Raw genomic sequence first — 100408 nt, 5'->3', positions numbered from 1 at the left:
TAAAAAGTGAGTTTTAATTTTAGAATAAGCCCCTAAATTAAGATGATTTGTGTGAAGAAAAAGAGCGTGGAGACGCTCTTTTTTGTTTTCTACTACTTTCTGTCAATAATTCCTTCCAGCTTTTTTTGTTCAAAATTCATTTTCTGGTTTTCTACCTTTTAGATAATTGAGAATCTAATAAAGTTTTTGATTTTTATAGGATGAACTATTCATTTTTTTGAAAAAACAGGAAGCTTGGATTTGCTGAAACAAAAACAAAAGTACGATTAATACTACAAATATGCAAATAAGTGTCTCAATAAACGCTAAAAAGCATATTTTTTAAGACAAAATACACAAAAAGTTTGGTGAATTGAAAAATAGCTGTATCTTTACACCAGAGTTAATGAGTTAGCGTTTTCATCCTCCCCAAGATGAAAACATTTATAAAAAGTGAGTTTTAATTTTAGAATAAGCCCCTAAATTAAGATGATTTGTGTGAAGAAAAAGAGCGTGGAGACGCTCTTTTTTGTTTTCCAATATTTCCATTTGATGAGTTATATATAAAAATGTGCTGATCATTATAATCAGCACATTTTTTTCACACCTACCTATTCACAGAGAATATATCCTTCAATTGTTTTACCATTCCACCATTCCCGGAGAGAGTGATTTCGCCGATTTTATCCGCGATTTTCTCTACATATTCCATTTCTTTCAATTTGTAGAGCATCTCATTATCTTCCATTAGTTTTGCTGTATTTAGCAAACTTCTGGTGGATGCAGTTTCCTCACGCCTGGTGATGATATTAGCTTGAGCTCTCTTTTGTGCTACCAGTACCTGGTTCATGATTTCTTTCATTTCACCAGTAAGAATAATATCTCTGATACCACAATTCAATACTTTCACACCTAACTTTATTGTCTGACTTTTAGTAGCGTCCAGAATAGCGTTTGCCATATCTTCTTTACGTTCTAAAAGTTCATCTAAGGTGTAATTTCCTACGAAAGCTCTAAGAGCTAATTGCATCGCGATGTATAATTGCTTTTCATATTCTTTATTTTCAAGTAAAGCCTTTTCGATATCTACAACTTTATATTGTATGTAGAAATTGATACGAATAGCAGCCTTATCTTTAGTCAATAATTCCTGACCTGCAATTTCTAGCTGTAGTTGACGCAAATCGGCTTTGGCAATTTTGATAGTTGTATCGTTTCTCCAGAAGCGATACGTACCACTACCCAACGTTTTATTATATACATCATCCACAATTAGTACCGCTTTTTCATAAGCTGCGACTTCAAAAACTCGTATGTACTTATTGAGAGCATAATTGCTAAATAGTGATTTATCAATCTTTTCAGTAATATAAATTTTGCTAAGATCCACTTTGGTAAATTCATACTCGCGCAATCCTTTCCATAGCGTATATCTTCCGGCAGAGAATACACTTTTGAAGTTTCCATTCTCATAGATTAATACAATTTCATTATCCTTTACCTCAATTACATGTAACATATCTTCCAACACTGTATCTTTTAGCAAGAGTTCCAGCGCTATTGGAGCTGCAAAAGGTTTAGAAAGATCATATTGTATAACACGCTCATTGAATCCTATCCAATGGATTCCTTGCGTTATAACACGATTGTAATCACCTTTTCTGAAAACCAAGCCTACTTTACCAGCATTGATTCGTACTCTTTTCATTTTTTTCATTTTTACGCCTGCTTTCTAACAGACAGATTTAACATTAATTGGATGATAATCCCGTAACGGAGGCATTATCCGCTTCTTTAAAGTACTTTTAGATTAGTATTAGTAAAGAAATATATTTTTAGGGCGTACTCCGCCTGAGGCGGATCGGGCTATCCGCGCTACATGGTAGCTTGCTTCTATCCCTTACGCAACTTCATATCATAATTATATAATTCTCAAACTTCAGTTTCCATCCTTTTTAAGGAGAGATTTCCGAGGGACAGAGAGCTTAAAAAAACTGTGAAAGCAAATCATCTTTCCAGTACGGAAATCATAGCATGTGATATCTTCTACAATTAGTTTTTAGTATCGAGATGAAAGAATAGCTATCGAAAAAAGGATAGTTAATTCTAAAACCTGAACACAAAAAAGTAACTATTTCTGATAACAAGATTACTACCATCTCAAAGCACTTTTAAGACTGTTCTTATATCAAGAGTAGTATAAGAACGGATTTGCTAATCACTGTTTTTGTCATTTTTACAGCTTGACAGGCTGTGGATCAGTTTTAGAAGGTGACCCGAGCTTCGTGAAAACGGATTATGAGTCCATTTTGGCTACATTAAAAGTGTAGTGCTCTACCAACTGAGCTACAAAAGCCAAGAAGTTTTACTTCAAGCTAATGACGGGAATCGAACCCGCGACATCCAACAAGTCTGTCGTTCTATCCACTAAACTATCCGCTTTTGGCGGAGTGGGATTTGAACCCACGACTACAGAGTCGTTTATTTTTGGTAATAAACAAACCTTCAAGCCAAGTTGGATATGAAGTGATCATACAAAACTGCAATACTTCATACAATAGTGCTATACAGAAACACCCAACAAGACTTGCTTGATATTTTTATTGTACCTCTTACCAGATTCGAACTGGTACTTTCGCCTAAGCGAACAGATTGGCTCTAAATGCGCTTCCCTACTTTGAATCCTGTTCATTTCGGTGCTTCTGCAAAACCTATTCATTAACGAGCGCGTCATTAACAACATCATCCAATCACTCCACGGTTACGTAAAGGTCTTTTTCCGCAGCACTTCCCTTTGTGCTAAAGAGGTATATTTTTATCATAATCTTATCTTTTATCAAAAGCCCTGCTACATTCCTCACCTATAGCAGGGCACTACTACAAACCTTCATTTGTTTACCCCTTATTAAAGAAGGTTTGTTTTAATTACTATGCAAATGTGTAATGTATCAGCGCAATGTTTTTGCGTAGTAATTATTTATTAGTGAAATTCTGTTTTGAAAAGTTGCAAAGCAACAAATTCAAAATAGATAATTGAACTAATCCCGCTTTTCAGCGGGATCTTAGATTTAATACCTCGAAGCCTCTTCGAATTTTTAAAATGATATTCCGTTGAATACCTCGTTGTCTTACTTCTAGGATGTTTATTTATAAAAAATACGATTTTGATCATTCTTACCCTTTGGAGTATCCGCATCGGGATATAAGGCCTTAGTCATACTATTGATATAGTTAGATACCCATTTTATAAGTAAAAGCTGCAAACCGTTTTTTCTTTTTTGTTTGGTAATTGTTAGTTGTGTTTTCATAATATTAGTTTTTACATCATATTTTAATTATGGTTTGTTTAATAATTCATATTCGTGATCACGTCTGTCAATTTCACCTAAAGGACTTCCTTTAAAAATGGAGATGTTTTTAAATCCATTTTCTTCAAGAATTAATGATGCTGCTTTTTTAACAGCTCCTCTACGAGAATTTCCGTAGTCACCAGTAAGCTTTTTGGTAGCAGGATCCAGATCACCCCAAAGCTTTTCTGGTTTACCATTATCGATTGGTTCTACGAAATAGGTAATACCAGTAATTTTGGATTGAACTATGAATCTACCTGTGTCTTCGGTTTTACATAAAAACCTTTGTAATAATTTTTTTTTCATAGTTATTAAGTTTAATAATTAGTGGAACAGACAGGAATCGAATACCGGATCTAGTCCGGAACAGGCCGTATATCTTCGGAGATTAACTCCGGTAGATCTATTTGATAAATCGGTTTCGTCGAATTCGTGAACTCATTTCAATCCGACGTGCCTGCCTGCCATACAGCAGGTAGACAGGTTACCGACTCCGCTACTATTCCTTGTTAGGGTGTACTCCGGGACTTGAACCCTGTTCTTCTCATTCACAGTGAGGAGCTTTACCAGATAAGCCTGCCCGCCATACAGCAGGTAGGAAGGCTAGAGACACGATTTCATCGTTTTCGGATTGTTTGATATTCAGAGTGTTGATAAATAAATCTTTATATTAGTCAATAGATTGGAAAACAAAGTTTATGGATAACACTTCGACGATTATTTTAGCTGCATCCTTATTCATCATTATGTTAGGGATGGGTTTATCTCTCGTAATAGCCGATTTTAAGAGAATACTTATTTATCCTAAAGCTATTTTAGTTGGTTTAACAAATCAACTCGTAATTTTACCACTTATAGGATTTGCAATTGCGTCATTATTCCCTTTAAAACCAGAGATTGCTATAGGGATCATGATATTAGCAGCTTGTCCTGGTGGAGCAACGTCTAATTTAATCTCTCATTTAGCTAAAGGTGATATTGCTTTGTCCGTTACCCTTACAGCATTTAGCAGTCTGATCACGATCATAACCATACCATTTATAGTTAATTTTTCATTGCTTTATTTTTTGTCTGAGGATCAAGCCATTCAGTTAAATGTAATTGAGACTATTATACAGATTTTAGTCATCATCATCATTCCCATCGCTATTGGTATGCTCATTAGAAAATACAATGAATCTTTTGCTTTAAGAATGGCTAAACCAGTAAAAATTGCTTCTGCACTGGTTTTGGCTTTAGTTATAGTTGGTATTTTAATTAAAGAAAAAGATAATTTCATTTCTTATTTTCAAGAAGCAGGATTGGTTGCTTTAGTACTAAACATACTAACAATGACAATCGGCTACTATTCTGCCAAGTTGTTTCGAGTTCATCATCGAGGGGCAATTTCTATTTCGATTGAATCTGGAATTCAAAATGGAACGCTGGCGATATCAATAGCTATTGCTTTGCTTCATAATTCCTCTTTTGCTATTGCTCCTGCTGTATATAGTTTATTAATGTTTTTTACAGGAGGACTTGCCATCTTTTTCGGAATTAATAGTAAAAAGTAGATGAGTCAATAATGTAAATCCACATGCAATTCATGTGGGCTTTACGGTTTTTGCATTAATAATGTCTAAGGCATTGGGAATCGAACCCAAGACTCCCGCGATATGTCCGCGGTACTCTACCACTGAGTTATACCTTGTTTTTTTACGTGGAACAGACAGGAATCGAACCTGTATCTTCGGATCTTCAATCCGCCGCATTGACCAACTTTGCTACTATTCCGGTTGGGTATTCTCCGGGATTCGAACCCTGTTCTTCTCATTCACAGTGAGATGCTTTACCAAATAAGCTAGAGATACCATAAATATTGTTTTAAATAAAAATATGTATTGATGACCTGAAAGGATTTGAACCTTTACACTAAGAGTCAAAGTCTTAGATGCTACCGTTACATCACAGGTCAATTTGTAAGCTCAATAGGATTTGAACCTATACTTCAAGGGTCGTAACCTTGGGTGCTTCCGTTTACACCATGAGCCTATTTTGTTCTCCACCTTGGATTACTCATTGATTTTATTGTTTTAAGAAATCGTGAATGCTATGCATTTCGAACCAAGACTGAACCGGGCTTAAACCGGATGCGGCTGACTGCAGGATAATGGAGCATAAGTACAGGAAGAGAGATTCGAATCTACCTGAGGCAGACAGGCTCTCAAGTCCTTGATTATGAATCAAGTGCGCATACCAGTTCCGCCATTCCTGTATTAAAATTGTACTCTATAAGGGATTCGAACCCTTGTCTTCCGGTAGAAAGCCGGGTGCACTAACCACTATGCTAATAGAGCAATTTGTCTGAGAAGCAGGATTGACTTCGTCTTCCTGCAATGCCTCAGCTTGGACTCATTTTCAAGTAAACTTGAATGAGTCACTTCGTCTGAGAAGCAGGATTCGAACCTGCGACCTCTCGCGTCCAAGGCGAGTAAACAAACCACCGTTATCTTCCCAGATATATAGCGGAAGAAGTGGGAATCGAACCCACACGAGTCATTAGCTCCTAACAGTTTTCAAGACTGCGGCCACCACCTATTGGCTTGCTCTTCCGTTTTTAGCAGTACCGACCCCGCCTAGGCGGGACGAACATCCGAGAGACAGTCGGGTGCACTAGCCACTGTGCTACGGTACTTTTTAATTATGAATTACGAATTCAGAATTACGAATGTTCAGTGGGAGTTATAGGATTCGAACCTATTCAGCTTTCGCAACAGTTTTTAACTCAAAGACTGTCATTTTATTTTGGATTCGTTGAATTCGATTCCTCATTTCAGACTGCCCTGGCTCTCCAGCTCCAGCGAATTCCCTTTTTTGAGATTGAGACAAGAACAGGAATCGAACCTGTAAAAAACGGAGTTGCAGTCCGTAGCCTTAACCATTCAGCCACCTTGTCTTTTTTAATTCAGAATTATGAATTCATAATTCTGAATTGGAAAGCGGAGGACAAAGGAATTCCCGCCTGCCAACCTATTTTCTAAAAACTGTGTCGGGCAGGGAACCTTCACAGCTGTTAGACAGACTTGTTTAGCAGACAAGCGCAACAAACCAATATTTGCCTATCCTCCAAAGCGGAAGAAGTGGGAGTCGAATCTACCTGAGACAGACAGGCCCACACGAGTCATTAGCTCCTAACAGTTTTAACTCTTGTTTGCTATTTCCCTTTTGGATTCGTTGAATCGCAAGCTTATTTCAAGACTGCGGCCACCGCCAATTGGCTTACTCTTCCTTAAAGTTGACACAGAGGGATTTGAACCCACATCACCTCGATTAAAAGTCGAGTGCTTTTCCAGTTAAGCTACGTGTCAATTTTGGTTTTCAGTATGTCAATGAACTAATACTATCATCTTCAATTAAAACATGAAGTGTTTTAGAAATCAGAATGTTAGTTTTTAGAATTCCGCTCTTTTGCGGGATGAGTTCAACTATTTTCTTTTTATAATCCGCAAAAGTGGATTTCCAAAGCAAAGTTTTACTCATAAAAAAAGGCGCCTTATTCGGGCGCCTTTATATATCTTGTTATCGTATGTCAGTTTATAATCGCATACGTTTCCTTTCTATATAAATAGACACCATGTATATTCCAATCGGAACAATATTCTCTTTGTTTGCTAAAGAGGCGGGTTAAACTATGTTGTAAATTATTCGGTATCATTCTTAATTCTTTTATTGTTGTAAATAACTCAATCACTATTGATTTTTGTTTCATTGTGATTGCGATGCAAAGATCAAAACTTTTTTTTAATCTCCAAATATTTTTTCAATTTATTTTATTGATAATCAGTTAGTTATATTTGTTTTTAGGCATAAGAACCCTTGTCCATTTTTCAACAGATGTTGGATGTTTTTGCAATAGTCTGTCTCTCTGATGCTTACTTTCCAAATGCTATTTTTTATGTACTAATTATTTTTTATTCATTTTTTAAATTTTTTAATAAAAAAAGCGCCCAATTTCTTGGACGCTTGTAGTTTTATATAGATTTTATTTAAATCACTTCATAAGTAAGGGTTAAAAATAACTACATAACGTCCGGTTTCGATAGGATAATTCTGTTATCCATCGATAATCACACTGACTAAACAGCGATTTCGGATTAATATGTACTCTATTTTTTGTCATTAGTACTACAAATATGGGATAATCTAACCAAATGATCCAAATCTTAAACGTAATTTTTCTGTTGATCCTCTTAGTTTAGAATCATTTTAGCTAATTCTTTAGTAAAAAATATATCATATCATTTAAAACTATATTCGTACTTTTATCTGCAATGACAGTTCAAGATTTTATCAATTGGTTCGGAAATAACCCTAATTTGGTATTGGGTTATTTTGCAGTAATTATAGCATTTTCCTTAATAGGTTTACTTTTTGTAAAACCGGCAAACTTTAACCCTCCTATTAATTACTTATATGGAATTTTAATTTATGCTATAACCATTCCGGGATTACTAGCCTTGGTTTTATTATTATATAGTTTTTTCTTTTTAAAAACCAATTTACTTCAGTTAGACTTGGTAACATACTTTGTCCCATTAATATCCATGATTATCACTTTGGTTGTCATTAATAGAACGATACCAATGTCCCGAATACCAGGTTTCGGAAAATTATCGGGTCTTTTTATTATGATCATTATCACCTTTGTTATCACCTATATTTTACAACGAATGTTTTTTGGGGTATTCTTTGTGGGAAGATTTCAATACTTAATAGTATTCTTTTTGGTTTTGCTATTTGGGTTAAAAATTGCTTGGGATCGAATGGTAAAATGATGATTTATAAAATAATTGTAACGTTTTGACAATAGATCATACGAATAATATACAGGTATGAGAGGAAAAAACACTCTTATCTCCTTATACAACACTTATTTTTTTAAATTTGTTTAAATTCACTAACCATGCTAAAAAATTTAAAGTCCTTATTCATAGTCGATGATTCTGAGGAAGAAAATAAAAAACCCGCTGAGTCAACAGAAAAAGCTGATGTAAATTCGGGTAAAAAAACGGCCGCATCAACTCCACCACCACTTCCTAATAATCCAGTGAGTTCTTCTTCTGAAGGTGCTTTGGATACTAAAATCGTAGAAAAGCTATTACAGGCAATTGAGAAGAATAATCTTGATGGATTTGACTACCTCGAATATAAAAAATCGCTAAAAGCTCTGGAGAAAATGCCTATGGACGAAGCGACTAAGTATCGTTCGGCTTTTGCTACTGCTTCTACAATGGGAGTGACGTTAGATAAACTTTTACAGACTACTAATTTTTATATTGGTGTACTGGACAAGGAAAATGAACAATTTACAGGAGCTTTTAAGAATCAATTCGACAGCAAAGTATCTGGAAGGGAAAGAGAAATTGCTCAATTTGAGTCTATTATAAAAGAAAAGTCAGAGGAAATTAAAAGATTGACAGAAGAAATTGCTAAACATCAACAACAAATTGGTGACCTAAAAGCTAAGGTAGAAGAGAGTAACAGTAAGATTAATAAAACACAAAATGATTTCAAAGTGTCTTATGATCACCTGAAAGCTCAGTTCGAAGAAGATATTGTTAAAATGCAGAAATACTTAAAATAAATGGACAACAACTCACTAAAACCAAAAACATTTTGGAAAAGACCCGAAGGTAAAACCGGGATGTTATTTATGGGGCTTTTGGGAGCTGGAGGATTGTACGGACTGTACAAAGTGCTTCCTTTTCTAATTACTATTGTAGAGAATACTTTATATCTGGGAGTTTTATTAGCAGTATTAGGAGCCCTCATCTATATTGTATTAGATCCTAAGATGAGAAATCTTATTTTCTATATGTATAAATCTTTTATGCGTTGGTTGACAGGACTTTTTATTCAGATAGATCCGATAGGAATTCTGAAAAGTTATATAGAAGATCTTCATGATAATCTAAAGAAGATGAACAAGCAGATCGCTTCTCTAAAAGGACAGATGAAGCGTTTACAAACGATCATCTATGATAATAAAAAGAATATCAACAATAATCTAAAGTTAGCTAGTGCTGCAAAAGAAAGGGATAAGAAAGGAATCATGATTCTTAAATCCAGAAAGGCAGGTAGATTAAAAGAATCTAATATGAAGCTTGATGAGCTCTACAAAAAGATGGAAATCTTATATAGAGTTCTAGTCAAAATGTATGAGAATTCTGAAATATTGCTAGAGGATATAGAGGATCAGGTAATGGTTAAAGAGCAAGAGAGAAAGGCTGTGCGAGCTGGACATTCTGCAATGAAATCCGCAATGAATATTATCGCGGGGAATAATGATAAGAAAGAAATGTTTGATCGAGCGCTAGAAGCAATTGCAGATGATGTAAGTATGAAGATAGGAGAGATGGAGCGTTTTATGGAAATGTCCAATAACTTTATGGATTCTATTGATTTACAGAACGGAATATTTGAAGAAGAAGGTCTAGAATTATTGGAGAAATGGGAGAATGAAGGGGTTTCTCTTATTTTAGGAAATCAAAAAGATTTATTGGTACACGATCAACATAGCGTAGATCTGGATGCACCAATAGTAAAAACTAAAACCCAGAATAATCAATACTCAGACTTATTTAATTTTGAGGATTAAAACATAACACTAATCAAAAATCATGGCAAAAGGAAGATTAACACCGTTTTCAAAAATTTTAATAGTAGTACTCATTATAGGAGGACTATACTTTTTATTAAATAAACTAAGAGATCCGGCGGTAAAAGACAAGATAGAAGAAGTAACTTCTTCTTCTGATAAAGGAGAAACAAAAGAAGGATATAAAGATGTCATCAATGTTGGAGTGGTAACCTGGGGAGGATACGCTGGAGGACAGTATTTCAATGAAGGATTTAAAGCCAATACGGCATCTAGATTCTATAAAGACTATGGATTTAAAGTGAATTTTGAAGTAATTGATGACTTTGATGCTTCTAGAGATGCTTTTAAAAATGGTTCTATCGATTTAATGTGGGCCACTATTGATGCATTCCCAACAGAAGTAGAAGGGTTATCTCAATATCAACCACAAGTTGTGTTTCAGGCGGATTGGAGTCGTGGAGGAGATGCTATAGTTGCAGCCAGAGGAATCAATAAAGTAAGTGATCTTAGAGGAAAGAAAATCGCGGTTGCACCAATGACACCATCGCATTCTTTCTTGATTTGGTTATTAGAAGCGAGTGATATGACGACTAAGGATGTACAATTGGTTGAAGTGCCAAGTGCTATTGATGCTGCTGATTCTTTTAAAAGTAATACCGTAGATGCTGCCGTCGTTTGGAGTCCGGATGATGCGGACTGTGTAGCTAAAGTAGCAGGTTCTAAAGTACTAGAAAGTACTAAAAACGCAACACATATTATTGCAGATGTTTTTGTTTCGAAAAAAGAATTTATTGAAACACATAAGGAGCAGTTACAGGATCTATATGAAGGATGGATGATTGGAGCTTCAGAATTAAACAACTCTGATAGCAATAAGAGAAAAGCAGCTAAGATTCTTGCAGAAGGATTATCGCAGCCAGAAGATTTCTGTTATGATGCTATTAATAATGTAAGATTGGCTACACATGGAGATAATAAAGATTTCTTTGGGTTAAATTCTAATTATACTGGAGTAACAGGAGAAGATCTTTATAATAAAATGAAAGTGAAATATAATGCTCTTGGATATAGTACCGCTGGTGCAAAGAGTTGGAGATTACTTTCTACAAAAGATTTAGTGAATAAAACATCACTTTCTGGTAATTCTCATAATGCGGAGCAACAAAAGCAGTTTACAGCAGTAGATGAGAGTTTAGTTAAAAAAGAATCACTTTCTTCTAAAAAAGTAAGTATCAGTTTTAGAACTGGTGAGTTTCAATTAGATGAAAACTCTAAACAATTAATAGATCTTCAGTTTACACCGATTGCAAAGGCATTTGCTAATGCACGTATCAGAATTGAAGGAAATACTGATAATGTTGGTTCTAGAGGTCCTAATGTTGCATTATCTAAGAAAAGAGCGCAATCTGTAGCTAACTATTTGATAGCACAACATAGTATGCCTACCAATAGATTTATTATCATTGGTAATGGTCCTGATAAGCCGGTTCCTGGATGTGAGCGCAATCAAAATGCTGATTGTAAATCTAAGAATAGAAGAACAGATTTTGAATTGGTTGTAGACTAATGGTAAGGATCAAAAAACTATTTGAACTTAGGGGGAATTTAGAATCAAAGGATAAGGCCATTCTTACGGTGATTGGTGCTTTCATTCTAATTGGCTTATGGTTTTTATTAGCCGAGGTATTATCCACATCAGTAATTACACAAGATGAATCCATAGATATTTCCAAGATTGCACAAAGCGAGCGAAAATATTACGAAAGTGATTCACTGTTAGTGGCTAGTTATGATGCTTTAGAACAAATGAGTGTTGAGGAATTGACATCTTTCGGGCTAAAGAAAAACAAGGTGTATCCTTTGTTACCATCACCAATTAAAGTAATTAAGGCATTTCCGGATCTGAATCAAAATGATGATGTAATCGGAAACACCTTTTATTCTATTAAATTGAATTTTTTAGGATACCTAGTTGCAATTCTAGTCTCCATTCCAATAGGTTTTTTATTAGGATTAATCCCATTGTTTAGAGGATTGTTTAGTCAGATTATAAACTCCTATCGCTTTATTCCCTTAACTGCAGTAACCGGTATTTTTATCATGTGGTTAGGATTAGGGAGCGATATGAAAGTGTCTTTCTTAGCATTTGGTATCATTGTATATCTGATACCAGTCGTCATTCAGCGGATCGATGAGGTCCAGAATGTATATCTTAATACGGTTTTTACTTTGGGAGCTACTTCGTGGCAAACCATTAGGACTGTGTATATGCCCTATGTGTTTTCTAAGATAATTGATGATATCAGGGTGTTAACAGCAATTTCCTGGACCTATATCACAATTGTAGAAATGCTGAATAAAGGAGGCGGAATAGGTGAGTTAATCTGGACTGCAAAACGACAAAGTAGAATTGATAAAGCTTTTGCGATACTGATTATCATTGTAGTTATAGGAATATTACAAGATCGACTTTTTGTGATGATTGATAGAATATTATTCCCTTTTAAACACGTTAATAAAGGAAACAAACACTAATATGGCATTACAGTTTACAGATAATTCTCAGGCTCCTAATGTTATAGAACTAAGAGGAGTGTCTCAATCCTATGACGGAGGAAAATCCAAAATTATAGAAAACCTGGACTTACTGGTAGAGGACAAGCCTATGCAAGGACAATTTTCTGTCATATTAGGAATGTCAGGATGTGGTAAATCTACCTTGTTACGATATATTGCTGGATTGCAAGAACCAACTTCAGGAACAGTGTTGGTAAAAGGAAAACCCGTTAGTAAGGAGAATAGGGTGAGCATGGTTTTTCAGCAGTATTCATCATTGCCTTGGATGACAGTTCTAGATAATGTTGGTTTGGGATTACGTTTTAAAGGAATTTCTAAGAAAGAGCGAGACGAAAAGGCAATGGAAATGATTCAATTGGTTGGATTAGATGGTCACCAAAAGAAGTATGCACAATATCCTACACTTTCTGGAGGACAATTACAACGTGTGGCGATTGCAAGGAGTTTGATGTCTAATCCTGAAATTTTGTTGATGGACGAACCTTTTGGAGCATTAGATATCAAAACGCGTTTACAGATGCAGGATTTACTGATTGGTATCTGGGAAAAGTTTAGTCCTACAATATTATTTGTTACACACGATATACAGGAAGCAGTGTATTTGGCAGATGATATTTATATTATGAAACATGCGCCTTCTCATTTTGTGAAGCATATAGATATCGATTTACCTTTTAATAGAACGAGGGAAACTAAGAGATTAGCACATTTTGATGAATTAGTACACGAAGTAGAGGATGCGATGATGCAGATTGATGCTGGGAGTTAGTATCTCTATACAAGTTTCATATGAGTATTTGTCCTTCTGAAAATTTGTGAGAAAATTCTAGTGATATTTTTTTGATAGAATATTAAAAATAAAAAGGGAAGCAAATGAAAAGTATAATAAGTATCATCTTGATTGCAGTATCATTAGTGATTTTTGGATTGCGGATTTCGAAAAAGATACAGTTCAAACAAAATGTTTCTGGATATTTAAAAAGGGCCGCAGATGCAAACACTATAGAACTTGCTAATGATGAGTTGACCAAAGTGATTGATTATTTAGAATCTAATAATATTACCAATGGATATACCTCTATTCTATGGGAAACTCCAGATGAAGATATTAGTTTTTGGTATAAAAACTTAAAAGCAAGTCAAACTGAACTTCAGAATTTGAAATCAAATAGTGCCTTGGAAAGAACCAATGTGTTAATAAAACTAAGAGAAACCTTAGTAGATACTGGTGAAAGGACAAGAGTTACAGTGCCTAAAGGGTTAGCAGTATATCCGAATAATACATTGTGGAGCATCCTAATGTGGATGGCATTTTTATCTATATCTACTGGTTTTGTAATACTTGCCATAGAATCTGATAAGAGATCTAAAAAGAAAAAAGAGCAACAATTATCATCATCCTAAGTTGGATATTATAGGAGCATTATGACCAACAGAAAATACCATAAAACCACAGATCAGTTTTTTTCAAAATTAACTCAAGAAGATGAAGCTTCTTTTTTTAAAGGAAAATCAGTCAATCCGTTAAAGATACTGCCTATTTCGTCTGCGTTTCCGACGTTGAGAATTAAAGATGAAGATTTGTTGGTTTTGTATTCTTTAAAAGAGTCAATTGACGAATTGGATTTTATTATCACCACACAACACATTCATATTGCAGAAAGTAAAATTCCACTAGCTACAGATGTTTTTCAGGATGTGAAGTTTAGTGCTTTTCCAAAAGAACATGTCTCTTTATTAAATGATTTGGTTGATGATTTGTTGCTGACTAAAAAAGACGAAAAAAAGAGTTTGTCGGATTTTACCAATAAGTTTAAGGATTTTGTAAACCAAAAAGAAGATACTACTCAGGAGTTTGATATTGATTATGAGTTTCTTCAGATTCTAAAAAATGAAGGCGAAAAGATTCAGAATCTTGCTGAAGATCTGAACAATAACAAACGATTTTCTAATACCATCAATGCTATTGTTCATAAAACAGATGATGCCTTAGAGTTTAAAGCAGAACATGTGATTCTTCAGGATATCATTAGGGTATTCAATATGATTTTTCCATTGAGTGATAACAAGAATACAGTGGCAGATGCTAAGGTGAAGTTTCTGCTAGCTTTTATGTTCGAGAAGTTGCAAGGAAATGATATTATTGCCTCTCTTTCTATAGAACGTATTAATAAGTTCGTACAATCAGACAAGTTTGATGAAAATATTGAAGTAATCAAAACAGCCAGTCTTTTTGATTTAGGCGAAGAGTATAAGAATGAATTTTTGCTACCATCGCTTTTAAAGCGATTGGACAGCCAGCATTTTGCTAATTCAGCTTCTTTCTTATACCGAATAGCTTCTTTAATAACCAAAGCAGATGGTACTATTTCTGAAGAAGAAACCACACTGCTAAAGAAGATCAATAGTAAATTACAGCATCCTAAAGAAAAACTAGAAGGAGTAAAGCAAACAGAGATCGATGAGAATGAGACGTTGGATGATGTGATGGATGAATTGAATGAATTGATTGGTTTAGACAATATCAAAACTGCAGTAAAAGAACTGTCTAATTTTTTGAAGGTTCAAAAACTAAGAGAAGAAAAAGGACTGAAGAATGTGAACAATTCGTTGCACTCGGTTTTTATGGGACCTCCGGGAACAGGTAAAACCACTGTAGCGCGCTTGGTTTCTAAAATATACAAACACTTAGGGTATTTAGAAAAAGGACATTTGGTGGAAACCGACAGAACCGGAATGGTAGCAGGCTATGTAGGTCAAACTGCTTTGAAAGTAGAAGAAGTTATAAAAACTTCATTAGATGGAGTACTGTTTATTGACGAAGCATATTCATTAGCAAAGGATAACAAAAAAGATTTTGGTAACGAAGCTGTTGAGGTATTACTGAAGAAGATGGAAGATCACCGAGATCAATTGGTAGTAATTGTTGCGGGATATCCTGATGAGATGGAGGAGTTTATAGAATCAAATCCAGGATTGCAATCACGATTTAATCGATACTTTACTTTTGATCACTATAAGCCCAAAGAACTGATTGGAATTTTTGAATTGTTCTGCCTTAAGAATGATTTTGTATTGGCAGATGAGGCAAAAGAAAAGCTAGAATTTATATTTGATAAGTTATACGAAAAAAGGCATAAGAGTTTTGGAAATGCCAGAGTTGCCAGAAATCTATTCGAAAAAATAATCGAATACCAAGCGAATCGTATTGTATCTATCACTCCGCTAACAGAAGAGTTACTAAAAACGATCATAGAGGATGATATTCCACCTATCAATCAAACTGTGGATGATTATTTAAGATTTCAGAAAGACGAGGAAGAAGCTTAAATTAGCGATCTATGCACATAGAAAAAGTCTTATCGTACTATCAGGATTGTTATAAGCAAGAATTCCGAGATAATGATGTACTCAATTTTTTAGGAACCAAAGTTCATAAACGTTTTTTCTTAAATGATGTTTCTAGCTTATATAGAGAAGAGGATACAACTTTTATGAAAACCAATTTTGGTGAAGAGTTGTATAAGTATCTTGAGATTCACAGAAAAGAAAAAACATTTATAGCCTGTAGTTTTTTTATCACCGGAAAACTTACTTTTCTAGGAAAGAAAAGAACCATTTGCGCACCACTTATAGTAACTCCTGCTACACTAGAGATCAATAATGAAGCACTATATCATATCAATTATAATTTTGATGAGAATAGAGCGAATGATGCTTTATTAAACCTATTGAAATCTAATTACAATCTTGATGATTCGTTTGTTCTGGAGATGAAATCATTGATTAATGATCAGGAACCTGATAAACAAGATATAAGAGCAATTGCCAGAAAGCTCAAAGAAAATATAAAAATAGATACCATTGCTCTAGAGGAGTTGCCTAAACTTATTTCTGGAGAAAAGATAAGAAGTCATCTAAAATCTACGGCACTAAAATTGCTTCCTGCTATAGCCCTAGGGATCGTGGAGAAATCAAAATCGAGTCGTAATGTATTACACGAAATCGATGAAATAAAAGAAAGACATTTATTTAATAACACGCTTCAAGGATTTTTTTCGAGGAGAAAAATAGAAATCAATTCAGATAGAAAATCAAAAGAGACGGTATATGTTCCTTCTAACCTTAGTGAATCACAGTTAGCTATTATTCAGGCAGTAAAATCAAATGATGTCACTGTGGTGATTGGTCCTCCGGGAACGGGTAAATCGTATACCATCGCTTCACTAGCTCTGGATCAGGTGTATCATAATAAAAGTGTGTTAATCTGTTCTAAGTCCGACCAAGCAGTAGATGTGTTACAAGATAAGATTGTAAATGATTTAGGTGTAAAAGGACTTTCCATAAGAGCTGGTTCAGGAAGAAGTCATCGCGCAACCTTAAGAAAAAAAATAGAATCAATTACTAGATTCAGAAAATCAGGTGGTGATTATTACATTCCCAAAAAGCAAAGCGAAATTGACTATGCAAAGGATAAGATCAAGGAAATAAGCGAAGAAATACAAGAAAGAGAGCTTAGAGAGATTAATAATGCAGAACTTTTCTTGGACCATAAACCTTCTTTTTTTAAAAGGCTAAAGCGTAAGTATGTTTCCAAACAGGTGCTAAAAGAGTATCCCTTTTGGCAATTGATTGAATTATTAGATCATTATATTCATCAGAAAAACAAATTGATTAAAGAGATCATTTCCCTAAAATATCAGGATAAGATTTCTAATTTACTACAAAAAGATAGAACGTTCCCTCAATTATTAAAACTCATAAAGACCAAAGATCCTTTGGAAAGAGAACGATTGTTTGAATCGATTGATTTTCCGTCACTGTTGCAATGTTTACCTATTTGGATTACCAAGTCTACCGATGTAAGTGATGTGTTTCCCTTAGAGAATAATATTTTTGATGTGGTGATTATTGATGAAGCTTCTCAATGTGATATCACGACTATGATCCCGGTATTGGCAAGAGCTAAAAAAGTGGTGGTGGTAGGAGATCCAAAACAGCTTAGGCACGTTTCCTTTTTATCCAGAAAAGTAATGGAGAATACCGCCAATGCTTATGGTTTGCTAAAAGGTGAGGATGTCATGAATTATAGAGAGACCAGTTTCTTAGATTATGCAATGGAACGATTACCTTCTCATAGTAATATTCATTTTCTGGATGAGCATTACCGCAGTGTACCGAGCATTATCCGATATAGTAATCAGAAATTTTATTTTGATAAGCTAAAAGTAATGTCAGACTTACAGATTCATAACAAATCATCAGCTGTGTATTGGGTTTTCTGTGAAGGAGAAAAACTAAAAGATGGTACGAATCTAAAAGAAGCCAATAAAATATTAGAAGACGTACAAAAAGTAATTGATGAAGAGCTTCACGTTGCTTCTGGTGTGGCGACTACCATTGGGATTCTTTCTCCATTTCGAGATCAGGTAAATTATCTGAAGAATAAGATAGAGGAGTACGATCTTTCTGCCATAAAAAAGCATAGAATTGCTGTAGGAACTCCTTTTGAGTTTCAGGGAGAAGAACGAGATCAGATGTATATCACATTTACCATAGATAATGATATTAGTACCTCAGTGTTTCAATACCTGGACAGAGAAGATGTATTTAATGTCAGTATCACACGTGCGAAACATAAACAGTTTTTATACTATTCTTTTGATGCGAAAAACTTTAAGAATAAACATTTGTTGATCGATTATCAGTCTGAAACAAGGATACATCATCAGCATAGTATGACTGAAGAACATGTTGATAATTTTGCAACAGAAGTACACGAAGAATTGATTCAGTTGGGGATCGAAGAAGAAGATATTATCGTTAATTATCTATTAGCAGGATATGTAATGGATATTTTATTAACTTATAACCAAAGAACTATCTGTATTGATTTGGTAGGGTATCCGGGAGCATTAGAAAAGACATTTTCGATTGATCAGTACAAAACATTGTTTAGGACAAAGATTCCTATCATTACCATACCTTATGCATATTGGTTGTTTAATAAAAAAGCCTGCTTAGAACATATTAGTAAAAAAGTACGAATCAAAAAGTGATCACAGAAAAGAACATATCCAAATCCTTAGGGCGAACTATTAAATCTCCGATTCGCATAGGCAACGTTTCTGATTTAAAAATGGATGTGAAATCTTTTTTACATTTTTTTCAGCCTTTTTTCGAAGAATTAAAGGATGATGTATATCTGGTAAGAGGAAAACAAATTGCTTTTTTAAAAGAAGCGTTCCCCGAAGATGCAACAGCTATTGAAAAGCTGCACAAACCTTATTTTGAAGGGACAAGAACGATAGATGCCTTAGCGTATTGGATACAACAATTAGATACAAATCAAAAACAAGAGTTTGATCAATTATCGACCATCACCAGGCAAAGAAATATTTCTTCTTTTTTAATTGAAATTTGGGATGATCAATATTTTGTAGAAAGAATAGTACAACAAGGTTTTGAACAGGATGTAGATGATTTTAGAGTGTGGAAACGCGTTTTTAAACAAGCGACTAGAGAGGCTGTTGAGAATGAGTTGTTTTTTGAACTGCTTAAAAAAATGGCGGGTCTTGTTAAAAAAATACATCCAGAAGTTCGTAAGATTCAGATTACCAGTCATTTTATGAGAACGATTTCCAAAGAAAAAGTAAAAGGAGAAAATGCTCCAGAAGGAGTGCACGAAGATGGTGCTCAGTATATTATGTCTGCATTGGTGATAAATCGACAAAATATAACTGGCGCAGAAAGCCAGATTTATGAAAAAACAGCTTCGGATACTAATGAACTTATCTACAAAAAAGTGTTACAGCCAGGAGAATTTATTTTTCAAGCAGATACAGGGGAGGAGTTTACTTTCGGAAATGATCTTTGGCATTATGTAACTCCAATTGAACCAGAAGATATTAAAAATCCAGGAATAAGAGATATTATAGGGTTTGATATGGATATTTTAGAGTAAAGTAATTCCTTTTAATTTCTGCAGTTTTTCTGCTTCTATTGCGATTTGCTTTTTAATGGATTTATATTTCGTTTCCTGATATAAATTCTTTAATTCCTGTTTCCCTTTCTTCTCATAATGATGTGCTAATGTAAATATGCAAAGTTTCCCTAAGGACTGCGAAGTTTCTCCTAATCTTATTGCATTTGCATTGGAAAAAGAACGTTCTGTGATTTTTATAAGATAAGGGATCGCACTTTTTTTATTTTTAACGTTTGCGATAGATAAAATAATACTTTTTAGCACTGCAATATTTTCTTTTTTGATATACTGACAATTGTATCGAACTTCATATCCTGTATTATAGGTTACTTTTTCAACTCTAAGATTACTCATCTTAGGTTTAAATAATGAGGCTTTTTTAATGAAGTCTAATACTTGCTTTTTATAAGCATTCTCCCCAATATCCTCTATGCGTTTTTGAATAAGAACAGATAGTTTAAAAGGATTGTCAAAATTCTTATTTGTCTCAAAAGTCTTTAATATTTCACAATAGGCATTTTGCTCTTTCTGGTTAAGGTTTATAAGATATTTATTGATGTAGTCTGCAAAAGGATCTGAAATAAGTAGAAAAGAAGGTTGATGTTCGCTGTTATCCTTAGCATATAGGTGAAGTATTCTTTGTATAGTATTTCTTGGAGTCTTGTAATAATTGTAGAATTCGTTATGGAAATTCGGATGCTTCAAAACCTTTTTTAAATAGTGATATAAATCATCACTAATTCCATCATTCGTAACCTTTTGTCGGAGTCTTGATGTTAGTGACCCTAGAGTTATATAACCTGGAGATTTCTCCCAAAAACCAATAAAATGCATAAAATCCTCTTCTTTAAAATCTAGATTCGATCTTAGTAATAGATTTAAAACTTCGTGGAGATATTGAATTCTTTGATTACCAGGACTTATGTTTTTTTTAGTATAAAACTTAATGATTTGATTAACAATCCAGTATGTAAAATCTTTCTTAAAAGTAACTTCTTGTTCTGATAAAAAATGATACGAATCCAGGCTAGTATATTTTGGAGCCCAATAATTATATCTGTTAACCTTAAATTTCTGAGTTGCTTCTTTAAAAATAGTATCTGATAATCCTTCAAAACTATCATTAAATAGTGGAGTAGTATCTACATTAATAGCTTCTTCATTGTCATCAATCTTATCAGAGATTTTTTCTAATTCTTGTTCAGTAATCTGAAAATTAGATTTCTTAACACCAAATATGAAAGAAAGGAGTTTGTCGAACTTCATGGAATCATTTATGACAACATACAACTAATATCATCCAGAGAAGAACCGTAGTTAAAACTAAAATCAATATGTACTAAATCTCCGGCTTTTACTTCTTGAGTATTGGTGGTTTTAAGTACCGTCGGGGGCATCAAACTATCGGTACCGGTAAAATTAGATCCTTCAGTTACTTCTACATACGATTCGAGATATAAAGCATTCACTGTTCCTGAGAACAGAACCGGAACCGAAAAACTAAGTTTTACACCTTGTTTTTTTTCTTTAAGTAATTCAATTTCGTTTACCAAAAATTGTTGGCTTAAAAACATGGGTTGGTGTCGGGTAAAATTAACTGGATAGTGATGAACATCTGCATCAATTTCTGCTTCACAAAGTCTCGCAAAATTTACAATACGATTAGGGAATAATTTTCCGCCAGGTTTTAAGAATTCTCGCATATGCTGAAAAATCTGCACCTGAAATTCATTAGCGCAATAAATACTCATCAATTCACCAACCACAAAGTCTACTTTTTCAGGTAAATCAACGGTTAATGCATCGGCATAGATAACTTCTACCTTATCCGCCCAAGGATACTTTGCAATCTCTTTATTAATAAAAGGAATCAGATCAGGATTATTCTCTATTAAATATGCTTTTTTAACAAAAGGCATGTATAATTTGGTAAGTGGAAGGGTGCCTACACCAATTTCACAAACAGTAGCATCCTTAAAATTATTATTGAGTTGAAATGCTTTATGAAAAGCATCTACACGTTGCTTATCAGTCTCCATAATTTTATAATAAATCTCAGGGAAACCAAAATGTGATTCATCAAATGTTTGTGCTTTTAACAGGCTGTATTTTAGCGCATCGTAATTGTCAATAATCTCCTCAAATAATTTGTCTTTCATTCCTATGTGATTGTTTTAGTAAATATAATAATTAAACAATTCTTCTGTGTAAACACTTTCGAATATAGAGATTAAAAAAATAATGAAAAAAAATTAGATATAGGGGTAGGGGGTTTCGTAAATCGTGCGTTTTATTATTAATAAAAGCAATGTGAATATAAACATAATATCTGAGTGCTGATTACCAATCAACAAAGTTTAATTTAGATAAAAAAGGGACGTTTTTTCTAAAAATTATTGGTGATCAGTATTCGGATATTAATTATTGTATTAAAAATAATCATGCTGAGCTCATTGAAGAATTTGTGTTAGACTATTTTATTTGGGAAATAGTTTTCAATGAGCTTTAGCATGACTAAAAAATGACACTGTATTTTAGTATCCTGTTCTTTTAGGGAATTACTGTTTTTTAATCAGAATTTCCGTTTCCGTTTCCGTTTCCATTTCCGTTTCCATTTCCATTTCCATTTCCATTTCCATTTCCGTTTCCATTTCCGTTTCCGTTTCCATTTCCATTTCCGTTTCCATTTCCATCAGTTTCGCATCCTAGGTCTATCAAAGATTGTGCGTCGGCATTGGGGAAACAGTTGCCTGAATTAATAGCTTCAGGTACATATCTGAATAGGTCGGGATCTTTTAAGCCATTTTCAACAAAAGCAACAAGATTAATAATTTCATCTTCTGTAAGTACTTGTACATCTTTAAAGGTTTCGGCTAGAATTGGCATCGGTATATTCTTTTGGGGATCTCCATTAAGTTTATATTCAACTACATCCCGTATAGAAGTGAAAGAAGCACCGTGTCCATAAAATCCATTATCTGTCAGATTATAAAGTGTAGGAGTTTTAAACTTAAAACGGTCGCTTACATTATTGGTGAATCCTCCTCTCCCGAATCTGACTTCGCGCTGAAAACTTGAAACACTATTTACCACAACTCCGGATGAATTAAGAAAATCATCCATTCCTAGTGCGTAGAAATTCTCATCATTTAGAGCTGGCCCGGTATGGCATTCATAACATTTTGCTTTTCCAAAAAATACAGATGCTCCCTTTTTCTGATTTTCTGTAAGTGCATTAACATTTCCTTTTAACCAGTGCTGCCAAGGAGACTCATTAGCTAAGACTGTACGTTCATATGCTGCTAATGCCAATGCAGCATTTTCTCTAGTATATCTTTCAGCCTCTGGCACATTTGGGAATGCAGCATCAAATAAGGCTCTATATCCAAAAGTGTCTACAAAGTTTTCGTTGATCAATAAACGATGTACATTTTGTCCTAAAATTGCCTGTACTTCTAGGCCTTCAAAGCCTAAGGAGTTAGGGGCAATGTTTTCCCAGCTTCCATCATTTTCTGCGTTGGGTCCAGTTGCACCAAATTGACCATTCCATAGCATAATTCTTTGATAAGCGCCGTTAAGTATGGTAGGGGAACGAATAGGTTGAATATCTATTGAATCTGTAACAATATTTGGATCCAGAATTCTATTTTCACCGTTACTACCAAATCCGATACCTCCTTCTCCTATTCCTTGCTTTATTCCTGAACTAAAACCTGCAGCAGCGTGATGGCACGAAGCACAAGAATAGGTAAATAAATTTGTCGCAGTTCTAGGGTTTCCACCTGTTGCAGTTTCGTGAAAAAGAAGCTTGCCCAGCGTAACTTTTCCTGCGGTAATAGGGTTTAGAGGGTCTTGAGGGATACTAGCGTAGTCGTCACTATCCGGTAAGGTAAAAAAAGATCGTCCTGTACCATCAGATAAACTATCCAATATTTCTTCAAGACTAATATCAAGTTGGCTTGCATCGGGGTTATCGATAAAACTTTTTAAAAAGTTCTGTGAGTACTGCTGCTCTTCTAATGGTATGTCAGTATAATTCTCCTGTTCACAGGAAAAAAAGATGATAATTAATAGTAAAGAAAATAATTTTCTCATTTTTTAAGACTTTAACAGGTTAATTAGCTTTATAGACCAGCCCTACAGAAAAACCCGAGGCTCGGTCATAGTTTCTTCCACTCATATTAACAGTGTACCCAGAAGAAATACCAATACTTTCCTTATATATAGGGACATATAAGTCAAAATAGAAATTGGTGTAATCTACTTCTGTTTCTGGCAATGCAGCCGCACCACCAGCGGCTCCAAACTCGGGCGTGCCTATATCTAATCCATCTAAAGAATTTTGACTACCTACCTTTGCGTGCGCATAAAACCATTTGTTATAATAACCAAGTTTTGCGCTAAATAATGTAGCATTGGGTATTTCAAAATCCGAATTATTTCTTAGACTATAAGCAGCTTGTAATTCAATAAATAGATTTGAAGAAGCATTAATTTGTATAAAACCACAACCATCAATAGCGGTTGCTCCGCTACCTAAAGATAGAATTCCTGCTTCTTCATATCCTCCAACAGGTACCGAAACTCCAGCTGCACCGCCAATAGCTATTTTTGCAGAGTTTCTTAAGTGTTTTTCTAAAACTTTTGCTTTAAGAAAAATACTTAAATCTTGTACACCATTTACCTCATTAGTTTGTGATACCGGATCTAAAACTCCAGTTTCATTTTTCATAGAGATATAGGGTAATGTAACCGTGGTTGAGAGCCAATCAAGCATACCGTATTCTCCATAAATACTAAACACAGATGATGAAATTTCACCCATTCCAGCAGGATTAGCCATCGAGGCAGTGGTGCCTCTGAAAAAATTGTCATAACTTTTGTAGGAGTAGGAGGAAGCAAAAGTGAAGTCGTTTTTTTTTGGAAAAAAACCATTTATGATTGTTTGTGATGATATTGAGGAAAAAGAGATCAGTAATAATATACTGAGCATTTGCTTTGATCGTATTAGTCTATTCATAATTAAGTTTAAGTTTTAAAAGTATGTATGATATTGGAAAGCGTTGGTTCTTCTTTCATAATTCATACTTAGGTAGTACGGATTTATTTATTGCTTATTTTCAAATGATTACTAAAGCTAAGTGCATACTGGGAAATGTTGCTATAACAATTACGAAAAAAAACAGTTTTAGTCTAAAATTGCATACGTGATAGATAAGAAATCTTGCAATTTGTCAACTAGGTTGTTGTTTTTTTATTAGTCAATTTAGTTACTGATTGCCCGTAATGTTTCATAATGATAACATGAATGTCAGACCGAGCGCAGTCAAGATCTTATTTTTAGTACTTTAGGTTTAATGACCTCTCGACTTGCGCTCTAGGGACAATGTGTTATGACAGATTACGCATATTCAATTTTAGTTATTACTGGTAATAGGAGTAACTTCATTCTTTTTGTTAATATTCCAGTCATACGTAACATACTTTAATTCTGTATTCGGAGCAACCTTTACCTGTGCGTATTGATTGATAAAATCAATTACTTCAATGTGGTTACTGGTAAAATCTTCTTCATACCACTTAAATAGTTCTGAAATTCTGGCAGAATTTGTGGTAATTTGATTTTTTTGTGGGTCATTGATAAACTCGCTGGTCCTTTCTTCTAGCGCATAACTAATATTTTCACCTGTATAGGCTCGATTCCATAATCCGGGAGAAGACATAGATCCGCAGTTGAGTAAAAAATGAATTCTAGGATCTCCAAACTTTCGTAAGATATTATGCTCAATATCATCTAGGCTATAACGTGTTCCATTGGTTTTAAAAGCTTTTCTTTTCCAAGGATTTTCTATCTCGTTGATTGATGATATGGGATATTCATCTAGAATCATTTTCATTGCTGTAGCATTATAGACATTTATCCAATATGCTAGTTTATCTTTCTTGTCCCAATGCTCTTGTGGAGCAATATTTTGTAAATATCTAAAGTATTCATAAAAAATAATTACATCAGTAGTAACTCCTTCGTAATTAACAAGACCGTTTTGTGTTACATTAAGAACCAAGATTCGATCCCAAGGCGTATGATCTGCAGAATTTTGAGAATAAGTGATGGTACATAAAAATAATGTTAAAAGAAACATTGGGGTTTTAAAAGTTTTCATATTATATCTTATTAAGGGGTTAGTAGGTGTTTTGTACAAATACTACAGCCAAATTACAAAAAAAAAGGCTGTAAGACACTTTTATGAAAACAAGGTGATTTTATAAGAAATATAATTCTTACTATTTTTTGAGAATAACTTGTAATTTGATTACTGTTAAACCATTTCGCAAATTATGGTTAATTTCTTGTTATCAAATCACCTTTTTATTGCTAGGACGGAGCGTTAAAATTTGATGCAGCAAATCATTATTTGAATTAGTGGATTACGGTATATAAACTCCAGAATGGTTGATTTTATTAGAAAAAAAACTCATTTTAATCTACAAAATAAGCTTTTTTTTAGTGTCGCTTTATTTTTTGTGCAAGTTTAATAACAGCTACATTAGGCGAAAAAATAGTGATTTTTTAAAAGTTAATATTTTGTTAAATATGTAAAAATCCATGAATTCATGCGGTCTTTATGGAATTAACATAAAATTAACATAAATTTGTGGTTTTACAGTAATTTTTGAGGTACTGGATTGGTTTATTTGTCCGAATATTTTCTTTTAGTGGATACACCAATCCAGAATCTTAGCAATATTTTTTGCGTCATCTACACCTCTGTGATGCGTTCCTTCCAGCGCAATATCCAAAATACCCAGAGCGCCCTTCATTCCGACTTTTTTTCGTAAACCTTTAGTCTGAGCAAAAAGCTCTTTTACGTTTATATGGTTTTGTGACAGTGGATATTCTATTCCCCTGAAGCTACATTGCTTCTTCATCATATTCAGATCGTATTGACCATAACTTGCCCAGGTATATTGATGTCCTTGATATTCAGTTCTTAAAATTTCGCAAGCTTCTGTAAAAGAAATCCCTTCTTGCTCCAGCAATTCTTGCGTAATAGTCGTCAATTCTGTACAGAAAGGACTTACTTCAGATCGTTCTGGTTTGATCAGGATCCCTTGATTTTTAGAGATCTCTCTAGTTTCTGTATTTAATAAACAGATACCGATTTCTATGATTTCGTTTACCTGTCCTTTTGGTATTGGACCGTTCCAGCACGTAGCTTCCAGGTCAATAATTATGATTGTATTTGTTGTTTTCATTTTAATGTGTTTTTAGACTTATTAGTCTGCCAAAGCCGACACCAGGTCTGGATTATTTTTTAAGTTTTCGGAATAGCAACTAACTCCTCTCTATCTAAAGGATCGATATCTTGATCTAATAGTTTGATCGCAGATTGTACTGCCCAGCACTTATCGCTAGAGTGGATATTAGAATACAATCCTAATAGATAAGATGGTTCTACAATTGTCCATCCTTTTACAATACGATGGGGAATATTGGGTTTTACGAAAAAGTCAATGGTGATTCGCACTGATTTTTCATTTTCAGTAATCACTGTTTTTTCGTAACGTCTAAAATTCTCTTCACTTGGTAAATTATCGTAACGTGTCCATACTTTTTGGAAATCATTTTCCTGTAATATACACATTACTTTAGCTACGTTTTTTGGATCTACAAAAAGATCAATATCCTTATGATCGTGAGCGTGTTTATATTCTGTATGACCCAATGGTGACAGAAAGTGCCATGCCCAGCCTCCGGATAATATCACTAATTCTTTAAGAGGCATTAAAGCAGCTAATGAATGCTGAATTCTATAGGTAGGCCATAGTTCTCCGAATCTTTTTTTGTTATGTGGTGCTCCCATGATTTTTTTATTTTGTCATTCTGGTATAGACCGGAGTCCACTGCTGTTTTGTGGATTCCAGCCTTTAGTTTAGCCTGAGCCAAGTCGAAGGGCTGGAATGACAGATTGTTATTATTTCTTCTTTTTCTTTTTAGAAGAACTCTGAGTCTTACTGCCCTTTTTCGTGCTCTTCTTTTTTGGCATTTTGTCCTGGATTCTTTTTTCATCGCCTTCGATATCACTTATAAAATAGTTGTTATAAGTATATACCTTAGCAGTTTTTAGGACTTTCAGCGCAGCCTTATATTCTTTTTTTTGTTCAAAAAGAATTCCTTTTTTTAAATATAAAACGGCTTTGTCTGTACCTTTTAGAGTCAATGCAAAGTCAATTAACTTTTCTGCTTCGTCATAATCTTCATTCCAGAGCAATACATTAATATACTTTGGGTATACATCTAATGCATACATGTCTTCCGCTAATGCTTGTTGGTAGTACTCTTTTGCAGTTTCATAATCCCTGAGGTTTTCTGCATAAATCTGTCCCATCAAACAAAGTGCTACCGGATTTTTATCGTCATATGACAATGCATAATTCAAAGATTCTACCGCTTCTTCTAAGTTATATGGATATGCATCCAATGCCTGAAATAGATATTTGTCTAGTAAATTTCCCATGATCCTAGTATTTTAAATCGTTGCGTAGATCTTTTTTAAGTTTTTGTCGATCAGAGGCATACGATTGTTTTTTGTAAATTTTCTTAAAATCAGTTCCTTTAAATGTTCTAATTGGATTTCCACGTTGAACACCTAGGTGATTTTCCCATTGGTCAGACAATGATTTTTTAATGTTATCTAACTGACTTTGATGTACTTTTTCTTTTAATCGTTCTATTGCGATTTTTTTATTTTGATGTTGTGATCTGCTATCCATTACTACTACCTGATCTCCTGTTGGATTGTATGTAGCTCGAACTGCAGAATTTACTTTGTTTACGTTTTGGCCTCCGGGACCTGAACTTCGCATCGCCTGAAACGAAATGTCTTTCTCCTTTAGAGCTATCAGTTGAGTCTGTTTAACTTCATACATTCCGATAAACCAATTTTTTCGTTTATGATGTTTTCTGAATGTAGAAGTGCCAATCCACTGAATGGTTCCTAACCAAGACGTTAAAAAGGAGTCTATTTCTTTTCCTTTTAGTTGTATGGTAACAGATTGTACCGTTCCGTTTTCAGAACCTGTATCCCTCTGCAGTATACTATAAGTAAATCCACTATTTTTAATTTCTTCTAGAAATAGTTTTAGTACTTGCGCTACTACCCAACAGCATTCTGCGGGTCCTCTTCCGGCCGTTATTTGAATTATTTTAGTTTTCATTTTGAATATTCTTATCAGTTTCTGTTCATTTTTTCCATCGATGAAAAAACGAACCAAAAAAATCTAGGCTTACGAAAGTTTGACTAAATTTATTGTTCAATACCTAAATTTTAGAAACTCGCTACGCTCAGACAGTCTAAAATTTCACGGTATTTTCACTTCAAATTTCACGTTAAACTTTCGATAGGCCGTTATTCACTATTTTTTAATTTTATTTTTTTCTTTTCGCGTTAAGGATTACTCATTGATTCTTATTCTTTTAAGAAATCGTGAATACTCTGTATTTGAGACGGCATCCTTTTCTGTCAATTCGAGCCTGCCTGAGGCAGACAGGCGGAGTCGAGAAGTATGACAGAAAAGGTACAGTCGAAAGCCTGACCCCGAAAAGTATGTATCGGGGAAACGCCCAAATTACATTACTTATCCATTCTCACGATTTTAGGTGTGAATGCCCCAACTACCTCAACTAATTCTTGTTGATTTGCCATTACTTTATTAATATCCTTATACGCCATAGGTGCTTCATCAATTCCTCCACCAATCAGCGTGACATCATTTGCTTTTAATTGCTTTTTGATATCACTTTTGGTGAATTTCTCTTTACACTTTCTTCTGGAATGTAATCTTCCAGCTCCGTGTGATGCGGATTGCAAACTTTCTGAGTTTCCTAATCCTCTCACTATAAATCCTGGAGCTGTCATAGATCCCGGAATAATTCCTAACTCGCCTTTGGCAGCAGGAGTTGCTCCTTTTCTATGTACAATACATTCCTCACCATTGACTTCTTGTTTCCAAGCAAAATTGTGGTGGTTTTCAATTTTGGCAACAGGTCTCGATCCTAATAACTTACCGATTCTGGCGTGAATATCATCGTGACACGCTTGCGCATAATCTCCGGCAAGATTCATAGCCAACCAATATTCCTGGCCATCGTGTGTATTTAGATCCAACCAAGCCAATTGTTGTACGTGCTTTGGTAACGGACATTGTTTGGTTGCCAAATAGGTATAGTGTTTAGCGATATTGGCTCCCAATCCTCGAGATCCGCTATGCGATAATACACCTATATAGGTTCCTACATCCAATCCCCATTCATTATTCGTATCAGTAATATCTACTGTTCCAAATTCTACAAAATGATTGCCACCACCAGAGGTTCCCAATTGTTTATAAGCTTTATCTTTTAGTCTTTTTACCAATGGAATGTTTTTAAACTCCTCTCGTTCAAAGATTTCATGATCATGCTTTATTTTGTGGGTTTCATACATTCCGAATTTGGTGTGTTCAGACAATATGTTTTCCAATTGATGTTTTTTCCCTTTGAGATAAGAGATCGCAATTGGATAAATAGTTAAACACATTCTACATCCGATATCTACTCCTACACCATACGGAATTACTGCATTTTTTGTAGCAAGTACTCCACCAATTGGTAAGCCGTAACCACTATGTGCATCTGGCATCAAAGCTCCAGCAACTGCCACCGGTAATTTTAGTGCGTCATACAATTGGTATTTTGCCCGGTCATCGATTTCGTTTTCGCCATAGATCTGAAATGGTGATCTTGTGGTTTTTAATGCATGTTTTTTTACCTCGACGGGCTTCAACAAACTTTCAGCAATTTTGCCCCAGATACCATCACCTTGATAAGCTTCTGGATTTAATAATACTTTTTTGGCTTCTATTAATATTTGTTCTTTTTTTACTCTTTTCTGATATCGATTAATCTGACCCAGTGTCACATTAATACTATTGTTTTTTGGAAAGCCTAATTTGATTAAGTCTTTTCCGCTTAATTTCTTTCCCATGATATTTCTTCTTTTATAATTTCTTGGATGGGAGCATGTTTTAATGACCTTACTCTCATCTTAATTTCTTTGGTATTCTCTCTCCAATTGGGCCAATCCCAGTATGATTTCCAGGGGAACACTCTCTTTTCTGCATCGAAATATCCTTTTTTATTCAATTGCTGAAAAAGTAAAATTCTTTCACTTTGCAACTTCGGATCAATTCTTCTGCTATGTGTAATATATGCTCGGGTAAATTTTATTCTGTAAGCACCTTTTGGAATTTTGATATAAAAGCGTGTTCGCATCCTTTTTTTCTCGGTATAATATTGAAAAGGAACACATAACTTCTTTGCCTGATCACTTAACCTATTATACTGTCGTTTGCTAATCGTAGGGATATCTTTACTAATATAATATTTGGAAGTTTGATGTTTCCATTTCCTATCTGCCTCTTCTTTAGTTTTTGCCCAAACTTTTTTCTCTACACGATCATATACTTCTTGTATATATTTTTGATTCTTATATCTACTAACATTTTCTGTGATAACCAATTCTTTAAACCAACCATGACGAATTGGTTTTTCTAATTTGATATATCCAAGTTTTTGTTCTTCTTTGAAAATTTTATCAAGTCGTTTGTGTATTTGAAGAACTTCTTTTTCTGTTCTACTTCTTTTATGTAATGGTTTCATCCCATAATCTTGTTTGATGATCAGTATAATTTGTATATAGCCATGAGCAGATACAAATCATAAAAATCTTTTACACTAAATCTTATTGGTTATTTTTAGTTTCGGAAAGTTCCTATGGATACTGTGTCAATACTTTGACAACACTTCGACAAGCTTAGTGTGACAGCACAGTGTAAAAGTTCTATGTATGACTTAGTGATATAACTAAATCTAAAAAGAAATTGTTGGGAATAAAATGTCCGAAACTTTTTCTGGCTTCGGACTTTATATCAAACTGATGGAATCAGCTTATGAGTTATAGAAGTCCCGAAGCATACCCATAAAAGAACCTGGTTCTCTTAAAGTATCTGAGTATATGTTTGTAAAGGTCATAGTACTTCGGTTATTAATAGTTATTATTTGTTGTCATCCTGAACTTGTTTCAGGATCGCATTAAAATGTCTTTCGATCAATTATATTTTTTGACGGTGCAAATATCAAATCTATTTTTTAATTACGCAAATAAAATATTGATTTATTTTATTGATTATCAGGTAGTTGTAATTGTTTTTAGGCAAAGAAAATCCTGTCCGTTTAGTAACGGATAGTGATCTAATTGGTAACTAACTGTAGCTCTTATGAGTATCGCTCAAACAACATTTTATTTGGTGTTCATCGTTTCTAAAAAAATAACATAAAAAAAGCGCCCAATTTTTTTGGACGCTCTTTAGAATATATGTTTTTCTAGTTTTTTTATCTATGCTTTCGATCCGAAAACAGCTTTACAGCGTCCTTTTTTATGTGTACAAAATAGATTCATAGATACTTAAAACTTGTTTTTTTCTTATTTACAATGCAAATATGAGTTTATTATTAAATAAGTTCCAAATTTTTCAGATAATTCATTTTGATTCTAAGTAATGTTAGATGATGGTTATTGTATAACTACTTTTATGAACTTGTCCTTTATCAAGTTTTTGAATCCCTTCTTTCTCTTCGAGATTTTGAGTTGTTTCTTCTACGTCTGCATATCCTAACCAAGGCTCTATACAGACATATGGTGATTTGTGTTTTGCCCAAATACCGAGATTCGGAAAGTCATTAAAATCTATCGATAACACCGGACCCTTGATTTTATGAGTGAGAATTGCTTTTTTCGCGTTTATATTTTTGAAAATTAAGGCGTCCTTATCAAAAAGAGTGTCGGTAAGCCAAATTTTATGATCATCAATGATAGAAATAGTATTTTTAGAAATAAGACCTTGATCGTTTAGAACATAGCTTTTAGGATTCTTTGTTTTCTCTAGTGAGATATAATAATCCTCATAATTTTCGGATATGTCCAATGGACAATTAAAAGCTGGATGCCCACCAACGGAAAAAAACATGGTTTCTGAATCATTATTTGCTATGGTGTGAGAAACATGGATCTGATTATTGATAAGTTCGAAACTTATAGTAAAATTGAATTTAAATGGATAACTTTTCAATGTCTCTTCTGAGGCACATAGTGTAAATGAAGCTTTAGTCGTGGAATCTTGAGTTCCAACAATATTCTTATTATATCGTATAAATCCATGTTTTGGAAGTGAATAGCTCTTTCCTTTATAAGTATACATTCCATTTTTTAGTCCACCAATAACCGGAAAAAGTACTGGTGCCTGACTTGCCCATATGGCTGGATCTCCTTGCCATAAAAATTCTTTGGTATCTTTTTTGGTTTTGATGCTTGTAAGTTCTGCTCCTACAGTATCAATACGAACTATTAATTCATCATTTTCTATGGTATAGATCATTGTGGGTATTACATTGGTTAATGGTTAAGACAAAGGTAAAGAAAGATGCTGCTATAGAATATGAACTTATAAAAAAGGTTCTAAAAACCCAATTAACTTGGTTCCGTTGGCATTCCATCTAATTCCATGTCCGCTGGGAACTCTAATCTCATAGATTAATTCGTGTTTATAATGATAAAAGATATTCCACCAGGTTTTATTTTCAATGATTTCCAGAATACGCTTTTTTACTTTTTCTTCTTTTTGAGTAGGATTGCCTTTCATTTCTCCCCAGAAATTGTCTTCTGATCTTCCTATATGCTTTTCCCAGGCTCTGGTTGCAATGCAGATTTGGTCATTAAATGGTGTAAAACAGCTATCCAGTAACGTTTTTTTTATAGGAGGAATTGCCTCTTCATTTTTTAAGGTTGCTGAGGTCCATCTTTGTCCAATCAATATCAAAAGATATTCGAATGGATTGGTTTCTATTACTTTTATCCAATCTTTTGGTGTTGTATTTTGATCAGCTAATAACTTTTCGAAACTTTTAAATGCTTCTGATAATGGTGGAGTTATTTCTTCATCAAAATGAGGTAGTGGATGTGTATCTGGAACTCCAAACTGATGGTAGCGTTCTAGATTTTTGGCAAAAACCAGTAAATGTTCTTCCTGTAAAAATCCAGCATACTGCTCCTTCCAGGAATCTGAAAGGAGTGGTATGCTGGTTTGTATGGTTTGAAAGAGGTTCATTAAATCAATAGTTCTTTTATCATCCATTTAGGCTTCCCACCATAATGTTTTTTTATAAATTGGAAATTCAATGTCTTCTCCTTCTACTTTTCTACGAAGAATTGTTTTACATTGGTTACGATATTTTCCGCGTAAATATCGACGATATTCCCAAGAATTACTTTTCCACCAAATTTTAGCACTTTTGGTTCTCTTTTTTCTTTTATGACTCGTTTTGTAATTGTAAAATTTCTTGTTGTCATAAGATTTCATCTGTATTAATTTTTAAGTTAAAAACTTAATACAGGGTTCCTTTTCTTGTTGCCATTTTTATTTATTCAAGTTGTTAAAGGACCTCATCAAAAGATCATAAAAACTATCTAAATCGTTGTTTCGTTTTACTAGATTTTTAAAAGAATTATAGTGCTCCTTATGTATTATTTTACCCTTATCAATTTTCACTAATCTTGGGTAGCTTTTACTTTGGAGTCCTTTAATTAAATGTTTTTCTAATAATCCATTAACACGATTGTTAATCACTTTAACGTATTTTAAACTATTAAGCCCTTTAGTAAGTTTAGATAGATCTAGATCATTATAGTCTGAATAGATTAGATAGATCTGTCCATCATATTTTTTTAAGGAAACTTTTAGTTTTATTTTGTTCATCAAACTTTCAAAGATAAAATACAAAAAGAGTACTATGGGCAATGGTATTAGTAATAGCATTATGATTATAATGATCGGTATTACGAAAATTAGTTTTAAAAAATCAAAAAAACTTTTTACTACATCATTCATCATCTTCTTCTCTTCACTCTCCAAGGTGCATTGATCTGAAAATCGCCAGCCATAATACATCCATAAGGCATCACTTCATCAATCACCGTACCTAAACCAAACTCTGACATTTGATCTCTAACAGTTGCAGCATTTTTATAAGCACTCGGCAATTCAGAAATATCGATTTCTTTAGAGTAGAATCTAACATCTAGACCTTTGGTTTCGATTTCAAAGATTTCTTCTCTGGTTTGCCCTTCTTTATTTCTTTTATGTTGCGTTCTACTCATATTTCTACCTGCTCCGTGAGGTGCAAATCCTAAATTAGTATTGGTTGTTGCTCCTTCTACAATTAACACCGGTTCTGCCATATTTAACGGGATCAATCTTGGACCTGTAATATCCGGCATAAATTTAGCATCTAATGGTGTTGCGCCTTTGGCGTGGTAAAACAAATCACCTTCTTTGAAAACAAAATTATGTTCATTCCAGAATCTGTTTTCAGCTTCAATATCTAATGCCTTTAACGTTGCATCATGAATCACTTCATGATTTAGTTTTGTCCATTTTCTGATGGTTTGCAATGCAGACCAATAGGCTTGTCCTTCTTCTGTGTCGAAAGGAATCCAGGCATTTTGCTTTAAGGTATCAGGAGATAAGTCACATCTGAATTTGTTAGCAATATGCATCCCTTTCTTATACAATCTGGCACCCACACCTCTAGAACCGTGATGTGTGATCATCATGGTGTTTCCTGTTTTGGCAGAGGTACCAATGAATAAAAAATGATTACCATCTCCTTGGGTTCCCAGATGTTCTCTTGCCATACTGATATCTTTATCTTCTTTCAGGAAGAAGTTGGATTTGAATTCGGCTAATAGTTCATCCGTCAAATTATATTGTTGTCCTCTAGGTCTTCCACCAGGTCCAAAATGTGTACTAGCGTGTGCAGCGTCCAATACTTTTTTAGGATCTGTTTTGCCAAAATCGGTTAACATCACAGAACAACAGATATCGGCACTATGCATTCCCGGATGGATGGCATTTTTGGCAACCGCCACACCACCCACAGGAATGGTTCCGTTAGGACCGGCAGGACAAGCATCTGGCATCACAGCTCCGTTTACAATTGTTGGTGTTTTCATTAACGCTTTCATAGAGTCTAGTACCGAAGTAACGTTGTCTTCTTCTAACTCGTTTTCTGCTTTGATGTTGATTTTAAAATCTATCGGAGTGTTATGTAATTCCTGGATAGGAGGCATTTTATATTGTTCTAAATATGCGTGCATTGCTTCATCAACTAATTGATGTGTATTGATATGTTCAATCGCTTCCGGAAACCATTTCCCGGATCTAAATCCTAAATCGATCAATGTTTTTCCTGTAATGTTTACTTTATTTTCCATGTTTTCTTTAATTATGAAACAAAGATGAGGTGGTATTGCGCAATAGTTTTGCGTAGATTAATTTATTTATAAAAATCGTCTCTGATTTTAATCAATAGATTGTTTACTTCAGCTAAATCTGGTCTTTTTATTAAATTTGATTTCCCATATAATTCATCCAAACTTTCTTTTAGCTCTTCTGCTTTGTTTACTAAATCATCATACTCAAAATCTCCGTTTTTAATGCCTAACAAATAATCCCGATCCATTCTTCTTACATTTACAGTGCCTTCTTCTGCAATTTCCTTTGCCATATGTAGCAACCTAAAAGTATGCATCATATTTTTAGTGTCATAATTCTTTCCGTGTGCTACATTATTATTATAGCGAGCTTCATTTCGTTTTTCAACCCAAGTCCAATACTCTTTATATTTTTTGCAATAAGAAGAATATCCATCTACATTAAAATATAGCATAGCAAGAGGTTGTTCTTCTTTGGGTACAGAATTTAGACAAACTTCGTTTGCATTTTCTCTTGCGATACCTTGATATCCTTTTCCTCCTGCATAAAATAGATTATAACAATCCTTCATATGCGGGATTTTAACCAAACCACAATTACTCATTTCTAAATTATTTTTAGCTAGAAACTCCTTGCATAGTATGGATTGTTTGCCGGTTCTGATATAGCAAAAATCGATGACAGTTTTTCTTTCTTTATCTACTGGATTTACAATCTTTTTGTTGAGCCCTCTGGCTTTTTTGATTTGGGTATATGCGTAATTCGCAAACGTATCTTTACATAATTTGGATAAAAAGTATTCCATGTTGATTTGATCAAAAATTGGATCTTTTTTCAGGATACATGCTGAGGGAACATTGAGTAACTCCAATATGTTAGGATTGTTTTTAGACAGTAGTTCTATAAACTTTCGTAGTTCATAATATACGATATCATTTGTTTCATTATTAATTTGTCCGACATACTCTAGTGAATAGAATTTTTCTTTAGGTAAGACAAATACACCTCTGATATCTGTATCCGAAGTAGCAGTATCTAAACCGTAGGCACGACTTCCGCTTATACATTCGAATATGATATTTCCTGATGCTTTAAGTTCTGCTATGGTTTTCATTTTTTAGGTCTACTATTTTATTATTTTACTTACGTCTGGTCGAGTGATTTTTTGAAGCATTTTCTGCAAAAAAAATTGTATCGAGACCCATTTTGGATGCATCTCGATACACCACGCCCAAAAAGCGTGGCACTCGATGTGACGTCTACTCTTCAGTTTCCGTTATACACTTAAACAAAAATGCATCGATTCTTTCGTGATCAGGTTTTCCGGATGGAAGGGATTTTGAATATTTGTTATTCATTGCTATTGTTTCAGATATGAATTCTATTACTTTTTCATTTCTAGAATGCATATAGCTCTCATCATTTTTGGATTTTATTTCCATTAAACTTTTGATTTCATCTGCAATATCATCTGAGACTAAAGATAACATTTCACTGAAGACTACTGAAGGCATTGTTTTATGTTCTAATATCCATTTGCCGGCCATAGAAGTTCGTAAAGCATAGAATAAACTCTTTAGTTTTATAGTTTCACCAGTTAGTTTTTCTTCATACTTTTTACTCATACTTAAGTAGTGAAACATGCATGCGATAGGAGAGAAGCACTCTGAAGCGATACTTCTTAATTCTGAAACTATGGCATCTTCTCCAAGATATATAATTGGCGAAAACAAATGCTCAATTGCTGGTACATTTGATTTTTTGAGTAGTTGTAAGCTTTTACGTAATTCCCATCCCACTGCGTCAAAGTCTCCATCCATGATATCGATTGTATCACGTTTTTCAGATACAGAAAGATACCATGCTAATGGTTTTGTATACAGGAAACGAACATCATAGTCACTATCTGGTGATGCAAAACCCCAAGCCCTGCTTCCGGATTCACAAGCGTAGTTTATTTTAACTCCACGTTCTTCTTCTATTTCTTTAAGTTTTGTTTTCATCTTTTGTTTAATTACCGTACAAAGAAGTAGTCTTATTACGCAAAGATTCTGCGTAGTAAAAAATAATTCAAAAAAAATCCTCAAATAAAAACTTCACTTGAGGACTATATACTAATTATTGTTATTTGTTATTGTCTGAGAAAAATCCTGAGATCATCACTTTTTTTCATCGCATACGATAAGGATTTATTGCTAAAAGATTTTTCAGGTTTATAATTAGTCAAAGACAAAACATTAGGCAGTTTCATATTCCACGAACCCGATTTTTTACTATCTCCGGGTACAATCATTACTACGTGCCCATACGTTTCTGCGGTATCGATAATCAATGCTAAACCACCTCTGTTGGTATGCGCCAATGCCTGATCGATGGTTTCTTGGGTTACGGATCCCAATTGTAACCAGTTTTTGGATCGCTCAGCAATCGGACGAATACTATCATAGATTACATAGCCTAGTTTTGGATCACTAAATTCTGTAAGTCCAAAAGCTTTAGAAATTGTTTTGGTAATACTGTTTCTACAATCATTACGCTCTGTACTCGCTTTTTTACAAATAATAAAATTTTCTACTTCTTGAGCTAGATCTACATCGGTTAGTTTAGAACTTGAGTTGGTCCGATCTGTACTATTCGATTTAGAATCTTGGTCTTCATTGTTTTGAACGGATTCTGTTTCGTTTTCTGTATCCGTAGTTTTTTGCTTTTGATCGTCTTTACAAGAAATCATCATTATAAGAGATACAAATAGGGGTAATACTTTTTTCATGTTGTTTAGTTTTAGCGATATAATGATAGGGAAATTTTTGCTGTCTTCAAAGTCATCCTATCATTCAATTGTGTCTTATGGATTGGTAAGAAGCAATTTTTTTTAAAAAATAAGTAGGGTATTTCTTTTGTTGCCTGTTTATACTACAAAAGCGCTATAAAGAAGGAAAATAGGGGTTACATCTCAATCATAATCGACTAGTCAGTCGTCAGTGAATGTGTTTTAACGTAGAAAACCGGGTTCAGGCCCGGTTTTCTTTTTTCGCGATTTTTGTAAACTATTGTTTTTAATTGATGTGCGCGTTAATTGCATTAGGCAGTAATTCTTAACTCACTATACAACGGGTCTTTTTCAATCATCGTGAGTAGTTGTTTTTTGACATCAAATTTCTTTTTTCTTGCATATCCTTCAGAATACCCGGTCATTTGTGAAATTTCTTTAACAGATTTTCCTTGAAAATATAGAAGCATCAGATTTTTATTATCGCTACTTAATTTTTGGAAATGTTTTCGGTATAAGTGTTCACGATCTTGATTTTCGATATCATTGATAACAGAATATACTTCTTCTTTATCCATTAGATTGGTTTCATCCATTACGATCTTATGTCTGTTGCGCAATCGTGTTCTCCAGGTGTTTTTACAGATTCCATAAAAATACGTTTTTACAGGCACTCGTATTTCTAAAGTTCCCGACTTTAGTTTTTGGTATAACACTACCAATGCATCCTGGAAAATATCTTCCACATCTTGCATGGTTCCATCATTGCGAAGAATATATCCCTGAATATATCTGATGTGATCCCTGTAAAAAACTTTTAGTATCCGTTCATCCCCCTTTATAATCCCGGATATAATTGCTTGATCTGTATTCATTTTTCCCATTACTTTTTTTGTTTATACTATTCGTTTTTGATTAGAATACTTAAATACAATGCTACTTTTTTGATAGTACAAACATAAATCTATGACAGATGAAGTCCTTACAGATTTCCGTAATCGAAGGGGATTTTTTTTTAAAAGTTTGGTTTTGTATGGTGAGTGTGAAATAGATCGAAGAAAAGTGATGCTTTTTTAAGGGTTGGTTTGAATGCCTAGATGAAGGAATTAGTACACTTTGGCAATACTTTGACAATATTTTGATAACACTTCGACAGCCCTGTTCTGAGCTTCCGCCAGATGCGGACACGGTGTCGAAGGGCTCAGTGTGACAGCTCTGACTAATAATGCATAGGGCTGAATTTGAGGTAAGAAAATTTAAAGCAGACGGAGAAATTTTCGATAGAAAATTGTATTTGGACTTGCTCCGTAGAACTATCGAAGACGAGTAAATTTTTAGTCAAAAGCCTAATTTCGATACCCTCCACAGGCGGGCAAGCTAATTTTTCTTCGTTTCACTATGAAAAATCACTCAATTTGACGGCTTTTTAAACCAAATCCTTAGATAGAACTGAAATTACAACAACCCTAAATCCTTTACAATCGCTACTAAATGTGTGGTGTTTTTGGCTTTAAAATCATCAAAAAGTTTACTTACTCTTTTGTCAATCGTACTTTCACTATTGGGAGAGATTTTTTGTTTTTTTAATTTCTGTACGATTTCTTTTTTGGTAAAACCTTGGGCTAACTCTTCTAGTAACATAATGTCGAAATCATCTAGATTGATGATGTTATCTTTGGTAGCATCTGTTACTTCTGCAGGAAGCACGGTATCTCCTTTATATACACCTTGCACGCAGTTTACTAATTCTTTTACGGCATGTTGCCCTTTGCAAACATAGCCGTTGATATTGAGTTTTTGGAATAACATATTAATCTTATCAGGTCGGCTTTCTTGAGAGTATACGATAACTTTTATATCCGGTTGTATTTTTCGAATGTCCTGAATGAGTTCTATACCAGAAGTTCTTATTTGTACTTTATGATCTTCTTTAAAAGAAAGATCGGTAATCAGTAACTCAAACAATTCTCCATCCTTATGTGCTTTTCTAAATTTTAGATAGGCATCATCACAATATTTCGCCTCGTGAATATTGTGGATATCAACTTCGTCATTTAGTACTTTTACAATACCTTGATTAGCAATTTCATAGTCTTCTGCTACCAATACTTTTGTAAACATATTTATATTTCTTTTTTCCAACACGTTTTCTTTACTCACAATAACATCTCCCTAAATCCCTCTTCGAAGAGGGACTTTTTTTAGCTCCTCTCCTTTGAAACGACATCACGATAGTGATGGGCGAGATGAAGCGTTAGAAAGGTGAGATTCTGTTTATAAAGAAATAATTATCTCAGCTTTAAAGCCTTTGTTTCTTTCTGAGTCAAAGATAATTGTTCCGATTCTAGTTTGATTACGCTTTTCCGTATTACAAGTCTGTTTTTGCGTTACTTTACCCAGAAATGGATTCCGGCCTCCGCTTTAATGACAAAAAAATAGAAACCAAAATGACTTGTCATTCTTGCTCTTCGACTTAGCTCAGGCTAAACTAAATGCTGGAATCCATAGTTACAAGACAGTTTACTTGTAATTACTTTGCTGTTTCCTATGTTGGAATTTTAATCTCAGCTTTAAAACCTTTATCTATTTCTGAGTCAAAGATAATCGTTCCGTTGATAGCTAGCATACGTTTTTCTGTGTTGCGGATTCCGTTTTTTGATTTTATATCCTCTTTTTGGATGCCTACACCATTATCAGAGTACTTGATGATTAGATTATTCTTTTCGTTTTTAAACACAATAGCTACCAAATCTGCCTGACTGTGCTTTTGCATATTGGTCATCAATTCTTGTAATACTCTATAGATGGTAATTTTTAGGTTTTTATCTACAGTATCCCAAGTTATTTTTTCTATCCCTCTAAGAACCAATCGAATGTTGTTTTTGGTATAATTGGTCAACATATCGGTTAATTCCTCTGCATAGGTTTCATCCACTTCGAACTCACTGTTTTCTCTGGAGATATCTCTGGCTTTGGTATAAGCGGTATTGAGTTTTTTGGTGATTTGTGGATCGTGTGGATCGTTTTGATATTGCATCATCACCTGAAAAATATCATTCCCTAACTCATCGTGTAATCGTTTAGAAATCCTGGTTTCTGCTTCATAAGCCGCCTGGAATTCTACAATTTTATTTTGTTGGGCAAGATATCGGGTGCGTTGTCGGGAAAAGTAGATCAGAAATGCAATAAATGTAATTAGTAATAATAAACCAAGAAGATAGATGGTGTTTTGGTTTTGAACTTCCTGGATTTCCTTACTTTTCTGTTTGTTTTCTTTTTCCAGATTTTCACTTTCAAAACGAATTCTGGCAAATTTATCTCTAAAGAGATTATCTCTTTTGGTCAAACTATCACTTAGCTTAATGTATTTCATTGCATATGAGCGTCCTTCTTCTGGTGGAGAAACTTGGGCAAGTAACTGGTAGGATTGAAGAAGTTCTCTGTTTTCATTAATAGTAGCAGCATCTAGCTCGGCTTTTTTAGCAAATTCTTTTGATAAATTATTGTCGCCTTTTGATTGGTAATATTCTGCTAAATGCAAACTACTTGTTGTAATACCAATCATATCATTAATACTATCTCGTATTCTATGTGCCTTATTAAATAAATACAAACTACTATCATTATTTTTATTAGCTAAAAACTTTGCATAGCCTAGATTATCAATATAACGTGCATATCTTTTAGGCCTGTCTTTTAAAAATTTTTTATAAGATAAGGCTATGGTATAATGTTTAATTGCTAGTTTATACTTTTTCTCGGTTTTATACACAGTACCGATATTATTATAGGTTATAGCTTTATAAAGGGTGTCCTTATTAGTATTTTGAGCAGATTGCATTGTTTTTAGGAAATACTTTATTGCATCTTTATAACGGTTTGTATTCTTAGCAACGATTCCTAAATTATTATAAGATAATGGTAGATATCTTAGATTACCAGATAGTTGAAATTTTTGAATCGCTTTTATAGTTAATGCTTCGCTGTTACTGTAGTCTTTTACCTTTCTTGATAATTTGGCAAGATCTATTAATGCGGTACCTTGATCAAGTGCATAATCTATAGGATCAAATTTTTTTTGATTTTCAAAAGAAGTATACATTTTGTTAGCGTTATAAAAGTAATAGTAAGCACTATCCAAGATTTGTTTGTTTCTAAAATGAATTCCTAAGTTTAAATAAGCCTTTGCAATACCTAATGAGTCATTTATCGAAATAGATAAATTTAACATTTCTTTGTCCATGTTTTCCGAAGCGATATAATTTTTTAACTCAAATTGGATCGCCGAGATTTTTTGAATCTTATTTCTCTTATATTTATTGTTTTCAAGATTTGTATATGCTAAATACGCTTTTTCAAGATATGATTTTCTCTTATCAACGGATATTTCTTTATTGGAAGCAATTTCAATATATCCCTCAATTTCATTAGTAGACTTTAATTTTTCATCTATACTATAATTTTCTGCAGAGCAATTATAAAGTAAAGTAGAAATAATTAATACAGGATATAATATATGTCTATTCATAAAATCGAAATTAGTAAAATATTTATGGTAATAAGTTAAGGTTATAAAATTATTGATCATTAAGAGAAAAAAGGATATTCAATCAAACGAATATCCTTTTGATATAGTTAAGTTTTAATCCTTAACGGTTTCTTCATCATCTTCTTCCGTAGGTTGTAGACTCGTTGTCTCCAATTGCTCAACTCCAACTTCATCATTGACAGAAGGAGGGTCGCAAGAAACTAGGTTAAGACCTAATAAGACGGCTAATAATACGTATTTTAAAGTTTTCATCAGTTCGTTTTTAATGTTGTTAGTTGTCTGATATTCCAATTGTTGGGGTACGCCCATAGGTTGCAACCCCAGCTAGTATGCGGTGCATACCTAGTACCTATGGGAAATGATCAATAAGGTGGGAAAGTGATCCTAGTACAGTTGCGATACCTTACTTTCCCCTTTTCGGGTAGCGGCAAACTGCAGTTCGACAGCACTTCGACAAGCTCAGTGTGACAGCTCAGTGTGCATATCAGATTGTTAGTTAAGATCTGATAGATGTGTTTGAGTCTTCGATAGGATCAGATTGACAAAATTAATTTTGTAACCTTGGTTCAATAAGCGTCATAGAAATGTATCACGGGATACGTTCGATATGTTGATGTTGTAAGCGGGCAATAGGTGATTTGTTAAGGTGAGGGATTCATTTGCCCCTCATCCTAACTCCAACGCTCCTTCTCGCCCATCGCTACGCGCTGTCGTCCAAGGAGAAGGAACTCTAACATGTATTAGAAGTAATAGGATTTATAATTGTTTACCATCACTTTTTGCAGCTTACAAAATCTAAACTATATGCGAAGTATAGCTGTCTGTTACTAGCACTTTACGAATTTTCATGCTAGTTAAATTCAGCATTTTCTCCAGTGTTGTAGTACCTTTTACATTTGGCATTTTTTCTGGAGTAGCATTCACAACCGAAGTGTGTAACCCTATTCCGTTGAAGCCTGCAAATGCATCGGCTAACAGATAATTTCTGATCTCCTGCTCCTTTTTAGAAAATTGATTAAACTTCATGGTTGTTTTTTTAATTGTTATTATTTTATTTCCTGAATTTTCATTTAAAATTAAATAAGTTCCTTCTCCTTGGAGAGAAGGTTAGGATGAGGGGCCTTATTTGTAAAACCCTCACCTTAATCCTCTCCCAGAGGGAGAGGAAACATAAATTATGAATATATAAGTACTCTAATTTCTTAAATAATCTTTATTTGTTTATTATTTATAGTACAAATGTCTGAGGTCAGTACGCATTCTTTTTGCGCAGTTAAAATTATTTCTTATTTTTTCTGAAATTTTTTTAAATGGCTTCTAATAAAAATGCGCTGATACGATATAAAACCATTGATCAATGTCTACGTAATACCTTTAGAAAGTGGGTGCTAGATGATCTTATCGAGGCGTGTTCTGATGCCTTGTATGAGTATGAAGGAAAAGATGTATATGTAAGTAAAAGAACAATACAGTTAGATATACAAATGATGCGTAGCGATAAATTAGGATATAATGCGCCTATAGAAGTATATCAACGCAAATATTATCGATATGCCGAAGAAGATTATAGTATTATGAATATTCCTGTAACGGATCATGATATTAAGATCATGAATGAATCGATACAAATCTTGCGACAGTTTAAGGATTTTTCGCTGTTTAAAGAGATGAATGGAGTCATAGAGCGTTTAGAAGATTCTGTATATGCTACCCAAAAAGACAACATACCTATTATTCATCTCGAAAAAAATGACCTGCTTAAAGGGTTAGAGCATATCGATAGATTATACCATGCGATACAGAATAAACAGGTATTGCAGATTGCGTATAAATCTTTTAAAGCAAGAGATGAAACAAAAATTATAATTCATCCTCAATTACTCAAAGAATTTAATAATAGATGGTTTTTATTGGCAGTAGGACATAAAAGAAAGGTATTGACCACTTTTGCACTGGATCGAATTGTTGGTATTCATAATTCTGAGGAAGATATTACCTATATCGATCAACATATCGACGGAGATGTATATTATAAAGATGTGATCGGTGTTACTGTTTCTGAGAATGTGGAGCCCGAACTTATCACCTTTAGAATAGATAATAGAAATGCTCCTTACGTAACCACAAAACCTTTCCATAGTTCGCAAGAAATCGTATCCCAGGATGAGAGAGGAGCGACTTTTAGCATCAGAGTACAAATGAATTTTGAGTTAGAACGTTTGATTCTTGGTTTTGGTGATAGCATTGAAGTATTACTGCCAGAGCGATTGCGAGCCAGAATTCATACTAAGCTAAAACGAGCTTTAGGTAGGTATGAATAGTGTATGGTATAATTTTGTAAGAAAACTTTTTGTAAATAAAACTAAAACGGTTTAAGAGTCTTAAAAATATTAATAGTAGTTTATATTTTAAGATATATGGAGCTCCTATAAAAGTCTTTGTAAAAGCAGTTTTATAGCTGACAATTATCATAGTTTAGAATTAGATTGATAAGTAAATTTGCACGATTAAAAAAATCACTGATTATTTATCAAAATTCATAAATCATGAGAAATATAATATTAGTAGGTTTATTTGTTTTTGGGCTTACGGTTCAATCTTTTGGTCAGAAAGAAGAGAAATTACCGGAGGTAGTTATAATGGATACAAATTATAAATATCTCAACGAAGTTGGTTCCGAAGAGGCAGCTGTTCCGGTAGAATTACTTCATAAAAAAGTAGCTTCTTATAATGTAAAGAATTCTGATGTTTACAAGGAGGGGAACAATTCTTATGAAGTATCCTTTCGTATTCCTGACGGGAAGATTCTTGCGGCATATGATAAAGATGGTAAACTTTTGCGTACTATCGAAAGGTTCAAAGGCGTAAGACTGCCTGTTGCCGTAATGAAATCTATCTATGGGAGATTTCCAGGTTGGAAAATCTCTGATGACGTTTACTTAGTGAGTTATCATAAAGATAATAAGGTGACTGAAAAATATAAAATTAAATTAGAAAATGGGGATAAGCTAATAAAAGTAAAAACCGATAGTGATGGTAATTTTCTTTAGTATAACAGAAAATTAAGTCATTTTAGAAAAGGAGGTTGTCTAAAAAGATAACCTCCTTTTTATTTTTAAAACATTTTGTTTTTTGACGAATTCCTGAAATGTTCATTTTAAAAATATAGACTGAAAAATTATCTGACTGACAATTATCATAGTAAAAAATCTCTGTTTGTAATACTTTAAGCAATCAATGTTTTGTTAATCATAAAGAGATATATCATGAAAAAATTCATTGCTAGTTTATTGTTATTAGGTGTTATGAATCCTTGTTTAGCCCAGAAAATAGAGAAGTTGCCAGAAGTAGTAATTATTGCTACAAACTATAAGTACTTAAGCACGGTAGACTCAGAAGATGAGTCAGAATCTGTTGATTTGCTACAAAAGGAGGTAGCATCTTACGATTTAAAGAACTCGGATGTTTATGAAGACGAGTACGATTTATATTATGTGTCTTTTCATATTCCTGATGGAAAAATACTTGCAGCCTATGATAAAAATGGAAAGGTTCTGAGGACTATAGAAAAATTTAACGATACTAGGTTGCCCAGAAATATTATGGAGGCCGTAACCAAGAGATTTCCGGGTTGGGAGATTACCAAAGATGTGTATCTGGTCAATTATCATAGCGAAAATGGAGTTACTAAAAAATATAAGTTAAGATTACAAAATGGTAAAAAACGTATCAAGGTTAAAACAGATGAGTTTGGCAAATTTCTTTAAATAAACAAGGAGCTTTATGAATTTCATAAAGCTCCTTGTGATTGGTTTTCCGTTTACTTATTTCCCAACATCAGAAATTCATTACAAACTACCTCAGTGATATATCTTTTATTACCTTCGTTATCATCATAACTACGTGATGTAAGTTTACCTTCTATCGCTACTTCCTGACCTTTGTTTACATATTTTTCGATGATTTCTGCGGTTTTTCCCCAGGCAACAATATTGTGCCATTGGGTATCTGTAATTTTATCACCTGCTTTATTATAGTAATAGTCGTTTGTTGCAATAGAGAATTTTGCCAGTTTTCTTCCAGAATCCAGGTTTACGATTTCTGGTTCTTGTCCTAGGTTTCCAATTAACTGTACTTTGTTTTTAAGCGTATTCATAATTTTAGTTTTTTGATACCTGTCTGTAGCAGGCAGATTAAACAATGGATAGTATCGAGTTCTTATGTTTCGACGAGGCAAACATAGATTTAGACGAAAGCAAGATTCGGTTCGGAAGTGTTTATTTTCGGTTGTAACCGTTTGTAGTCGTTTGTAAACAAAAAAAATAACTACCCAGTTTACTATAAAAAGTAATACCTTAGAAACACCAAAAAAATGAGATCAAATGAGTGATTCAATTATAGCAGTTTTAAAAACAATCTTTGAAAGAGATTTAGCAAAATTAAAAACGGAGATCAACGCGTATACCAAAGAAGAGAATCTATGGTTAGAAACAAAAGATATTAGTAACTCTGCCGGAAACCTTTGCTTACATCTCATAGGCAATCTCAATACATACATAGGTGCAGAATTTGGTAAAACAGGATATATTAGAGAAAGAGATCAAGAGTTTTCGTTAAAAAATGTTCCAAGATCACAACTGATTTCTATGGTGGATGAAACGATGACTATTGTACAAGATTCGTTAGATAAAGTAACTGAAGAAGATCTACAAAAAGAATATCCCAGAATACTGATGGACAAGAATCCAAGTACGCTGAGATTTTTTATACATCTTACCACACATTTAACCTATCATTTAGGACAAGTCAACTATCATAGAAGAATATTGGACGTTTAATTTAAGAAAGTTGAAAATAAATAAACTTTTGATTTAAAATGGTGATACTAAAAAAACTTCTGAAAATACTGTTTGTTTTGATTGTTATCGTTGTTATTGGAGCTGGATATTTGTATTTCAGATTGAATAATAACATAGAAAATGTTCTTGAAGCCAAAGATGATTGGCGTAGTGAAGTATTAGAATTTCCGTTGATTTTTGCAGGAGATTTAGATTATAAAGGAGAAGAGCATATCCGTTTTGCACCTGGTTGGGGAGAAACGAATAGTGAAGATTATTTTTCTTATGTTTTTTTGTGGATGTTGGAAGAAGACCCAAAACTAAATGAGGCGACATTAGAAAATATCATGAACATCTATTTTGATGGGCTTATGAATACGGGAGCCATCACCAACTTTAGTTTCTTTAAGGATATTCCTGAGACAGAATCTTCGATGCAGAAAATTGACGATAATCGTTACAAAGGCTCCATAAAGTTTTATGATGAATTTTTTGCTAAGGATATGATTACACTTAACGCTGATATCCAATATCAATATTGTAATGCTACCGAAAAACATATGGTTTGGTTTTACTTGTCTCCCAAAGAAATAAATCACCCGATTTGGAATCAGCTCAAAGAGGTATATTTAAATATCAACTGTAATTAAAAAAGCTACTTTTCGTAATTACAGATAGTATTACAGTATATTTATCGTAAGATAATAAAACACACTTTCAAGAAAAACCTATCTCATTCACACAACGATGGATCAACTCTTAGAAACTGAATTTGGATTTGATAAACCCGAAATCAAAAGATTGAACGGTTATGACAATGTTAATTATCTCGTTAAAAACAAGCTAAAGAAATATGTTTTTAAAACATATCCCTATAACAAAGAGTTATTGGATGTCCTGAAAGCAGAAAATGAGACACTACTGCATTTGCAGGAAAAGGATACAAACCCATTTCCCAAACCCATTTCCTTTACGGAAGATGCTTTCATAAAAGTATTAGAGATTGATGGGTCTAAAATTATTTGCAGAATGCTTTCGTTTTTGGATGGTAAATTTTTAGGTGATATAGAATCCACAGAAGAACTATTTTCGTCATTAGGAACCTTTCTTGCTGAAATGGATATTAAATTACAAAAATTTGATAGCTATGTGCTGAAAGCAAGACAATGGGAATGGGATATCCAATATGTACACTTAAACAAAAAATATCTTGATGATATTGTTGATCCGCATGACAGGAGTGTGGTTCAGTATTTTTTTCAACAATTTGAACAAAATGTAGTTCCATTATTGCCAGAATTAAGAAAACAGGTAATTCATAATGATGCGAATGAATGGAATATATTGACTAAAAATGGGAAAGTCTCAGGAATTATCGATTTTGGGGATTTAGCATATTCACATGTAATCAATGAATTAGCGATTGCCATTACCTATGCGTGTTATGATAAAGAAACCCCTTTAGATTGGGCGCCAATTATTCTAAAAGCGTATCACAGCGTTCTTCCTTTGGAAGAAAAAGAAATTAAAGTCTTGTATTACCTGATCGCCGCAAGGCTTTGTACGAGTGTATGTAATTCTGCACATTCCAGAAAAATTAACCCTGATAATGCATATGCTATTGTTAGTGAAAAATCTGCCTGGCAGATGTTGCACAAATGGTTAAGAATTAATCCGATCGGAGCAGAGAAGGTGTTCAGGAAGGCAATAGGATTGCCAGTTCATAAAACACCATCCACTGAAGAGGAGATCAAAAGAAGACATCAGTATATAAGTCCTATTCTGTCTTTAAGTTATAAAGAACCTATTTTTATGAGTCGTTCGGCTTTTCAGTATATGTATGATGCCGATGGTAATACCTTTTTAGATGCTTATAATAATATTCCACACGTTGGACATTCACATCCCAAAGTAGTTGAAGCTGGGCAAAGACAAATGGCTCAATTGAATACGAATACCAGATATCTTTATGACCTATTACCTACCTATGCCGAAAAGTTGTTGTCAAAATTCCCAAATACACTTAATAAAGTGTTTTTTGTAAACTCCGGAAGTGCAGCTAGTGATTTGACTATGCGGATGGCACATGCACATACCAATCAAAAAACAGTCATGGTTATGGAACACGGATATCACGGCAATACCCAGATTTCTATTGATATTAGCGATTATAAATTCAATAACCCAAAAGGACAAGGACAAAAGAAATATATTCTAAAAACGCCAATTCCGGATACCTATAGAGGTAAATATACCGGCGAGAATGCAGGTAAATTATATGCTGAAGAAGCAGTCAAACAAATAGAAGATACTGATCATCCTATTGCCGCTTTTATTACAGAACCCATTGTAGGGTGTGGCGGACAAGTGCCTCTTGCAAAAGGATATCTAAAGGAAATTTATCCTGCAATTAGAAAACAAGGTGGAATTTGCATCAGTGATGAGGTTCAAACTGGTTTTGGTCGTTTGGGAGATCACTTTTGGGGATTTGAAGCGCAAGAGGTTGTTCCGGATATGGTTATTGTTGGGAAACCAATTGCAAATGGTCATCCAATGGGAGCGGTTATTACTACCGATGAAATAGCCGAATCTTTTGGTAAAGGAGTGCAGTTTTTTAGCTCTTTTGGAGGAAATCCTGTTTCCTGCGCTATTGGATTATCCGTGTTGGAAGTAATTGAAGAAGAAAAATTACAAGAGAATGCTAAAGAGGTTGGTGATTATTATAAATCCATCTTATCCGAACTTCAGAAAAAATATGATTGTATTGGTGATGTACGTGGTTCAGGTTTATTTTTAGGAATCGAAATCATCAAAGGAAAGAATCGGGAAACCAATAGATCATTAGCACATCATATTAAAAATGAACTACGTAACAAATTTATACTTATCAGCACAGATGGACCTGATGATAGTGTATTGAAAACGAAACCACCTTTATGTTTTACAAAAGAAAACGCCAAAGAAGTGGTGGATACTATTGATGAAATATTAGAAGCATATTACCAGAAAGTATAAAAGACTTTAAATAAAATGTACAGAGGGAAAATCAGGTTAAAAATAAGAATAGATATTATAATCTTTTTATTGCTTTTAGGATGTAAACAACCCGAAAGAGATGTAGTCACGATTGCTGCAGCAGCAAATATGCAGTTTGCGATAACAGAAATTTCTAAAGCATTTACAAAACAAACCGGAATACAATGTGAGCTTGTTATCAGTTCCTCTGGTAAATTAACTGCACAGATAAAAGAAGGAGCTCCGTATGATATTTTTGTTTCTGCTAATATGAAATATCCGAATGAGATTTATGCAAGTGATTTAGCGGTTTATCCTCCAAAAATCTATGGGTATGGTCAATTGGTGTTGTGGTCTATGTATGATAGTATACAACCTTCTATAAAAATACTAACCGATGAAAGTTTACAACACATTGCTTTGGCAAATCCTAAAACTGCACCCTATGGTCAGGCAGCAGTTGAAGTGTTAGAAAATTATAACATTTATAATCAGGTGAAGGGTAAATTAGTATATGGAGAAAGTATTGCACAAACCAATCAGTTTATTACTTCAAAGTCTTTAGAGATTGGTTTTACTTCAAAATCCGTGGTATTGTCTCCTAAAATGAAAGATAAAGGACATTGGATAGTATTAGATGAACAAAAGTACCTTCCGATTGAACAAGGAGTCGTAATGATTAAAAAAGAAAATCAGAATGTTAAGGGTACTCAACAATTTTATGATTTTCTTTTTTCTGCAGAAGCTAAAGAAATACTAGAAGAATTCGGATATTTAAGAGCTGAATAATGAATGTTTTCTCAGGACATATATCATATATACAAGTAAACGAAAGTTTATCAATGGTTTCAGTTCGGATGAATGAGTTTATCGAACTAAAAACTATTGTTGTAGAAACTCCGGAAACTGCTTCCTATTTATCTAAAGGAAATAGTGTAAATGTCTTGTTTAAAGAAACAGAGGTGATCATCGGTAACGAAGATACGCTCTCAATAAGTATTCAAAATAAAATCAAAGCTACCATTAAGGAGATTAAAAAAGGAGTATTGTTAAGTAGATTAACATTGAAGTCAGCCATTGGAGATATAGTTGCTATTATCGCTACTGAAGCAGTGGAGGAGCTGATGTTAGTAGAAGATCAAGAAGTAATCGCTATGATTAAGGTAAACGAAATTATGCTTTCTCAATGATGGATTGGGGGCCAATCATATTGACCGCAAAACTTGCTTTGGTAACTACCGTGATTCTATTGGTGGTTTCCATTCCCCTTGCCTATTGGTTAGCATATTCTAAATCACGAATCAAGCCGGTTGTAGAAACTCTAGTGAGTATGCCATTAGTGTTGCCGCCAACCGTGTTAGGGTTCTATTTATTGATGGCTTTTAGTCCGGGAAACGCATTTGGTAGTTGGTTGCAAGACTGGTTTGGGATTCGATTAATTTTTTCGTTCTCAGGATTGGTGATAGGATCTGTTATTTATAGTTTGCCTTTTATGGTTAATCCAATTCAGTCTGGTTTGGCAAGTTTACCAGCTTCGCTAACAGAGGCTTCATACGTATTGGGTAAATCCAAAATAAAAACACTATATAAAGTATTATTGCCCAATATAAAACCTTCGTTACTAACAGGAATTGTATTGGCTTTTGCGCATACGGTTGGAGAATTCGGTGTTGTTCTAATGATCGGAGGAAACATTCCGGAAAAGACTAAAGTAGTTTCTATTGCGATTTATGATGAGGTGGAAGCATTGAATTATAGTAATGCACATATGTATTCTCTGATTTTAATCATCATAACTTTTATAGTATTGTTATCAGTGTATTTGATTAATGGTGGATACCTAAAAAGGTTTTGGAGATGATAGAGGTAAACATCAATAAAACACTCAGTACCGCAAAAGGAAAAATGCTGCTTGATATCCAATTGAATATCGAGAAAGGTGAATTTGTTACCTTATATGGCCCTTCTGGTGCCGGAAAAACATCGACGCTTAGGATACTAGCAGGTTTGTTATCAGTTGATAATGGACAAATCACAGTAGATCAAAAGGTGTGGTTGGATACAGAGCAAAAGATAAATGTTACTCCACAAAAGCGCAAAATAGGATATGTTTTTCAGGATTATGCATTATTTCCTAATATGACGGTCCGTAAAAACCTGGAGTTCGCCCTCGAAAAAGATCAGGATAAAGGTGTCATCGAAGAGTTGATCGCTATAGTAGCGTTAGAGGAATTACAGCATAGAAAACCTGAAACATTATCCGGTGGTCAACAGCAAAGAGTAGCGTTGGCACGTGCTCTGGTTCGTAAACCCGAAGTTTTATTATTGGATGAACCACTTTCTGCACTAGATATTAAAATGCGAAGCAAACTGCAGGACTATATTCTAAAAGTGCATCGACAATATAAACTCACAACAATTTTAGTAAGTCATGATGTGGGGGAAATCATTAAAATGTCTGATAAAATATATTGTCTTGAGGATGGAAAAATCAATAGATCAGGTGATCCTGTAACTATATTTACGAATGATCAACTTAGTGGTAAATTTCAATTTACAGGAGAAGTAATTGGGATACAGCAAGAAGAAGTAGTCTATATTGTAACTGTTATCATAGGTAATAACGTTGTAAAAATCATTGCTCAAGAATCAGAAATTACAGACTTAGGAATTGGAGATAAGGTAATTGTAGCTTCCAAAGCTTTTAATCCGGTTCTGGTTAAGATCAAAGAATGACATGAAAGTTGAGAAATGCAGTTTACCAAAGGCATCATTATTGTCGAAAAACAAGTTTGATTATTCAGATAGTTTTAAAGCCGAGTTTACAGATAAAGAAGATACTACTGACATCATCGTTATGACTAAAGCTTTCTTTTCGGCTTCACCAGGATGGATTGGTAAATTATTTGTTTTAAGAAATAAGATGGTTTCGGTTTTTGGGTTGAAAACCGGAAATAAGATAAAAGGGAAAGAAGACGTATTACAAAATTTTAAAGGCGAGATTGGAGAGCAAATCGGAATTTTCAAAGTGTTTAATAAGTCTGATAACGAAATTATTTTAGGTGAGGATGATTCTCATCTTAATTTTAGAGTTTCGCTGTTATTAGAACCAAAAGAAGACTCCAGAAAAAACCTTACAATTTCAACAATTGTAAACTTCAATAATTGGTTCGGAAAATTATATTTTCTACCGGTAAAACCATTTCATAAGTTGATCGTCCCCGCAATGTTAAAAAGCACTATTAAAGGATTAATTGTTCAGAATCAGTAACCGAATTACCTTTATAAACCAGTTTCCAACCTAAGGAATTCGTAAGTATATATATTTTCTGAAGCTCACTGATCAATCTATTTTCAGCATTAGACTTTAGCGTAGAAGCTTCAATTTTTTTATTTAGTTGTAAAATCACTTCTTTTTGGATAAGATTATGATCTTCGGGATTGAATTGATTAAAAAAATCTTCTTCCAGGTCGTGGTATTTGATATTTGGATTAATGTTGATTTCTGCTTCAGGAATGTTGGTAATGGTAAGTGTTTTATTTGTTTGGTCAATGTTATGTTCAATCTTACTTAAATCATACGAAACAGTCACACCTGCATTGACAACTACAATCGCTTTTTTTTCTGCAGTAAGTATATCGAGATAATACTTTTTTGCATCTTTATAGGTGATCACTTCAGAGAAATGCCCTTCGGTAACCACCAGTTTGCCAACATTTTTTATTTGGTCTAAGATAAGATCAGAGGACTGTATTTCAGTTTTTTTAGATGTATACTGATCGATAAAATAATGAATACCTAAAGCGATGAATGCCGCAATTAATGCACCTAGAAGAAAATTACGCATATTTTTATGAGTCAAGTTCAGTATAAATGTACATAAAAAAATAGCCTCTCCGCTACAGAAAGGCTATGTAATCGTTAAGGGAGAGAAGTATCATTTTAATTCTGGAGGATATTTTTCTAAAATCGCACTTACAATCTGATTCATTTTTTCCTGTTTTTTGTCTACTTTTTGAGTTAAAGCAGCTGTCCCCATTCCTTGCCAGATCAACTCGTTTTTAGAAGCATCAATTAAGTCAATGTATAAAGTGCCTTCAGTAGTTCTGGAAACGGTGTTAAAACCATTGTTCCAAAACCAAGGATTCCATCCCCATCCATATCCTACACCAAAGTTGTTTTGATAGATGTTTACATTTTCTTTAGTTTTAGTAAAGATACTTACCAGTACGTCTGGATTTTGGGATTTGGTAAAACCTTTAGCAGACATATCAGCTTCAATAGCTCTTAGGATTCTTTTTTTATCCAGATCGCTTATTTCGGCTTTATCGATGCCTGGTTTATAAAAGGCATAGCTTTTGTAACTATTAAAATTGGTTTGCTTATCATAATCAGAAGCTACTCTAACACTAGAACAAGAGCTGAGTGTTATGATAAGAATTAGTGATAAAAGAGAGAAAGATTTCATAATCCTGTGTTTTGTATGTTCAACAATATTTTTTTCAATAAAACAGGCACAAGAATCATACCACGAGTACTATAAAAACTACTCTTTGGTATACTTGTTTGTCTTTTTGTTATAGCCATAAGGACAATGCCTGCAGCCACTCTCACAACAATATCCTCTTTTTAGATGGTATTGTTCTGTAAAACATCGATACCCTTCAGGTGTAAGATAATAGTCTCCTTCTTCGGGTTTTAGTATTTTTTTTGGGTTGTTCATCGTTGCAAAAATACTATCTTGCAGTAAGATGCCAGTTGTAGTTAACAAATATTTGATAGGTCGCCACTTTGTGGGAATTGCACTTTGGCCTTTTATTGTGGTAAAAGATCATCACCTAAAAGAAGATGAAGTTTTTATAAACCACGAAAGGATCCACTTAAAACAGCAGTTGGAATTACTGGTGATCCCATTCTATTTTGTGTATCTAACAGAGTATTTAATTCGATTAATTCAATATCGAAATTCAAAAGAAGCGTATCGTAATATTTCTTTTGAGCGAGAAGCATATGAGATGGAAACTGAACTTTCTTACCTAGAGCATCGTAAACTCTGGAGTTTTATTAAATACTTATAGTCTATTATGCATTTTTTTTCTTCGGAGGTAAAGGAACCAAAAAATGAAGAAATAGTTCATCCTATTCTAAAAGAGGCTGAAGTATCGCTTTTTATAAAACGTGAAGACCTTATTCACGATCAGGTTTCGGGCAATAAGTTTAGAAAACTAAAATACAATCTGTTAGAGGCAAAAAGATTGGGATTTAATACCATTCTTACTTTTGGCGGAGCCTATAGCAATCATATTGCAGCCACAGCGGCAGCTGGAAAAATAGTTGGATTACAAACCATTGGGGTGATCCGAGGGGATGAGTTAGCCAAAGATTTAGATCAGACATTATCAGAAAACGATACGCTTCGGTTTGCAACCGAAAACGGAATGAAGTTAAAGTTTGTTAGCAGAACGGCTTATAAAGAAAAAACTTCAGCGTCTTTTTTAGAGGCATTGAAAAAGGAATTTGGATCATTTTATACTGTTCCTGAAGGTGGAACTAATGTTTTGGCGGTCAAAGGATGTGAAGAAATCCTAACAAAGGAAGATAAAGTGTTTGACTATATCTGCTGTGCCGTTGGAACCGGCGGAACAATTTCCGGAATTATAAATGCAAGTTTAGCACATCAGCAAGTGATTGGATTTCCTGCCTTAAAAGGAAATTTTCTTTCTGATGAAATTAGAAAATATACTCATAAAACAAACTGGAATTTGATCGAGGAGTATCATTTTGGTGGATATGGCAAAATAAATGCAACGTTAATAGAGTTTATAAATACATTCAGGGAGGAACAAAATATTGCTTTAGATCCTATTTATACCGGAAAGATGATATACGGACTTTTTGATAGTATTCAGAACGGTACTTTTACGAAAAATACTCGTATTTTAGCCATTCATACCGGAGGTTTACAAGGTATTTTGGGGATGAATAAAAGGCTAAATAAAAAGAAGTTCCCGCTTATTAGAATTTGATATGAACTTGAGGAAAATTATACTATTGTTTTGTATTACTACACTCTTGATTTCTTGTGGTAGTAGTAAAAAAGCAACAACTAACAGAAGAACCGAAGCTCCTTCTCCTAGAAAAACGGAGATAAGTAGAGAAGTAAAAGAAATAAAGGAACCAAAAGAGGAAACTAAAAAACCACTGGCTGCTGTTTCTTACAAAGAAAAAGTTCAGAATTATATATTTGAGTATGCCGGTATCGCCAAGCATGAAATGGCTGAATATGGTATTCCTGCCAGTATTACATTAGCTCAAGGAATTCTGGAATCCGGAGCAGGTTATGGCGAACTTACCGGAAAAGCCAAAAACCATTTTGGGATAAAATGCCACGACTGGACTGGTGATAGGGTATATCACGATGATGATCGCTCTCAGGAATGCTTTAGAAAATATGAAAAGGCAAGTCACTCGTTTCGAGATCATTCTTTGTTCTTGAAAAACAGGAAACGTTACTCCAAACTTTTTACCTATAAGCAAGATGATTATAAATCCTGGGCATATGGATTGCGTGCAGCGGGCTATGCCACGGATAAAAAGTATCCCGTTAAACTTATAAGTATTATAGAAAGGTATAAGTTGGATAAATATGATGCTGAGGTTTTGGGAAAAACATATGTTGCTGAAAAGCCCAAGAAACCGAAAAATCCAACAGTTTCCGAAGCAAAAAATGGAGAGTATGTGGTTCAAAAAGGAGATACACTATATTCCATATCTCGAAGATATAATATCAAAGTTGATGATCTTAAAGCGTATAATAATTTAAAAGATAATGCAATCGCCATCGGGCAAGTTCTAAAAGTGGAAGAGCCTGATGATGATTCTGAAGAATTTTAATTCAATATGATTTACAAAAGAAGCAGTGCCCTGTTTAAGGAGGCTCAAAAAGTAATTCCCGGAGGAGTTAACTCACCTGTTCGAGCATTTAAAGCAGTTGGAGGAGATCCAATTTTTGTTAAAGAAGCAAAAGGTGCTTATTTATATGATGAAGACGGAAATCGCCTTATAGATTATATTAACTCTTGGGGTCCAATGATTCTAGGGCATGCACATCCGCCAGTTGTTGATGCTGTCGTTGAAAAAGCAAAAAAGGGAACTAGTTTCGGGATGCCGACAGAAATTGAAACTAAGATTGCAGAATTAGCAGTTTCTATGGTGCCTAATATAGACAAAATTCGATTTGTGAACTCAGGTACAGAAGCCTGTATGAGCGCTGTGAGATTGGCTCGTGGGTTTACTAAAAAAGATAAGATTATCAAATTTGCCGGTTGTTATCACGGTCATAGTGATTCTTTTCTGATTCAAGCGGGTAGTGGAGCAGTAACTTTTGGTAGTCCTAATAGTCCGGGAGTTACAGAAGGTACAGCAAAAGACACCTTGCTTGCCAGATATAATGACCTGAAAAATGTAGAAAGTATTATAAAATCTAATAAAGGAGAGATTGCTTGTATCATCATAGAACCTGTGGCAGGTAATATGGGATGTATTCCACCGGTTAAGGGTTTTTTAGAAGGGCTACGATCTCTTTGTGACGCTCACAATATTTTGTTGGTTTTTGATGAGGTAATGACGGGATTTAGATTAGCAAAAGGTGGCGTACAGGAATTATTAGGAGTAGATGCAGATATTGTAACTTTTGGTAAAGTAATCGGAGGTGGACTTCCTGTTGGTGCTTTTGCGGCAAGAGAAGAGATTATGAATCATTTAGCTCCCTTAGGACCTGTTTATCAGGCAGGAACCTTAAGTGGTAATCCTTTGGCCATGGCTGCTGGTTTAGCGATGTTAACCGAGTTAAATGATAATGTAAATATCTTTGATAGCATCGCAAAGAAGACTAAATATTTACATGAAGGTATTTCGAAAGTATTGACAGAAAAAAATGTAGTACATACCATCAATAGAATTGGATCTATGATTTCTGTTCATTTTTCTGAAAATCCTGTTGTTGATTTCGAAAGTGCTGCAGAAGGTAATAATGAAACTTTTAAGAAATTCTTTCACGGATTGCTTGATCAAGGAATTTATATCGCACCAAGCGCTTTTGAAAGTTGGTTTATTACAGAGGCTCTTACTTATAAAGATCTTGACGAAACTATAAAAGCAGTTTCTGTCACTGCAGAAAGCTTATAAATAACGCAAAAGCCGATCTGACTAGATCGGCTTTTGTGTCTTCTTTTAAGATGAGAATTAAATTTTTTGAACTTCTTGTCTAGGATGCTTTTGGTAATGTGATACAAAAAGTACTTCCCTCACCAAGTATACTTTTTACTTTGATTTCACCTTTGTTAAGTTCTATAAGTTCTTTGCAAATTCTTAATCCAAGTCCGGTTCCTGTTTCTTTCTGGGTCCCTTCTGTGGTAAAAGTATCTTCTGCAAAAAGTTTACCTAGATGTTCTTCGGGTATACCAACTCCGGTATCCTGGAAACAAATTTCATAATGCTCTTCCTTTTCTTCAGAATGTAAAGTAATTGAATCGCCTGGTTTACAGAATTTAATAGCATTAGCTATTAGGTTTTGAGATACGATAGAAAACATATCTTTGTCCGCAAACACCATAGTTGAATCTAATTGATTCTTGAGCTTAATGTCTTTAAGCTCAGCTTTAGGTTCAAAAAAGTTAAATTTACTGTTGATTACATCTTTAATATTAAACTCGGTTGGTTTTGCGTTCAATTCTTTCATTTGTGATTTGGACCAGTTCAGTAAATTATTCAACATAATTGAAGTTTGATGCGTCTTATTAGCAAGCAAAGGAATAATTTCCTGAAATTCTTCTGTAGAAATAGCATCTTCTTTTAATAAGTGTAATGTGCCGTCCAGACCATGGATTTCATTTTTGAGATCATGGGATATAATAGAGAATAATTTGTTTTTTGCCTGGTTAGATTCGTTTAATTCTTTTATATATCTTTTTCTTTCCTTACGTGTCTTTATAATAAAAATTAAAAAGACAAATATGAGAACCGAAACACCTAAACTGATAAAAGTGAATATTCGATATCTGTATAATTCTTCTTTAGTCTGTAATTCTGTTTTTTTCTGAGCTTCCAGGAGTTTCAATTGTTCCAGTTCAGATTTAAATCGGGTTTCGGCTTGTTTGATTTTTTCTGAAGTTTCTTCAGATGAATTTTGATCAGCTAGTTCCTGATACTTTTTTTGCCAGAGAAATGCGGATGCAAAGTTATTTCTCGCAGAATCTAAGGATGCCGCATATCTGTAATTGGTTAAAAGTAAAGGAGGTATGTCTAATTTTAATAATTCTTTACGAGCATCTGTTAGTAACTCCTCAGCTTCATCGTAATTTTTTAGTTTGGTTTCTATAAAACCCAATTGTTGTTTTACATTGGAGGCTACTCTAAAATTTTTTGCTTGTACAGCGTTACAATAAGAAGAATCATAATACTTTTTTGATTTTTCATACTCCTTGTTTTCCATAAACAAATTTGCCAATCTGTTGTAAGCCATTGCTTTGTCTAGGGAGTGGTTCTTTTTTTTACTAATTTCTAACGCTTCGTTAACTAGCTCTTTTGCTTCATCGATTTTACCTTGCGCGATATAGATAAGAGAAAGATTATTTAGCGCAGAGCCTAATTTTTCCGGTCTGAATTTTTTCTTTAAAGCGATAGATTTTTGATAATATTCCTCAGCAAGTTCATATTTGTCAATGTCTGAATAAATATTGGCCAAATTATTATAAGTACTTGATAGCACTATACTATCGTTTGTACGTTCAAAATATAAGTTGGCCTCCAGTATATGGTGTATTGCTTGTTCAGAATTTCCTCTTCCTTGTTCAATGGTGGATTTATTGTTATGGATGATAGCTAAACCTCTTTGATGATTTGCAATTCTAAAATAGGTTGCAGCCTTATCATAGTTGTGAAAAGCCTTGATATGTTGCTGGGTCATATTATGGATATTTCCAATATGTTGATAAACGTTTCCGATGCCTTTGTTGTATCGGATTCGGTTGGAAATAGATAAAAGGTTGGGTTCATAAGATAATGCGACTTCAAATTCTCCTTGTCTCCAAATATTCTCAAAATATTTCATCGCCGTATCAAATACGACAGAATCTTTTTCGATCTTTATAAAAGGTAGTATGCTATCCAGAGATTTCTGTTGCGAATAACCGCAATAACTTAATAGCATAAGTAGGCTAAGTATAAGAGTAGTTTTTTTCATACATTCTATTTTGGGGAAACAGATTAAATGCAATTTAGGTCTGCAAAATACAAATAATTTAGCTATTAACCATTTATTTGTAGTATTATTCTTTCAAAAATATACTATTTTTTTATGGTTTTACCATAGCTGAAGGTTTTTTGTATTTTAACGGTGATGTTTGCTTAAGGAAATGAGTGTGTATGAAATAAACAAAATGTTGATTACATTTAACTAAATGTCATCAATATATTTAGAATGTTTTAATGTCTTATTCTCTTTTTTCTAGATCAATGATCGAATTGATGAATTCTGTAGCATATACTTCTTTTAGGGTTGCGTATATTTTTTTGTTTTGGTTGGCTTTTTCTGCTAGTTCATATTTAATGTTTTGATACTTTAATCTAGCACCTTCATTTTTTCTTAAATGATTTCTAAATGATACGTGTCGATCTAATTCTTCACTATGTATAGGGCAAGCATACAAATGGTGACTTATAGTATCTAGTATTTTATTTTTAACGACTCCGTTTCTTTTAAAAACTTCTCGATGTAGAATTCCTTGATTTCCATTGTGAAAATATCCGATACTGAATAGTTTAGATTTTATTTTTTCAAATTCTGAATCTTCCTTGTAGATAATATCGATATCAATAATTGGTTTGGAAGCCAAACCTGGTATAGAGGTGCTGCCCACATGCTCAATACATAGATCTAATCCAAACAAGGCATTTTCAAGTTCTTTTTTTATACTCAAAAAGTGTGTTCTCCACTCTGGTGTGTATTTCTGAATGAGCATATAATTTTTCGGTTTCCTGATATCTTTAAACTATAATTCAAAAGAAACGAAAAATCTTAGACATAAAAAAACCGCAACAATCGATGTCGCGGTTTTAAATATGATTATTCTTTGCTATGTTTTAGCTTTTAGGATCGAGTACCAATGAAATTCTTTCTACAGCATCCTGTAAGTGATAACGAGTCATTCTATCAGTCGTTCTACCTATAGCATTTCTGATATCTCTTTGTAAGTTTTTCAGTTCTGCTCTTACAATTGGCCTGATATCACTTTGTGAAACATCTATATTGGTACGTCTTACAAAACGTCTAAAATTTGGAGGAATTGGTGCTTGCTCCTTTGTCATTAAAAATTCTAATCGTTCGATGTATGCTCGCTGAAGATTACGACGATATACATCGATGGTAGCACCTCTTCGAAGCTCACTCCAAATGCCTGATCTTAGTTCTGTCATCATATCAATTAGTGTATACGCATCTTTTTTATTGATAGCTTCATTTTCGATTAATCTAGCCATCCTTCCTTGATCTAATAGATTATTTAGTGTTCTCGTCTGAAACCCACGTACACGTTCCACACTACCTGCTGATTCTATTTTATTAAAAATAGAGCTGTCTAACAACCAATCTGGAGTAGAAAATAACTGTTCTTGTATAAACTTCATCGCACGTTTTTGATTTTCCTTGGTAACGTGCGTATATACGGCACCTTCTTGATCGTAAGTTTTGTAGTATTCATATACACCACCAATGTTAGAGGAAACGTGCCCCATATATCTGTTAAATTGACTTAGAACTTGACCATACATTGTTTGTAGATCATCATAGTTTTTACCATCTTCTGCAGTCCATTGAATTAGATTAGGTATTATTCTTTTTAGATTGGCAATTCCGTAAGTACTAGCGTTTACGGCATCATCTCCCAGGTCTTCTGTTTGTGAACTAGGATCGATTACACCAAACTGTTGTCTCCCAAAACGATATTTAGGATCGTTTGCGTGTTTCAGTATCCAGCTGTCTAAGGTTTTCTTCTCTTCTTCTGCTGTTGTGTTAAGGATTGGTCGGTATCCCCATCTGATAGCGTGCTTATCATAAATTCCTATTTCTGGCATTAATGCAACGTCTCCATCACCGGGTTGTGCGATGTAGTTAAAACGAGCATAATCCATAATCGATGGCGCTGTTCCATATTTTTTGGTAAATGCTGGATCACGCAATGATTCTACAGGATATGCTACACTACTTCCCATATTATGAGGTAGTCCTAAGGTATGACCTACTTCGTGAGCAGATACAAATCGAATAAGTCGTCCCATCACCTCATCCTTAAAAGCAACTCCTTGTGCATTAGGGTTGATTGCTGCTGTTTGCACAAAAAACCAATTGCGTAATAACGTCATTACATTATGATACCAGTTGATGTCGCTTTCCAGAATTTCTCCTGATCTTGGATCACTTACATGTGGTCCATTGGCATTTGGTATTGGAGAAGCTAGATAACGTACTACAGAATACCTTGCATCTTCTGGACTCCAATCAGGGTCTTCTTCTTTTGTAGGAGGGTCTTTCGCAATTATAGCATCTTTAAAACCAGCTTCTTCAAAAGCTACCTGCCAGTCTTCAATACCTTGTTTGATATATTTTCTCCATTTTTTTGGAGTAGCACGATCAATGTAGTACACAATCTGTTTTTTGGGTACAACTAATTCACCTCTTTTAAATTTCTCAATATCTTCATCTTGCACTTCTAATCTCCATCTATCCAGATATCGTATCGTTTTACTTTCTTGTGCCTCTAAACCATAATCAGTTTGTCCTCGCGCAAACCATCCTACTCGTTGGTCAAACATTCTACGTTTCATAGGTGTTTCAGGAAGTAAAATCATTGAATTACTCATTTCTAAAGAGATAGTTCCTGTACTGGCGTTAGAAGGAGGTTCTCCTGCGCTATATGTTTTTACGTGTCTTGTTTCTATATTAAGAGGATAACTTCTTATAGAATCTATATAAGATAAACTCGCATCTAATCGTGTAATCTTATATCTTTTTCTTCTAGATGCAGGAAATCCAAGTGCTTTTATATCTTTTTTGAATAAGTCCGTAACTTCAATAACCGTTGCATTGTTTACAGAATCTTTATGAAAAGCTTTGATGGCAAAGGAAAATAAAACAGGTTCGAAATTAGAATTTTCAACAGCTTCATGAATCGGTAAAGAATCTGCAGCATATATTTGATGTGACACAACACGAAGTAAGACCTGTTTGTTTTTCCTTTGCCATCTAAGGACTTGTGTGTTCTGTTTTCCTCCGCCAAAACCAATGCCTGTAGCAGTTTTAGCAATTCTTGTAACCATTAACATTTCTCTGTTAAAGAGAGAATCTGGGATTTCATAAAAGTATTTATCTTCGATATTATGAACTGTAAAAAGCCCTGCGTCGCTTTTTGCTTTTTTGGTAATAACTTCGCTATAAGGTTTGATGGCATTTTTGTCTTTACCAGGTTTTTTAGCAGTTACAGTAGCTGGAGTTTTTCCTTTTTTATTCTGAAAAGCAGAACAACTAGAAAATGTAACTGCCACTATTAGTAATAGATATAGAGTACTTTTGCGCATGAATTATTTTTTTATCGGCCGAAGATAAAGAAATACCTATGGGTTAGTAGTGAAAAGAAAGTTAAAACCTACTTTAGAATATTTACCGTTTTAAAAAATAGAAAAACCTTTAGCTTTTTAAGATTTAAAATGCTTTAATAGTTTAATAATGAGGTACAGATGCATATGGTTTAGCTAATGATTTATTGAGAATGTAGTTAGACTTATTAAATAATAGATATTATCAGGATTGATGCACTACTTCCAGTGTGGTTTGATATAAGTCTGATTTTAGAACCCAAGCTTTTAACCAGGCATAAAAGCTCATAGCAAATATATCTTCCTGATCTGGGCTGTTTCGTATTAAGGACTGTTCAATTCTAGCCAAAAATACTTTTGTATCTATAGCGTTACTGTTTAAATAAAAATTGTTTGCCAGTGATAAGAATTCTAACACACGGTCCTCATTGTTATTTTTTAAATAGCTAGTGTGTTTTTTTCTAAAACTTTTTATTCTGGATTCTACTAAATCTATATGGTCTAATTCTATATGGAGCAATATTTCAGTCAGATTCTTTTTGATGACCCAGATGATTCCCGCTTTTTCGGTATACCAGGTATCGCTATGGTGTAATTCATTGTAAAGTCTTAGAGCTTCTTTGCATCTGGATTGCTGAAAGTAAAACACAATTAACGATAGTTTTAAGTCTAAAATGTAATTGGTTTGATCTTTAAATTGCTTGTAATCAAAATCTTCAAGGGCTGTTATTGCTTTTTCTGCTTTGCCATTATAATTATCATTTAGGACTTTAAGTAGTTGCAGTTGCGGAAGAAACCTTCTATAATATTTCTCTCTTTGTTTGGTCATCTGTTGCTTCATCTTTTTTAAATATTCTTGAGAAGCGACAAAATCTTTATTCCTAAAATAAGAATTGGCAACATAATAGAGTATCTGAATATGGTAGAATAAATGCTTGTCTGTAAGCTGTTCTTTTGATTCAATTTGCTGATATGTCTTCTCTACAAAAGAAAGAATCGAATGGAAATTACGAGCTACATTTGCAGCTTGATTTATGATTTCGAGTATTTTAAAAAGTGATCTAAATGTAAGATCCTCGGTAATCGAGATATGATATGTATTCAGAGAATCTCTTACAATTTTTGAGATGTCACTACTGTTTTGTAAAAGCTTATTCTGGATATTTGCGTAGAAAAGATTTAAGTTTTCTTCCTGCTGTAGTAATTTTTGATTGTATTTAAAGTCTCGTATTAAGGTTTCTAACGGAGTATTCGGATCTACGTGTGCGTATTGAATTTTAGTATAATAAATCTCGTGTAGAACACTAAAAAGATCATAACTTTTAGCTTTTAATTCTGCTTTTTTTATTGTCTTTAAAGCAATTTTGTATTGCTTTTGCTCGAAGAAAATTCTACTGGCAAGAATAAGTTTAAAGATTTCCATCTCTTCTGAAGTCTCACTTTTAAAACTTTTGGCAGCGATAAAATCAATAAGGTTATCATGTAATCTTTTACAAAGGGCGTGAAAAGCACCTTTTGAAGGTTTGCCATATAATCGTATATCTAAGTCTTTATCGTCTGATGAGGTGTTTAAAAGCTTGAATAACTGAATGTTTTTGGTGTCGTTTCTTTTATTTTTTTGTTTAAGGTTATTGATGAAACTTCTCTTTTCTTCAGGAGATAAGGTAGCAATTATAGAAGAAAGTGTATTCATGATATCGTAAGTATATAGAGCTTAAAAATACTATAAATATTGAATATACTTATAAAAAATCTAAAATATATCGTAAGTTTTTTATGAATATTGAGTTTTTTGACTAACCAAATCGTTGCAAATTTGTCCTGTTCAAAACAAACAATTGAAATAAAATTTAATCATCAAAATCAATTATTATGGACTACAAGTTTAGTAACGATGTAACCGAAGAAATTATCAATGATAACATCGATAAAAACGAAATCAAAGTATATGATCAAAAACCAACACCAGCTTTTATAGGAGCTTCCTGGGTAGCGTTGTTTGCTGGTATGGTGTCCTTTTGTACCGGTTTATGGAATGCCGAAATGATGCTTAATGAAAAAGGGTATTACTTCACCATTTTACTATTTGGATTGTTCTCTGCAGTATCGGTTCAGAAAAATGTACGAGATAAACTGGAAGGATTACAGGTAACAGAAATTTATTATGGAATTAGTTGGTTTGCGGCATTAGCATCCATTGTTTTACTGATCATAGGGTTGTGGAATGCAGATCTGGATTTAAGCGAAAAAGGGTTCTATGGGATGTCATTTACCCTCAGTTTATTTGCTGCGATTGCAGTACAAAAAAACACCAGAGACAAAAAATTCATTGAAAGTAAGGAGATTTAATTGGAAGATTGATCAAAAGGAGGAACCGCGGCAATGTGGTTCCTTGTTTTGATGATTAGGAAAGACAGCTACAATGCTGTGGCTGTCTTTTTAATATAGAATGCTAATAAACTAATAAATCAAAATGTATAAAAATATAATAACAGGTATTGTGTTTTTAATATCAATAATAGTATTTCCACAGGATAAAGGAACCGCTTTGTACTTAAAAGGGAATGAGAATTTTAAAAAAGGAGAGTATAAGAAAGCGATTAAGAATTATACTCAGTTAATTGAAAAAATAGATGTAGATCTTGTTAAAAAAACAGGATACATCAATAGAGGACTATCAAGGGATAGGCTAATGCAATATGATTTGGCGATTCAAGATTTTACAGAAGCTATTAAGCTTGATAGTACAGACATGGCTTCTTTTGTAGATAGAGCAATTTCCAAAATGAATGCTGCGTATTTAGAACGGGCAAAGGAAGATTTCCAATATGTAATCAACGAGAACAGTAATAGTAAAATGATAGAGTCATCCTTGTATTGGATGTCAAGAATTAATTATTCTCAAGGAAAGTATCGTGAAGTAATTAAGAACTGTGATGAATATTTTCAAGTAAACTCCACAGACCCGGAACTTTACTTTATTCGGGGCACTGCTAATGATATGCTTATGAACTTTGAAAAATCAATTGTAGATTATTCAAAGGCGATAGAATTATTTCCAAATTATTTTCAAGCATATGCAAACAGAGGTACAGCCAAGATTAATTTATTAACAGGAAGCGGAAATATTCAGCCTTCAAAAAAAGAAACAAAAAGTGCCTGTAAAGACCTAAAGAAAGCAAGAGAATTAGGTGATACATCGGTTGAAGACTTGATTTATATTTATTGTAAAAAAGAAAGACAGAACAGAAATAAATAATTTGAAATGCAAAGATTGAAGCAATATTTAAAGAGTACACTGACATTATTTCTAATTCTAGGTGTTTTATCTTTTGTTTTTGGAATTCCTTCTGGAATTTATGGATTAACTCTTAATGGCGGAGCGAGTTTAGGTGGAGTTTTAATTTTAAGTGGTGTTGTTATTTTTGTGCCATTTTTTCTATTAGATCGAATTCTGGTACAGCACATAAAACCGCTCAAACTCTCAATGTTTGAATTAATTTTTAGCTTGATCATTTTGTTGTGTTATAGTATCCAACAAAGTTATCTCTAATTAACTCAACCGGTTGTGAATTTAGAATGAAATGTAAAAGAAAAGCGTCAATTCGAGTGAATTTTTGTAATGAAATGAAGAAAAATTGTATCGAGAATAGCTTTTCGGATTCAAAATCCTATTCTCGATACATCCGCCTGAGACGGACACTCGAATTGACGGATTTTGATAAATAAATCTAAATGTACAGCGGATTAACTCAATAACCATTCATATTATGAATTCAAAATTTAATAAAGAATTGAAAGAATTGGTCAGCAATCAGGTGATCTCTTCAGAGATTGCGGATAATATAGTGCAATATTATGATCAGAAGCGAGCATCTAAACCTAATCGGTTGTTTACCATATTTGGGATTTTTGGAGCATTGCTGGTTGGGTCCGGAATCATCCTGATGCTGGCACATAATTGGGATGATTTCTCGAGGTTAACAAAAACCATATTGGCATTTACACCACTTATTATTGGTCAATGTATTGCGGGTTTTTCTATTCTAAAGAATAAAAGCCGCACCTGGAAAGAGGCTTCAGGAACGTTTTTGTTTTTTGCGGTAGGAGCTAGTATATCTCTGGTGAGTCAGATTTATAATATTTCGGGCGATTTAGGAGCTTTTTTAAAGACTTGGACGATGCTTTGTTTACCATTGATTTACCTCCTAAGATCTCATGCGGTTATGTTACTTGTTATTTTATCAAGTACCTATTATGCTGCAGAAGTAGGTATCTGGAGTTATAGAAACGACGGTATTCCTTGGTGGTACTTTGTTTTTATGTCGGCAATCATACCACATTACTGGTTACAGATAAAGAGTCACATAGCTAGTAATGCAACCACAATTTTTAGTTGGGTGATACCATTGAGTATTGCCGTTGGCTTAGGAGCATTTATAAACGGTAATGAGGAATTAGGCTTTGTGATGTATATGACACTTTTTGGAATTTACTACAATTTGGGTAGACTCTCTGTATTTAATGAAGTAAGAACATTGAGAAACGGATTATTGATCGTAGGTTCTTTAGGAACGATTGTTTTGCTAATGATATTTACCTTCAGATGGCCTTGGAAAGAAATATATGATACAACTATGTACCAAGCACAAGAATTCTATATTTCATTATTTTTGGTAGCTATAGCGATTTCGATTTTGGTATATAGCATTATTAAAAAGGGGATTCGATCCATAAATCTGTTTCAGATTTCATTTCTAGCATTTTTGGGTTTATTCTTCTTATTTTCCGGAATGTCTTTGTTACCAATGATCTTGACAAATATGTTAGTTTTTGCATTAGGAATAACGGCTATAAAAATTGGTGCTGATAAGTTCAATTTTGGGATTCTTAATTATGGATTATTAATCGTTTCCATACTAATCACATGTAGATTTTTTGATACTGATATGAGCTTTGTAATACGGGGATTATTATTTGTTATTGTAGGAGTAGGCTTTTTCATGACCAATTATATGATGTTAAAAAGACAGCGGAAAAATCAAATTCATTAAAAACACACTAAAATGAAAATCATTTATTTATTAATTCTATTCGTAATAGTGGCGCTAGCTCAGATTTTTGTTCCGACCCAGATGATTTTGGGTAGCGAAGATGTTATAAACTCTGGTGTAGTCTATAAATTTAAAACCAGACCGATTGATCCAACAGATCCATTTAGAGGTAAGTATATTACACTGCAGTATGAGATGAATCATTTTAATACAGCAGATAGTAGCTATGTAGTAGGAGAGGAAATCTATATTTATCTTAAAAATGATGAAGAAGGCTTTGCAGAAGTTTCAGATATAAGTAAAACGCCTTTAGAAACCAAAAGAGATTATGTAACTGCTAGAGTAACATATTACTATAAAGGCAAAGTGAACTTTCAGTTACCTTTTAATACTTTTTACATGGAAGAAACAAAAGCATATGATGCAGAGTTGGCATATGCCAAAGCAAATAGAGATAGTTTGCCTAACAATGTCTATGCATTAGTGTATGTCAAGGATGATCAGGTAGTTCTTAAAGATGTGCTGATAGACGATATTCCTATACAAGAGTATGTAGAGAAATAATTTTTATTTAAAGGAATTAAACCTTTTTGAGTAGTAATAGTCATAATAATGAAGAACAAAAAAAGATGATTATTATGAAGACACTATTGAAAACACTGATATTAGGTATTTTGTTATCTACAGTAACTACATCTTGTGCAACTACAGTAAGAGTGCGTCCGGCAAATAGAGTGGTAGTGACCAAAGTACATAATCCTAGAATTGTAGTTCATAAAAATATAAAATACTATAGAAGCGGTGGTGTTTGGTATATCAAAAAGAATAGAAGGTACGTAACTGTTGCAGCTCCGATTGGTGTTCGCGTCAATGTGTTACCTAATGGTTATAGAGTCGTCAAAGTAAAAGGAGTAAGATATTACAGATATAAAGGAGTATACTACAAAAAATCCGGTAGGAATTATGTAGTGGTAAGTGTATAGTGAGTTTAGATTGAGTTGGTTAGTTTAGTTAAGAAAAATTCCTTGAAGTTTTATGAAGTAAAATGTCGAGGAATTTTCATTAAAAATGGCTATTACCAGGCTTCCTCAATTTTTAAACGTTTTCCGTTTTGGTAAGAAGCAATAAAAGCACCTCTAAATCCTAAACGGACTAATTCTCTCCGGAATTTTTTGGCTTCGGCCAACGTCGCAAAATTACCAAGGGCATATTTATTAAAGCTTCCGGCTTTGATCTCTTTAAAATTCACAAACTTATCTGAATAAAGGGATAAGTCTTTTTGTTCAAACGCTCCAATCTGAACAGCATATACCAATTGATCTTGTAAAGAAGCCTTTTCTTGTATGTCATCTGTATCATTTCCGGCGGCATTGATCTCCTGATCCATAGATAGGTTTTTGATCGTTTCTTCAAGTTCAGCAATTTTGTTCTTAAGCATTGAAGATTCTTTGTTAGCTTCACTTTTCGCAATCATCCCATCAGAAGTTCCAAATTTCATAAAATATACTGTTCCGGCAATCCCAAGAAGGGCGATAATTCCTAATATGATAGTTGCTATTTTAAACTTTCTGGTGTTTTCCTGCTCGTCTCTAAGGGCTTTGGTATGTGCGAAGTTGGTAACACGTTTCGCTTCGTTGGCTTCGTCTATCTGAACCTGGAAATCCAGTAGTTCATCATCACTAATGTAAGGCATGATTTGTGGTTTTAATATGTTCAAATATAGGAGATTATTGTTTTACCCAAAAATTAAATTACTGATAAACCGTAACCCCTTGATTCTGCGGATATGTTTTTGGTAGATTTTTTCTAAATAGAATAGTATAGAAATGAAGGAATAAAAAGGATTTAAAAATAGAAAGATAGCTGTCCTTCTTAGCCAAATTAGCTTGGCTATTTCATAAAGTACATAAAGGAAATGTAGGATTTTTTCTTATGGAAAATATTAAATTGAATATTAAGGTTCGCACAACGACGTTTACTCACATGATGTCGAATACTTGTGAAAATTGAAAATATTATAAATACTAGTACGTTATCTTTTTTTCAGTAATCTATTTTAAAGATCTTCCCACCCTAAATCAAAATAGAGTACTGCTGGTTTTACCATACACAAAACTTAACCGACGTGAACATAGGAATATACCTGAAGGTACCTTTATTGCTTTTTCTTGTATCAACTACAAGGTTGTTGTTTTTACATTTTTTTTTGAAAGTGCACATAAGTGCGCTTAAAAGTGTATGCAATTGCTTCCTATTTACTTATACCATAAAATTCTTTTATAAAATCCAACTTATTAAAAACCAACTATTATGATACGTAAACTGTTTATCAATTGCGTAGCACTTTTTTTATTTGCCTTTAGTTATGGGCAAACTGTTACCTTTCAGACCGATGATGGGCTGACAGCTAAAACTATTTGTAAGGGAACTGAAATTCAATTAAATTTAGAGATAGATCCTCCCAGACCATCAGGAGGTACCAGTACTTATAATGTACAATGGGAAAAAACGACGAATCCTACTTTTATAAGAAATTGTCAATTTCCGAGTGCTGATAATTCTTGTTCATTTTACCGAGATGTTCCTCTAGTTACCACAACCTATACGGTTACTGTTAATGGTGGATCTGCTGGTCCTGTTTCAGAAAGTATTGTCATTACTGTTGAAGACCTCTCTAATCCAGGTTTGAACACCACTATGTTTTTATGTGGTAGAACAGGCATCATTAATTTATTCGATGAACTAGATGGGGGACCAGATCCAGGAGGTACCTGGAGTAATGGTACCGGAACTTATGACACATCAGATCCCAATGGAGGAGCTTTTACCTATACCATAGATAATGGTGGAGAATGTCCTGCGGTAAGTGCAGTGATTACTGTAAAGCCTTGTGGCGATAATGATACTGATAATGATGGTGTTCCCGATGTTACAGATAATGATGATGACAATGATGGTATTCCTGATACTACAGAAGACGGGTTTTGTACTGCTGTAACAACCACTCCTATATTTGTTTTAGAGGAAGATTTTGGCTTTGGAGGGCCTACAAGGAGTAGATATTCAGAAGGTTTAGGATTAACGTATAATCCACTTTTACCCGATGATCGCTTTAGTGATGGAGAATATAATGTAGCAACCTCTACGTATTTTAGAACTGCCGGAGGCTTTGATGCAACATTCCTTTCTACAGATTTAATTGGTGAAGTTGATGCTAATGGAGATGTTGATGGGAGATACCTCGCCATCAATATGAAGTCTGGTGTTTTTGCAGACAGGCCGGTTTTTGTGGCAGAAAACTTACCGGTTACACCTGGTTTAGCATATGATTTTAGTATGTCTATTGCAAGTCTAAATAATAATGCAGGAGAAATACCGGCGAACCTCACAATCGAAGTGGTGGATCAAGCTACAAATACAGCGATTTTTACACAAAACTCAGGAGAGATAGCCAACGGTACGGATAACTGGATTCTTGTACAAAGTTCCTTTATTCCGGATCCTGCAGTCAATGTGGTTAGCATACGGGTTATTAACAGACAAGGTACAGATGGCGATGGAAACGATATAGGAATAGATAATATTTTTCTTTCTACAAACGCATGTGATTTTGACCGAGACGGAATTCCTAATTCTCAGGATTTAGATGCTGATAATGATGGTATCTACGATATCGTAGAATCAGGAAATGCCGCTGCAGATGGCGATGGAGATGGTCGTTTTGATGGAGCGATTAATGCGGATGGAACATCAACCACAGTAGTCCACAATGTGATAAATTCTGATGGAGACTCAAATCAAAATTTTCTGGATATAGATGCGGATGGTGATGGTATTATCGATCATGTAGAAGGGCAGTCAACTGCTGGTTATATAGCACCAAGTGGCGTAGATGGAGATTTTAATGGAGTGGATGATAGCTACGATACTAATGGGACTCCAATTGTTCCTGTAAATAGTAATACGACGGCTGCTCCTGATTATAGAGATCTAAACTCAGATCCGGTATCAGGGGATTGTCTGGAGGATACCATAGAAGCCTTCGATACAGATCAGAATGGAATTCCGGATATACTTGCTAGTGGTGCAGACAGTGATGGAGATGGATTGGACGATGCTTTTGATACGGTAGTTTTAGATCGATTAACAGGAAATACGAATGCAAACAATGGAGGAACAGTTCCAACTGATTTTCCTAATAACCATAACCCTTTGACCGATGAAAGAGATTGGAGAGAAGAGATAGGTGATGTGGATATTGGGGCACTAGCGATTACAGTATGTGACCCTGTCGATTTATTCGATGAGTTACCCGTAGGAACATTAACAACGGGAACTTGGACTGTTCCGGCGACAGGCACTGCGCTAACGGGAGGTCATTTAGGAACATTAGACCCTGCTGCGACAGGTATTTTGGATGGAGTATATATCTATACCCTTCCGGTGTTATCCGCAGGATGTCCACCTATTAGATATTTATTAGATGTTACCATTGATGATGCTTGTCAATGCCCGGATATAGACGAGCCGGTTGTACCCGCAACACCTGTAACTACCTGTATAGATGCAGACCCTTTACCGTCCGTAACAGTTACCCTTGCTACTGGTTTAGAAGGCCGTTGGTACTTAGCAGATGGAATAACACCTATAGCAAGAGCTCAGAATACAGATACATTTACACCTCTAAGATCAGAATTGGTATTAGGTGATAATATATTTAAAGTAGAAGCATACGAACCAACTGGAATGTGTGCTAGTGATATGGTAGATGTAATTATTATGGTGACGGCTGCACCCGAAGCTGGAGAACCTAATGATACACCACCTGTACCGGTTTCATTATGCGAAGGAGATACTAGCATAATTAACTTGTTTGACGAATTAACAGGAGAAGATGCTGGAGGTGTTTGGACAGATCCTATAGGTACTGTAGTTCCTGGAGGAACCATTTCTGCAAGTGCAAATATTCAAGGAGATTATACGTACACAGTGATCAGTAATGGTTGTACAGATACAGTTGTGATTTCTGTAGTTATAAGTACTGTTCCTACTTTAACTTTTGGAGGAACAACCTGTGCTGCTGATCGCATCACATACGATGTGTCGTTTAATACCAACGGGACCTGGGATATTTCAGTTGATCCGGCTAATGATGTAACTATCGATGTTGCTAATTCAATAATTAGTGGAATTCCGGCTGGAGTTGATATAACAATTCTGGCTATGAATCCTGCAAATGATAGCTGCGAGGGCACTTTGTTGGTTACCGCTCCGGATTGTAATTGTCCTTTCGTTGCAGAACCAACGAACCCTAGTACTGAAAGTATATGTGTAGGTTCAACAGCACCAATATTATCCGTTGATGTATTACCTGGTCAAACAGCTAATTGGTATGATGCAAATGGAAATCCATTGATTACCAATAGTACCACATATACACCAACAGATGCAGCGGTTGGAAACTATATATATAATGTAGAAGCATTAGATACAGCAGAAAACTGTGTTAGTGATCAAATTGAAGTTACTTTTCAAATTCTGGATATTCCGGTGATAGATCCTTTAGATCCTGTCTCTGCGTGTGAATCCTATGAATTACCGAACCTTGAAGTAGGGAACTATTTTACGCAAATGAATGGAGCGGGTGCTCAATTAAATGCGGGAGAAATTATCACTACGAGTCAGACAATATATGTATATGCCGAGACGGGAACAACGCCTAATTGTTTTGATGAGAAAGTACTGGATATTACCATTAATCCATTGCCTAATCCAGTAGCACCAGTAAATCCAGGAGAACGTTTTTGTGAGAGTTATACGTTACCGGTTTTACAAAATGGCCAAGGTTATTATACTGCTCCAGAAGGAGGCGGGACACAGCTGAATGCTGGTGATGTAATCCGAACAAGTCAAACTATTTTCTTACGAGAAGTGGATACCAATAGCTGCGCAAATGAGGTTCCTTTTTTTGTTGAAATTACAAATATTGAAGAACTAGAAATTGAAACAGGAATTATATGTGTAGGACCTACGACAACAACTTCATTTCTGATAAATACGGAGCTGAGTGATGTAGATTTTTCTTTTGAATGGAGTTTTGAAGGAACGCTAATCCCGGGAGCTACTCAATCTTCTTACGAAGCAACACAAGCCGGAACATATACTGTGATATTTACTGATGTGATATCCACTTGTTCAGGGAGCTCAGTGGTTACAATTACAGGTGTGAATGATCCTGTAAGCCTCGATCTTCAATTGACCTCAGGATCTTTTGGAGATAGTAGTGATATTATTGCTACTGTTACCGGCGATAGTACTTATGAGTATATTCTGGATAATGGAAGCCCTCAAGACAGTAACACATTTACAAATGTTTCTATCGGAGCACACGAGGTTACAGCTGTGGATATCAATGGATGTGGTTCCATTACGGCATCAATATTTGTTGTTGGGTTCCCTACCTTCTTTACTCCAAATAATGATGGAATTAATGATCAATGGGGAGTTGTAGGAAACGAGGAAACCCCGGATATGGATATATTCATTTTTGACAGATATGGGAAACTTCTTCAACAGTTGAATACTGAGAATCAATGGGATGGAACATACGGAGGGAAACCGTTACCAGCGACTGATTATTGGTTTGTAGCAGAATTCAAGGATGGATCAGCCACGTACAGAAGACACTTTACACTAAAACGATAATGGAAACATTATCTCTCTATTTCAAAACAAAAAAGATGAAATTTACAAGAATATGTCTAGCAACAATAATGGTGTTGTTGTTTACAGGATTTGGAACTGCCCAAGAAGGTTTATCTATATATTCAGATTATCTAACAGATAATTATTATTTATTGCACCCGTCCATGGCTGGTGCAGCTAATTGTTCGCAAGTTAGATTAACCGGACGTAGAAATTGGATTGGAGAAGAAAATAGTCCAGGATTATATACTGCAGCATATAACGGTAGAATCGGTAATTCTCAATCAGGGATTGGTGCAATCGTCTATAATGATAAAAATGGATTTTCTTCACAAACAGGTGGGTATGTAACCTATGCGCATCATTTGATGTTTTCTAGTAGTGAGGCAGATCTCAATCAGTTGTCTTTAGGTTTAAGTGCTGGTATTATTCAGTATAGATTGGATCAGACCCGATTTGATCCTAACGATCCTTTGGTGGGACCTGGATCTATTAGTGAAGGCGAATTTAATATGGATATTGGATTTTCTTATAATCTATATAACTTTTATACCCACGTGACGGTAAAAAATCTATTGAAAAATTCCGGAATCAATAATGATTTACAAGTCGTCAACAACCTAAGAAACTATTTGGTATCGGTTGGATATGTTTTTGACCGTCCCGGAAAAACTTTTTCGTATGAACCTTCTGTTTTATTTTCTCATAGAGAAGGAGTAGAGCAATCAAGTATCGATTTTAATCTGAAAGTCTACAGCGATATGAATTTCGGAAAACTATGGGGAGGATTATCCTATCGTAGAAGCTTTGATTCTATAGATTTTGTAGAAGGATCCGAAATAAGAAGTCAATCCTTGAACTATGTTACTCCTTTTATCGGAGTTAATTTTGGAAAATATATGTTCGCATATACGTATTCTTATCAATCAAATCCTGTGACGTTTAATAATGGTGGTTTTCATCAAATCACATTAGGAATTGATTTTTCTTGTCGAGCAAAAAAATATGCGTGTTATTGCCCTTGGGTAGAATAATCGTATCGATAGTAATTAGCCAAAAAACGCAACCGATCAGGTTGCGTTTTTTATCATTAGTATAGAATAGACAACTATTCTACAACACAATTGGTTAGATCTTTACAGAATTGAAGTAAATCTTCCTGATTGTTTTTATATTCTTTGTTTGCCACTTTTTCCTGAATTGTAGAACATCCTTCTGCTAATTTGGTCAAATTCTTTTTAAAACCAAATACATATCCGGTAGACATCGTGGATTTTCCTTTTTCACTTCCGGCAGGAAGGATCACAAGCTCTTTATTGTTAAAAAGGTATAGGTTGATCTTTTCAGACTCAAATAAAACTTTACATAGTTTGTCTGTTGCGCCTCCTAATATCATTTGACCTGCATCAACTTCTCCATTTTTAATCGAAGATTCTTTAAATTTTATATTTCTAAAATGATCTCCGTCAACGAATACCAATTCTTTGCACTTTTTAGCTTTTCTAACTCTGGTGCCAAAAGGTTTACCATTCTGGTCGTATTCTACAGTTTTTAAGCTGTAGGCGATATTATTTATATCCGAAGTTTTAATATCTACCAGGGTGGTATCATTTTCTTTGGTAATTAAATATGCTTTATTAACTTCAATTTCAGCAACTTCATTTTCCTGGCTGTCTTCTTGCTGATTACTTAGATCTTCTGTAACTACTTCAAAATGGCGTGTCTTAGTTTTATTAGCTTCAAATTCTTTTAATAAATCATCAGCAATTTCATTAAGATACTTTCCGTCAGACTTATCATAATCATTATCAATTAATTTCTGGGCATACTCTTTAGTTTTTTCAGGCATATCCAGGTAGTAGTAGATTTTTGCAATATTGTAATAACTGGCATATCTTACTTTTCGAATTTTTCTTTTATCACCTTGATAGTTCGGGATTACACTATTAAAGTAATCAATCACCGGCTGAACTTCTGCTTTTAGAGAATCAATAGATTTGTTATGCTCCATTTTCTCGAAAGCCGTTTTTAATGCTTGATATGCTTCCTGATGTTTTGTGAATTCAGGATGTTTTTTCGTAGCCAATATCCAGAAAAATTCTCGTTCGTGAGATTCTATATCATATCCATATGTTCTAAGAAGATGACGTTTTGCTGAATTTTTAAATTGACTTCGGTGTTCACTTCTATATTTATCTCTTAAACTGTGGCGGTTATTGTTATAATACTCCTGCGCACCTTTGTAAGAATTGAATGATTTACTGGTATAACTATAGCTTTCAGAATAACTTTTGTCATATGATTCTGCGGTTATCGCATTGCTTACTGATAAGGTAGCAGAAGAAGAGTAACTTACATTAGCAGTATAGGTATAGCTTACCGAAAGTACTTTTCCTTCTTTGTCTTTTCTTTCGTGTTTTTCTTTTTTAATATCTACAGTTCCTATTTTAGTACCATTAAACTTATAATTGATGTCAAGGGTCCCTCCTGATTTTACCTTTGAAAACCCTGGGATTTTAATCGAACCTGTATTTATAGAATACGTTCTTTTACTATCATCCAAAATAGGTTTTGATGGAAGATTAACGTAAGAGGTTTTGAAGTTTTCTCGGTCTAAATTGGCTCTTTGCGCAATAGATACGGTACATAGCAGAGATGCTACACAAAAAAGTAGTATTTGTTTCATTAATAAGGGGCTTTTTTTTAACGGCGCGAAAATAGTTAAAAAAATGTTAATTAAAACAAAATGAATTATTTTAACTATTGTTCAACCAAAAAAGCGTTTCCAGAATGGACTGAAAACGCTTTTTTGTTTTAAAAGAGTTGTATGTTTTACTCAGCTACTTCTACAATCAGACTATCATCTGTTTTGGTAACTTTGGTAAGCCCAAGTTTCGAAAGACCTTTCATTCCTTTATCCCAGGCTTTATTACTTAATCCGGAAGCCGTTTTTAGATCTGCCAGAGCCATGCTTTGTTCTTTTTTGATAATCTCAAAAATAGCTTTTTCGTTATCATTCAATTCTACCTGCTTTTTTTCAGGTCTCATCTGCGGAAAAAACAATACCTCTTGTATCGATTGATTATTCGTTAGATACATAATCAATCGGTCCATTCCGATTCCCATTCCGGATGTTGGTGGCATACCATATTCTAAAGCTCTGATAAAATCGTTATCGATAAACATGGCTTCATCATCACCTTTTTCACTTAGTTTTAATTGTGCCTCAAAACGTTCACGTTGATCGATAGGATCGTTCAACTCAGAATATGCATTGGCAATTTCTTTTCCACATACCATCAATTCAAAACGTTCTGTTAGTTCCGGGTTATCTCTGTGCTCCTTACATAAAGGACTCATTTCTTTCGGATAATCTGTGATAAATGTTGGTTGGATGTAGTTTCCTTCGCATTTTTCTCCAAAAATCTCATCGATCAATTTTCCTTTCCCCATCGTTTCGTCCACTTCGATTCCCATTCCTTTGGCTGCTTCACGAATCTCTTCTTCAGATTTTCCTGTGATATCAAATCCGGTAAAATGTTTGATAGAATCAGTCATAGTTACACGCGCATAAGGAGTTTTGAAATTGATGGTGTGTTCTCCAAAAGTAGCTTCGGTAGTACCATTTACTGCAATAGCACAATGTTCTACCAGGTTTTCAGTAAACTCCATCATCCAGTTATAGTCTTTGTAAGCTACATAGATTTCCATGGCCGTAAACTCAGGATTGTGAGTTCTATCCATTCCTTCATTTCTAAAGTTTTTAGAAAACTCATACACACCTTCAAAACCACCTACGATTAATCGTTTTAGATATAACTCGTTTGCGATACGCATATATAAAGGAATATCTAAAGAATTATGATGTGTTACAAAAGGACGCGCCGCAGCACCACCCGGTATTGGTTGTAGTATTGGCGTTTCTACTTCAAAATATCCTTTGCTATTAAAGAACTCACGCATCGCATTAAAAAGCTTTGTTCTTTTAACGAATACATCTTTCACGTGCGGATTTACTACCAGGTCTACATAACGCTGGCGGTATCGTAACTCAGGATCCGTAAACGCATCGTGTACATTGCCATCCGCATCCGTTCTTGGTTGAGGTAACGGTTTTAGGGTTTTACTTAATAAGGTAAAGTCTTTTACCATCACAGTTTTTTCACCCACCTGCGTGGTAAAAAGTTCTCCTTCTACACCAATAAAGTCACCAATGTCGAGTAGTTTTTTATAAATCTCGTTGTATTTGGTTTTATCTTCACCGGTACAGATTTCATCTCTGTTAAAATACACTTGTATACGGCCATTAGAGTCTTGTAACTCTGCAAAAGAAGCTTTCCCTTGTATACGTCTAGACATTAATCTCCCGGCTATGACTACTTTTTTTCCTTCTTCAAATTGCTGTTTTATGTCTTCAGAAGTATGGTCCACAGGAAATAAAGCTGCCGGATAGGGATTAATACCTAAGTCGCGTAGCGTTTGTAGTTTCTCTCTTCTTACAAGTTCTTGTTCTGATAATTGCATAATGCTGCCGTTTTAAGCGTGCAAAGATACAAAGTATGATATTATCTTTCAATTGATTTTTAAGGATAGTAAGACTGAAATAATTTTAGGTTAAAAGTTATTTATTATGGAGGTGCTTATTAAGGAATTTACAAGTAAAAGTATGTTCAGTTTTATAATTTATTTCAGATAAATTACCTTTACCAAAGGTAAAAGCTTCTATATTGAAGGAAGTTTGGGAGAGACGAGTCTTTGATTTTAAAAGCTTTAGGGATAAAACTATAAAATATGATTAAAAGATATATCTATATTACAACTATTTTCTTATTTACTTTTTTGTCGTGTAAAAGTCAAAACGTTATTATTTTAGAATCTCTAAATAGAGAACTGACAAAGATTATTAACAAGGATAATGACATAAATAAGCTTAATAAAGATCATATTGAAGTGCGAGAAAAAGCTCTTTCAGATATTATAGAACATAGAAAAGAGTTCTTTTCGAAAGTTAATTTAAAAAAAACAGCATTTAAATTAATTGAAACGAGTCGCTTTAATAAGTCTTACATTGGAATTATTTTAGCAGATGATAATGATGTTTTTGTTTTTTCTATAAAGCGAGAGAAATCTGTATTCAAACAAACAAATTTTGATGATTATTCAACGAGTAATCCTAATGATATTAACTTGTATATTTTTAAAAATCTAAATGAAGATAAATTGGATGAGTTAATTAATCTAAGCAAAAAAGCAAAAAATCATCACGGAGAAACTTTCATAGTAACAACATCTGAAAATGGTGAAGTTGCTTCCAATATTATAAATACTTTTTTCATACAAGATAATCAAGGTAAACTAATATATTGGTAGAAACCCTAGTTTTAGAAAGTTTCCATATACACGGATAGTTGCAACTTCGTAGAGCTAAGAATATAAGACTTCAAGAACCTCAGTCCTCGCATGATATTAAAGTATAGCTATTATATATTTCCGAAGGGTGAGGTTCTCGAACCCTGAGCTGTCATAATGAGCTTGCCGAAGTTCTATAGAAATACAGTTATTATCGTAGTAAGAACCCTGAGGTACTCGAAGGGTGAGTAGGACATTAGGGGTATTTCTTACACTTGTTAAAATTAATACGGAATCTAAATTTTCTACTTTTTTAACACTTTATTTTGTTAAGGATCAGTACATTGTATCTCGTAACACAAATCAGAGTACAATCAACGCTATGGGGATAGCATCATCGTAATCTTTAGAAAACATAGACTTGTTCGTTTATAAAAACACTATAAACGATAATGTATAAGCGTACACACTATTTTAATAAAGAAGAAACCAGATGAGTTGTATTTGATCAACAAAAAAGTAATCCATGACATTGCAAAAAAACCTTTTGGGGCTGGTTTTTTTCTTTTTTTTGAATTCAACATTTTCTCAACAAGAACCACTAGCGCTAGCTAATGAAACATTGTATGAATATGCTTTTTCAGAAACAGCCAATCTTTATGAAAACACAACTGCCGTTGTAGAGGTAGCAACCATCACTAACGAGGTTCAAAAAAAACAGGAAGTCTATAACTTTCTATCTGATCGATCCGTCATTGCACACGAGACATCTGCAAATTTTATCATAGAATCATTACGCATCAACTCTAAAAATTCGGATTATGCTCCAAGTTTTTATAAAGGCGAGCTGGTATTTGCTTCTTCTCGTAATAGTAAATCCATGACGGTGATACTTCAGGAACATACTAATGAGCCTTTTTCGGATTTGTATATTACAGGTAAAAATATTCCTGATAAAGGGGTGTCAAAACTACAAGGTATGATCAATACTAAGTTTAATGAATCTTCTGCAACCTTTAGTCCAGATCAAAAAACGGTATATTTTACAAGGAATAATTATTCAAAAAGAAAGTTTAAAAGAAATTCTGATGGATATGTTTCATTAAAAATATATAAGGCAGATTATGTGAATGGTAAATGGAAAAACATAGAGGAATTGCCTTTTAGTAGTGATGAGTACTCTATAGCACATCCCGCATTATCACCCGATGGTAGATTTATGTATTTTGCTAGTGATATGCCAGGAAGTTATGGGCAATCTGATCTTTACGTAGTAGAAATTTTTGAGGATGGTACTTATGGTACACCACGAAATTTGGGAGATAAGATTAATTCTCCAGGGAGAGAGACTTTTCCATATATTAGCGATAGAGGTACTTTGTTTTTTGCCAGTGATGGACATGAAGGTCTTGGAGGCTTGGATATTTTTATGGTATTACCTAATAGAACAACTGGCTGGTCGATTTATAATTTGGGAGCTCCTATAAACAGTGTGAAAGACGATTTTACGTTTATTATTAATGAGGAAAATAACACAGGATATTTTGCTAGTAATCGAATCAATGGAAAAGGTGGAGATGATATTTACGGATGTAAATTACTAGTTCCTTTGCTAGATTATCGGGATAATACACCTGCGATCAAAAGAAAGATAAAAAGGCATATGGATGTAAAACCTGTAACAGAAGAAATCACCTCTTTTTAAAAGAGTTATTACACTTTATTATTGGACTTTGCGCAACAAGAACTTTATAATCAAGACCTGTCAGGTTTTTAAAACCTGACAGGTCTCATTTTTGTTTGAAATACTTTGTTTTAACATAGAAACTCAAGTTATTTTACATCAAAGGAAAACCCTAAAGTAATGATGTTTTTCATTATAATGACTTCTTCAATTCTCCTATGGTGTTCTCGATTTTTTCATTTTTATCAAAATCTAAAGAGTGTTCATAGTGCTTTATAGCATCAGATATATTCTCGGTAATTACCAATTTATTGGCTAAACTTATATAAGCGTCGGCTTCTTTAGGAAATAGCAATGTATTAAACTTCAATATTTCTATAGCCTCTTTTTGCTTACCGGCAAAGAACAAAACATTAGCATAGGTATTTAATTCGTACAAACTTTTAGAAATAGCGCTGAATTCATTTATAAGCTTTTCAGAATTTTTGGATACGTAGTCTGTTCCTAATGTTTCAATAATAGTGTTCATTTTAGTTACAGAGGCATAGTTTGGTGTATAATTTCCGGATAGGATATCTTTCATATCTTCCTCTATAGTTTTTTTAGGAGATTCTACAATGCGATGCATCTCTTTTCCGTTTTTATAAAAAATAAAGGTTGGTACTCTATGGATATTTAAACCTTCTTGTTCACCTCCCGGACTTTGTTTATAGTGTTCCCGATCTGCCCGCACTGCAATAGTAGTCAATCGATTTATTGGAAACTCACTAGCATCTAGAACCTTATAAAAGTTTGGGACTTCTCTTTTGCTATCTCCGCACCAGGTTCCCATAAATATTTTGATCGTATACTTACGTAAATCGGTTTTGATGTCATCGATAATATCTTGTTTGGGTTCATAGGAATCATAGTTTTTAGAGAACCATTGGCTGTAAGGAGCTGTATTTAGTTTTTCAATATTGATTTTCCCACTAAGATAAGGTGTGCCTTTTGTATTAATCATTTCCTGATTAAAGGTTTGCGCAATTACGTGAGAAGAGATCACGAAAAAAATAACGAAGCGTAGTGTTGTTTGCATTAGAACGAGATTAAAATTTATATGGAAGTGTGTATAGAGAATATGTATTACAACCTAAGTAACGCGAGTTCGATCCTAAGGATTAGGCTTTTGATTAAAAATTCACTTACCTTCGATACAATCCCGATTACCATCGGGATCAATCTGCCTGACGTAAATTTTCTTCCATCGAGCTCACGTTAAGTATTATCGTTTCTATACGTATTGAATAACTTGAATAATAATACTTAGGTTGTTAAATTGTAGATTCTTTTCTTAGTTTATTTACTCAAAGGTATACCACTTGAAGCATTTTTAGCCTTTGGTGTAACCATAGCTTTTACTTTTAGGATTTCTTTTCCTGCAGCTGTATTGGTCGTGATGGTAACTTGTTTGTTTTGTAAGTTAGGTTTGCCATTGGTATTAAAAGTAACCAGCATTTCCTTAGTCGCACCAGGAGCAATGGGTTCTTTAGGCCAGTTAGAAACCGTGCAACCACAACTTCCTTTGGCATTGACAATTACTAAAGGAGCATTTCCTGTATTGGTAAAAGAAAAAGAATGTTCTAGTATGTCACCTTCTGCCACCGTTCCAAAATCAAATTCGGTTTCTGCAAAAGTCATCACAGGAGCCATCTTTTTATTAGGATCATTTAGATCACCTTGCATGGCAATAGTTTCAGCAGCGCTGTTTTTTTTAGTTTGATTATTACAAGATATCATAAGGCCAGAAGCGATCATTAGTAATAGTACAAAAGTGTTCTTTGTTTTCATGTCTTTACAATGTTTAGTTTATAATAGATTTAGAATTCTGATTCTGGATCAAAACTCTAGACATGAGAGCGAAAATGCAATAAAAATGAGGTGGAAATAGGGACTAGACCCCCGATGGAAATTTGAATTTAATAAGAAAAAAAGAAATAGAAACTATTTGTTCTTATATAACGTTTTTACCTCTTCGCGACTTTCTACATCTATTTTTTTATATAAATTGTTGATATGTGTTTTTATGGTACTAACACTTAAAAATAATAAAGAAGCGATCTCTTTATTGGTCTTGTCTTGTAGAATGAGATCTAATATTTTTCTCTCTTGCTGCGTAAGTCTTCTTTCTGTAAGCTTGTAAGAATGCTTATTTTTTTTCAATTTCTGAAATTGAACCACATTCAATAACCCCGATAGGATAAGCAATATAATTAGTATCCACAACCAATAGGTTGAGGTTTCTTGGGTAGTAATCGCTACAGAGAATTTATCTGCAGCCAATTCGGTTTTATATTGTCGAACATAAGGACTTTCTGGATACTTGTTTTCTAATCGCTCTAACAATTCATCATAATAGGTGTTCTGTTTTAGATCTTGTAAATAATAGGTGTATAAATTATTCGACTTGTTAGATAGAAAAGAATAAATATATAATTCTGTAAGCGGTTCTTGTTGGCTTTTACCATATTCTTGTAAGGTATTAAACCATTTTTTGGAGTTTACTTTTCTATTAGCTTCGCTACGGTAAGAATTAAATGCGTAGCGCATATTTTCTATAATCGAATCCACCTTAAGGAAAGCATTACTTCGCTCGTTTGTAGAGACAACTTCACAAAACACTTCTTGCTCTAATGTAAATGGTAAAGAAATTGTGTCTTCGTTTTTGGCGATAAAAAGAATTTCTTTGCTATTGAGACAGATTCCATTAAAGTGAACAGATTCTTTATCAGTTTCGGAACAATTTTCGGTATGAATACGATAGATACTATTTTCAGAAGGTAAGTTATTGTCTGTAAATACAAAATAACCCGTAGTATCAGGAGTTACCTTTTGGATAATCTGTTCAGGATAAATCCCAGACATTTTTCTGTAATCTTCTATTAAAGATAAATAGACATTACTATCCTTATTGGTATTATCTACATAACCCGAAAACCTGTATTGACTCCAAAGTGATGGAGAACAGATCAAAAAAGCAATACAAAGAATAATTCTCGTCCATTTCATATAGTTATGTCTGGCTTTTTATAGAAACTATGCCAAGATAAAAATAATTTTAAGATAGAGATGTAACATAATAGGATATAAGACTACCTATAATTATATTATTTAATCTATTTTTGTTTATGAGTATTTGGAGAGTTTTATTGTCGATTTTTTTTCCACCATTGGCTGTTTTGGACAAAGGATGTGGATCAATCATAATCGTACTTTTGTTAACCTTGTGTGGATGGGTTCCTGGAGTTATCGCTGCACTAGTAATTATTAATAATCCTAAGAGCTAATTTTTAAGAAGAGAATTGAAAGGTTGCAGATGCTTCTGATATTTTAATGAATTTAAAAGAAATTGAAAAAATTTTATCGTATGAAAAAAGTTTCCTTGTTTGCACAGACCTTATTGGCAGCAATTCTATTGGTTGGATGTCAGTTTTCTGAAGATTTACATATCAACGAAGACGGAAGTGGAAAGATTTCTTTCAACTTTGATGGTTCAGAAATTATGCAAATAGCAGGAGACAAGGTCACAGAAGAGAAAGAGGAAATTATTGACTCTACCTTAGTTTTCAAAGAGTTTTTAGAAGAGAAAAAGGATAGTATTGCGCAGTTACCACCAGAAGAGCAAGAAAAACTGAAAAAACTTGAAAACTTCAAAATGCATATGTTAATGAACCCTGAATCCAAAGAGATGAAGTTTGATCTATATTCAGAATTCAAAAGTGTAGAGGAGTTAGGCGATGTGTTTAATAACTTTAAAACAGCATCTGCTATTGGAAATAAGAACAAAGCCGGACAGACTGCAAGTCCAGCAGGAGACCCGTTATCCAATGCTGAGGGAGAAGATCCGACCAGAGTGGTATATTCTTATAAGAAGAACAAATTCAAAAGGGTAACTCAGATTTTGGATAGAGCTAAATTAAAGAAGAGCCTGGATAGTATTGAGCAGATGAAGATGTTTTTAGCAAGTTCTAAATATAAAATCAATTATCATTTTCCGAAAAAAATAAAAAAGATTTCCTCAGAGAAGGCATTATTTAGTCAAGATGGAAAGAGCTTTACATTAGAGGTAGGTTTCCTGGAGTATATGGAAAACCCTAAAGTACTCGATGTAGAAGTAGAGCTGGAAAAATAAATACAATTAAAAACGTACTAAAAACAAAGAAGCGGTATCTCCTTGATACCGCTTCTTTGTTTTTTTGTTATTATGGGTGTCTTAAAGTTTGCCTCGTGTGATAAGTTCACGAACCATTTCTCTAATGGCCTCGCTTCGTTTGCTTCCCATATTTACTTTGATATCATGATCCATGATTCCTAATTCCTTTTTATTACCATAAATTTTAAAAGTCATAGAATGATACGATGCTAAGGGGAATTTCTTTGTGTTAAATATGAAAAAATATTCACCTCTAACTGTTCCGGTTTCGCGAATTGCAGAACCTATTAAAGTTGCAGATTCATCATCATTATTTGGGTTACCAATATAAATATCGTACTCCACGCGATCTACCATGCTTTTATTTAGCTGACTGTACGCCTTCTTTGAAGGATAAGGAATTAAATATATATTCAGGTCGCTAAAATCACGATTCACTCTATGTCCTTTACCACTTAGTAATTTACGCTCTTTATCCAGTTTTTTTATGATCCTTTCCGGCCTTTTAGGGGTTTGTGCAATCAGTTCTTCAGCTTTGGATGCGTGGAAACCTTCGGCATTAAAAATTCCCATTTCTATAGCAAGCTGAAAGATTTTCTTTTTAGACAGGAAATAATGATTCTTTGAATTGATAAGTAAAGTATCTTTTAGTTGATCACCAAAAAATGCATTGTAAGAATACCATTTATCAGAATGAAAGAGCAAAGAATATTCTTTTAAATCTCCAGCTCTGAACAGCGGTTTTTTATCAAGATCACTTACCTGAAAATGTCTTAGTCCTTTTGCTTTTATTTTTTCGATATGAGCTACTTTGACTTTGTCAAAAAAAACTTCTCCTTTTTTAATTTTTATCTTTTGGGCAAAAGAAAAAGCAGAAATAAAAAGAAATAAAACTAGTAATAATCGTTTCATATTTTGGGGTTTATATTTTTAAAAGCGGCAAATATAGTTATAATTAAATAGATGGTTTTTAACCTTTTATAATAGAGTTTAAAACTTTTTTAATCTTGTATCTTTGCAAAGATGAATAAGAAGATTGAAATACAAGAACTAGGTCTTAAGGATTTTAAAGAAACCTGGGAATATCAAGAAGTACTCTTTCAAGGAATTCTGGATACCAAAATCAAAAATAGAAGAGAGGATGCTAATCTGGACACCAAGAACTACTTTATTTTTGTAGAACATCCACACGTATATACTTTAGGAAAGAGCGGCGATATTAGTAACCTATTGTTGAATGAAGAACAACTAAAAGAAAAAGGGGCTACTTTTTATAAGATCAATCGAGGAGGTGATATCACCTATCACGGACCGGGACAAATTGTGGGATATCCAATATTGGATCTGGATAATTTTTTTACCGATATTCATAAATACTTACGATTTTTGGAGGAAATGGTAATACTCACTTTAGCAGAATATGGAATTAAAGGTACAAGAAGTGATGGAGAAACCGGAGTTTGGTTGGATGTAGGTACTCCTTTTGCCCGTAAGATATGTGCCATGGGAGTAAGAGCCAGTAGATGGGTGACTATGCACGGTTTTGCTTTTAATGTAAATGCCAACCTGGGTTATTTTGATAATATCATTCCTTGTGGGATTAATGATAAAGCTGTTACTTCTTTAAATGTAGAGTTAGGAATGGAAAAGGTGGATATCGTAGAAGTAAAGCAAAAATTACTAAAGCATTTTACCAATCTGTTCGAAGCTGAAATGATACAACAAAAAACCGAAGTATAGCGTACTTCGGTTTTTTGACTAAAAACTAAACAAATCAAATAGGTTGGGGTTAATTTATTTTATATCCTTCAAACCAACTCCCAGTTCCGTCTATACGAACATTACCAGGACCAAAGTTTCTTAAGGAGACATACACTTCTTGTCCAACATTTAGGAAATAAATACCGCTAACATCTGTTTTTACATCATCACCATCAACGATTTGAGTAAAATCTACACCGGTATCTACATTAAAACTAATTCTAAAAAAAGAAGAGGTTACTGTATTGGATTGTCTTACCACAGCATGCAGATAATAATATCCACTTTCTGGGGCAACAAATCTTTTTGTAGTGGTATTGAAAGCGTTTCTGGTATCATACGTTCTGATATCCCAGATATCCGTTTCTATAGTTGTATTAATATTTAGGTCTTTTACTGCAAAACCATTTCCTCTCACTTTAAAAACAACTGGCGTAGTAGTGGCAGTGGCATTATCTACATAGGTTTTTACCGCTCGCTCTGTTGGGATAGCATTATTGCTATTGCTTCCTAGAGTCACATCCGTCGATATTTCGTTTACTGAAGTGCCATTTTGTAATCTCAAATCTCCGTTCACATCTAACTTGGCTGTAGGAGTTCTATCAATACCTACATTTCCGCTATTTATATTTTCTATATCATTACCGTTAGAAAGCCATCTGGTATCTCCGGATGTTATAGCATAGGGCACAGCCATTAGTTCGTTGGTCCCAACTTCTGCACCATTTACAGATACAGTTACATAAGACGCAATTCCTCCCCAAGGTAGCGTGTTAAAGTCACCTGTAACAGCAGTTCCGCTACCAATTAATAAACCAAATACTCCATTAGCATTGGTAGTAACCGTATGATTTTCTACATAGCTCGCTGCAATATCCGGTGCTCCAAATTTTAGGGCTATTTGTATATTAATAGATTCATCAACAAGAATATCACCGCTGGAACTTCTGGCTACGCCTTGGTAGTTGATAAAGTTTTTTTGTACAGATTGTGCTGATAATAGTGTGCAAAAGAGTAGTGTACTAAATATTAGAAAATTTGATATTATTTTTTTCATGATTTCAATGTTTATAAAGAGTGGTTTATTTTTTAATGATTTTGAATACTTTGTTTTCATTCGTTTGTGGAACAGAAAGCTTAAGTAGATAAGTTCCTTGTGCTAAAGAACTGATATCAATTTGATGGTTAAGTAATAAAGCATTTACCTTTCGAGTCATTACTTCTTGTCCATTGAGGTTGTATAAAGAAAAAGTGTAACTGTTGATATCCGGAATATGTATCGTAAAGAAATCTGAAACAGGATTAGGATATATAGTAACTATACTTTCGTTAAACAAAAACTCTTCTGTAGAGAGTGCGTTTAAAGCAGCAATTCCTGACCAAAATCCTTGATCTATCGATTCCGAATTAGTAATGGTTCCAATAAACGTTTCGCCAATGGTAAAATTTATCATATGAGATGTATTACCATTACTGCCACCAGAATTAGAGATTACATTCATTTCAATGGATTGAGATTGACTGGTCACTGCAAAACATAGAAGCAGGATAAAGTATATGATTTTCATAATTTTTTTTTTAGAGTTTTAGTTTTTGAAAAAAAAGTTGAACACCCAAGAAAGTCTTAAGGTATAAATCGAAATAAGCTTCTTAGTTTCTAAAAAGATCGTTGATGCCTGATCCGCTAACAGTCAAATCATTGTTGGTCAAATCTTCATCATCGTTATTTTCATTTCCATCAATAAAAATATCAGGATCGTAGTCTAAAATAATTTGATAATCTGGCGGGAACTCACCTTCTGCTGGAGATGAAGAATTCCAAGGCCTCATATAGCTAATAGTTAACGTTTCTCCTGCGGCAAGATTGGTAAAATTTACTGTAGCTACCAGATCACCCGGAGCAGGTGCTCCCAGATTTCTTTGATATAAACGAATGGCTTGTTGTCCAGTACCGGAATTAAAGTTTGCTTCTTCGATATTGGTTATGGTTCCCGTAATAGTAGCTGTTCCTGTAAAATCACTGCCTTCATCTTTTACTATAGAAAAAGTAATGGAAGTGGCTTCTAAATCAATAGAACCTAATGGTGTAACATCGTCATCACTATCACAAGCAATGAAAAAAGCGGTAAGAAATAATACAGATAAAATTTTTAAAGTTTTCATGACATTTTAATTACGTTGTTTCACATTAGTGAGATACGTATTCAAAAAGTCAACATTACTTCTTAATAAACTAGTGGAAATCTATTTAGATCATTACGAAACTGAGAATAAATTTCATTCTATAATATTTAACGTTCCAAAGCAGGGCTTTGAAAACCTGTTTCTACCAGTATAAGATTTGTTTTACGCCTGCCTGGCCATCCGCCAGGTAGGCAGGTTAAAAAATCTTGAAGCCTTGGAAAGATTTTAGTAAAATAAATCTGATTTTTAGTGTAACCAAAAAATACTTTACGATATAGCGCAAGCTGTGGGCGAAATGACGCGATGGAGTGCCCTTTCTTTTGGTTCGTTTTCTTTGGGCAAGCAAAGAAAATGAATGAAAGGCTGAAAATAATGGGTGTTTTGAATTGGATAGAATGATCAATTAAATATCAATGCAAAATAAAGGTCTAGTTAATCTGATAAATCAAAACACTATTTTCTTCTCCCTGAACGGTAAATTCCAGATTAGGATCTTTATCTATATTTCCCAAACTGATAACAGAATTACCGTACACAGGAAAATTAGGAAACAACTCTGCATTACTATCATATAAGTAGACTTTTTTGGCTTGTATATCTGTAATTGCTACATAAATTTTATTATTGATATAAAATATTTGTGGCTTGGTATACACTCCAAAATCTAGTTCTAAAGTTTTTTCTTTGATAGATAGTTTATTTTCTGAAAAAGTAACCAGAGTTTTATTCGTTGCAACTAACGAACTACCTGTATTTAGTTCTTTGTCCATTAAAGATACTGTTCCATCAGATTGCACCTGAATGATCTTTCCGTCTTTGGTAAGAGATGTAAATTTATTTTGATATTGCTGCCATTGATTTGTAGAAAAACTTACATTCTGTTTTACATCTACCCGAGTTCTTCCTAATCGATCCAGAATATTTAGTTTTCCGTTTTCTTCAGAGATAAGAATATAATCCTTACTCCCAATACGAATATGATGAGGAGGCATAATCAGATTCGTTTCTGTTTCTTTAAACCCAAAACCGGTAACAATTTTTCCTTCCGCATCCAACATGGTGATTTCATTCCCTTGTGTAATGAGGATTCGATATCGTTTATTTTTATCATAATCAAATAAAGAGAGCGGTTGTGTAATTGTTTTTTCGAATTTTTTAGGATAAGAAGTTACATCGTTACCATCTCTATCTACCAAATATAAGGTACTTTCTGTATTGAACAAAAGCTGATATCTTCCGTTTTTATATATATCGATTTGTTGGATATCACCCATAATAGCACCATTAATCTGTTTTTTCCAGAAAATACTTCCTTTTTCAGAAATCAAATAAAGATTATTGTCTACATCTTGTATAGCGATATCCATACCTTTGGTTCTGTGATTTTGAACCAGAATAGGTCTGTTTAATATCTTATTTTCTAAAGTGGTAGATGCTGTTTGGGTCACCGAGGTTGCGGTTCCTTTACTTATGGTCTTCTGGAAGACTCCGTGGATGTGGGCAAAGTTACTTTCTTTTGTGATTTGTAACGCGGCAATTTGATATCCATTGGTATTGGCTTCCTCCCATTCTTTGTTATAGGATTCTTCTACATTACTAGCAATATAATCTTTAAGTTTTTTAATCGAACCAACCATTAATATAGAGGACTGATCAGATAGTTTTTCCATAGCATTAGTATAGAATGTCTGCTCTTCTAGTGTCGTTTTATTTAGGATGTTAGCAATAATGGTTTGTAAGGTGTTTTTAGAGGAAGCGAATACAATATGGTCTTCATAAGTGAAATAATACGTAGCTTCAAACTCAGGTATAAGAGGTTTTAATAATCCTGAAAAAGTGGTGGTTTCTTCGTAACTAAAAATATCTATATTTCTGTAAGATCCGGAAGCAGATCCTGCTAATTGTTCCAAAGTGTTTTCAGGAGCCAATGATGTTAAAGTAAATACGCTTTCATTTTCCAGAAAAATCATTCCGATTTCAGAAAGTCCGGATAGCATCTCATCAAGATCATCAGGAATATTTTCGATCTCGCGATCTTGAGCGAATGCCAAATTCTTTTTTAATGTGTAAAAATCATCATAGGTAAAAGATACAAATCCATTAGCCGTAACAGGAGTTATTCTTGCAATCTTGTTTTCCTGAGCAATCGTATTATCAAAGATGCCAATGGTGGTAGATAATGAATCTTTTTCTATCGCAATGCCATCTATATACATGGCATTTTGTTCTAGCCTGGCATCCACAGATATCCATCCACTAAAATTTGATATTTCAGACAAATTATTATTGGGTAATAAAGAATTATGAACTTCACTGAGTTGTTTTCCGTTGATTAAAACAGATACAGGATTTTTGGAGTCAGAAACATCATATGCTTTTACAAGATCTTTGCTTACCGAAACCTTATTTTCTTGTTGGCGAATGGCATTTTCGATCAATATCTGAGAAGAAGAAGCTATAAGCAAACTATCCTGTTTTGTAGCATAAAAGGTATGGTTGCCAGAAATTACTTTATGAATGGTTTTGTTTGAATACGATATGTTTTCAATGTTTTTTTGATTCAAAGAATCTTTATTGATGATGGAAGGATCAAATTTAGCAATGTAAGTGTATTCAAAATCGTTTTTACCAATAGGAGAAAAGCATAGTAGTCCTTTAGGTTGATTAATTTCATCTAATATTGGAAGTTTCTTGAAATATCTAAAAAATTTGATTTCACTATTTTTTTTGAGAAAATCATTATCTCTTAGCATATTCTTAGTCTGTTCCAGATCATTTATCTTAAGTATTACCTGGGCATCCTTTGGGATGTAATCAATAAGAGTATTTGGTTTTTCGGTAGTAGTATTACAAGCTAAAACAATTGTGGAGATTAGAATTACAACTATTTTTTTCATGTGTTTGTTTTCCTTTTTATTCTTTAACTATATAAGAGATGTCATTATTCTACAACAACTTTCTTTTTTTACAATATTGGTTTTTCAAAAGCTTTAGCATGTTATACTAAGTTTCCAAATGTGCCTTAGGCATCAAAGATAATTATTTGAACTCTAGCGCAAGCTGTTCCGGCAATAATCTAAAACTTTTCCGATGATATTTAGTAACTCCATATTTTCGAATCGCTTCTCGATGCTCTGCTGTGGGATATCCTTTGTTTTTTTTCCAATTATACATCGGGAACTCTTCATGAATCTTCTCCATATATGCATCTCGATACGTTTTTGCCAACACAGAGGCTGCGGCGATATTCATAAATTTACCATCGCCCTTGATAACGCAAGTATAGGGTATGTTATGATAAGGTTTAAATCGGTTTCCATCTACAGATATGTGTTCTGGTTGAGGTGTTAATTGTGCTATAGATCTTTGCATACCTAATATCGAAGCGTTTAAGATATTGATCTTATCAATCTCCTCCATATAGATATGTGTCACACCATAGGTAATACAACAGTCTTCTAATAGTGGGCGTAATAGTTTTCTTTTGGCTTCACTAAGCTGTTTAGAATCGTTTAAGATGTTGTTGCTGAAATCATCCGGAAGTATGATGGCTGCGGCGGTTACCGGTCCAGCTAAACAACCACGACCAGCCTCATCAGTGCCACATTCGATGAGATCAGGTTTTAATTTTAATTCGAGCATGCTACGAAGATAATGTATGAGCAGAACATCAGAAAACAATTTTTGAGAATCAGTAAAAAAACTTAGAACTAAAACGGGCAATCAGTATCCTTAACTTTCGTTAAAAAAGTATATTTTTGCCAACAGTTTATTATATAGATGAAAAAGAACTTATTATTCATAATTATACTTCTTATAGGGTCGATAGCCTTTGCGCAAGAAGGAAATGAAGAAGAGATAAATGAAGGAACGCAGAAGATTCAGACCAGACCTGAGTTTACCAAAAGCAGAAAACCATTATCTAAAGACAAAAAGAAAAAGCCTCCTATTACAGATTATAAAATAATCGATATCCATAACGATACCACTTTTGTTGATACTACCTTAACGATTCAAAGGGATTATAATTTTAATTACTTGCGCAGAGATGATTTTGGATTACAGCCATTAAATAATGTAGGTCAGAGCTACAATAGTCTTGTAAAAGTAGAAGAACGTAATCATTTATTACCGCTTTTTGGAGCTAGAGCCAGGCACTTTAATTTCATGGAAGTAGAAGATATTAAATATTATAACGTTCCTACGCCACTTACGGAGTTATATTTCAAAACTACTTTTGAACAGGGACAACAATTGGATGCTTTCTTTACTGTTAATACTTCTCCAAGACTAAATCTTTCTATAGCGTATAAAGGAAACAGATCTTTAGGTAAATATCAACATGCGCTAACAAGTACCGGTAATTTTAGAGCGACGGCCAATTACACCACAAAAAATGATCGATATCGAATAAGAACACATTTCGTGTCTCAAGACCTTCTTAATGAAGAAAACGGAGGATTATCAGAACGAGGATTGAACCAATATCTCAGCAATACTGAAGAATTTCAGGATGCAGATGAATTTTCTGACAGAGGATCCATAGAGGTTAATTTCGAAAATGCAGAAAGTATTTTATTAGGTAAAAGATTTTATCTGAATCATAGTTATTCGATTATTAAAAAAACCGATAGCAGTAGTACAAATGTTGCCATTGGTCACATACTAGATATTACAGATAAGTCTTTCCAATTTGATCAGACTTCTCCTAATACTCTTTTTGGAGAATCCTATGAATCCGGTGCGCTGATGGATAAAGTAGCGCTAGAGGACTTTAGCAATCAGTTGTTTGTAAAATTAGATAGTGATTGGTTGGGAAGTCTTAGCGTCAATGCAGGAACTTCTGATTATAATTATGGGTACAATACATTAGTCAGCTTTGAGAATGGAGTGGATATCAAGAATAGACTCAAAGGAAATATATATTCAATTGGAGGCTCGTATCAAAAATACTATAAAGGGTTTCAATTAGCAGCTAATGGAATGTCAATTGTGTCAGGAGATTTTGATGGTAATTATCTAAACGCATCAGCCGGATATCAATTTAAGGATTATGGATTACAGTTAGGGATTAGTGCAAATTCTGTAGCTCCTAATTATAATTTCTTATTGTACCAAAGTGATTATATCGGGTATAATTGGCAAAATTATGATAATCCTGAGAATCCTTCTTTAGTCAATTTCAAAAATATAGAAACCCAAAAGATTCAAGCAAATATCAAGGTAAAGAATTTTGCTAATTTAGAAGCTAGTTATACTGCGATCGATAATTATACATATTTCACGAAAAACACTGATTCTTTAACCGTTCCAGAACAATTTGGCGGAAGTATAAATCTCTTTAAATTAAAATTCACCAATACACTTAATTTTGGTTGGCTAGGTTTTGATAATACCATACTATACCAAAATGTTGATGGCGCAGTTAATTCAGTGACCAACGGAAATGTGAGCAGGACATATAGCGTGTATAATGTTCCAACGTTTGTTACCAGAAACAGCGTGTATTACCAAGATCATTGGTTTAAGAAAGCACTGTTTTTACAAACAGGGGTTACTTTTAAATACTATTCTGAATATAATGCAGATGGATATGATCCGGTCCTATCAGAATTTTACGTACAGAGCCCAGAAGAGACACTTTCCTTTGATGGTCCAGATGTAATTCAAACATTTGGAGGTTTTCCTCAATTTGATATCTTTTTTAATGCCAAAATTAGACAAACCCGAATCTATTTTAAAGTAGAGAACTTTGGGGAGGCTTTTAAGCAGAACAATGAATTCTCTGCGCCCGGATATGCACCACGAGATGCAGTAATCCGTTTTGGATTGGTTTGGAATTTCTTTTTATAATCACGGCACCCGAGCGGGCCTGCCTGCCAACAAGAGGCATATAATAGATTGCCTGGTAGGCTATCCGCTGCAATTCCTCTCCGCCTATGGCGGATGCGGGATTTCCACTGCTATCCCTGGTGCAAGATTCTTTTCAATACACAGAAGTAAAGAAAATCCTTGGGTACTCTATGTAGTAAATAGATCGTAAGACGTATCTTTGATATAGATCATTCTCTTTTATTTTTTAGCGTGTTATGAGTACTATCAAGAAACGAAACATATCTGTTTTAGGACCCGAAACTTTCACTGGGATCAGGCTACAGGAACCTGCAGAATATGCTGCTGGACTTCCTGCAGTAAAAGTTGCGCTTCAACATGCGTTTAAAGAAATGGGGGTTGTAAAATCAGTAAACGGTCTTTTTCAAATGAATCAAAAAGACGGATTTGATTGTCCCGGTTGTGCCTGGCCCGACCCCAAAAAGCCATCTAAACTTGGTGAGTATTGCGAAAATGGAGCAAAAGCACTCGCAGAAGAGGCTACAAATAAAAGGGTAAACAAAGACTTTTTTGCTAAACATTCTGTAGAAGAACTTTCTAATTGGTCAGATTATCAAATAGGAAAAAGCGGAAGGTTAACAGAGCCAATGGTTTTAAAACCTGACAGTATTTATTACGAACCCATATCATGGGAGAACGCATATGAATTAATAGCCGAAAGATTACACCAGTTAGATACTCCCGATCAAGCAGTGTTTTATACATCAGGAAGATCAAGTAATGAAGCTGCTTTTTTATATGGTTTGTTTGTAAGGGCTTTTGGGACTAACAATATGCCGGATTGCTCCAATATGTGTCACGAATCTAGTGGAGTTGCGCTAAGCGAGACTTTAGGAATAGGAAAAGGTTCTGTGAAATTAGAGGATTTTGATCAGGCAGAAATAGTGATGGTGATCGGCCAAAACCCGGGAACAAATCATCCTAGGATGTTGTCGGCACTACAAAAATGTAAACAGAATGGTGGGAAAATCATTAGCATCAACCCCTTAGAAGAAGCGGGACTGATAAGATTTAAAAATCCTCAGGAAGTTAAAGGAGTATTGGCTTCAGGAACTTCGTTAACTGATATACATCTTCAGGTAAAAATAAATCAAGATGTTTCTTTGTTAAAAGTGATTCAGAAAAAATTAGCAGCGTTGGATGCGGAAACCAAAGACGTATTCGATCATCAGTTTATTGAAACCTATACCAATGGTTATGAAGAACTAATCAAGCACCTAGAAAGTTATTCTGAAAAAGAACTAATAAAATTGTGCGGAGTAGAAGAAGGTTTAATTGATGAGGTTGTTCAATTGCTGGCAAAAAGAGATAAAGTTATTATCTGTTGGGCAATGGGATTGACTCAGCATAAAAACGGTGTTAACAATATAAAGGAATGTGTAAATCTTTTATTACTTAAAGGAAGCATAGGAAAACCAGGTGCTGGGACTTGTCCGGTGAGAGGGCATAGTAATGTGCAAGGGGATCGCACCGTTGGGATTATGCATCATGTTTCGCCAGCACTTAATGAATCTATTAAAAAAACCTTTGGTTTTATGCCTCCTGATAAAGAAGGTTTGGATACTGTACATGCCATAGAAGCTATGAATCAAGGTAAGGCAAAAGTGTTTATTGCGCTTGGAGGCAATTTTTTGTCTGCTGCATCCGATACAGAATATACCGCAGAAGCACTTCAGAATTGTGAACTCACTGTTAATATAAGTACCAAATTAAATAGAACACATTTGGTGGCAGGTAAAACAAGTTTGATTTTACCGACATTAGGACGCTCAGAATTGGATCAAAAGGACGGGAAACCAAGGTTCTTCACTGTAGAAAATAGTATGGGTAAAGTACACCGATCAAAAGGTATGCTAAAACCGGCATCAGATAATCTGATTAGTGAGCCAGAAATTATCGGCGGAATTGCAAGTGTATATTTTAAGGATGGTCATCCTGTACAATGGAAGTTGCTTAGCGAGAATTATGAATTGATTCGAGAAAAAATAGAAGCCACAATTAAAGGGTTCGAAGACATTAACACTAGATCAAAAGGTTCAGGTTTTTATCTACCTAATAATGTAAGAGATTTAGATTTTAGTAAACTTCCTAAAGGTAAGGCTCAGTTTAGTTGTTGTGATTTACCAAAACATACATTAAAAGAAGATGAACTTCTATTAATGACAATTCGTTCGCACGATCAATTTAATACCACTATTTATGGTTTGGATGATCGTTACCGAGGAATATATAATGAACGTCGCATTGTTTTAATGAATGTAAAGGATATGAATAAACGTAACTTGAAAAAGTTTGATGTCATTAATATGATTAGCTTATATGATGGAAAAGAACGAAAAGCTTCCCGATTTTTAGTGATACCGTATAGTATTCCACAAGGAAATATAGCGGCATACTTTCCTGAAACCAATGTTTTAGTTCCCTATAATCATTATGCGGATAAAAGTAATACACCAATCAGTAAGTCTATTATTGTGACTTTAGAAGTTAGTTTGGTTTAATTTTCAGGTATTATTATATTTTTTTCTTGGTGTAAGTTTATTGTTTAGAGTGTATTATAAAATCTTTATATTTTTTTTAAAAAATACTTTTAATTTTTTGTTGTTGGATTGAAAAAGGGTTGTATGTTTGCACCCGCAAAACGGGATATTGTTTTGTTGAGTTCATTGAGAGATTTGTGTTTGTTTTGTGTTTTACCGGGTTTATTTCTTTGGTAATTTGTTTTTGCAGGCTTTAAAAAAAAATATTTTATTTTTTTTCTAAAAAGTTTTGTTGGATTAAAAAAGGCGTTGTATATTTGCACCCGCTTTGCGAGACAAGCGTAGTTCATAGGAATAAAAGTTACACTGGAGTAGGGTAATT

At 34.0% G+C, this 100408-nt stretch carries 88 protein-coding genes and 12 tRNA genes; 41 read left to right on the top strand and 59 right to left on the bottom strand.

From position 1 onward, the window contains the following. Nucleotides 1-586: 586 nt before the first annotated feature. From ACFSR1_RS08905 to ACFSR1_RS08890, 4 genes are all read right to left on the bottom strand, one after another. Complete coding sequence (locus ACFSR1_RS08905) at nucleotides 587-1687, bottom strand: slipin family protein (protein WP_378291664.1); 1101 nt, start codon at nucleotides 1685-1687, stop codon at nucleotides 587-589. A 668-nt stretch (nucleotides 1688-2355) separates the two neighbouring features. Then, nucleotides 2356-2413: transfer RNA gene (locus ACFSR1_RS08900), tRNA-OTHER, on the bottom strand. Nucleotides 2414-3122: 709 nt separating this feature from the next. Then, on the bottom strand, nucleotides 3123-3287 hold the full coding sequence (locus ACFSR1_RS08895) for a hypothetical protein (protein WP_378291662.1): 165 nt from the start codon (nucleotides 3285-3287) through the stop codon (nucleotides 3123-3125). A gap of 27 nt (nucleotides 3288-3314) precedes the next feature. Next, the gene (locus ACFSR1_RS08890) at nucleotides 3315-3635 is read right to left on the bottom strand and encodes a hypothetical protein (RefSeq protein WP_378291660.1); all 321 of its coding nucleotides are present in this window, start codon (nucleotides 3633-3635) and stop codon (nucleotides 3315-3317) included. Nucleotides 3636-4027: 392 nt separating this feature from the next. Here ACFSR1_RS08890 and ACFSR1_RS08885 point away from each other — a divergent pair, with 392 nt between their 5' ends. Further along, entirely contained in the window at nucleotides 4028-4882 is an 855-nt protein-coding gene (locus ACFSR1_RS08885) for a bile acid:sodium symporter family protein (RefSeq protein WP_378291658.1), read from the top strand. Nucleotides 4883-4947: 65 nt separating this feature from the next. Here the strand turns inward: ACFSR1_RS08885 and ACFSR1_RS08880 are convergent. The 12 genes from ACFSR1_RS08880 to ACFSR1_RS08825 form a co-directional block, all read right to left on the bottom strand. After that, nucleotides 4948-5019, bottom strand: a tRNA-Met gene (locus ACFSR1_RS08880). A 10-nt stretch (nucleotides 5020-5029) separates the two neighbouring features. Then, nucleotides 5030-5102 (bottom strand) — tRNA-Phe (locus tag ACFSR1_RS08875). A 3-nt stretch (nucleotides 5103-5105) separates the two neighbouring features. After that, a tRNA-His gene (locus ACFSR1_RS08870) sits at nucleotides 5106-5180 on the bottom strand. A gap of 32 nt (nucleotides 5181-5212) precedes the next feature. Then, a tRNA-Gln gene (locus tag ACFSR1_RS08865) sits at nucleotides 5213-5283 on the bottom strand. A 5-nt stretch (nucleotides 5284-5288) separates the two neighbouring features. Then, nucleotides 5289-5360: transfer RNA gene (locus tag ACFSR1_RS08860), tRNA-Arg, on the bottom strand. A gap of 130 nt (nucleotides 5361-5490) precedes the next feature. Further along, a tRNA-Met gene (locus ACFSR1_RS08855) sits at nucleotides 5491-5583 on the bottom strand. A gap of 10 nt (nucleotides 5584-5593) precedes the next feature. Continuing rightward, nucleotides 5594-5665, bottom strand: a tRNA-Glu gene (locus ACFSR1_RS08850). An 88-nt stretch (nucleotides 5666-5753) separates the two neighbouring features. After that, nucleotides 5754-5826 (bottom strand) — tRNA-Pro (locus ACFSR1_RS08845). Nucleotides 5827-5834: 8 nt separating this feature from the next. After that, a tRNA-Ser gene (locus ACFSR1_RS08840) sits at nucleotides 5835-5921 on the bottom strand. A 270-nt stretch (nucleotides 5922-6191) separates the two neighbouring features. Then, a tRNA-Cys gene (locus ACFSR1_RS08835) sits at nucleotides 6192-6264 on the bottom strand. Between the two features lie 339 nt (nucleotides 6265-6603). Continuing rightward, nucleotides 6604-6676 (bottom strand) — tRNA-Lys (locus ACFSR1_RS08830). A gap of 10 nt (nucleotides 6677-6686) precedes the next feature. After that, nucleotides 6687-6848, bottom strand: a complete 162-nt coding sequence (locus ACFSR1_RS08825; RefSeq protein WP_378291657.1) for a hypothetical protein — start codon at nucleotides 6846-6848, stop codon at nucleotides 6687-6689. A 791-nt stretch (nucleotides 6849-7639) separates the two neighbouring features. Here ACFSR1_RS08825 and ACFSR1_RS08820 point away from each other — a divergent pair. The 10 genes from ACFSR1_RS08820 (at nucleotide 7640) to ACFSR1_RS08775 (ending at nucleotide 19510) form a co-directional block, all read left to right on the top strand. Then, entirely contained in the window at nucleotides 7640-8143 is a 504-nt protein-coding gene (locus ACFSR1_RS08820) for a hypothetical protein (RefSeq protein ID WP_378291655.1), read from the top strand. Between the two features lie 128 nt (nucleotides 8144-8271). After that, the gene (locus ACFSR1_RS08815; RefSeq protein WP_378291653.1) at nucleotides 8272-8952 is read left to right on the top strand and encodes a hypothetical protein; all 681 of its coding nucleotides are present in this window, start codon (nucleotides 8272-8274) and stop codon (nucleotides 8950-8952) included. After that, complete coding sequence (locus ACFSR1_RS08810; protein WP_299218415.1) at nucleotides 8953-9966, top strand: hypothetical protein; 1014 nt, start codon at nucleotides 8953-8955, stop codon at nucleotides 9964-9966. It abuts the gene before it with no gap. Between the two features lie 22 nt (nucleotides 9967-9988). Then, nucleotides 9989-11536, top strand: coding sequence for a phosphate ABC transporter substrate-binding/OmpA family protein (locus tag ACFSR1_RS08805; protein ID WP_378291651.1), 1548 nt, complete (start codon nucleotides 9989-9991; stop codon nucleotides 11534-11536). Continuing rightward, the gene (locus ACFSR1_RS08800; RefSeq protein WP_378291649.1) at nucleotides 11536-12504 is read left to right on the top strand and encodes an ABC transporter permease; all 969 of its coding nucleotides are present in this window, start codon (nucleotides 11536-11538) and stop codon (nucleotides 12502-12504) included. The genes ACFSR1_RS08805 and ACFSR1_RS08800 overlap by 1 nt, the downstream gene beginning before the upstream one ends. A 1-nt stretch (nucleotide 12505) precedes the next feature. Next, nucleotides 12506-13315 (top strand): ABC transporter ATP-binding protein, encoded by an 810-nt coding sequence (locus ACFSR1_RS08795; RefSeq protein WP_299218421.1) that lies wholly within the window; start codon nucleotides 12506-12508, stop codon nucleotides 13313-13315. A 104-nt stretch (nucleotides 13316-13419) separates the two neighbouring features. Next, nucleotides 13420-13950 carry a hypothetical protein gene (locus tag ACFSR1_RS08790; RefSeq protein WP_378291647.1) on the top strand — a complete coding sequence of 177 codons (531 nt, stop codon included), beginning with the start codon at nucleotides 13420-13422 and terminating at the stop codon, nucleotides 13948-13950. A 21-nt stretch (nucleotides 13951-13971) separates the two neighbouring features. After that, nucleotides 13972-15876 carry an AAA family ATPase gene (locus ACFSR1_RS08785; protein ID WP_378291645.1) on the top strand — a complete coding sequence of 635 codons (1905 nt, stop codon included), beginning with the start codon at nucleotides 13972-13974 and terminating at the stop codon, nucleotides 15874-15876. 11 nt (nucleotides 15877-15887) lie between these two features. After that, on the top strand, nucleotides 15888-18605 hold the full coding sequence (locus ACFSR1_RS08780) for a DEAD/DEAH box helicase (RefSeq protein ID WP_378291643.1): 2718 nt from the start codon (nucleotides 15888-15890) through the stop codon (nucleotides 18603-18605). Beyond that, complete coding sequence (locus tag ACFSR1_RS08775) at nucleotides 18602-19510, top strand: 2OG-Fe dioxygenase family protein (protein ID WP_378291641.1); 909 nt, start codon at nucleotides 18602-18604, stop codon at nucleotides 19508-19510. Before ACFSR1_RS08780 ends, ACFSR1_RS08775 begins: the two co-directional genes overlap by 4 nt. Here ACFSR1_RS08775 and ACFSR1_RS08770 read toward each other — a convergent pair. The 23 genes from ACFSR1_RS08770 to ACFSR1_RS08660 form a co-directional block, all read right to left on the bottom strand. After that, entirely contained in the window at nucleotides 19502-20797 is a 1296-nt protein-coding gene (locus ACFSR1_RS08770) for a hypothetical protein (protein WP_378291639.1), read from the bottom strand. The genes ACFSR1_RS08775 and ACFSR1_RS08770 overlap by 9 nt on opposite strands. A gap of 8 nt (nucleotides 20798-20805) precedes the next feature. Further along, nucleotides 20806-21690, bottom strand: a complete 885-nt coding sequence (locus tag ACFSR1_RS08765) for an rRNA adenine N-6-methyltransferase family protein (RefSeq protein ID WP_378291637.1) — start codon at nucleotides 21688-21690, stop codon at nucleotides 20806-20808. A 409-nt stretch (nucleotides 21691-22099) separates the two neighbouring features. Then, nucleotides 22100-23626, bottom strand: a complete 1527-nt coding sequence (locus tag ACFSR1_RS08760; RefSeq protein ID WP_378291635.1) for a cytochrome-c peroxidase — start codon at nucleotides 23624-23626, stop codon at nucleotides 22100-22102. Nucleotides 23627-23645: 19 nt separating this feature from the next. Beyond that, the gene (locus ACFSR1_RS08755; protein WP_378291634.1) at nucleotides 23646-24551 is read right to left on the bottom strand and encodes a hypothetical protein; all 906 of its coding nucleotides are present in this window, start codon (nucleotides 24549-24551) and stop codon (nucleotides 23646-23648) included. A 397-nt stretch (nucleotides 24552-24948) separates the two neighbouring features. Continuing rightward, nucleotides 24949-25695, bottom strand: coding sequence for a DUF547 domain-containing protein (locus ACFSR1_RS08750; RefSeq protein ID WP_378291632.1), 747 nt, complete (start codon nucleotides 25693-25695; stop codon nucleotides 24949-24951). A 550-nt stretch (nucleotides 25696-26245) separates the two neighbouring features. Then, complete coding sequence (locus tag ACFSR1_RS08745; protein ID WP_378291630.1) at nucleotides 26246-26788, bottom strand: exonuclease domain-containing protein; 543 nt, start codon at nucleotides 26786-26788, stop codon at nucleotides 26246-26248. Nucleotides 26789-26847: 59 nt separating this feature from the next. Beyond that, nucleotides 26848-27396, bottom strand: coding sequence for a hypothetical protein (locus tag ACFSR1_RS08740; RefSeq protein WP_378291628.1), 549 nt, complete (start codon nucleotides 27394-27396; stop codon nucleotides 26848-26850). A 111-nt stretch (nucleotides 27397-27507) separates the two neighbouring features. After that, complete coding sequence (locus ACFSR1_RS08735) at nucleotides 27508-28050, bottom strand: tetratricopeptide repeat protein (RefSeq protein WP_378291626.1); 543 nt, start codon at nucleotides 28048-28050, stop codon at nucleotides 27508-27510. Between the two features lie 4 nt (nucleotides 28051-28054). After that, a complete protein-coding gene (prfH, locus tag ACFSR1_RS08730; protein WP_378291625.1) occupies nucleotides 28055-28750 on the bottom strand; it encodes a peptide chain release factor H in 696 nt (231 codons plus the stop codon). A 416-nt stretch (nucleotides 28751-29166) separates the two neighbouring features. Continuing rightward, nucleotides 29167-30558, bottom strand: coding sequence for an RtcB family protein (locus tag ACFSR1_RS08725; RefSeq protein WP_378291623.1), 1392 nt, complete (start codon nucleotides 30556-30558; stop codon nucleotides 29167-29169). Beyond that, nucleotides 30543-31232 carry a hypothetical protein gene (locus ACFSR1_RS08720; RefSeq protein WP_378291621.1) on the bottom strand — a complete coding sequence of 230 codons (690 nt, stop codon included), beginning with the start codon at nucleotides 31230-31232 and terminating at the stop codon, nucleotides 30543-30545. Before ACFSR1_RS08720 ends, ACFSR1_RS08725 begins: the two co-directional genes overlap by 16 nt. Before the next feature lie 902 nt (nucleotides 31233-32134). Next, nucleotides 32135-33007: an aldose 1-epimerase family protein gene (locus ACFSR1_RS08715; RefSeq protein ID WP_378291619.1), complete on the bottom strand. Its 873-nt coding sequence runs from the start codon at nucleotides 33005-33007 to the stop codon at nucleotides 32135-32137. A 66-nt stretch (nucleotides 33008-33073) separates the two neighbouring features. After that, complete coding sequence (locus tag ACFSR1_RS08710; protein WP_378291617.1) at nucleotides 33074-33763, bottom strand: hypothetical protein; 690 nt, start codon at nucleotides 33761-33763, stop codon at nucleotides 33074-33076. After that, nucleotides 33764-33988 carry a hypothetical protein gene (locus tag ACFSR1_RS08705; RefSeq protein ID WP_378291615.1) on the bottom strand — a complete coding sequence of 75 codons (225 nt, stop codon included), beginning with the start codon at nucleotides 33986-33988 and terminating at the stop codon, nucleotides 33764-33766. A gap of 527 nt (nucleotides 33989-34515) precedes the next feature. Then, nucleotides 34516-35901 carry an RtcB family protein gene (locus ACFSR1_RS08700; RefSeq protein WP_378291613.1) on the bottom strand — a complete coding sequence of 462 codons (1386 nt, stop codon included), beginning with the start codon at nucleotides 35899-35901 and terminating at the stop codon, nucleotides 34516-34518. 62 nt (nucleotides 35902-35963) lie between these two features. Further along, on the bottom strand, nucleotides 35964-37016 hold the full coding sequence (locus ACFSR1_RS08695; RefSeq protein ID WP_378291611.1) for a nucleotidyltransferase domain-containing protein: 1053 nt from the start codon (nucleotides 37014-37016) through the stop codon (nucleotides 35964-35966). A gap of 145 nt (nucleotides 37017-37161) precedes the next feature. Next, nucleotides 37162-37905: a nucleotidyltransferase domain-containing protein gene (locus ACFSR1_RS08690; protein ID WP_378291609.1), complete on the bottom strand. Its 744-nt coding sequence runs from the start codon at nucleotides 37903-37905 to the stop codon at nucleotides 37162-37164. 128 nt (nucleotides 37906-38033) lie between these two features. Then, complete coding sequence (locus tag ACFSR1_RS08685; RefSeq protein ID WP_378291607.1) at nucleotides 38034-38672, bottom strand: hypothetical protein; 639 nt, start codon at nucleotides 38670-38672, stop codon at nucleotides 38034-38036. 311 nt (nucleotides 38673-38983) lie between these two features. Further along, nucleotides 38984-39556, bottom strand: a complete 573-nt coding sequence (locus tag ACFSR1_RS08680) for an RNA polymerase sigma factor (RefSeq protein WP_378291605.1) — start codon at nucleotides 39554-39556, stop codon at nucleotides 38984-38986. Between the two features lie 571 nt (nucleotides 39557-40127). Further along, on the bottom strand, nucleotides 40128-40793 hold the full coding sequence (locus tag ACFSR1_RS08675; protein WP_378291603.1) for a response regulator: 666 nt from the start codon (nucleotides 40791-40793) through the stop codon (nucleotides 40128-40130). Between the two features lie 424 nt (nucleotides 40794-41217). Beyond that, on the bottom strand, nucleotides 41218-43200 hold the full coding sequence (locus ACFSR1_RS08670) for a tetratricopeptide repeat-containing sensor histidine kinase (RefSeq protein ID WP_378291601.1): 1983 nt from the start codon (nucleotides 43198-43200) through the stop codon (nucleotides 41218-41220). A gap of 114 nt (nucleotides 43201-43314) precedes the next feature. Then, entirely contained in the window at nucleotides 43315-43473 is a 159-nt protein-coding gene (locus ACFSR1_RS08665; protein ID WP_378291599.1) for a hypothetical protein, read from the bottom strand. Nucleotides 43474-44016: 543 nt separating this feature from the next. After that, on the bottom strand, nucleotides 44017-44247 hold the full coding sequence (locus ACFSR1_RS08660; RefSeq protein WP_378291598.1) for a hypothetical protein: 231 nt from the start codon (nucleotides 44245-44247) through the stop codon (nucleotides 44017-44019). Nucleotides 44248-44531: 284 nt separating this feature from the next. On the opposite strand from ACFSR1_RS08660, the gene ACFSR1_RS08655 reads away from it, so the two are divergent. From ACFSR1_RS08655 to ACFSR1_RS08645, 3 genes are all read left to right on the top strand, one after another. Beyond that, on the top strand, nucleotides 44532-45542 hold the full coding sequence (locus ACFSR1_RS08655; RefSeq protein ID WP_378291596.1) for a helix-turn-helix transcriptional regulator: 1011 nt from the start codon (nucleotides 44532-44534) through the stop codon (nucleotides 45540-45542). Between the two features lie 225 nt (nucleotides 45543-45767). After that, nucleotides 45768-46271 (top strand): nicotinate-nucleotide adenylyltransferase, encoded by a 504-nt coding sequence (locus ACFSR1_RS08650; protein ID WP_378291594.1) that lies wholly within the window; start codon nucleotides 45768-45770, stop codon nucleotides 46269-46271. 216 nt (nucleotides 46272-46487) lie between these two features. After that, on the top strand, nucleotides 46488-46988 hold the full coding sequence (locus ACFSR1_RS08645) for a nicotinate-nucleotide adenylyltransferase (RefSeq protein ID WP_378291592.1): 501 nt from the start codon (nucleotides 46488-46490) through the stop codon (nucleotides 46986-46988). Nucleotides 46989-47041: 53 nt separating this feature from the next. Here ACFSR1_RS08645 and ACFSR1_RS08640 read toward each other — a convergent pair whose 3' ends face one another. After that, the gene (locus ACFSR1_RS08640; protein ID WP_378291590.1) at nucleotides 47042-47377 is read right to left on the bottom strand and encodes a single-stranded DNA-binding protein; all 336 of its coding nucleotides are present in this window, start codon (nucleotides 47375-47377) and stop codon (nucleotides 47042-47044) included. Between the two features lie 226 nt (nucleotides 47378-47603). Here ACFSR1_RS08640 and ACFSR1_RS08635 point away from each other — a divergent pair, with 226 nt between their 5' ends. The 8 genes from ACFSR1_RS08635 to ACFSR1_RS08600 all read left to right on the top strand — a co-directional run bounded on the left by ACFSR1_RS08635 (nucleotide 47604) and on the right by ACFSR1_RS08600 (nucleotide 54345). Continuing rightward, nucleotides 47604-48059: a DinB family protein gene (locus ACFSR1_RS08635; protein ID WP_378291588.1), complete on the top strand. Its 456-nt coding sequence runs from the start codon at nucleotides 47604-47606 to the stop codon at nucleotides 48057-48059. Between the two features lie 38 nt (nucleotides 48060-48097). Beyond that, nucleotides 48098-48709: a hypothetical protein gene (locus ACFSR1_RS08630; RefSeq protein WP_378291586.1), complete on the top strand. Its 612-nt coding sequence runs from the start codon at nucleotides 48098-48100 to the stop codon at nucleotides 48707-48709. Nucleotides 48710-48806: 97 nt separating this feature from the next. Then, nucleotides 48807-51074, top strand: coding sequence for an aminotransferase class III-fold pyridoxal phosphate-dependent enzyme (locus ACFSR1_RS08625; RefSeq protein WP_378291584.1), 2268 nt, complete (start codon nucleotides 48807-48809; stop codon nucleotides 51072-51074). A gap of 15 nt (nucleotides 51075-51089) precedes the next feature. After that, nucleotides 51090-51863: a molybdate ABC transporter substrate-binding protein gene (gene modA, locus ACFSR1_RS08620; RefSeq protein WP_378291582.1), complete on the top strand. Its 774-nt coding sequence runs from the start codon at nucleotides 51090-51092 to the stop codon at nucleotides 51861-51863. After that, nucleotides 51863-52264 (top strand): TOBE domain-containing protein, encoded by a 402-nt coding sequence (locus tag ACFSR1_RS08615; protein WP_378291580.1) that lies wholly within the window; start codon nucleotides 51863-51865, stop codon nucleotides 52262-52264. The genes modA and ACFSR1_RS08615 overlap by 1 nt, the downstream gene beginning before the upstream one ends. Beyond that, nucleotides 52264-52935, top strand: a complete 672-nt coding sequence (gene modB / locus ACFSR1_RS08610) for a molybdate ABC transporter permease subunit (RefSeq protein WP_378294486.1) — start codon at nucleotides 52264-52266, stop codon at nucleotides 52933-52935. The genes ACFSR1_RS08615 and modB overlap by 1 nt, the downstream gene beginning before the upstream one ends. Further along, complete coding sequence (locus tag ACFSR1_RS08605) at nucleotides 52932-53810, top strand: ABC transporter ATP-binding protein (protein WP_378291579.1); 879 nt, start codon at nucleotides 52932-52934, stop codon at nucleotides 53808-53810. The genes modB and ACFSR1_RS08605 overlap by 4 nt, the downstream gene beginning before the upstream one ends. A gap of 1 nt (nucleotide 53811) precedes the next feature. Beyond that, nucleotides 53812-54345 carry a DUF2867 domain-containing protein gene (locus tag ACFSR1_RS08600; protein WP_378291577.1) on the top strand — a complete coding sequence of 178 codons (534 nt, stop codon included), beginning with the start codon at nucleotides 53812-53814 and terminating at the stop codon, nucleotides 54343-54345. On the opposite strand, the gene ACFSR1_RS08595 is transcribed toward ACFSR1_RS08600, so the two are convergent. From ACFSR1_RS08595 to ACFSR1_RS08585, 3 genes are all read right to left on the bottom strand, one after another. After that, a complete protein-coding gene (locus tag ACFSR1_RS08595; protein WP_378291575.1) occupies nucleotides 54317-54922 on the bottom strand; it encodes a DUF4230 domain-containing protein in 606 nt (201 codons plus the stop codon). The genes ACFSR1_RS08600 and ACFSR1_RS08595 overlap by 29 nt on opposite strands. A gap of 90 nt (nucleotides 54923-55012) precedes the next feature. After that, nucleotides 55013-55543, bottom strand: a complete 531-nt coding sequence (locus tag ACFSR1_RS08590) for a DUF4136 domain-containing protein (RefSeq protein ID WP_378291573.1) — start codon at nucleotides 55541-55543, stop codon at nucleotides 55013-55015. Between the two features lie 78 nt (nucleotides 55544-55621). Then, on the bottom strand, nucleotides 55622-55798 hold the full coding sequence (locus ACFSR1_RS08585; RefSeq protein WP_378291571.1) for a DUF5522 domain-containing protein: 177 nt from the start codon (nucleotides 55796-55798) through the stop codon (nucleotides 55622-55624). Nucleotides 55799-55826: 28 nt separating this feature from the next. On the opposite strand from ACFSR1_RS08585, the gene ACFSR1_RS08580 reads away from it, so the two are divergent. From ACFSR1_RS08580 to hemL, 4 genes are read left to right on the top strand one after another with little or no spacing between them, the layout of a single operon-like run. After that, on the top strand, nucleotides 55827-56153 hold the full coding sequence (locus tag ACFSR1_RS08580) for a hypothetical protein (protein WP_378291569.1): 327 nt from the start codon (nucleotides 55827-55829) through the stop codon (nucleotides 56151-56153). Nucleotides 56154-56159: 6 nt separating this feature from the next. Further along, nucleotides 56160-57101 (top strand): 1-aminocyclopropane-1-carboxylate deaminase/D-cysteine desulfhydrase, encoded by a 942-nt coding sequence (locus ACFSR1_RS08575; protein WP_378291567.1) that lies wholly within the window; start codon nucleotides 56160-56162, stop codon nucleotides 57099-57101. 1 nt (nucleotide 57102) lies between these two features. Further along, nucleotides 57103-57969 carry a glucosaminidase domain-containing protein gene (locus ACFSR1_RS08570; protein WP_378291565.1) on the top strand — a complete coding sequence of 289 codons (867 nt, stop codon included), beginning with the start codon at nucleotides 57103-57105 and terminating at the stop codon, nucleotides 57967-57969. A 6-nt stretch (nucleotides 57970-57975) separates the two neighbouring features. Beyond that, nucleotides 57976-59262 carry a glutamate-1-semialdehyde 2,1-aminomutase gene (hemL, locus tag ACFSR1_RS08565; RefSeq protein WP_378291563.1) on the top strand — a complete coding sequence of 429 codons (1287 nt, stop codon included), beginning with the start codon at nucleotides 57976-57978 and terminating at the stop codon, nucleotides 59260-59262. Between the two features lie 79 nt (nucleotides 59263-59341). Here the strand turns inward: hemL and ACFSR1_RS08560 are convergent, their stop codons facing one another. The 4 genes from ACFSR1_RS08560 to ACFSR1_RS08545 all read right to left on the bottom strand — a co-directional run bounded on the left by ACFSR1_RS08560 (nucleotide 59342) and on the right by ACFSR1_RS08545 (nucleotide 66418). Next, entirely contained in the window at nucleotides 59342-61318 is a 1977-nt protein-coding gene (locus tag ACFSR1_RS08560; protein WP_378291561.1) for a tetratricopeptide repeat-containing sensor histidine kinase, read from the bottom strand. Between the two features lie 250 nt (nucleotides 61319-61568). Continuing rightward, entirely contained in the window at nucleotides 61569-62096 is a 528-nt protein-coding gene (locus ACFSR1_RS08555; RefSeq protein WP_378291559.1) for a GrpB family protein, read from the bottom strand. A 121-nt stretch (nucleotides 62097-62217) separates the two neighbouring features. Continuing rightward, a complete protein-coding gene (locus tag ACFSR1_RS08550; protein WP_378291557.1) occupies nucleotides 62218-64707 on the bottom strand; it encodes a zinc-dependent metalloprotease in 2490 nt (829 codons plus the stop codon). 223 nt (nucleotides 64708-64930) lie between these two features. Beyond that, complete coding sequence (locus ACFSR1_RS08545; RefSeq protein WP_378291555.1) at nucleotides 64931-66418, bottom strand: hypothetical protein; 1488 nt, start codon at nucleotides 66416-66418, stop codon at nucleotides 64931-64933. 179 nt (nucleotides 66419-66597) lie between these two features. Here ACFSR1_RS08545 and yiaA point away from each other — a divergent pair, with 179 nt between their 5' ends. The 6 genes from yiaA (at nucleotide 66598) to ACFSR1_RS08515 (ending at nucleotide 70762) form a co-directional block, all read left to right on the top strand. Continuing rightward, nucleotides 66598-67074: an inner membrane protein YiaA gene (gene yiaA, locus ACFSR1_RS08540; RefSeq protein ID WP_378291553.1), complete on the top strand. Its 477-nt coding sequence runs from the start codon at nucleotides 66598-66600 to the stop codon at nucleotides 67072-67074. Nucleotides 67075-67198: 124 nt separating this feature from the next. Beyond that, nucleotides 67199-67984 carry a hypothetical protein gene (locus tag ACFSR1_RS08535; protein ID WP_378291552.1) on the top strand — a complete coding sequence of 262 codons (786 nt, stop codon included), beginning with the start codon at nucleotides 67199-67201 and terminating at the stop codon, nucleotides 67982-67984. 6 nt (nucleotides 67985-67990) lie between these two features. Continuing rightward, the gene (locus ACFSR1_RS08530; RefSeq protein ID WP_378291550.1) at nucleotides 67991-68278 is read left to right on the top strand and encodes a hypothetical protein; all 288 of its coding nucleotides are present in this window, start codon (nucleotides 67991-67993) and stop codon (nucleotides 68276-68278) included. A 217-nt stretch (nucleotides 68279-68495) separates the two neighbouring features. Next, complete coding sequence (locus ACFSR1_RS08525) at nucleotides 68496-69779, top strand: DUF2157 domain-containing protein (protein ID WP_378291548.1); 1284 nt, start codon at nucleotides 68496-68498, stop codon at nucleotides 69777-69779. A 12-nt stretch (nucleotides 69780-69791) separates the two neighbouring features. After that, nucleotides 69792-70343 carry a GDYXXLXY domain-containing protein gene (locus tag ACFSR1_RS08520; RefSeq protein ID WP_378291546.1) on the top strand — a complete coding sequence of 184 codons (552 nt, stop codon included), beginning with the start codon at nucleotides 69792-69794 and terminating at the stop codon, nucleotides 70341-70343. 74 nt (nucleotides 70344-70417) lie between these two features. Beyond that, the gene (locus tag ACFSR1_RS08515) at nucleotides 70418-70762 is read left to right on the top strand and encodes a DUF6515 family protein (protein ID WP_378291544.1); all 345 of its coding nucleotides are present in this window, start codon (nucleotides 70418-70420) and stop codon (nucleotides 70760-70762) included. Between the two features lie 92 nt (nucleotides 70763-70854). Here ACFSR1_RS08515 and ACFSR1_RS08510 read toward each other — a convergent pair whose 3' ends face one another. Then, a complete protein-coding gene (locus ACFSR1_RS08510) occupies nucleotides 70855-71472 on the bottom strand; it encodes an SPOR domain-containing protein (protein ID WP_378291542.1) in 618 nt (205 codons plus the stop codon). Nucleotides 71473-72089: 617 nt separating this feature from the next. On the opposite strand from ACFSR1_RS08510, the gene ACFSR1_RS08505 reads away from it, so the two are divergent. Both ACFSR1_RS08505 and ACFSR1_RS08500 read left to right on the top strand, forming a co-directional pair. Then, a complete protein-coding gene (locus ACFSR1_RS08505; protein WP_378291540.1) occupies nucleotides 72090-76484 on the top strand; it encodes a T9SS type B sorting domain-containing protein in 4395 nt (1464 codons plus the stop codon). Between the two features lie 35 nt (nucleotides 76485-76519). Continuing rightward, nucleotides 76520-77518, top strand: coding sequence for a PorP/SprF family type IX secretion system membrane protein (locus ACFSR1_RS08500; protein WP_378291538.1), 999 nt, complete (start codon nucleotides 76520-76522; stop codon nucleotides 77516-77518). 74 nt (nucleotides 77519-77592) lie between these two features. Here ACFSR1_RS08500 and ACFSR1_RS08495 read toward each other — a convergent pair whose 3' ends face one another. Continuing rightward, entirely contained in the window at nucleotides 77593-79170 is a 1578-nt protein-coding gene (locus tag ACFSR1_RS08495) for a hypothetical protein (protein ID WP_378291537.1), read from the bottom strand. Nucleotides 79171-79316: 146 nt separating this feature from the next. Beyond that, on the bottom strand, nucleotides 79317-81008 hold the full coding sequence (lysS, locus tag ACFSR1_RS08490) for a lysine--tRNA ligase (RefSeq protein ID WP_378291535.1): 1692 nt from the start codon (nucleotides 81006-81008) through the stop codon (nucleotides 79317-79319). Between the two features lie 267 nt (nucleotides 81009-81275). On the opposite strand from lysS, the gene ACFSR1_RS08485 reads away from it, so the two are divergent. Next, entirely contained in the window at nucleotides 81276-81854 is a 579-nt protein-coding gene (locus ACFSR1_RS08485; RefSeq protein WP_378291533.1) for a hypothetical protein, read from the top strand. A 505-nt stretch (nucleotides 81855-82359) separates the two neighbouring features. Then, a complete protein-coding gene (locus ACFSR1_RS08480) occupies nucleotides 82360-83538 on the top strand; it encodes a TolB family protein (protein WP_378291531.1) in 1179 nt (392 codons plus the stop codon). 172 nt (nucleotides 83539-83710) lie between these two features. Here the strand turns inward: ACFSR1_RS08480 and ACFSR1_RS08475 are convergent, their stop codons facing one another. The 3 genes from ACFSR1_RS08475 to ACFSR1_RS08465 all read right to left on the bottom strand — a co-directional run bounded on the left by ACFSR1_RS08475 (nucleotide 83711) and on the right by ACFSR1_RS08465 (nucleotide 86565). Further along, nucleotides 83711-84595: a hypothetical protein gene (locus tag ACFSR1_RS08475; RefSeq protein WP_378291529.1), complete on the bottom strand. Its 885-nt coding sequence runs from the start codon at nucleotides 84593-84595 to the stop codon at nucleotides 83711-83713. A 260-nt stretch (nucleotides 84596-84855) separates the two neighbouring features. Next, on the bottom strand, nucleotides 84856-85347 hold the full coding sequence (locus ACFSR1_RS08470; RefSeq protein ID WP_378291527.1) for a DUF1573 domain-containing protein: 492 nt from the start codon (nucleotides 85345-85347) through the stop codon (nucleotides 84856-84858). Between the two features lie 153 nt (nucleotides 85348-85500). Next, nucleotides 85501-86565: a response regulator transcription factor gene (locus ACFSR1_RS08465; protein ID WP_378291525.1), complete on the bottom strand. Its 1065-nt coding sequence runs from the start codon at nucleotides 86563-86565 to the stop codon at nucleotides 85501-85503. Nucleotides 86566-86684: 119 nt separating this feature from the next. Here ACFSR1_RS08465 and ACFSR1_RS08460 point away from each other — a divergent pair, with 119 nt between their 5' ends. After that, nucleotides 86685-86843 (top strand): YqaE/Pmp3 family membrane protein, encoded by a 159-nt coding sequence (locus tag ACFSR1_RS08460; RefSeq protein WP_378291523.1) that lies wholly within the window; start codon nucleotides 86685-86687, stop codon nucleotides 86841-86843. Between the two features lie 80 nt (nucleotides 86844-86923). Further along, nucleotides 86924-87688, top strand: coding sequence for a hypothetical protein (locus ACFSR1_RS08455; RefSeq protein WP_378291521.1), 765 nt, complete (start codon nucleotides 86924-86926; stop codon nucleotides 87686-87688). An 81-nt stretch (nucleotides 87689-87769) separates the two neighbouring features. Here ACFSR1_RS08455 and ACFSR1_RS08450 read toward each other — a convergent pair whose 3' ends face one another. Further along, nucleotides 87770-88621: a hypothetical protein gene (locus ACFSR1_RS08450; RefSeq protein ID WP_378291519.1), complete on the bottom strand. Its 852-nt coding sequence runs from the start codon at nucleotides 88619-88621 to the stop codon at nucleotides 87770-87772. Between the two features lie 111 nt (nucleotides 88622-88732). Here ACFSR1_RS08450 and lipB point away from each other — a divergent pair, with 111 nt between their 5' ends. Further along, on the top strand, nucleotides 88733-89449 hold the full coding sequence (gene lipB, locus ACFSR1_RS08445; RefSeq protein WP_378291517.1) for a lipoyl(octanoyl) transferase LipB: 717 nt from the start codon (nucleotides 88733-88735) through the stop codon (nucleotides 89447-89449). A gap of 49 nt (nucleotides 89450-89498) precedes the next feature. On the opposite strand, the gene ACFSR1_RS08440 is transcribed toward lipB, so the two are convergent. From ACFSR1_RS08440 to ACFSR1_RS08420, 5 genes are all read right to left on the bottom strand, one after another. Beyond that, nucleotides 89499-90527, bottom strand: a complete 1029-nt coding sequence (locus ACFSR1_RS08440) for a hypothetical protein (RefSeq protein ID WP_378291515.1) — start codon at nucleotides 90525-90527, stop codon at nucleotides 89499-89501. Between the two features lie 25 nt (nucleotides 90528-90552). Beyond that, nucleotides 90553-91038 (bottom strand): T9SS type A sorting domain-containing protein, encoded by a 486-nt coding sequence (locus tag ACFSR1_RS08435; protein WP_378291513.1) that lies wholly within the window; start codon nucleotides 91036-91038, stop codon nucleotides 90553-90555. 82 nt (nucleotides 91039-91120) lie between these two features. Then, nucleotides 91121-91633 (bottom strand): hypothetical protein, encoded by a 513-nt coding sequence (locus ACFSR1_RS08430; RefSeq protein ID WP_378291511.1) that lies wholly within the window; start codon nucleotides 91631-91633, stop codon nucleotides 91121-91123. A gap of 449 nt (nucleotides 91634-92082) precedes the next feature. Next, entirely contained in the window at nucleotides 92083-94551 is a 2469-nt protein-coding gene (locus tag ACFSR1_RS08425; RefSeq protein WP_378291509.1) for a ribonuclease HII, read from the bottom strand. 142 nt (nucleotides 94552-94693) lie between these two features. Further along, on the bottom strand, nucleotides 94694-95296 hold the full coding sequence (locus ACFSR1_RS08420; protein WP_378291508.1) for a ribonuclease HII: 603 nt from the start codon (nucleotides 95294-95296) through the stop codon (nucleotides 94694-94696). 138 nt (nucleotides 95297-95434) lie between these two features. Between ACFSR1_RS08420 and ACFSR1_RS08415 the strand changes: the two genes are divergently transcribed. Together ACFSR1_RS08415 and ACFSR1_RS08410 are read left to right on the top strand one after the other, a co-directional pair. Continuing rightward, complete coding sequence (locus tag ACFSR1_RS08415) at nucleotides 95435-97507, top strand: putative porin (RefSeq protein ID WP_378291506.1); 2073 nt, start codon at nucleotides 95435-95437, stop codon at nucleotides 97505-97507. Nucleotides 97508-97743: 236 nt separating this feature from the next. Continuing rightward, nucleotides 97744-100047 (top strand): FdhF/YdeP family oxidoreductase, encoded by a 2304-nt coding sequence (locus ACFSR1_RS08410; protein ID WP_378291504.1) that lies wholly within the window; start codon nucleotides 97744-97746, stop codon nucleotides 100045-100047. The last annotated feature ends 361 nt before the right edge of the window (nucleotides 100048-100408 follow it).

It is taken from the genome of Aquimarina rubra (assembly GCF_042684305.1).
In the GTDB taxonomy this organism is placed as follows: Bacteria; Bacteroidota; Bacteroidia; order Flavobacteriales; family Flavobacteriaceae; genus Aquimarina; species Aquimarina rubra.
This window is presented reverse-complemented; position numbering and strand designations above follow the sequence as displayed.

Bases quoted from the DNA above. Each gene is read 5' to 3' on its own strand.
- ACFSR1_RS08780 (WP_378291643.1), top strand. From the start codon at position 15,888: ATGCACATAGAAAAAGTCTTATCGTACTATCAGGATTGTTATAAGCAA.
- ACFSR1_RS08465 (WP_378291525.1), bottom strand. From the start codon at position 86,565: ATGAAATGGACGAGAATTATTCTTTGTATTGCTTTTTTGATCTGTTCT.
- ACFSR1_RS08575 (WP_378291567.1), top strand. From the start codon at position 56,160: ATGCATTTTTTTTCTTCGGAGGTAAAGGAACCAAAAAATGAAGAAATA.
- ACFSR1_RS08625 (WP_378291584.1), top strand. From the start codon at position 48,807: ATGGATCAACTCTTAGAAACTGAATTTGGATTTGATAAACCCGAAATC.
- ACFSR1_RS08555 (WP_378291559.1), bottom strand. From the start codon at position 62,096: ATGCTCATTCAGAAATACACACCAGAGTGGAGAACACACTTTTTGAGT.
- ACFSR1_RS08530 (WP_378291550.1), top strand. From the start codon at position 67,991: ATGCAAAGATTGAAGCAATATTTAAAGAGTACACTGACATTATTTCTA.
- ACFSR1_RS08765 (WP_378291637.1), bottom strand. From the start codon at position 21,690: ATGAAAGACAAATTATTTGAGGAGATTATTGACAATTACGATGCGCTA.
- ACFSR1_RS08470 (WP_378291527.1), bottom strand. From the start codon at position 85,347: ATGAAAACAAAGAACACTTTTGTACTATTACTAATGATCGCTTCTGGC.
- ACFSR1_RS08410 (WP_378291504.1), top strand. From the start codon at position 97,744: ATGAGTACTATCAAGAAACGAAACATATCTGTTTTAGGACCCGAAACT.
- ACFSR1_RS08585 (WP_378291571.1), bottom strand. From the start codon at position 55,798: ATGAACAACCCAAAAAAAATACTAAAACCCGAAGAAGGAGACTATTAT.
- ACFSR1_RS08800 (WP_378291649.1), top strand. From the start codon at position 11,536: ATGGTAAGGATCAAAAAACTATTTGAACTTAGGGGGAATTTAGAATCA.
- ACFSR1_RS08660 (WP_378291598.1), bottom strand. From the start codon at position 44,247: ATGAAGTTTAATCAATTTTCTAAAAAGGAGCAGGAGATCAGAAATTAT.
- ACFSR1_RS08590 (WP_378291573.1), bottom strand. From the start codon at position 55,543: ATGAAATCTTTCTCTCTTTTATCACTAATTCTTATCATAACACTCAGC.
- ACFSR1_RS08535 (WP_378291552.1), top strand. From the start codon at position 67,199: ATGTATAAAAATATAATAACAGGTATTGTGTTTTTAATATCAATAATA.
- lipB (WP_378291517.1), top strand. From the start codon at position 88,733: ATGAATAAGAAGATTGAAATACAAGAACTAGGTCTTAAGGATTTTAAA.
- ACFSR1_RS08725 (WP_378291623.1), bottom strand. From the start codon at position 30,558: ATGGGAAAGAAATTAAGCGGAAAAGACTTAATCAAATTAGGCTTTCCA.
- ACFSR1_RS08705 (WP_378291615.1), bottom strand. From the start codon at position 33,988: ATGAAATCTTATGACAACAAGAAATTTTACAATTACAAAACGAGTCAT.
- ACFSR1_RS08595 (WP_378291575.1), bottom strand. From the start codon at position 54,922: ATGCGTAATTTTCTTCTAGGTGCATTAATTGCGGCATTCATCGCTTTA.
- ACFSR1_RS08815 (WP_378291653.1), top strand. From the start codon at position 8,272: ATGCTAAAAAATTTAAAGTCCTTATTCATAGTCGATGATTCTGAGGAA.
- ACFSR1_RS08895 (WP_378291662.1), bottom strand. From the start codon at position 3,287: ATGAAAACACAACTAACAATTACCAAACAAAAAAGAAAAAACGGTTTG.
- ACFSR1_RS08905 (WP_378291664.1), bottom strand. From the start codon at position 1,687: ATGAAAAGAGTACGAATCAATGCTGGTAAAGTAGGCTTGGTTTTCAGA.
- ACFSR1_RS08580 (WP_378291569.1), top strand. From the start codon at position 55,827: ATGCCAGTTGTAGTTAACAAATATTTGATAGGTCGCCACTTTGTGGGA.
- ACFSR1_RS08795 (WP_299218421.1), top strand. From the start codon at position 12,506: ATGGCATTACAGTTTACAGATAATTCTCAGGCTCCTAATGTTATAGAA.
- ACFSR1_RS08700 (WP_378291613.1), bottom strand. From the start codon at position 35,901: ATGGAAAATAAAGTAAACATTACAGGAAAAACATTGATCGATTTAGGA.
- ACFSR1_RS08570 (WP_378291565.1), top strand. From the start codon at position 57,103: ATGAACTTGAGGAAAATTATACTATTGTTTTGTATTACTACACTCTTG.
- ACFSR1_RS08710 (WP_378291617.1), bottom strand. From the start codon at position 33,763: ATGGATGATAAAAGAACTATTGATTTAATGAACCTCTTTCAAACCATA.
- ACFSR1_RS08685 (WP_378291607.1), bottom strand. From the start codon at position 38,672: ATGAAAAAAGTATTACCCCTATTTGTATCTCTTATAATGATGATTTCT.
- ACFSR1_RS08810 (WP_299218415.1), top strand. From the start codon at position 8,953: ATGGACAACAACTCACTAAAACCAAAAACATTTTGGAAAAGACCCGAA.
- ACFSR1_RS08440 (WP_378291515.1), bottom strand. From the start codon at position 90,527: ATGAAAAAAATAATATCAAATTTTCTAATATTTAGTACACTACTCTTT.
- ACFSR1_RS08690 (WP_378291609.1), bottom strand. From the start codon at position 37,905: ATGAAAACAAAACTTAAAGAAATAGAAGAAGAACGTGGAGTTAAAATA.
- ACFSR1_RS08430 (WP_378291511.1), bottom strand. From the start codon at position 91,633: ATGAAAACTTTAAAAATTTTATCTGTATTATTTCTTACCGCTTTTTTC.
- ACFSR1_RS08475 (WP_378291529.1), bottom strand. From the start codon at position 84,595: ATGCAAACAACACTACGCTTCGTTATTTTTTTCGTGATCTCTTCTCAC.
- ACFSR1_RS08450 (WP_378291519.1), bottom strand. From the start codon at position 88,621: ATGAAACGATTATTACTAGTTTTATTTCTTTTTATTTCTGCTTTTTCT.
- ACFSR1_RS08545 (WP_378291555.1), bottom strand. From the start codon at position 66,418: ATGAATACACTTTCTTCTATAATTGCTACCTTATCTCCTGAAGAAAAG.
- ACFSR1_RS08670 (WP_378291601.1), bottom strand. From the start codon at position 43,200: ATGAATAGACATATATTATATCCTGTATTAATTATTTCTACTTTACTT.
- ACFSR1_RS08485 (WP_378291533.1), top strand. From the start codon at position 81,276: ATGATTAAAAGATATATCTATATTACAACTATTTTCTTATTTACTTTT.
- hemL (WP_378291563.1), top strand. From the start codon at position 57,976: ATGATTTACAAAAGAAGCAGTGCCCTGTTTAAGGAGGCTCAAAAAGTA.
- ACFSR1_RS08680 (WP_378291605.1), bottom strand. From the start codon at position 39,556: ATGGGAAAAATGAATACAGATCAAGCAATTATATCCGGGATTATAAAG.
- ACFSR1_RS08505 (WP_378291540.1), top strand. From the start codon at position 72,090: ATGATACGTAAACTGTTTATCAATTGCGTAGCACTTTTTTTATTTGCC.
- yiaA (WP_378291553.1), top strand. From the start codon at position 66,598: ATGGACTACAAGTTTAGTAACGATGTAACCGAAGAAATTATCAATGAT.
- ACFSR1_RS08605 (WP_378291579.1), top strand. From the start codon at position 52,932: ATGATAGAGGTAAACATCAATAAAACACTCAGTACCGCAAAAGGAAAA.
- ACFSR1_RS08520 (WP_378291546.1), top strand. From the start codon at position 69,792: ATGAAAATCATTTATTTATTAATTCTATTCGTAATAGTGGCGCTAGCT.
- ACFSR1_RS08740 (WP_378291628.1), bottom strand. From the start codon at position 27,396: ATGGGAGCACCACATAACAAAAAAAGATTCGGAGAACTATGGCCTACC.
- ACFSR1_RS08460 (WP_378291523.1), top strand. From the start codon at position 86,685: ATGAGTATTTGGAGAGTTTTATTGTCGATTTTTTTTCCACCATTGGCT.
- ACFSR1_RS08820 (WP_378291655.1), top strand. From the start codon at position 7,640: ATGACAGTTCAAGATTTTATCAATTGGTTCGGAAATAACCCTAATTTG.
- ACFSR1_RS08745 (WP_378291630.1), bottom strand. From the start codon at position 26,788: ATGAAAACAACAAATACAATCATAATTATTGACCTGGAAGCTACGTGC.
- ACFSR1_RS08695 (WP_378291611.1), bottom strand. From the start codon at position 37,016: ATGAAAACCATAGCAGAACTTAAAGCATCAGGAAATATCATATTCGAA.
- ACFSR1_RS08560 (WP_378291561.1), bottom strand. From the start codon at position 61,318: ATGAAAAAAACTACTCTTATACTTAGCCTACTTATGCTATTAAGTTAT.
- ACFSR1_RS08425 (WP_378291509.1), bottom strand. From the start codon at position 94,551: ATGAAAAAAATAGTTGTAATTCTAATCTCCACAATTGTTTTAGCTTGT.
- ACFSR1_RS08805 (WP_378291651.1), top strand. From the start codon at position 9,989: ATGGCAAAAGGAAGATTAACACCGTTTTCAAAAATTTTAATAGTAGTA.
- ACFSR1_RS08415 (WP_378291506.1), top strand. From the start codon at position 95,435: ATGAAAAAGAACTTATTATTCATAATTATACTTCTTATAGGGTCGATA.
- ACFSR1_RS08500 (WP_378291538.1), top strand. From the start codon at position 76,520: ATGAAATTTACAAGAATATGTCTAGCAACAATAATGGTGTTGTTGTTT.
- ACFSR1_RS08655 (WP_378291596.1), top strand. From the start codon at position 44,532: ATGGCTTCTAATAAAAATGCGCTGATACGATATAAAACCATTGATCAA.
- ACFSR1_RS08630 (WP_378291586.1), top strand. From the start codon at position 48,098: ATGGTGATACTAAAAAAACTTCTGAAAATACTGTTTGTTTTGATTGTT.
- ACFSR1_RS08755 (WP_378291634.1), bottom strand. From the start codon at position 24,551: ATGAATAGACTAATACGATCAAAGCAAATGCTCAGTATATTATTACTG.
- ACFSR1_RS08890 (WP_378291660.1), bottom strand. From the start codon at position 3,635: ATGAAAAAAAAATTATTACAAAGGTTTTTATGTAAAACCGAAGACACA.
- ACFSR1_RS08760 (WP_378291635.1), bottom strand. From the start codon at position 23,626: ATGAGAAAATTATTTTCTTTACTATTAATTATCATCTTTTTTTCCTGT.
- prfH (WP_378291625.1), bottom strand. From the start codon at position 28,750: ATGAAAACTAAAATAATTCAAATAACGGCCGGAAGAGGACCCGCAGAA.
- ACFSR1_RS08790 (WP_378291647.1), top strand. From the start codon at position 13,420: ATGAAAAGTATAATAAGTATCATCTTGATTGCAGTATCATTAGTGATT.
- ACFSR1_RS08525 (WP_378291548.1), top strand. From the start codon at position 68,496: ATGAATTCAAAATTTAATAAAGAATTGAAAGAATTGGTCAGCAATCAG.
- ACFSR1_RS08650 (WP_378291594.1), top strand. From the start codon at position 45,768: ATGAGAAATATAATATTAGTAGGTTTATTTGTTTTTGGGCTTACGGTT.
- ACFSR1_RS08715 (WP_378291619.1), bottom strand. From the start codon at position 33,007: ATGATCTATACCATAGAAAATGATGAATTAATAGTTCGTATTGATACT.
- modA (WP_378291582.1), top strand. From the start codon at position 51,090: ATGTACAGAGGGAAAATCAGGTTAAAAATAAGAATAGATATTATAATC.
- ACFSR1_RS08750 (WP_378291632.1), bottom strand. From the start codon at position 25,695: ATGAAAACTTTTAAAACCCCAATGTTTCTTTTAACATTATTTTTATGT.
- ACFSR1_RS08420 (WP_378291508.1), bottom strand. From the start codon at position 95,296: ATGCTCGAATTAAAATTAAAACCTGATCTCATCGAATGTGGCACTGAT.
- ACFSR1_RS08495 (WP_378291537.1), bottom strand. From the start codon at position 79,170: ATGAAACAAATACTACTTTTTTGTGTAGCATCTCTGCTATGTACCGTA.
- ACFSR1_RS08510 (WP_378291542.1), bottom strand. From the start codon at position 71,472: ATGCCTTACATTAGTGATGATGAACTACTGGATTTCCAGGTTCAGATA.
- ACFSR1_RS08825 (WP_378291657.1), bottom strand. From the start codon at position 6,848: ATGAGTAAAACTTTGCTTTGGAAATCCACTTTTGCGGATTATAAAAAG.
- ACFSR1_RS08455 (WP_378291521.1), top strand. From the start codon at position 86,924: ATGAAAAAAGTTTCCTTGTTTGCACAGACCTTATTGGCAGCAATTCTA.
- ACFSR1_RS08785 (WP_378291645.1), top strand. From the start codon at position 13,972: ATGACCAACAGAAAATACCATAAAACCACAGATCAGTTTTTTTCAAAA.
- lysS (WP_378291535.1), bottom strand. From the start codon at position 81,008: ATGCAATTATCAGAACAAGAACTTGTAAGAAGAGAGAAACTACAAACG.
- ACFSR1_RS08480 (WP_378291531.1), top strand. From the start codon at position 82,360: ATGACATTGCAAAAAAACCTTTTGGGGCTGGTTTTTTTCTTTTTTTTG.
- ACFSR1_RS08615 (WP_378291580.1), top strand. From the start codon at position 51,863: ATGAATGTTTTCTCAGGACATATATCATATATACAAGTAAACGAAAGT.
- ACFSR1_RS08640 (WP_378291590.1), bottom strand. From the start codon at position 47,377: ATGAATACGCTTAAAAACAAAGTACAGTTAATTGGAAACCTAGGACAA.
- ACFSR1_RS08675 (WP_378291603.1), bottom strand. From the start codon at position 40,793: ATGTTTACAAAAGTATTGGTAGCAGAAGACTATGAAATTGCTAATCAA.
- ACFSR1_RS08515 (WP_378291544.1), top strand. From the start codon at position 70,418: ATGAAGACACTATTGAAAACACTGATATTAGGTATTTTGTTATCTACA.
- ACFSR1_RS08885 (WP_378291658.1), top strand. From the start codon at position 4,028: ATGGATAACACTTCGACGATTATTTTAGCTGCATCCTTATTCATCATT.
- ACFSR1_RS08645 (WP_378291592.1), top strand. From the start codon at position 46,488: ATGAAAAAATTCATTGCTAGTTTATTGTTATTAGGTGTTATGAATCCT.
- ACFSR1_RS08635 (WP_378291588.1), top strand. From the start codon at position 47,604: ATGAGTGATTCAATTATAGCAGTTTTAAAAACAATCTTTGAAAGAGAT.
- ACFSR1_RS08720 (WP_378291621.1), bottom strand. From the start codon at position 31,232: ATGAAACCATTACATAAAAGAAGTAGAACAGAAAAAGAAGTTCTTCAA.
- ACFSR1_RS08600 (WP_378291577.1), top strand. From the start codon at position 53,812: ATGAAAGTTGAGAAATGCAGTTTACCAAAGGCATCATTATTGTCGAAA.
- modB (WP_378294486.1), top strand. From the start codon at position 52,264: ATGGATTGGGGGCCAATCATATTGACCGCAAAACTTGCTTTGGTAACT.
- ACFSR1_RS08735 (WP_378291626.1), bottom strand. From the start codon at position 28,050: ATGGGAAATTTACTAGACAAATATCTATTTCAGGCATTGGATGCATAT.
- ACFSR1_RS08770 (WP_378291639.1), bottom strand. From the start codon at position 20,797: ATGAAGTTCGACAAACTCCTTTCTTTCATATTTGGTGTTAAGAAATCT.
- ACFSR1_RS08665 (WP_378291599.1), bottom strand. From the start codon at position 43,473: ATGAAAACTTTAAAATACGTATTATTAGCCGTCTTATTAGGTCTTAAC.
- ACFSR1_RS08435 (WP_378291513.1), bottom strand. From the start codon at position 91,038: ATGAAAATCATATACTTTATCCTGCTTCTATGTTTTGCAGTGACCAGT.
- ACFSR1_RS08550 (WP_378291557.1), bottom strand. From the start codon at position 64,707: ATGCGCAAAAGTACTCTATATCTATTACTAATAGTGGCAGTTACATTT.